Annotated in this window: 104 protein-coding genes and 2 pseudogenes (1 of these 106 only partly in view); 57 read left to right on the forward strand and 49 right to left on the reverse strand. The window is 60.3% G+C overall.

The annotated features are described in order from the left end of the window. The first annotated feature begins 65 nt into the window (after positions 1-65). Both rhtA and AB4O40_RS08920 read left to right on the forward strand, forming a co-directional pair. Positions 66-953 (forward strand): threonine/homoserine exporter RhtA, encoded by an 888-nt coding sequence (gene rhtA, locus AB4O40_RS08915; protein ID WP_056727035.1) that lies wholly within the window; start codon positions 66-68, stop codon positions 951-953. 168 nt (positions 954-1,121) lie between these two features. Then, positions 1,122-1,403: a hypothetical protein gene (locus AB4O40_RS08920; RefSeq protein ID WP_008054256.1), complete on the forward strand. Its 282-nt coding sequence runs from the start codon at positions 1,122-1,124 to the stop codon at positions 1,401-1,403. A gap of 14 nt (positions 1,404-1,417) precedes the next feature. On the opposite strand, the gene AB4O40_RS08925 is transcribed toward AB4O40_RS08920, so the two are convergent. Then, positions 1,418-1,978 carry a TetR/AcrR family transcriptional regulator gene (locus AB4O40_RS08925; RefSeq protein ID WP_223541664.1) on the reverse strand — a complete coding sequence of 187 codons (561 nt, stop codon included), beginning with the start codon at positions 1,976-1,978 and terminating at the stop codon, positions 1,418-1,420. A gap of 93 nt (positions 1,979-2,071) precedes the next feature. Here AB4O40_RS08925 and AB4O40_RS08930 point away from each other — a divergent pair, with 93 nt between their 5' ends. After that, positions 2,072-2,800, forward strand: a complete 729-nt coding sequence (locus AB4O40_RS08930) for an SDR family oxidoreductase (RefSeq protein WP_056727037.1) — start codon at positions 2,072-2,074, stop codon at positions 2,798-2,800. A gap of 36 nt (positions 2,801-2,836) precedes the next feature. Next, the gene (locus AB4O40_RS08935; RefSeq protein WP_056727038.1) at positions 2,837-3,427 is read left to right on the forward strand and encodes a 2-hydroxychromene-2-carboxylate isomerase; all 591 of its coding nucleotides are present in this window, start codon (positions 2,837-2,839) and stop codon (positions 3,425-3,427) included. Here AB4O40_RS08935 and AB4O40_RS08940 read toward each other — a convergent pair. Continuing rightward, on the reverse strand, positions 3,424-4,422 hold the full coding sequence (locus AB4O40_RS08940; RefSeq protein ID WP_056727433.1) for a zinc-dependent alcohol dehydrogenase family protein: 999 nt from the start codon (positions 4,420-4,422) through the stop codon (positions 3,424-3,426). The two genes, AB4O40_RS08935 and AB4O40_RS08940, sit on opposite strands and share 4 nt — an antisense overlap. Positions 4,423-4,526: 104 nt before the next feature. Here AB4O40_RS08940 and AB4O40_RS08945 point away from each other — a divergent pair, with 104 nt between their 5' ends. Next, positions 4,527-5,447: a LysR family transcriptional regulator gene (locus AB4O40_RS08945; protein WP_460054912.1), complete on the forward strand. Its 921-nt coding sequence runs from the start codon at positions 4,527-4,529 to the stop codon at positions 5,445-5,447. Positions 5,448-5,464: 17 nt separating this feature from the next. On the opposite strand, the gene AB4O40_RS08950 is transcribed toward AB4O40_RS08945, so the two are convergent. The 4 genes from AB4O40_RS08950 to AB4O40_RS08965 form a co-directional block, all read right to left on the reverse strand. Beyond that, entirely contained in the window at positions 5,465-7,273 is a 1,809-nt protein-coding gene (locus tag AB4O40_RS08950) for an aminopeptidase P family protein (RefSeq protein ID WP_460054909.1), read from the reverse strand. A gap of 65 nt (positions 7,274-7,338) precedes the next feature. Further along, positions 7,339-8,496: a cysteine desulfurase family protein gene (locus AB4O40_RS08955; RefSeq protein ID WP_223541668.1), complete on the reverse strand. Its 1,158-nt coding sequence runs from the start codon at positions 8,494-8,496 to the stop codon at positions 7,339-7,341. A 206-nt stretch (positions 8,497-8,702) separates the two neighbouring features. Beyond that, positions 8,703-9,317 carry a LysE family translocator gene (locus tag AB4O40_RS08960; protein WP_007993943.1) on the reverse strand — a complete coding sequence of 205 codons (615 nt, stop codon included), beginning with the start codon at positions 9,315-9,317 and terminating at the stop codon, positions 8,703-8,705. Positions 9,318-9,418: 101 nt separating this feature from the next. After that, positions 9,419-9,688, reverse strand: a complete 270-nt coding sequence (locus AB4O40_RS08965) for a hypothetical protein (protein WP_056727042.1) — start codon at positions 9,686-9,688, stop codon at positions 9,419-9,421. Positions 9,689-9,979: 291 nt separating this feature from the next. Here AB4O40_RS08965 and AB4O40_RS08970 point away from each other — a divergent pair, with 291 nt between their 5' ends. The 9 genes from AB4O40_RS08970 (at position 9,980) to AB4O40_RS09010 (ending at position 16,969) form a co-directional block, all read left to right on the forward strand. Then, positions 9,980-10,438, forward strand: coding sequence for a VOC family protein (locus AB4O40_RS08970; protein WP_460054904.1), 459 nt, complete (start codon positions 9,980-9,982; stop codon positions 10,436-10,438). A 288-nt stretch (positions 10,439-10,726) separates the two neighbouring features. After that, positions 10,727-11,929: a PepSY-associated TM helix domain-containing protein gene (locus AB4O40_RS08975; RefSeq protein ID WP_223541670.1), complete on the forward strand. Its 1,203-nt coding sequence runs from the start codon at positions 10,727-10,729 to the stop codon at positions 11,927-11,929. Continuing rightward, positions 11,926-12,468 carry a thiamine pyrophosphate-binding protein gene (locus AB4O40_RS08980; RefSeq protein ID WP_460054902.1) on the forward strand — a complete coding sequence of 181 codons (543 nt, stop codon included), beginning with the start codon at positions 11,926-11,928 and terminating at the stop codon, positions 12,466-12,468. Before AB4O40_RS08975 ends, AB4O40_RS08980 begins: the two co-directional genes overlap by 4 nt. After that, positions 12,465-12,794 (forward strand): hypothetical protein, encoded by a 330-nt coding sequence (locus tag AB4O40_RS08985; RefSeq protein ID WP_460054899.1) that lies wholly within the window; start codon positions 12,465-12,467, stop codon positions 12,792-12,794. The genes AB4O40_RS08980 and AB4O40_RS08985 overlap by 4 nt, the downstream gene beginning before the upstream one ends. Further along, the gene (locus tag AB4O40_RS08990; RefSeq protein ID WP_223541672.1) at positions 12,791-13,363 is read left to right on the forward strand and encodes a DUF6162 family protein; all 573 of its coding nucleotides are present in this window, start codon (positions 12,791-12,793) and stop codon (positions 13,361-13,363) included. Before AB4O40_RS08985 ends, AB4O40_RS08990 begins: the two co-directional genes overlap by 4 nt. Before the next feature lie 35 nt (positions 13,364-13,398). Continuing rightward, on the forward strand, positions 13,399-14,325 hold the full coding sequence (locus AB4O40_RS08995) for a metal ABC transporter substrate-binding protein (RefSeq protein ID WP_223541673.1): 927 nt from the start codon (positions 13,399-13,401) through the stop codon (positions 14,323-14,325). Continuing rightward, entirely contained in the window at positions 14,322-15,167 is an 846-nt protein-coding gene (locus AB4O40_RS09000; protein WP_056727049.1) for a metal ABC transporter ATP-binding protein, read from the forward strand. The genes AB4O40_RS08995 and AB4O40_RS09000 overlap by 4 nt, the downstream gene beginning before the upstream one ends. Further along, entirely contained in the window at positions 15,167-16,066 is a 900-nt protein-coding gene (locus tag AB4O40_RS09005) for a metal ABC transporter permease (RefSeq protein WP_056727050.1), read from the forward strand. Before AB4O40_RS09000 ends, AB4O40_RS09005 begins: the two co-directional genes overlap by 1 nt. Then, a complete protein-coding gene (locus tag AB4O40_RS09010; protein WP_460054894.1) occupies positions 16,067-16,969 on the forward strand; it encodes a metal ABC transporter substrate-binding protein in 903 nt (300 codons plus the stop codon). It begins immediately after the preceding gene. 185 nt (positions 16,970-17,154) lie between these two features. On the opposite strand, the gene AB4O40_RS09015 is transcribed toward AB4O40_RS09010, so the two are convergent. From AB4O40_RS09015 to AB4O40_RS09030, 4 genes are all read right to left on the reverse strand, one after another. Beyond that, positions 17,155-17,382 (reverse strand): MbtH family protein, encoded by a 228-nt coding sequence (locus AB4O40_RS09015; RefSeq protein WP_056727052.1) that lies wholly within the window; start codon positions 17,380-17,382, stop codon positions 17,155-17,157. Between the two features lie 81 nt (positions 17,383-17,463). Beyond that, on the reverse strand, positions 17,464-18,864 hold the full coding sequence (locus tag AB4O40_RS09020) for an aspartate aminotransferase family protein (protein ID WP_409079365.1): 1,401 nt from the start codon (positions 18,862-18,864) through the stop codon (positions 17,464-17,466). Between the two features lie 273 nt (positions 18,865-19,137). Continuing rightward, positions 19,138-20,463 (reverse strand): ATP-binding protein, encoded by a 1,326-nt coding sequence (locus AB4O40_RS09025; RefSeq protein ID WP_056727054.1) that lies wholly within the window; start codon positions 20,461-20,463, stop codon positions 19,138-19,140. Continuing rightward, entirely contained in the window at positions 20,460-21,140 is a 681-nt protein-coding gene (locus AB4O40_RS09030) for a response regulator (protein WP_056727055.1), read from the reverse strand. Before AB4O40_RS09030 ends, AB4O40_RS09025 begins: the two co-directional genes overlap by 4 nt. 197 nt (positions 21,141-21,337) lie before the next feature. On the opposite strand from AB4O40_RS09030, the gene AB4O40_RS09035 reads away from it, so the two are divergent. The 4 genes from AB4O40_RS09035 to dsbG all read left to right on the forward strand — a co-directional run bounded on the left by AB4O40_RS09035 (position 21,338) and on the right by dsbG (position 25,763). Further along, complete coding sequence (locus tag AB4O40_RS09035) at positions 21,338-22,306, forward strand: tetratricopeptide repeat protein (RefSeq protein WP_056727056.1); 969 nt, start codon at positions 21,338-21,340, stop codon at positions 22,304-22,306. Positions 22,307-22,423: 117 nt separating this feature from the next. Further along, on the forward strand, positions 22,424-24,166 hold the full coding sequence (dsbD, locus tag AB4O40_RS09040) for a protein-disulfide reductase DsbD (protein WP_409079366.1): 1,743 nt from the start codon (positions 22,424-22,426) through the stop codon (positions 24,164-24,166). Further along, complete coding sequence (locus tag AB4O40_RS09045) at positions 24,166-25,020, forward strand: TlpA disulfide reductase family protein (RefSeq protein ID WP_223541677.1); 855 nt, start codon at positions 24,166-24,168, stop codon at positions 25,018-25,020. Before dsbD ends, AB4O40_RS09045 begins: the two co-directional genes overlap by 1 nt. Continuing rightward, complete coding sequence (gene dsbG, locus AB4O40_RS09050; RefSeq protein WP_056727059.1) at positions 24,996-25,763, forward strand: thiol:disulfide interchange protein DsbG; 768 nt, start codon at positions 24,996-24,998, stop codon at positions 25,761-25,763. The genes AB4O40_RS09045 and dsbG overlap by 25 nt, the downstream gene beginning before the upstream one ends. 58 nt (positions 25,764-25,821) lie before the next feature. Here the strand turns inward: dsbG and AB4O40_RS09055 are convergent, their stop codons facing one another. Both AB4O40_RS09055 and AB4O40_RS09060 read right to left on the reverse strand, forming a co-directional pair. Then, positions 25,822-26,640, reverse strand: a complete 819-nt coding sequence (locus AB4O40_RS09055; protein WP_460054888.1) for an alpha/beta fold hydrolase — start codon at positions 26,638-26,640, stop codon at positions 25,822-25,824. Positions 26,641-26,843: 203 nt separating this feature from the next. Then, positions 26,844-39,842: a non-ribosomal peptide synthetase gene (locus AB4O40_RS09060; protein WP_460054885.1), complete on the reverse strand. Its 12,999-nt coding sequence runs from the start codon at positions 39,840-39,842 to the stop codon at positions 26,844-26,846. A gap of 376 nt (positions 39,843-40,218) precedes the next feature. On the opposite strand from AB4O40_RS09060, the gene AB4O40_RS09065 reads away from it, so the two are divergent. Beyond that, a complete protein-coding gene (locus AB4O40_RS09065; RefSeq protein WP_056727062.1) occupies positions 40,219-40,767 on the forward strand; it encodes an RNA polymerase factor sigma-70 in 549 nt (182 codons plus the stop codon). Positions 40,768-40,842: 75 nt separating this feature from the next. On the opposite strand, the gene AB4O40_RS09070 is transcribed toward AB4O40_RS09065, so the two are convergent. From AB4O40_RS09070 to AB4O40_RS09080, 3 genes are all read right to left on the reverse strand, one after another. Beyond that, the gene (locus AB4O40_RS09070) at positions 40,843-41,856 is read right to left on the reverse strand and encodes a GNAT family N-acetyltransferase (protein WP_056727063.1); all 1,014 of its coding nucleotides are present in this window, start codon (positions 41,854-41,856) and stop codon (positions 40,843-40,845) included. Between the two features lie 75 nt (positions 41,857-41,931). Then, positions 41,932-42,750, reverse strand: a complete 819-nt coding sequence (locus AB4O40_RS09075) for a substrate-binding periplasmic protein (protein WP_223541680.1) — start codon at positions 42,748-42,750, stop codon at positions 41,932-41,934. 92 nt (positions 42,751-42,842) lie between these two features. Further along, a complete protein-coding gene (locus AB4O40_RS09080) occupies positions 42,843-43,469 on the reverse strand; it encodes a TetR/AcrR family transcriptional regulator (protein ID WP_223541681.1) in 627 nt (208 codons plus the stop codon). 178 nt (positions 43,470-43,647) lie between these two features. On the opposite strand from AB4O40_RS09080, the gene AB4O40_RS09085 reads away from it, so the two are divergent. The 8 genes from AB4O40_RS09085 to ppnP all read left to right on the forward strand — a co-directional run bounded on the left by AB4O40_RS09085 (position 43,648) and on the right by ppnP (position 52,923). Continuing rightward, positions 43,648-45,450, forward strand: coding sequence for an acyclic terpene utilization AtuA family protein (locus AB4O40_RS09085; protein ID WP_460054881.1), 1,803 nt, complete (start codon positions 43,648-43,650; stop codon positions 45,448-45,450). 12 nt (positions 45,451-45,462) lie between these two features. Further along, positions 45,463-46,332: an SDR family oxidoreductase gene (locus AB4O40_RS09090; protein WP_056727067.1), complete on the forward strand. Its 870-nt coding sequence runs from the start codon at positions 45,463-45,465 to the stop codon at positions 46,330-46,332. Positions 46,333-46,335: 3 nt separating this feature from the next. After that, positions 46,336-47,952, forward strand: a complete 1,617-nt coding sequence (atuC, locus tag AB4O40_RS09095; protein ID WP_223541683.1) for a geranyl-CoA carboxylase subunit beta — start codon at positions 46,336-46,338, stop codon at positions 47,950-47,952. Positions 47,953-47,977: 25 nt separating this feature from the next. After that, entirely contained in the window at positions 47,978-49,135 is a 1,158-nt protein-coding gene (gene atuD, locus AB4O40_RS09100) for a citronellyl-CoA dehydrogenase (RefSeq protein WP_223541684.1), read from the forward strand. Next, a complete protein-coding gene (locus AB4O40_RS09105) occupies positions 49,132-49,929 on the forward strand; it encodes an enoyl-CoA hydratase/isomerase family protein (RefSeq protein ID WP_223541685.1) in 798 nt (265 codons plus the stop codon). The genes atuD and AB4O40_RS09105 overlap by 4 nt, the downstream gene beginning before the upstream one ends. 65 nt (positions 49,930-49,994) lie before the next feature. After that, positions 49,995-51,956: an acetyl/propionyl/methylcrotonyl-CoA carboxylase subunit alpha gene (locus AB4O40_RS09110; protein ID WP_223541686.1), complete on the forward strand. Its 1,962-nt coding sequence runs from the start codon at positions 49,995-49,997 to the stop codon at positions 51,954-51,956. 70 nt (positions 51,957-52,026) lie between these two features. Beyond that, positions 52,027-52,569, forward strand: a complete 543-nt coding sequence (locus AB4O40_RS09115; protein ID WP_056727072.1) for a 3'-5' exonuclease — start codon at positions 52,027-52,029, stop codon at positions 52,567-52,569. 69 nt (positions 52,570-52,638) lie between these two features. After that, positions 52,639-52,923: a pyrimidine/purine nucleoside phosphorylase gene (gene ppnP, locus AB4O40_RS09120; protein ID WP_007940055.1), complete on the forward strand. Its 285-nt coding sequence runs from the start codon at positions 52,639-52,641 to the stop codon at positions 52,921-52,923. 82 nt (positions 52,924-53,005) lie between these two features. Here the strand turns inward: ppnP and AB4O40_RS09125 are convergent, their stop codons facing one another. Together AB4O40_RS09125 and AB4O40_RS09130 are read right to left on the reverse strand one after the other, a co-directional pair. Continuing rightward, the gene (locus AB4O40_RS09125; protein WP_223541687.1) at positions 53,006-53,812 is read right to left on the reverse strand and encodes an MOSC domain-containing protein; all 807 of its coding nucleotides are present in this window, start codon (positions 53,810-53,812) and stop codon (positions 53,006-53,008) included. A 98-nt stretch (positions 53,813-53,910) separates the two neighbouring features. Then, the gene (locus AB4O40_RS09130) at positions 53,911-54,846 is read right to left on the reverse strand and encodes a chemotaxis protein CheV (RefSeq protein WP_056727074.1); all 936 of its coding nucleotides are present in this window, start codon (positions 54,844-54,846) and stop codon (positions 53,911-53,913) included. Positions 54,847-55,309: 463 nt separating this feature from the next. Here AB4O40_RS09130 and AB4O40_RS09135 point away from each other — a divergent pair, with 463 nt between their 5' ends. Then, entirely contained in the window at positions 55,310-55,780 is a 471-nt protein-coding gene (locus AB4O40_RS09135) for a hypothetical protein (protein ID WP_056727075.1), read from the forward strand. Here the strand turns inward: AB4O40_RS09135 and AB4O40_RS09140 are convergent. Next, entirely contained in the window at positions 55,759-56,007 is a 249-nt protein-coding gene (locus tag AB4O40_RS09140) for a hypothetical protein (protein WP_156385845.1), read from the reverse strand. The two genes, AB4O40_RS09135 and AB4O40_RS09140, sit on opposite strands and share 22 nt — an antisense overlap. 248 nt (positions 56,008-56,255) lie before the next feature. Here AB4O40_RS09140 and AB4O40_RS09145 point away from each other — a divergent pair, with 248 nt between their 5' ends. Both AB4O40_RS09145 and AB4O40_RS09150 read left to right on the forward strand, forming a co-directional pair. After that, a complete protein-coding gene (locus AB4O40_RS09145; protein ID WP_223541693.1) occupies positions 56,256-57,149 on the forward strand; it encodes a sensor histidine kinase in 894 nt (297 codons plus the stop codon). Continuing rightward, positions 57,146-57,805 (forward strand): response regulator, encoded by a 660-nt coding sequence (locus AB4O40_RS09150; RefSeq protein WP_056727077.1) that lies wholly within the window; start codon positions 57,146-57,148, stop codon positions 57,803-57,805. Before AB4O40_RS09145 ends, AB4O40_RS09150 begins: the two co-directional genes overlap by 4 nt. A 129-nt stretch (positions 57,806-57,934) precedes the next feature. Here the strand turns inward: AB4O40_RS09150 and AB4O40_RS09155 are convergent, their stop codons facing one another. From AB4O40_RS09155 to AB4O40_RS09165, 3 genes are read right to left on the reverse strand one after another with little or no spacing between them, the layout of a single operon-like run. Further along, positions 57,935-59,248: an MFS transporter gene (locus AB4O40_RS09155; protein WP_056727078.1), complete on the reverse strand. Its 1,314-nt coding sequence runs from the start codon at positions 59,246-59,248 to the stop codon at positions 57,935-57,937. A 45-nt stretch (positions 59,249-59,293) separates the two neighbouring features. Continuing rightward, positions 59,294-60,310 (reverse strand): alpha/beta hydrolase, encoded by a 1,017-nt coding sequence (locus tag AB4O40_RS09160; RefSeq protein WP_082563013.1) that lies wholly within the window; start codon positions 60,308-60,310, stop codon positions 59,294-59,296. After that, a complete protein-coding gene (locus tag AB4O40_RS09165) occupies positions 60,307-61,134 on the reverse strand; it encodes an IclR family transcriptional regulator (protein ID WP_156385847.1) in 828 nt (275 codons plus the stop codon). The genes AB4O40_RS09160 and AB4O40_RS09165 overlap by 4 nt, the downstream gene beginning before the upstream one ends. A gap of 404 nt (positions 61,135-61,538) precedes the next feature. On the opposite strand from AB4O40_RS09165, the gene AB4O40_RS09170 reads away from it, so the two are divergent. Further along, positions 61,539-61,853: a hypothetical protein gene (locus tag AB4O40_RS09170; RefSeq protein ID WP_236709764.1), complete on the forward strand. Its 315-nt coding sequence runs from the start codon at positions 61,539-61,541 to the stop codon at positions 61,851-61,853. Between the two features lie 64 nt (positions 61,854-61,917). Here AB4O40_RS09170 and AB4O40_RS09175 read toward each other — a convergent pair whose 3' ends face one another. Beyond that, complete coding sequence (locus AB4O40_RS09175; protein WP_056727081.1) at positions 61,918-63,144, reverse strand: molybdopterin molybdotransferase MoeA; 1,227 nt, start codon at positions 63,142-63,144, stop codon at positions 61,918-61,920. Further along, positions 63,128-63,667 carry a molybdenum cofactor biosynthesis protein B gene (moaB, locus tag AB4O40_RS09180; RefSeq protein WP_056727082.1) on the reverse strand — a complete coding sequence of 180 codons (540 nt, stop codon included), beginning with the start codon at positions 63,665-63,667 and terminating at the stop codon, positions 63,128-63,130. The genes AB4O40_RS09175 and moaB overlap by 17 nt, the downstream gene beginning before the upstream one ends. An 81-nt stretch (positions 63,668-63,748) precedes the next feature. Between moaB and mobA the strand changes: the two genes are divergently transcribed. Together mobA and AB4O40_RS09190 are read left to right on the forward strand one after the other, a co-directional pair. Further along, positions 63,749-64,351 (forward strand): molybdenum cofactor guanylyltransferase MobA, encoded by a 603-nt coding sequence (mobA, locus tag AB4O40_RS09185; RefSeq protein ID WP_056727083.1) that lies wholly within the window; start codon positions 63,749-63,751, stop codon positions 64,349-64,351. Positions 64,352-64,428: 77 nt separating this feature from the next. Continuing rightward, entirely contained in the window at positions 64,429-64,650 is a 222-nt protein-coding gene (locus tag AB4O40_RS09190; RefSeq protein WP_007994800.1) for a YgdI/YgdR family lipoprotein, read from the forward strand. An 84-nt stretch (positions 64,651-64,734) separates the two neighbouring features. Here the strand turns inward: AB4O40_RS09190 and AB4O40_RS09195 are convergent, their stop codons facing one another. From AB4O40_RS09195 to AB4O40_RS09210, 4 genes are all read right to left on the reverse strand, one after another. Then, positions 64,735-65,625, reverse strand: coding sequence for a pseudouridine synthase (locus AB4O40_RS09195; RefSeq protein WP_056727084.1), 891 nt, complete (start codon positions 65,623-65,625; stop codon positions 64,735-64,737). A 71-nt stretch (positions 65,626-65,696) separates the two neighbouring features. Continuing rightward, positions 65,697-66,014, reverse strand: a complete 318-nt coding sequence (locus AB4O40_RS09200) for a hypothetical protein (protein WP_008020364.1) — start codon at positions 66,012-66,014, stop codon at positions 65,697-65,699. Between the two features lie 172 nt (positions 66,015-66,186). Then, the gene (locus AB4O40_RS09205) at positions 66,187-66,423 is read right to left on the reverse strand and encodes a glutaredoxin family protein (protein WP_008049107.1); all 237 of its coding nucleotides are present in this window, start codon (positions 66,421-66,423) and stop codon (positions 66,187-66,189) included. Between the two features lie 105 nt (positions 66,424-66,528). Next, the gene (locus AB4O40_RS09210) at positions 66,529-67,737 is read right to left on the reverse strand and encodes an ammonium transporter (RefSeq protein ID WP_460054868.1); all 1,209 of its coding nucleotides are present in this window, start codon (positions 67,735-67,737) and stop codon (positions 66,529-66,531) included. A 328-nt stretch (positions 67,738-68,065) separates the two neighbouring features. Here AB4O40_RS09210 and AB4O40_RS09215 point away from each other — a divergent pair, with 328 nt between their 5' ends. From AB4O40_RS09215 to AB4O40_RS09250, 8 genes and pseudogenes are all read left to right on the forward strand, one after another. Then, positions 68,066-68,380, forward strand: a complete 315-nt coding sequence (locus tag AB4O40_RS09215) for an ElaB/YgaM/YqjD family protein (RefSeq protein WP_056727087.1) — start codon at positions 68,066-68,068, stop codon at positions 68,378-68,380. A gap of 1 nt (position 68,381) precedes the next feature. Next, positions 68,382-68,771, forward strand: coding sequence for a phage holin family protein (locus AB4O40_RS09220; RefSeq protein WP_347907985.1), 390 nt, complete (start codon positions 68,382-68,384; stop codon positions 68,769-68,771). Then, the gene (locus AB4O40_RS09225) at positions 68,768-69,112 is read left to right on the forward strand and encodes a hypothetical protein (RefSeq protein ID WP_460054864.1); all 345 of its coding nucleotides are present in this window, start codon (positions 68,768-68,770) and stop codon (positions 69,110-69,112) included. Before AB4O40_RS09220 ends, AB4O40_RS09225 begins: the two co-directional genes overlap by 4 nt. Positions 69,113-69,326: 214 nt before the next feature. Then, positions 69,327-70,655 (forward strand): deoxyguanosinetriphosphate triphosphohydrolase, encoded by a 1,329-nt coding sequence (locus AB4O40_RS09230; protein WP_056727090.1) that lies wholly within the window; start codon positions 69,327-69,329, stop codon positions 70,653-70,655. A 178-nt stretch (positions 70,656-70,833) separates the two neighbouring features. After that, positions 70,834-71,226 carry a response regulator gene (locus AB4O40_RS09235; RefSeq protein WP_056727091.1) on the forward strand — a complete coding sequence of 131 codons (393 nt, stop codon included), beginning with the start codon at positions 70,834-70,836 and terminating at the stop codon, positions 71,224-71,226. 245 nt (positions 71,227-71,471) lie between these two features. After that, on the forward strand, positions 71,472-72,098 hold the full coding sequence (locus AB4O40_RS09240; RefSeq protein ID WP_056727435.1) for a response regulator transcription factor: 627 nt from the start codon (positions 71,472-71,474) through the stop codon (positions 72,096-72,098). Between the two features lie 8 nt (positions 72,099-72,106). Further along, positions 72,107-75,747: pseudogene (locus AB4O40_RS09245) on the forward strand (transporter substrate-binding domain-containing protein). A 49-nt stretch (positions 75,748-75,796) separates the two neighbouring features. After that, positions 75,797-78,742 carry an HD domain-containing phosphohydrolase gene (locus AB4O40_RS09250; protein WP_460054857.1) on the forward strand — a complete coding sequence of 982 codons (2,946 nt, stop codon included), beginning with the start codon at positions 75,797-75,799 and terminating at the stop codon, positions 78,740-78,742. On the opposite strand, the gene AB4O40_RS09255 is transcribed toward AB4O40_RS09250, so the two are convergent. Both AB4O40_RS09255 and AB4O40_RS09260 read right to left on the reverse strand, forming a co-directional pair. Next, positions 78,743-79,225, reverse strand: coding sequence for a GAF domain-containing protein (locus tag AB4O40_RS09255; protein ID WP_056727094.1), 483 nt, complete (start codon positions 79,223-79,225; stop codon positions 78,743-78,745). Further along, positions 79,222-80,112: an ATP-binding protein gene (locus AB4O40_RS09260; RefSeq protein ID WP_056727095.1), complete on the reverse strand. Its 891-nt coding sequence runs from the start codon at positions 80,110-80,112 to the stop codon at positions 79,222-79,224. Before AB4O40_RS09260 ends, AB4O40_RS09255 begins: the two co-directional genes overlap by 4 nt. A 123-nt stretch (positions 80,113-80,235) precedes the next feature. Between AB4O40_RS09260 and AB4O40_RS09265 the strand changes: the two genes are divergently transcribed. Next, positions 80,236-82,599, forward strand: a complete 2,364-nt coding sequence (locus AB4O40_RS09265) for a hybrid sensor histidine kinase/response regulator (protein WP_056727096.1) — start codon at positions 80,236-80,238, stop codon at positions 82,597-82,599. Here AB4O40_RS09265 and AB4O40_RS09270 read toward each other — a convergent pair. The 3 genes from AB4O40_RS09270 to msrB form a co-directional block, all read right to left on the reverse strand. Beyond that, positions 82,583-83,044 carry a MarR family winged helix-turn-helix transcriptional regulator gene (locus tag AB4O40_RS09270; RefSeq protein ID WP_223541075.1) on the reverse strand — a complete coding sequence of 154 codons (462 nt, stop codon included), beginning with the start codon at positions 83,042-83,044 and terminating at the stop codon, positions 82,583-82,585. The two genes, AB4O40_RS09265 and AB4O40_RS09270, sit on opposite strands and share 17 nt — an antisense overlap. Further along, positions 83,041-83,526 carry a glutathione peroxidase gene (locus AB4O40_RS09275; RefSeq protein WP_056727098.1) on the reverse strand — a complete coding sequence of 162 codons (486 nt, stop codon included), beginning with the start codon at positions 83,524-83,526 and terminating at the stop codon, positions 83,041-83,043. Before AB4O40_RS09275 ends, AB4O40_RS09270 begins: the two co-directional genes overlap by 4 nt. Positions 83,527-83,724: 198 nt before the next feature. After that, positions 83,725-84,120, reverse strand: coding sequence for a peptide-methionine (R)-S-oxide reductase MsrB (gene msrB, locus AB4O40_RS09280; protein ID WP_046043423.1), 396 nt, complete (start codon positions 84,118-84,120; stop codon positions 83,725-83,727). 226 nt (positions 84,121-84,346) lie between these two features. Here msrB and AB4O40_RS09285 point away from each other — a divergent pair, with 226 nt between their 5' ends. Together AB4O40_RS09285 and htpX are read left to right on the forward strand one after the other, a co-directional pair. Then, positions 84,347-85,558 (forward strand): pyridoxal phosphate-dependent aminotransferase, encoded by a 1,212-nt coding sequence (locus tag AB4O40_RS09285; RefSeq protein WP_007973513.1) that lies wholly within the window; start codon positions 84,347-84,349, stop codon positions 85,556-85,558. Between the two features lie 315 nt (positions 85,559-85,873). Next, the gene (gene htpX, locus AB4O40_RS09290) at positions 85,874-86,764 is read left to right on the forward strand and encodes a protease HtpX (RefSeq protein WP_007973520.1); all 891 of its coding nucleotides are present in this window, start codon (positions 85,874-85,876) and stop codon (positions 86,762-86,764) included. 188 nt (positions 86,765-86,952) lie between these two features. Here htpX and AB4O40_RS09295 read toward each other — a convergent pair whose 3' ends face one another. After that, positions 86,953-87,609: a thiopurine S-methyltransferase gene (locus AB4O40_RS09295; protein WP_056727099.1), complete on the reverse strand. Its 657-nt coding sequence runs from the start codon at positions 87,607-87,609 to the stop codon at positions 86,953-86,955. A gap of 102 nt (positions 87,610-87,711) precedes the next feature. On the opposite strand from AB4O40_RS09295, the gene AB4O40_RS09300 reads away from it, so the two are divergent. Then, positions 87,712-88,479, forward strand: a complete 768-nt coding sequence (locus AB4O40_RS09300) for a DODA-type extradiol aromatic ring-opening family dioxygenase (protein WP_056727100.1) — start codon at positions 87,712-87,714, stop codon at positions 88,477-88,479. 169 nt (positions 88,480-88,648) lie between these two features. Here AB4O40_RS09300 and AB4O40_RS09305 read toward each other — a convergent pair whose 3' ends face one another. Continuing rightward, on the reverse strand, positions 88,649-90,322 hold the full coding sequence (locus tag AB4O40_RS09305) for a DEAD/DEAH box helicase (RefSeq protein WP_034150150.1): 1,674 nt from the start codon (positions 90,320-90,322) through the stop codon (positions 88,649-88,651). Between the two features lie 422 nt (positions 90,323-90,744). On the opposite strand from AB4O40_RS09305, the gene AB4O40_RS09310 reads away from it, so the two are divergent. Continuing rightward, entirely contained in the window at positions 90,745-91,536 is a 792-nt protein-coding gene (locus AB4O40_RS09310; protein WP_460054848.1) for a crotonase/enoyl-CoA hydratase family protein, read from the forward strand. An 89-nt stretch (positions 91,537-91,625) separates the two neighbouring features. Here the strand turns inward: AB4O40_RS09310 and AB4O40_RS09315 are convergent. Then, positions 91,626-92,380: pseudogene (locus AB4O40_RS09315) on the reverse strand (spermidine synthase). Between the two features lie 150 nt (positions 92,381-92,530). Between AB4O40_RS09315 and AB4O40_RS09320 the strand changes: the two are divergent. Continuing rightward, the gene (locus AB4O40_RS09320; RefSeq protein ID WP_056727104.1) at positions 92,531-93,877 is read left to right on the forward strand and encodes a class II 3-deoxy-7-phosphoheptulonate synthase; all 1,347 of its coding nucleotides are present in this window, start codon (positions 92,531-92,533) and stop codon (positions 93,875-93,877) included. Between the two features lie 114 nt (positions 93,878-93,991). On the opposite strand, the gene AB4O40_RS09325 is transcribed toward AB4O40_RS09320, so the two are convergent. After that, a complete protein-coding gene (locus AB4O40_RS09325) occupies positions 93,992-95,221 on the reverse strand; it encodes a winged helix-turn-helix domain-containing protein (RefSeq protein WP_460054845.1) in 1,230 nt (409 codons plus the stop codon). 64 nt (positions 95,222-95,285) lie between these two features. Next, on the reverse strand, positions 95,286-95,501 hold the full coding sequence (locus AB4O40_RS09330; RefSeq protein WP_008049076.1) for a DUF1127 domain-containing protein: 216 nt from the start codon (positions 95,499-95,501) through the stop codon (positions 95,286-95,288). 95 nt (positions 95,502-95,596) lie between these two features. Here AB4O40_RS09330 and AB4O40_RS09335 point away from each other — a divergent pair, with 95 nt between their 5' ends. Then, on the forward strand, positions 95,597-96,451 hold the full coding sequence (locus tag AB4O40_RS09335) for a LysR substrate-binding domain-containing protein (protein WP_056727106.1): 855 nt from the start codon (positions 95,597-95,599) through the stop codon (positions 96,449-96,451). On the opposite strand, the gene AB4O40_RS09340 is transcribed toward AB4O40_RS09335, so the two are convergent. Continuing rightward, positions 96,441-97,175, reverse strand: coding sequence for a sulfite exporter TauE/SafE family protein (locus AB4O40_RS09340; RefSeq protein ID WP_056727107.1), 735 nt, complete (start codon positions 97,173-97,175; stop codon positions 96,441-96,443). The genes AB4O40_RS09335 and AB4O40_RS09340 overlap by 11 nt on opposite strands. 126 nt (positions 97,176-97,301) lie before the next feature. Between AB4O40_RS09340 and AB4O40_RS09345 the strand changes: the two genes are divergently transcribed. The 4 genes from AB4O40_RS09345 to AB4O40_RS09360 all read left to right on the forward strand — a co-directional run bounded on the left by AB4O40_RS09345 (position 97,302) and on the right by AB4O40_RS09360 (position 100,605). Then, complete coding sequence (locus AB4O40_RS09345) at positions 97,302-98,258, forward strand: LysR family transcriptional regulator (RefSeq protein ID WP_056727437.1); 957 nt, start codon at positions 97,302-97,304, stop codon at positions 98,256-98,258. Positions 98,259-98,325: 67 nt separating this feature from the next. After that, positions 98,326-98,787, forward strand: a complete 462-nt coding sequence (locus tag AB4O40_RS09350; protein WP_046043389.1) for a MarR family winged helix-turn-helix transcriptional regulator — start codon at positions 98,326-98,328, stop codon at positions 98,785-98,787. A gap of 348 nt (positions 98,788-99,135) precedes the next feature. Then, positions 99,136-99,555 carry an organic hydroperoxide resistance protein gene (locus AB4O40_RS09355; RefSeq protein WP_056727109.1) on the forward strand — a complete coding sequence of 140 codons (420 nt, stop codon included), beginning with the start codon at positions 99,136-99,138 and terminating at the stop codon, positions 99,553-99,555. A gap of 33 nt (positions 99,556-99,588) precedes the next feature. Continuing rightward, a complete protein-coding gene (locus AB4O40_RS09360) occupies positions 99,589-100,605 on the forward strand; it encodes an alpha/beta hydrolase (protein WP_056727110.1) in 1,017 nt (338 codons plus the stop codon). Between the two features lie 90 nt (positions 100,606-100,695). On the opposite strand, the gene AB4O40_RS09365 is transcribed toward AB4O40_RS09360, so the two are convergent. Further along, positions 100,696-101,265, reverse strand: coding sequence for an elongation factor P (locus AB4O40_RS09365; protein ID WP_007943632.1), 570 nt, complete (start codon positions 101,263-101,265; stop codon positions 100,696-100,698). A 48-nt stretch (positions 101,266-101,313) separates the two neighbouring features. Then, positions 101,314-102,456 (reverse strand): elongation factor P maturation arginine rhamnosyltransferase EarP, encoded by a 1,143-nt coding sequence (gene earP, locus AB4O40_RS09370; RefSeq protein WP_460054838.1) that lies wholly within the window; start codon positions 102,454-102,456, stop codon positions 101,314-101,316. A gap of 124 nt (positions 102,457-102,580) precedes the next feature. Here earP and AB4O40_RS09375 point away from each other — a divergent pair, with 124 nt between their 5' ends. Then, positions 102,581-102,991 (forward strand): hypothetical protein, encoded by a 411-nt coding sequence (locus AB4O40_RS09375; RefSeq protein WP_223541079.1) that lies wholly within the window; start codon positions 102,581-102,583, stop codon positions 102,989-102,991. Between the two features lie 2 nt (positions 102,992-102,993). After that, positions 102,994-103,476, forward strand: a complete 483-nt coding sequence (locus tag AB4O40_RS09380; RefSeq protein ID WP_056727113.1) for a GreA/GreB family elongation factor — start codon at positions 102,994-102,996, stop codon at positions 103,474-103,476. A gap of 15 nt (positions 103,477-103,491) precedes the next feature. Here AB4O40_RS09380 and cysB read toward each other — a convergent pair whose 3' ends face one another. From cysB to AB4O40_RS09405, 5 genes are all read right to left on the reverse strand, one after another. Continuing rightward, entirely contained in the window at positions 103,492-104,466 is a 975-nt protein-coding gene (gene cysB / locus AB4O40_RS09385; protein ID WP_015094029.1) for an HTH-type transcriptional regulator CysB, read from the reverse strand. Between the two features lie 113 nt (positions 104,467-104,579). Continuing rightward, positions 104,580-105,083 carry a universal stress protein gene (locus tag AB4O40_RS09390; RefSeq protein ID WP_056727114.1) on the reverse strand — a complete coding sequence of 168 codons (504 nt, stop codon included), beginning with the start codon at positions 105,081-105,083 and terminating at the stop codon, positions 104,580-104,582. 95 nt (positions 105,084-105,178) lie between these two features. Further along, positions 105,179-106,084, reverse strand: coding sequence for a 5'-nucleotidase (locus tag AB4O40_RS09395; protein ID WP_056727115.1), 906 nt, complete (start codon positions 106,082-106,084; stop codon positions 105,179-105,181). Between the two features lie 25 nt (positions 106,085-106,109). Then, positions 106,110-107,063 carry a putative 2-dehydropantoate 2-reductase gene (locus AB4O40_RS09400; protein WP_460054832.1) on the reverse strand — a complete coding sequence of 318 codons (954 nt, stop codon included), beginning with the start codon at positions 107,061-107,063 and terminating at the stop codon, positions 106,110-106,112. Beyond that, on the reverse strand, positions 107,060-107,446 hold the full coding sequence (locus AB4O40_RS09405; protein ID WP_460054829.1) for a thioredoxin family protein: 387 nt from the start codon (positions 107,444-107,446) through the stop codon (positions 107,060-107,062). Before AB4O40_RS09405 ends, AB4O40_RS09400 begins: the two co-directional genes overlap by 4 nt. Here AB4O40_RS09405 and AB4O40_RS09410 point away from each other — a divergent pair. Together AB4O40_RS09410 and AB4O40_RS09415 are read left to right on the forward strand one after the other, a co-directional pair. Beyond that, on the forward strand, positions 107,445-107,888 hold the full coding sequence (locus tag AB4O40_RS09410) for a PilZ domain-containing protein (RefSeq protein ID WP_082563014.1): 444 nt from the start codon (positions 107,445-107,447) through the stop codon (positions 107,886-107,888). The genes AB4O40_RS09405 and AB4O40_RS09410 overlap by 2 nt on opposite strands. Positions 107,889-108,075: 187 nt before the next feature. Beyond that, positions 108,076-109,152, forward strand: coding sequence for a 3-deoxy-7-phosphoheptulonate synthase (locus tag AB4O40_RS09415; RefSeq protein ID WP_007973561.1), 1,077 nt, complete (start codon positions 108,076-108,078; stop codon positions 109,150-109,152). An 86-nt stretch (positions 109,153-109,238) separates the two neighbouring features. Here the strand turns inward: AB4O40_RS09415 and AB4O40_RS09420 are convergent, their stop codons facing one another. Beyond that, a complete protein-coding gene (locus tag AB4O40_RS09420) occupies positions 109,239-109,526 on the reverse strand; it encodes a GNAT family N-acetyltransferase (protein ID WP_007973562.1) in 288 nt (95 codons plus the stop codon). Between the two features lie 638 nt (positions 109,527-110,164). Here AB4O40_RS09420 and oprI point away from each other — a divergent pair. Continuing rightward, entirely contained in the window at positions 110,165-110,416 is a 252-nt protein-coding gene (gene oprI / locus AB4O40_RS09425; RefSeq protein ID WP_003199355.1) for an outer membrane lipoprotei OprI, read from the forward strand. Positions 110,417-110,539: 123 nt separating this feature from the next. Here the strand turns inward: oprI and AB4O40_RS09430 are convergent, their stop codons facing one another. The 3 genes from AB4O40_RS09430 to AB4O40_RS09440 form a co-directional block, all read right to left on the reverse strand. Beyond that, entirely contained in the window at positions 110,540-111,514 is a 975-nt protein-coding gene (locus tag AB4O40_RS09430; RefSeq protein WP_056727119.1) for a L,D-transpeptidase family protein, read from the reverse strand. An 833-nt stretch (positions 111,515-112,347) separates the two neighbouring features. Beyond that, positions 112,348-112,641 carry a hypothetical protein gene (locus AB4O40_RS09435; protein WP_007991769.1) on the reverse strand — a complete coding sequence of 98 codons (294 nt, stop codon included), beginning with the start codon at positions 112,639-112,641 and terminating at the stop codon, positions 112,348-112,350. A gap of 56 nt (positions 112,642-112,697) precedes the next feature. Next, on the reverse strand, positions 112,698-113,057 hold the 3' portion of the coding sequence (locus tag AB4O40_RS09440) for an arylesterase (RefSeq protein WP_008049055.1). It continues 246 nt past the right edge of the window; the window shows 360 of its 606 coding nt (coding positions 247-606); its start codon lies beyond the right edge, outside the window — the gene reads right to left on this strand; its stop codon occupies positions 112,698-112,700.

The following is a 113,057-nucleotide window of genomic DNA, read 5'->3' on the forward strand; positions in this document are numbered from 1 at the left end:
CGCAGTATATTGCCCAACACAAATAGAAATACCCTTGACACCTATATTTCGGACGATGCCACGCAATGAATGACCAGCCTCGCAGCCTAGCCTCTACCCTGTTCTCGGTTGGGCTGCTGCTCATAGCCATGGCGTCGATCCAGTCCGGAGCTTCCCTGGCCAAAAGCATGTTCTCGGTTGTCGGCCCTCAGGGGACGACAACATTACGACTGATTTTTGCCAGTGTGATCATGATGCTGATACTGCGTCCATGGCGGGCCAAACTCACCGCCAGGTCCCTGCGCACCGTCATCGTCTACGGGATGGCGCTGGGCGGCATGAACTTCCTCTTCTATATGTCGCTGCAAACCGTCCCGCTGGGCATCGCGGTTGCACTTGAATTCACCGGCCCACTGGCGGTGGCGATCTACGCCTCGCGTCGCGCGATCGACTTCTTATGGATCGCCCTGGCTGCCGTCGGCTTACTGTTACTGATACCGACGGGAGAAGCGACCGCCGGCATCGATCTGGTAGGTGCGGGTTATGCCTTGGGTGCCGGAGTCTGCTGGGCACTGTACATTTTGTTCGGGCAAAAAGCCGGGGCCGACAATGGCGTGCAAACCGCCGCGCTGGGCGTAATGATCGCTGCGCTCTTCGTAGCCCCCATCGGTATTGTCCATGCCGGTTCCGCTCTGCTGACTCCATCTTTGATCCCTGTGGCCCTCGGCGTCGCCATCTTGTCCACCGCTCTCCCCTACACCCTGGAGATGGTCGCTCTGACCCGTATGCCGGCCAGAACCTTCGGCACACTGATGAGTATCGAGCCTGCCTTCGGCGCGCTATCTGGCTTGCTGTTCCTTCATGAATACCTCTCGTTGTCACAATGGATGGCAATCATGTGCATCATTCTGGCATCTGTCGGTGCAACCATGACCATGAGCTCTGCCACCAGGCCAGCAGTAGCGGCAGATTGAAAGCAGATATGACACGGCTCTGGTATTTGCCGCTCAATTAGGCCATGTTTAGCCCGCACCCCAGAGTCATGCCATGGACCATTTCAGATAGGGATATCGGTACGCGTCAAGCGAAAGCGAATGCAGCCAGACCCGGGCACAAGATCCGGGGACGCTATAAGGACAGTAATGAAACGATTTTTGATACTGGTCGCCGTACTTGCAATTGCGGGCTGCGCAGCGACCTCGGAAACTCAGATCAAGCACGGTAAGAAAGGGCTACACATCAACTGTTCCGGACTGTCTTCATCCTGGGACAAGTGCTACGCCAGCGCAGCCAACTCCTGCGCCCCCAAGGGATACAAGGTCATCGCCAAATCGGGAGATGCCGTGGAAGAGCCCGGCGATTATCCGTTTGGTCTCAATCCTGCGGGTTATACCAGCCGCAGCATGATTGTCATCTGCAAATAGACAGGGCCGTCGCGTCAGGTTCTCGGACTTGCGATCTGACGGCCGATTTCCTCGTAGCTGGACTTCAGCACAGTGCGCTGGATATCAGGGCTAGCCAGCATGCGCGCTACCACCAGCGCGCCAATACATTGCGACAGAATCGCCCACGCCAGGCTGTCGCTTTGCAGAACACCCGCCCAACGTTCCTGAAGCCTACAAATCCAATGCTCGGCCTGTTGACGGACCATCAGGTCGGATCGGGCAATTTCCGCCCCCAATGCCGGCAATGCACAACCGGTCTCCGGATTCTCGACGTGAGACATACTCAGGTACTGTTTCAAACAACGCTCAAGCTTGTCACGGTCCTGTCCCTCCCCCAGTCGCGTCAGGCTTTGCCCCAACTCACGCTCGACGATGCTGGCGAACAGCTCGTCTTTCGACGAGAAATGGCTATAGAAGGCGCCGCCACTCAAGCCAATCGCTTTCATCAGGCCGTCCACGCCGACCGTTGAAAATCCAGACTTCTTGGCCGATACCGCACTGCTTTCCAGCAGCCTTTGCCTGGTTTCCAGCTTGTGACTGGCCGAATAACGCATTGCCCTTCTCCCTAAATTGCTCGCCTTGACGTCTGTCGAATCATAGCATAACGTTCGTTTAGTTAACGATCGTTTACCAAAAGGGATCTACCCATGAATAACAAGAAGGTCGTACTGGTCGTCGGTGCAGGTGATTCCACGGGCGGCGCCATTGCCAAGCGTTTTGCCCAGGAGGGTTTTGTCGCCTGCGTCACCCGCCGCAGTGCGGACAAGCTCCAGCCACTGGTGAATGCCATCAAGGCCGACGGTGGCGAGGCCCACGGTTTCGCCTGCGATGCCCGCAAGGAAGATGATGTGGTAGCACTGGTCGAGCAGATCGAAAGCGAGATCGGTCCCATCGAGGCATTTGTCTTCAACATCGGCGCCAATGTACCGTGCAGCATTCTCGAAGAAACCGCCCGCAAGTATTTCAAGATCTGGGAAATGGCCTGTTTTTCCGGTTTTCTCAATGCCCGTGAAGTGGCCAAACGCATGGCCAAGCGCCAGCGAGGCACGATCCTGTTCACCGGTGCCACTGCAGGCCTGCGTGGAGCAGCCGGGTTCGCCGCATTTGCCGGCGCCAAGCACGGCATTCGAGCACTGGCGCAAAGCATGGCCCGAGAGCTCGGCCCGATGAACATTCACGTTGCCCATGTCGTCGTCGACGGCGCCATCGATACCGACTTCATCCGCGACAGCTTCCCCGAGAAATACGCGACCAAGGATCAGGACGGCATTCTCGACCCCGAACACATCGCCGAGAATTACTGGTACCTGCACAGCCAGCCCCGCGACGCCTGGACTTTCGAACTGGACCTGCGCCCCTGGAGCGAACGCTGGTAAGCCCTCCCCCACAACAATAAGCAGAGCGCATCGAACATGAGCAAAACCGTGGAATTCCTTTTTGACCTGGGCAGCCCCACCACTTACCTGGCCTATACCCAGCTACCGACAATCTGTGAGCAAACCGACAGCCAACTGATCTACATCCCGATCCTGCTCGGCGGCGTGTTCAAGGCCACCGGCAACGCCTCCCCGGCGACCATTCCCGCCAAGGGCCGCCACATGATTCAGGACCTCGACCGTTATGCCCGGCGCTACGGCGTACCACTGAAGTTCAATCCGCATTTCCCGATCAACACCCTGATGCTGATGCGTGCCGTGACCGGCATTCAGTTGCACCACCCCGAGCGTTTTGTCGCCTTCATTGACTGCCTGTTCAACGCCCTGTGGGTCGACGGCCGCAACCTCAATGACCCGGCCACCGTAGCGGCGGTGCTGAGCGACAACGGTTTCGATCCCAACGAGGTGCTGGCACTGACCGCCGACGAAACAGTCAAGGCAACGCTCAAGGACAACACCGAGAAAGCGGTGCAGCGCGGCGTATTCGGCGTACCAAGCATGTTTGTCGATGACCAGCTGTATTTCGGCCAGGATCGACTGGACTTCGTGCTCGAAGCCCTGATTTAAATCTCGACCACCAACCGCCCCTTTGCCTCTCCTGACAAGAGCAGTACATGGGCGGCTTCTGCGGATTCCAGCGTGAACGAGTGCGGGTCAAGCAACGGCGCGAGCTTGCCCGCCTCAATCAACCGCGCCGCCTCGTGCAGAATCTCGCCGTGATGCTCACGCCCCTTGCCGGTCAGGAGCGGCAGCAAAGTGAAGACACCGGAGTATGTCGCTCCCCGAAAGGAAAGCGGTGCCAGGCTGTGCTGACCCCACCCCAGGCAACTGAGCACATGGCCGTGATACATCCGTGCCGCCTTGAATGACGCATCCAGCGTTTCACCCCCCACTGTGTCATAAACAATGTCGAAGCCCTCACCGGCCGTATGCTCAGCCATATAGTCTTCAACCGAAGACTTGCGGTAATCGATAAACGTCGCGCCGAACCCTTCGATAATCGACTGCTGCCCGGCAGAGCCCGTAGCAAAAACTTCTGCGCCAAAAGCGCGGGCGATTTGCACCGCGACATGGCCAACACCACCGGCGCCACCATGGATCAATACCTTTTGCCCGGGCCGAACGCGAGCCCGGTCGACCAGACCTTCCCAAGCGGTGATCAGCACCAGCGGCAAACCGGCAGCCTCACGCATGCTCAAGTTGTGTGGTTTGCGAGCCAACAGTCGCGCGTCGACCACCGCGTACTCGGCCAATGAACCTTGAATACCGCCAATACCAGTGGCCATCGCATACACGTCATCTCCCGGCAGCCAGCCGCTGACGCCCTCCCCCAACGCCGCTACGGTTCCGGCCAGATCCATCCCCACTATCGCCGGCAATGGTTGAGCCGCATGGGTCGCCTGCCCGGAGCGGATTTTGCCGTCCAGCGGATTGACACCGCTGGCCCTGATCCTGACCAGTACCTGCCCCGCCTGCGGCACGGGCCGTGCAATGGAAACCAGACGTAACGGCGCATTGGCCGAGTCAACCATCAGAGCGCGCATATTCAGTAAGTCAGTCATTTCGCCATGTCCCATCAGTAGTGAATGCAGGACTGATTTTGTCTTGCTCAATTCATGCCGATAAGACGCCATGCCGCTATAGTGATCATTCCATTACGGCATCAATGAGCGATCCCGTGGACAAACTCAATGCAATGGCGATTTTCGTGCGGGTGGTCGAACGGGGCAGTTTTTCCGCCGTTGCCCGGGAGTTGCAGACCAGCCAGCCGACCATCAGCAAAGTGTTGCAAGCACTGGAAGCCCGATTGGGCGGAAAGCTGATTACCCGCAGTACCCGCAAGTTGTCCCTGACGGACGAAGGTCAGCGGTACTACAACGAATGCAGACTCATCCTCGCCGCCGTGGACGCGGCGGAACATAGCTTTCAATCCGGTCGGGAAAGGGCCGCCGGACCGTTGAAAATCGGCTCGTCGGTCAGTTTCGGACGCTTGCAGATCGCCCCCCGCTTGCCGGACTTTCTCAAACACTACCCTGACGTACAGATCGACCTGCAACTGAGCGATCAAAACCAGGATCTGGTCAGCGAAGGGCTGGACGTGACGTTCAGGATCGGAGCCCTGAACGACAGTGGCCTGATTGCTCGCCTTGTCGGCAATACCCACCGTGTCACCGTCGCATCACCTGACTACCTCAGGCAAAACGGTCAACCGCAAACACCGGAGGAACTGGGCAGGCACAACTGCCTGATGTTCAACCTGTTGAGCAGTCAAAACCTGTGGGTGTACACAAAAGACACCCAACGCCACGAAGTGCGGATCAAGGGCAATGCGCAGAGCAACAATTCCGAGGCGATCCGCGAAATGGTGCTGGGGGGATTGGGGATTGCACTGTCACCGATATGGCTATTCAGCGAAGACCTGAGCGCCGGCCGGGTGAGCGCGATTTTGCAGGACTACAGTACGTTGTCGCTGCCAATTTATGCCGTATCCCCGGCGAATCGTCGCCAATCCGCAAGGGTCAAAGCCTTTGTCGACTATATGGCTCAGGCGCTGGATAAAGCGCCTGAGCTACACATAAACAAATAGCTATAGCAGCAAACCGATCAGATAGCCGCAGTACGAGTGTTCAGCCACTCAAGTGCAGCACCTTCGACCAACGGACTCAGGCGCTCGCGCACTTCGGTGTGGTAGGCGTTGAACCACTGCTTTTCCTCGTCCGACAGCAGAGAGATTTCCAGGCAGCGCGTATCGATCGGGCACAGGGTCAACGTTTCGAACTTCAGGAACTCGCCGAATTCGCTTTTGCCTGCCTCACGGTTCATCGCCAGGTTTTCGATCCGCACACCCCAACGACCCGGACGATAGGTGCCCGGTTCAATGGACGTGATCATGCCGGGTTGCATAGCGGTTTGCGGTGCAGGTGCGGCCTGATAAGCGATGACTTGCGGACCTTCGTGGACGTTCAGGAAGTAACCGACGCCATGACCGGTGCCGTGACCGTAGTCGACACTTTCCGCCCAGATGGGCGCACGGGCGATGGCATCGAGCAGCGGTGACAGGATGCCTTTCGGGAACTGCGCGCGGGACAATGCAATCACGCCCTTGAGCACACGGGTGCAATCGCGCTTTTGCTCATCGGTCGGCGTGCCCACCGCAACCATGCGCGTGATGTCGGTGGTACCGCCCAGGTACTGGCCGCCGGAGTCGATCAGCAACAGGCCGTCCCCTTCGATCACCGCGTGTTCTTCTTCGGTGGCATGGTAGTGCGGCATCGCGCCATTGGCGTTGAACGCGGCAATGGTGTTGAAACTCAGCGACACATAATCCGGACGGCGCTCACGGGCGGCGGTGAGTTTTTCATCAATAGTCAGTTCGGTAATGCGCTCGCGTCCCAGCGCCGAGTCCAGCCAGGCGAAGAATTCGCACAGCGCTGCGCCGTCCTGCTCCATGGCCTGACGGATGTGTTCGGCATCGGCCAGGCTCTTTTGCGATTTGGCCAGGGTAGTCGGGTTCAGGCCTTCGATCAGCTTCACCCCACTGTCGAGGTTATCCAGCAACCCCGCAGTGACCCGCGCCGGGTCGACCTGCAAGCTCGCGCCGCTCGGCACGGCACGCAGTGCAGCAGCGACTTCGCTGTAATCGCGCAAGGTCACACCGTCCTGTTCGAGGATGGCACGCAGCTCGGCGCTGACTTTGCTCAAGGCGACAAACAGCGTGGCCTGTTGCTGATTGATCAAGGCGAAAGAAACAAACACCGGGTTGAACGACACGTCGCCACCGCGCAGGTTAAACAGCCAGGCGATGTCATCGAGGGTGGCGATGAAATGCCAGTCGGCACCCCGCGCCTGAAGGGTTTCACGCAGTTTGGCAAGTTTTTCGCCACGGCTGACGGTCGCCTGTGGAGGCAAGTGCTGATAGATCGGTTCGTCCGGCAGCCCTGGACGGTCGGTCCAGACGCCGCTCAGCAGGTCGATGTCGGTGCGCAGGCGAGCGCCGCGCTCTTCAAGCCTGGTGCCCAGGGTCCGTGCCGATGCCACCGCCATGACCGCGCCATCGACCGCGACAACGCCCCCCTCGGGGGTTTGCTCGGCCAGCCACTCCAGTGGCCCGGGCTGACCCGGTTGCAGCTTGACCAGTTCAATGCCGCTGCCCTTGAGTTCCTTGGTCGCCTGCTCCCAATAACGGCTGTCGGCCCAGACGCCGGCAAAGTCCGGGGTCACGATCAGGGTGCCGACCGAACCATGGAAACCCGACAACCACTGGCGCCCCTGCCAGTAACCCGGCAAGTATTCGGACAAGTGCGGGTCGGCCGACGGCACCAGCAAGGCGTGAATGCCCTCCCGGCTCATCAGTTCGCGGGTTTGCGCCAGGCGCTGGGGCACCGATCCATTGATCGAAAGCTGCGTATTCATCGTGTCTCCTGCTAACCACGTCATCATTATTGTTGAGTGCCGATCAACGTCGGCGCTTCGTTGCCCTATTGCCAGAAAGCCGGAGCACTGACGCAGGCTGCCTTGATCAGTTGAACCGCCTGGTCGATGTCCTGCTCGGTGGTGAAACGCCCGAGGCTCAAGCGGATGGTGCGACTGGCGGAGCGGGCATCGTGCCCCAGGGCCAGCAGTACATGGGATGGGGTATTGCTCGCGGAATTGCAGGCCGAGGTCGCGGAAAACGCGATCGAGGCCAGCAACGCCGCCGGGTTGAACTCGCCCTCGTCGAAGGTCAGGCTCAAGGTATGGGGAATACGCCGGGTCGGGCTGCCGTTGAGACGTATGCCGGGAATGCTCCGCAATTGCTCGAGCAAGCGTTCACGCAAGCGCACCATGGTAGCTTTCTCTTCATCGAACGCAGCCGCTGCCAGTGCAAAGGCCGCGCCCATGGCCACGATCTGATGGGTCGCCAGCGTGCCGGAGCGTAAACCGCCCTCATGCCCGCCGCCATGGATCTGCGCCTGCAAACGCTGTTGTGCACGCGGACCGACGTACAACGCGCCGATGCCCTTGGGGCCGTAGAGCTTGTGCGCGGAAAACGACATCAGGTCCACCGGCCACTGCGCGAGATCGATCGCCACTTTGCCCGCGCCCTGTGCGGCGTCGACATGGAACAACGCCCCGCGATCACGCACGACCTGACCGATGGCGGGAATGTCGTTCAGGGTGCCCAGTTCGTTGTTGACCAGCATCAGCGACACCAGGAAGGTGTCCTCGCGCATGGCTTCGCTGACCGCTTGCGCCGTGATCAGGCCCTCGGCGTCCGGCACCAGGTAGGTCAGCGCGACTCCGGCCTCCTGCAGTTGCCGGGCGGTATCGAGAATGGCCTTGTGTTCGATCTGGCTGGTGATGATATGGCCGCCGCCAGTGCCGCGGGCCTGGGTCACGCCTTTGAGCGCGAGATTGTTGGATTCGGTGGCGCCGGAGGTCCAGACGATCTGCCCGGGCGTCGCGCCGACCAGTTCGGCGACCTGGCGTCGCGCCTGTTCGACCGATTGCCGGGCCTGCTGGCCGAAGACGTGGGAGCTGGAGGCCGGGTTGCCGAAATTGCCGGTAAAACCCAGACACTCGACCATCACCTTGATGACCCGCTCATCCACCGGCGTGGTGGCGGCGTAATCGAAATACAACGGACGTTTATTCATAAAAGACTCGCAGAGCGTGTTCCGGGATCAGGAAGCTCGTGACTGCAAACGGCAAAGCGCAGCCTTGTGAGCTGCGCGCTGTTTTCAGAACGCTACCAATACCTGATCGGATGCCGTTAAAGAAGAATTACTTCATTTAATAGTGCGTAGGAACGCTCCTGAAAAGTCAGCTTAACAGGCATCGGGCAACCGGTTGAAGCAATGCGTCAGCTAAAGCTTTCAAGCAACAGCGGATACAGCGAACCCACGAGCAGCGCGGCCATGCCCCAATTGAACAGGCGCAACCAGCGACGATCCTTCAGAACATTGCGCAACAGCGTGCCGCACGCGGCCCAGACACCGACACTCGGCAGGTTGATGATCGCAAAGACGGCCGCGATCACGATCACATTCGTGAAATAACCCTGCATCGGTGTGTAGGTGCTGATGGCGCCAATGGCCATGATCCAGGCCTTGGGATTGACCCACTGGAACGCGGCGGCGCCCAAATAGCTGATCGGTTTCGCCTCGCCCTGCTGACTCTCCGACATGGGCCCGGAATGGGCGATTTTCCACGCCAGATACAGCAAATACGCCGCCCCCACATAACGCAGAACGGTGTAGAGCAAAGGGTAAGTCTGGAACACCGCGCCTAGGCCAAAACCGACCGCCACCACCAGTACAAAGAAGCCACAGGTGATGCCGAGCATGTGCGGAATGGTGCGGTTAAAGCCGAAGTTCACCCCCGATGCCAGCAACATGGTGTTGTTCGGGCCGGGCGTGATCGAGGTGACGAGGGCAAACAGGGCGAAGCCCAGCAGCAGGTCGAGAGAGAGCGTCATGGGTGGCAGTCCGTCAGGGTCGGTCAGGTGTTGACCCTATCGCACACCCTCGGCGAAACCCATGGACAGTTACGCAAAACTTGAAGCAGTACAGTTTCGCCTCAGCTTGGACGACCGTGAAGCTGTACAGACCGCCCGGCGTTCATTTCACCCTGGTTGTCGAAGTTGAACGACTTTTGCGGCTGGCCGAGCAGTTCGGCTTTTTTCGCGTGGTATTCGTCGAAGGACAACCCACGGCGGTTCAGCGCCTCCAGGGCAAGTTCCTTGCTTTCTTCAGCCGTGTAAGGCCGAAGCTCAGGGGAAACATGGCTGGCACATCCGGCGAGTACGGAGACGGCGAGCATCAGCAAAGCAGCAATCATCGGTTTCATTTCTGGCGTCCTGGCGACTGGGTTCGAAGCAATGAACACAGGCTACCCGCGCCTCCCGGACAGCAGAAATCAACGCTTTTAATAGTGGCTATCAAGAAATGGCGATCATTGTCGATGTGCCGGGAGAACGCGGGCCGGGCGCGCACTGGTTGGAGCCGACTTGATGGCAATTGTGTGGCGCTGCTGCTCGTCGGGCACTCGGTGGGTGCGAAAGAGGCTGGCCTATATTTATTCGGTCGTACAACGGCACAGGTACTTTCCATTCACAAAACAACAACAGGGAGATCCATCATGAGCGTCAAACCCATTCCAGAGGGATATCACAGCGTCACCCCCTATCTGGGCATCAACAAAGCCGCCGATGCCATCGCTTTCTACAAAAAAGCCTTCGGCGCCATTGAAATCATGCGCCTGGACACGCCCGATGGCGGTGTCGGCCACGCGGAACTGCGCATCGGCGATTGCCCGATCATGTTGGGCACACCGTGCGATCAGGGGCCGCTGAGCAACCCGGACAATTCGCCGTCCGTGGGTCTGCATTTGTATGTGACAGATGTCGACAAGTCCTACAAACAGGCGATCGATGCCGGTGCAACCGTTGTATCGGAGGTCAAGGATCAGTTTTACGGCGACCGTTCAGGGACCTTGAAGGATCCCTACGGGCACCTGTGGTTCCTGGCCACGCACAAGGAAGACCTGACCCAGGAGCAGATCGAGCAACGGGCCAAGGAGATGTTCGCCCAGGGTTGAAATCCCTGGTGATGGAGCGGGCCTCTTCGCGAGCAGGCTCGCTCCCACAAGGGCCCCGCCTTCTGCAGCACCGCCGACTTGCTGATCACTTGCGCAAGCAAGCCCGCCCACAGCCGTCGGCAATGAGAAACATTTTCTTTCATTTCCCCTTTCGGGATTTCCCCTGCTCATCCGTCCTACATAGATGCAGTCCTTTCGCGTAGGCAAAAGCCACGACTGGACCTTCAGGGCGCTCATCCCTGCGAAGCCCGCAGCCGAGCCGCCTCTCATCCAGCCAAGACCTCCAACATGTCAAAGAAGTCCCGTTCAAAGATCTGGTTCCTGGTCCATAGCTGGCTGGCATTGCCGATCTGGTTTTTCGTGCTGATCGTCTGTGTAACCGGCACCCTGGCCGTCATCAGCCAGGAGATCGTCTGGCTGGCCAACCCGCCAATGCGCGCCAGCCAACCCTCGGACGATGCTCCGCTGCTCAGCTACCAGCAGGTCATCGAGGCCATCAACAAGGCCGAACCGCAGACCGTAGTGCAGAGCATCAGCCGCCCCGACGAGTCGCACTTCGCCCTGGATGTCGAAGTCAGCTACCCCGACGGGCGCTCGGTGGTGATTTATGTCAATCCGTACAGCGGCGTGATCCAGGGTGTCGCGCCGCAGTTCAACTTCCGCGCCTTCACCCGGGCGCTGCACGGCTGGTGGCTGGTGCCTTTTACCAATGGCTACAGTTGGGGCTGGTACCTGGTGTCGTTTCTTGGCCTGCCGTTGCTGGCTTCGCTGGTCACGGGACTGGTGGTCTACAAACGCTTCTGGAAAGGCTTCTTCCGTCCGACCCTGCGCATTCGTCATGGCGCGCGAATTTTCTGGGGCGACTTTCATCGCTTGAGCGGCATCTGGTCGATCTGGTTCATCGCGGTGATTTCCGTCACCGGCACCTGGTTCCTGATCCAGGCATTGCTGTTCGATAACCAGATTTCCATTTCCACGGAAAAGATCATCCCGGCGATGTCCCGCGAAGCGGTGCCGCTGTCAGCCGATGGCTCGCCCCCGCCGCGTATCGACCTTGACCGCGCGGTTGAAATCGCCACACAGAAAATTTCCGGACTGGAGGCCAGTTTCGTCAGCCTCCCGGGCAATGCCTACAGCCACCTGGATGTCGGTGGGCGCGGTTGGTATCCGTTGATGTTCCAGACCGCCACGATCAACCCGTACAACGGCGAAATCGCCGCCTCGCGCCTGATTTCGGACCGCTCGGCCCTGGAGTTCGTCACCGAGTCCATGCGCCCGCTGCACACCGGCGACTTCGGCGGACTGTGGATCAAGCTGATCTGGGCATTCTTCGGCCTGCTGCTGAGCATGATGGTGCTCAGCGGTCTGCTGATCTGGACCAGGCGCACGGCGCTGGCCACGGCCAATGCCTTCAAACGCAGCAACAAAAAACAACGCGACACCGCGGCGCAACCGGCCACGAACCACGAAGTGTCGGAGGTCGAACTGTGAGCAAAGACATTGCAGCCCCGCAACCTTCGCGCCTGAGCCTGTTCTGGCACAAATGGCGCTTTCACCTGAACGTCCTGTTGTTGCTGGTTCCACTCGGCTTCATGCCCAAGTACTTCGCCGACGAGGCATTGATGCGCGGCGACAGCGGCCTTGGCGAACGGGAAGTCGGCGAAGTCCGGATCGGCCCCTGGAGCTTGCGCCTGGCTGAATTGCGCAATTCAGCCCCGATGCTCGAAGGCCCAGCCGGCTACATGAAGGGTTTCAACGCAGCACTGTGCGAGGCCTGTATCGACCAGGTCAAGGCCACTTACCTGCGCATCGGCAAGCCCCGCAGCCTGCGCGCCGCCGGGGTGATTTTCTTCGGCACGCCCTACCGCATGGGCGCTTCGCTGCCCGTCCCGGAAAAGACCAGGGCCGACGCCGAACTGTGGATCACCATGGAAGGCTGGGACGGCGCCATGCATCAGGCATCCATTCCTTTGAGCCAGGCCTCCCCCGCCACCATCGCCTGGTTGAACAAACAAGGAGGCAAACCATGATCAACCCTCTTCGCCCGCTCAACGCCATGTTGCTGGTGCTCTGCGCCGGCTTCAGCGCCAGCACCCTGGCCCACAACCCGATGTGCGAGTGCAAGGCCATCGACGCGGAGCAGATCAAGTGCACCGGCGGTTTTTCCGACGGCAGCGGTGCTCCGGGTGTGACCCTCGATGTGATCGGCTACGACGAAACCATTCTGGTGCCGGGCAAGCTCGGGCCTGATTCGACCCTGACCTTCAAGAAGCCCGGCGCCGAATTCTATGTGCTGTTCGATGCCGGCCCCGGTCACGTCGTGGAAATCGACCAAGCGGACATCGAGGCACCATGAGCACTCCAACGACCCAAGTCGTGCGCCCGGCCGGGGCCGGTCACGAAACCCTCTACGTTCTGTTGCTGTGCCTGATGATCCTGGCGGTGGCCGGCTCGGTGGTGCTCTGGCGCGGCGAACCCCATGAGGTAAGCAGTGTCAGCAGCCATCAACTGGATGCGCGCCGTGACCTCAGTCCATCCGAGCAAGGTATCTACGCCGATCTGCGGGTGACGCTGGACGAGATCCAGCTGCTGCGCCAGGAGCAGCAAACGTTGCCGACACCCGAAGTGCTGGCCGAGGAAGGGTTTGCCCCGTTTGCCCGGGACGCCAGCGCCGTCAGTCGGGGCGGCCATGCCTGGCAATTGCTCGACGCCAAGGCCTATTTCGGCCAGAGCCAGGCGCCGACGGTCGCCGGCTCATTCCTGATGCGCCTGGCCGCAGCCAATGATGCACCGGACATCTGGCTCAACCGCGCCAGCAAGCTCACGGCACCAGCCGACCTAAGCGACGCCGCGCTCGAAAGCGCTGGCTGGCAGCAAATCGTCGCGCAATTCGATGCCGGCGTGACCCGCCAGCACCAGCACTGAACCCTCGCCTTTTTCCGAGAGAAGACCGCTTTCCCATGCCCAATTCATCTCACCGTTGTTTTTTACGCCTGCTGCTGGTCGGCTTGCTCGCCTGCCTGCTGCCCTCACTGGCCAGCGCTGATGAAGCCAAGCGTCTGCGCATCGGCATCACCCTGCATCCCTACTACAGCTACGTGGCGAACATCGTCGGCGACAAGGCCGAAGTGGTGCCGCTGATTCCGGCCGGTTTCAACCCGCATGCCTACGAGCCCCGCGCCGAAGACATCAAGCGCATCAGCGGGCTGGACGTGATCGTGCTCAACGGCGTAGGTCATGACGATTTCGCCGACCGCATGATCGCCGCCAGCGAAACCCCAAAGGTCCCGGTGATCGAAGCCAACGAAAACGTACCGCTGCTGGCCGCCACCGGCGTGGCCGCTCGCGGTGCCGGCAAAGTGGTGAACCCGCACACCTTCCTGTCGATCAGCGCCTCGATTGCCCAGGTCAACAACATCGCCCGGGAGCTGGGCAAGCTCGATCCGGTCAATGCCAAGACCTATACCGAAAATGCCCGCGCCTACGGCAAGCGCTTGCGCAAGATGCGCGCCGACGCCCTGGCCAAACTGACCCAGGCACCGAGCGCCGAACTGCGGGTGGCCACGGTGCACGCGGCCTACGACTACCTGCTGCGTGAGTTCGGCCTCGAAGTGACAGCTGTGGTCGAGCCGGCCCACGGTATCGAGCCAAGCCCGAGCCAGCTGAAAAAAACCATCGATCAACTGCGTGAGCTGGACGTAAAGGTGATCTTCTCGGAGATGGACTTCCCTTCCACTTACGTCGACACCATCCAGCGTGAATCCGGGGTGAAGCTGTATCCGCTGTCGCACATCTCCTACGGTGAATACAGCGCCGACAAGTACGAAAAGGAAATGACCGGCAACCTCGACACCGTGGTGCGGGCGATTCAGGAGTCCGGCCAATGACATCGAAAGAAACCATTCTGGCCGATGCAGAATCCCCGGTAGGAGCGAGCCTGCTCGCGAAGGCGTCCGGCCATGCAACATCATCATTGAATGACACACCGCAATCGCGAGCAAGCTCGCTCCCACAGGTTCTCGGACCGACCGTGGATTTTGCTGACGTCTGCCTGACCCTTGGCCGCACGACGATCCTCGACCAGGTGACCTTCAAGGTCCGCCCCGGCAGCGTGCACGCACTGGTCGGCCCCAACGGCGGCGGCAAGAGTTCGCTGATCAAGACCCTGCTCGGGCAGATGCCCCACCAGGGCCGCTTGAGCCTGCAATGGCCCGCTGAACCGGGGACCATCGGCTATGTGCCACAGGCGCTGGAGTTCGACCGGGGCTTGCCGATGACCGTCGACGATTTCATGGCCGCCATGTGCCAGCGTCGCCCGGCCTTTCTCGGCTTGAGCAAACACTACGCGGCGGCGATTGGCGAGGCGCTGGAGCGGGTCGGCATGCAGGACAAACGCAAGCGCCGCATGGGCGCGCTGTCCGGCGGCGAACGGCAACGGGTGTTGCTGGCCCAGGGGCTGATTCCGCCTCCGCAATTGCTGGTGCTCGACGAACCCATGTCGGCCCTCGATGAGGCCGGCATCCGGGTGTTCGAACGTTTGCTCGGCGACTGGCGAGCGGCGGGCATCACCGTGCTGTGGATTGAGCACGACCTGGAAGCGGTCGGGCGCCTGGCCGATCACGTCACCGGGCTCAATCGCCGGGTGCTGTTCGACGCCACGCCGCAACAGGCGCTGACACCAGAGCGTCTGTTGACCCTGTTCTCGACCCACCCACGGAGCCTTGCCTGATGAGTTACGAAGCTTTTCGCCTGATGGTCCAGGGCTGGGCGTCGTCGGGTTATCTGCCCGAGGCGCTGGCCTATGGGTTCGTGGTCAACGCCTTGATCGCCGGGCTGCTGATCGGCCCGGTGCTGGGAGGCCTGGGCACGCTGGTGGTGGTCAAGCGCTTCGCGTTTTTCTCCGAGGCAGTCGGTCACGCTGCGCTGACCGGCGTGGCCATCGGCATCCTGCTCGGCGAACCCTACACCGGGCCTTACGGCAGCCTGTTCGGCTACTGCCTGCTGTTCGGCATCCTGCTCAATTACCTGCGCAACCGCACCGGCCTGGCGCCAGACACCTTGATCGGTGTGTTTCTCTCGGTGTCGCTCGCCCTGGGCGCGAGCCTGCTGCTGATTCTGGCGGGCAAGATCAACGTGCACATTCTGGAAAACGTACTGTTCGGTTCGGTGCTGACGGTCAACGGCAATGACCTGCTGGTGCTGGCCATCGTCGGTTCGCTGGTCATGGCCCTGGCCTTGCCGTTGTACAACCGCATCATGCTCGCCAGTTTCAATCCGCAGCTGGCGGCGGTACGCGGGGTGGCGGTGAAAACCCTGGATTATCTGTTCGTGATTCTGGTGACGCTGATCACCGTCGCCGCCGTGAAGGTCATCGGCGCGATTCTGGTGGGCGCCCTGCTGGTGATTCCGGCCGCCGCGGCACGCCTGCTCAGCCAATCGCTGAAGGGCTTTTTCTGGTGTTCGGTGCTGATCGCCACGGTCAGCACGCTGTGCGGGATTCTCGCGCCGATCGTCTTTGACCTGCCGATCCCTTCCGGTGCCGCGATCATCCTCGTGGCCGGTATCGCCTTCGCCCTGGCCGCCCTCGCGCGCGGCGTCGTCCCCAGCCTGAAAGGGAACCTTGGATAAATGACTTTTTCACTGCGCCAACTGACCCTCGCCGTCGCCCTGTGTGGACTGGCGACAACGACCAGCGCCGCCGACAACGGTAAACCGCTGCGCGTGCTGGCCTCCTTGCCGATTACCTATGGCCTGGGCGAAGCCTTGCTCAAGGGCACCGATGTCAGCCTCGAACGCGCGGCCCCGGCCAACCTGCCCGGCAGCCGCCAGACCGCCTACTTCACCGGCCGTGGCGCCCCGGCACTGGCCGGGCTGGCGGACGATGCCGATGCGGTGATCGGCCTGCGTTCACTGTGGCCGGATGACCCGCTGTACCCGGTCTCCCGGCGCAGCAATATCCGCATCGTCGAAGTCGACGCCGCCCGCCCGGTGGACGGCGCCCTGCCCGGCATAGCCGTACAGCCCGACAACAAGGTCGACGGGCTGAACAGTCAGCCGTGGTTCTCCAGCAATAACATGGGACGCATGGCCGATGTGATGGCGGCGGACCTGGTACGCCTGGCTCCCGAGGCCAAGCCGAAAATCGACGCCAACCTGGCAGCGCTCAAGCAGCGTTTGCTCAAGCTCAGTGCCGACAGCGAAGCGCGGCTGGCCAATGCGGACAACTTGAGTGTGATGAGCCTCAGCGATCACTTCAGCTACCTGATCGGCAGTCTCAATCTGGAATTGATCGGCCAGGACGCACGCGCCGATGCCGAGTGGACACCCGAAGCGCTCACGCAATTGGCCACGACGCTCAAGGACAATGACGTGGCGGTGGTGCTGCATCACCGGCAGCCGTCGGATGCACTCAAAGCGGTGATTGCCGGGTCGGGTAGCCGGTTGGTGGTGTTGAGCACCGATGCCGAGGATCCGGTGGCGGAGCTTGAGGGGAATGTGGATTTGCTGATCAAGGGTTTGAGCGGCGTTTAAGGTCAGTACGACCGCGTTATCGTTCATCGCGAGCAAGCTCGCTCCCACAGGATTTGTGCCATGCCGCAGATCACTGTGGGAGCGAGCTTGCTCGCGATAGCGGCCTGATAGGCGACACAAGACTCCAGACCTGAAAAAGCCCGCTGACTGTCACCAGTCCAGCGGGCTTCTTTTTGCATGACGGTTCAGTGCGCCACAGCCGCCTGCTCGTCCATTTTCTGCCGCAGGCTCAACGGACGCATGTCGGTCCAGGTCTCTTCAATGTAAGCCAGGCATTCCTTTTTCAGCCCGCCTTTGCCTACTGTGCGCCAGCCTTGTGGCACGGCTTTGTAGTCGGGCCAGATCGAGTATTGCTCTTCGTGGTTGACCACGACCTGAAAGAGGATGTCCTCACGGTCGAATACTGACGTCATGCTGTCTCTCCATCGTTTTCGGGCGGGCTGCGCCGTGTGCGCAGCCGTTATGTAGAAAGAACGTTCCGCCGGGCGGGAAATTTAGGGATTGGCAGTGGCGGCGACCAGGGCCCGACCGAAGATTTCGGCCACGCGATCGATCTGCGCAGCAGTAATCACCAGCGGCGGCAGGAAGCGCACCACCGCGCCATGGCGGCCACCGAGTTCCAGGATCAAGCCACGCTTGAGGCATTCGCGCTGCACCAGGGGTGCCAGGCGGGCGAAGGCCGGCGGATGGCCTTGGGCATCCAGAGCGCCCGTCGGGTCGACCAGTTCGACGCCAAGCATCAAGCCACGCCCGCGAATGTCACCCAGTTGCGGGAAGTCCCGCTGCAGGATGCGCAGGTGCTCGGCCAGGCGCTCGCCCATCGCGGCGGCATGCTCGCAGACCTTGTGATCGACCAGATAACGCATCACCGCGGAGCCGGCGGCCATGGCCATCTGGTTACCTCGGAATGTCCCGGCATGGGCGCCCGGCAGCCAGGTGTCGAGCCAGTCGCGATAGACCACCACCGCCAGCGGCAGGCTGCCGCCGATGGCCTTGGACAGCACCACGACATCGGGAATGATCCCGGCGTGCTCGAAGGCGAACATCTTGCCGGTGCGGGCGAAGCCACTCTGGATTTCATCGACGATCAGCGCGACACCCGCCTGTTCGGTGATCCGCCGCAGACCGCGCAGCCAGTCCAGATCCGCCGGGATCACCCCGCCCTCGCCCTGCACCACTTCCACGATCACTGCCGCCGGCAATTGCACGCCAGCCTCGGGATCGTTGAGCAGGTTTTCCAGGTAACTCAGGTTGGCCTTGACCCCTTGCACGCCGCCAAGCCCGAACGGGCAGCGGTAATCGTAAGGGTACGGCATGAACTGCACGCCACTGCCGAGCAAGGCGCCCAGAGGCTTTTTCGGCCCCAGGCTGCCCATCAGACTCAACGCGCCCTGACTCATGCCGTGGTAACCACCCTGGAACGACAGCACGGTGCTGCGCCCAGTGGCGGTACGCACCAGTTTCAGTGCCGCTTCCACGGCGTCGGTACCGGTCGGGCCGCAGAACTGGATCTTCGCTTCAGCGGCCAGGGCTGGTGGCAGCAAGCCGAACAAGTCCTGGACGAACCGGTCCTTGACCGGCGTGGTCAGGTCGAGGGTATGCAGCGGCAGTTCATCGCTCAGCACTTGCTGGATGGCTTCGATCACCACCGGGTGGTTGTGCCCCAGGGCCAGGGTTCCGGCTCCGGCCAGGCAATCGATGAAGGTTCGGCCTTCGACATCCTCGACGTAGATGCCCTTGGCGCGCTTGAGTGCCAAGGGGATGCGTCGTGGATAGCTGCGGGCGTTGGATTCCTGCCGGCTCTGACGGGCCAGCAGCGGCGATTCGTTGAATTGATAAAGCGTCTCGGCGGACGTCGCCGGCTGCTCTTCGATAAGGCTGGTAGCGACTGACATCTCTCGACCCCTCAATACGCTGTGGATAGTGACCAAAACTGCACACCGGGCAGGTGCGCGCTCCGGTCACGGGGCGCACTTGTCAGGTTTTCCTGCTTTGGAAACGCATCAGCGAGGCGGGGATTTAGACTTTCAATCCGCTTTCTTGGCGGTCACCGCAATACCCTGTGGGAGCGGGCTTGCTCGCGAAGAGGCCATCACATTCAACATTTATGTCGACTGTTACGCCGCCTTCGCGAGCAAGCCCGCTCCCACAGGGTTCAGCGGTGTTTTTCAGACCGGTTGCAGCGGCATCGTCAGCTCAACCCGCAAGCCGTCCGGCCGGCTATCGAAATGCAGGGTGCAACCGCAACGCTGAACGATGGCCTGGACAATCGCCAGTCCCAGACCACAACCGGTGCTCTGGCCGTTGCGCCAGAAGCGCTGGGTCAGATGTTGCAGGTCTTCTTCGGCAATCCCCGACCCATGATCGCGCACCACGAACTGCACACGATTGCCGGTGGTCTCCAGGCTCAACTCCACTGTTTTGTCGGCGGGGGTATGGCGCAGTGCGTTGTCGAGCAAGTTGCGCAGCGCGGCAATCGACAACACGGCGGGCATTTGTACCGGCGCGGCGGATACCTTGCCCGGTGCCTGAAACCTGATGCGCTGGCGATCGCCGCTCGCCGCGTCCTGGATCGCCAGCTTCGCCACTTGCTCGGCGTTGCATTGCACACCGTCGTCAAACGACAGACTGCCTTCGACGCGCGCCAGCAACAGCAATTGTTCGAGGGTCCGGTGCATGCGGTCGGCACCCTCTTCGGCCCGGGCCAGGGACTGGTCCCGGGCGCTGCCGTCAGTCATCCGCGCCACTTGCAGGTGGGTCTTGATCGCGGTCAGCGGGCTGCGCAGTTCGTGGGCCGCGTCACCGGTCAGGCGACGTTCGCGCTCGATGGTCTTGCCGATGCGCTGGAGCAATTGGTTCTGGGTTTCCAGCAAGGGTTGCAGCTCGCTGGGCAGTGGCTGGATCTGCAACGGTTCGAGGGAGTCGGCGCTGCGGCGCATCAAGGCGTCGCGCATGCGGTTGAGGGGCGCCAGCCCCTGGCCGATGCCCAGCCAGAGCAAACACAGGCAACCGAGCAGCGCCACGCCCACCGGAACCGAAGCGGCCAGCAGAATCGACATGTTCAACGCCTCGCGCTCGATCTGCCGGTCGGCGGTAGTGATGCGCAGATCGCCACGGGCCAGGGTAAAACTGCGCCACGGCGCGCCGTCGATCATCTGATCGTGAAAACCAAGTTTCTCGGCCTCCAGGGTCTGCTGCGGATCGGTGTGACTGCGGGCGAGGATCTCACCGCGCAACGAGCTGACCTGGCACGCCATGCCGCCCGGAATGTTCAGTTGTTCGGCGCTGAAATGAGTGCCCTCGCCCTTGCTCGGCACGGGCGGCAGTTGCTCCATCAGTCCGGCGACCATGCGCGCCGACGCCACCAGCCGCTGGTCGAGGGAAAACATCATTTGATTGCGCAAATCGCTGAGCATCCAGGCCGCGGCCAGGGCCCAGATCAAGGCAAAGGCGGCTCCGAGCGTCAGGCTCAGGCGCAAACGCAGGCTCATCACTTCGATTCTTCTCCGCCATCAGCCGGCCCCAGGCGATAGCCCAGGCCGCGCACGGTCTCGACAATGCCGTTGCCGAGCTTGCGCCGCAGGTGATGGATATGGACGTTGAGGGCGTTGCTCTCCAGCTCGTCGTTGAAACCGTAGACGCTGTCCTTGAGTTGCTCGGTGGATAACACGCGGCCACGGTTATGCAGCAAAGCCTGCAACAAAGATTGTTCACGACGCGACAGGTCCACCGGCTGCCCTGCGAGCGTGGTTTCGCGGCTGCTCGGGTCGTAGGTCAGGGCACCATGCTCGATCAGGTTGACGCTGCGCCCCGCCACCCGCCGCAACAGCGTGTGCAAGCGCGCAGCGAGCTCGCGCAAGTCGAACGGCTTGAGCAGATAATCGTCGGCGCCGGCTTGCAGGCCATCGACGCGGTCAGTGACCGAGTCCCGGGCGGTGAGGATCAGCACCGGGATTTCCAGGCCATGGTGACGCAACTGCTGCAGCAACTTGAGGCCATCTTCATCGGGCAGGCCGAGATCGAGCACCATGACATCAAACTCCGCGACCTTGAGCATCGCCCGTGCGGCGGACGCCGTGGCGACGTGTTCCACGGTCAGGCCCTGGGCGGTCAGGCCGGCGACGATACCGCTGGCGATCAATTCATCGTCTTCGCAAACCAGTATGTGCATGGAAAACCCTGTCGAAAGACATTGATTAAAAAGACACCGGGTTAAGCCAGGATTATGCCTTGACCGGCTGCTGACAGTCATTTCTCAAGACTGATGGTTTGTCTGGCATCCTATAAATATGTACCGCACCTGCACCCTCCTGCCTGAATAACCTGTGTGACGTACCACCCAAACTTCCATCAACACAGGTATTGACCATGTATATACACGCGGACGCATTGACGTCTTTGTTCAATTTGCTCAACACGCTTGGCTCACTGATCACCCAACTGAACGATGAGCAAAAAGCCGCCAGGAAAAAAGGTCTGCAACTTTACAACCTGGGGGAATATCGGGAATCGGAGGCCTATCTCATGATTGCCGCCACCGCAGGGGACCGCGATTCGCAGTATGCACTCGCACAGGTCATCACACTCCGGGAAAGAAGTCTCAAAGAGGAGGATAAAACCCATGCAGAGAGAGAATGGTACGTAAAGGCCGGTGCCCAGGGCGACGTCCGTGCCTTACTGCGATTAGCTGATGAAACCTCGCTTGCCAAAGCGAAAGAGCTTGCAGAGGAGCGCGCCGATCACGGCGACAGCGAAGCCATGCTGCAACTTTATGAACTAACCAAAGATATCGAATGGATGAAAAAATCTGCAGAAGCAGGATTTCTCGAAGCGCAATACAGTCTTGCTGTGCATTATGACAACGATCATTCCCTCATTCCGAACACGGATGAACGCGAAACGGCTATCGATGGCTGGCTCAAACGTGCAGCCGATGCCGGGTTCCCGAAAGCGATACATTGGTACAGCAATCGTCCGCACATCAGCCATGATCTTCCCGTCAGAAAGGAATGGCTGCTTAAATGGACGGAAACAAACGACGTTTGGTCTCTGCGCTATTACGCGTATGCGCTTGGCGGTGCATACCACGATGAAAATGGCATCGATGTCGAGTACGGCCTCGAAGAGAATCTAGTCAACGCCTACGGCCTCATGTGGCTGATTATGGAAAGCCACAAAGAGTTCAAGGGATACCAAAACATCTCAGATGTTTTTTCACAGATTGCCGAAACGTTGTCCGAAACAGATAAAGCAGCCGGCAAAGCATTTGCACAGGAGTGGAAACGCACGCATCCGCCAATGTCGGAATACCGATTGACCTATAGCGACCCTCGTTAATCCCGTGACGACGATTCGCGCTGTGAACCCGGTTTTCAGCGCGAATCAGTTCGTTAACATCCGGTTAATCGGCGGCCATCATCGTGCTCGGCAATAGCAGTTTTTAAGGCTTTTTCGATGCGCGGTATTTTTGTTTTTTTCCTCTGGCTATTTACCTGCCTGGTTCAAGCGGCGCCCGGAACCAATCCGTTCGACACCAAACCTGAATTTCTCCCGGTTGATAAAGCCTTCACGTATACCTCTGAACGTCTGGAATCCGGTGAAACCCAGCTCTATTGGCAGATCACCGACGGCTATTACCTGTACCAAAAACGCTTGAAGTTCGACGGATTGCCTGTCGAACAGCACCCCCCGCTGCCGGAAGGTGAAGCGCACAGCGACGAGTTTTTCGGTGAACAGCAAGTCTACCGCCAAGGCCTGGAGCTGAAGATTCCCGCTGGCGCCAGCGGTCAGGTCAAGGTCAGTTACCAGGGCTGCGCCGATGCCGGCTTGTGTTATCCGCCACAGACCAGGGTCGTGGACCTGGGCAACACCAATGCGCTGAATGCAGCCACTGAAGCACCGGACCAGGCGCTAGCCAGCAGCTTGCAACAACGGGCGCTGGGCTGGAGCCTTTTGCTGTTCTTCGGCCTGGGCCTGTTGCTGGCCTTCACGCCTTGTTCATTACCGATGCTGCCGATTCTGGCTGGATTGATCGTTGGCAGCGGCGCCACACCCAGACGTGGATTCGCCCTGGCCAGCAGTTACGTAATCAGCATGGCGCTAGTGTATGCGGCGCTGGGTGTACTGGCCGCCTCTCTCGGGGCGAACCTGCAAGCCTGGTTGCAGAACCCTTGGCTGCTGGGCAGTTTCGCGGCGATATTCGTACTGCTGGCGCTGCCGATGTTCGGCTTCTTCGAACTGCAACTGCCGGTGGCCGTGCGTGATCGCCTGGAAAACGTCTCGCGCAATCAACGCGGCGGCAACCTGATCGGCGCCGGGGTGCTAGGGGCGCTGTCCGGTCTGCTGGTGGGACCGTGCATGACCGCCCCACTGGCCGGCGCCCTGCTCTACATCGCGCAAAGCGGTAACGCGCTGCATGGCGGGTTGATTCTGTTCGCCATGGGCATCGGCATCGGTGTACCGCTGTTGCTGCTGGTGACCGTCGGCAATCGCTTCATGCCCAAGCCCGGCGCCTGGATGAACCTGGTCAAAGGCATTTTCGGCTTCCTGTTCCTCGCCACTGCATTGCTGATGCTGCGCCCGGTGCTGGACGAATCCCTGTGGGTCGGATTGTGCGGTGCGCTGCTGTTGATCGCGGCCTACAGCGCCTGGAAACAGTCCGAAGGTTTTGGTCGTATCGCGCACCTGTTTGGCGCCAGTTCGTTGCTGCTCGGTTTATGGGGTGGCCTATTGGTGATCGGTGCGGCCGCTGGCAGTGATGATCCGTTCAAGCCATTGCTGGTCTACCGCGCCTCGAACCAGGCTGTGGCCACCGTGCCGGTTGGCCACGATGCCTTCACCACCGTCAAGGATCCGCAGGCACTGCAACGGGAACTCGACGCCGCACACGCTCAGGGCCAGTGGGTGCTGCTGGACTACTACGCCGACTGGTGCGTGTCGTGCAAAGTCATGGAAAAGCAGGTCTTCGGCAAACCTCATGTCCTCGAAGCCTTGAGCGATGTGCGCTTGCTCCGACTGGACGTCACCGCCGACAATGCCGCCAGCCGCGAACTGCTCGGCCGCTACAAAGTGCCAGGGCCGCCGAGCCTGCTGTGGATTGGCGCGGACGGCGAAGAGCGGCGCAGCCAACGCATCACCGGCGAGGTCGATGCCGACACTTTCCTGCAACGCTGGACCATCACCCGAGACGCCCGTTAATGCTGACCTTCACCCTCGGCACCTTTGCCATTGCGCTTAATCACCTGCTGCTGATCAGTGCGCTGGCGCTGGCCACCTTTGTCGGCTGGCGGGTTGCCAGGCGCGGTGGTGAAAACCCCGAGTCGGTGCTGTTCAGCCTGTTTCTGCTGGGCATGCTGGCGGCCCGAATCAGTTTCGTGGCGGCCTATTGGGTGCACTATCGCAATGATCCGTGGCAGGTCATCGACCTGCGCGATGGCGGTTTTCTCGCCTGGCCGGGGGTGGTCGTGGTGTTGCTCGCCACGCTGTATCGCGGCTGGCGTCGCCCGGGTCTGCGCCGTCCATTGGGCTTTGGCGTGGCCAGTGGCCTGGCGTTCTGGCTGTTGGCGACCTTCTCCCTGTCGATTTACGAGCAAGGCACACGCCTGCCGGAAATCACCCTGCGCAACGCCGCCGGCGAAACCGTGCAACTGGCCGACTACAAGGGCGGCCCGTTGGTGATCAATCTCTGGGCCACCTGGTGCCCGCCGTGCCGCCGGGAAATGCCGGTGCTGGAAAACGCCCAGCAACAACGACCGGACCTGACGTTCCTGTTCGTCAATCAGGCGGAAAGCATGCAAAGCGTCGCGACCTTTCTGGAAACCCAAGGCCTGAGCCTGTCCAACGTGCTGTTCGACGGCAGCGGACGCCTGAGCCAGGCCGTCGGTTCCATGGCGCTACCGACTACGCTGTTCTACAACCCCGAGGGTCGCCTGCTGGGCAGCCATCTGGGCGAGTTGTCGGAAGCCAGCCTGGCCCGCGCGCTGGAAAACTTCGACACCGTACCCGTCACCTCTTCAAGGAAACTGCCATGTCCCGCCTCCGCCACCTGCTGACCCTGAGCCTCGGTGCTGCCCTGTTGCACCTGCCATCGGTGCAGGCCGAAGAGTTGCCCGATGCGATCAAGAAAATCGAGGCCAAGGGCGCGAAAATCGTCGGCCAGTTCGACGCCCCCGACGGCTTGCGCGGTTATGCCGCGCAATACCAGAACCGCGGCATGGCGCTGTACCTGACCCCGGATGGCAAACACGTGTTGCTGGGCAACCTGTATGACGCCGAGGGCAATGACCTGAGCAGCGCGCCATTGCAGAAACTGGTGTATGCCCCGATGGCCAAGGAAGTCTGGGCCAAGTTCGAAACCAGCAACTGGATCGGCGACGGCAAGAAGGATGCACCGCGCGTGGTGTACCTGTTCAGTGACCCGAACTGCCCATACTGCAACATGTTCTGGGAACAGGCCCGGCCGTGGGTCAAGGCTGGCAAGGTGCAGTTGCGCCACATCATGGTGGGCATCATCCGTGAAGACAGCCCGGGGAAATCCGCCGCACTGCTCGCAGCCAAGGACCCGGAAAAAGCCCTGCAGGACCACGAAGCCTCCGGCAAGGACAGTTCGCTCAAGGCCTTGAAGGAAGTGCCGCCGGCGATTCAGGCAAAGTTCGCGGCCAACATGCAATTGATGGAAGAACTGGAGTTGCAGGCGACGCCGGCGATTTTCTACATGGACGACAAGGGCAATCTGCAACAGCAGCAAGGCGCGCCGTCACCGGACAAACTGGCGAAGATTCTCGGACCGAAGTAAGCAAGATCAAAAGATCGTCCGAACGCGGGCCGCGTTCGGACGATCTTTTTTGCAAACCCTACGCCGGATTGCGCTCAGCCAAAAACTCCAGCAACGCTTGGGTGACAAAGTCCGGATTCTCCAGATTGGAAATATGCCCCGCCTCCGGCACCAGCACCCACGGGCAGCCAATCAACTCGGCCATATCACGGGCTTCACCCGGTGGCCGAGGCTTGTCCTGATCGCCGCACATCACCAGCGTGTTCGCCGCATCCAGTTCGCCCAGACGCGATAACTGATCATCGCGCCCAAACGTAATCCGCCCCATCGGCACGATGCTTTCACGCAGGCGATCCGCAGGTAGAGCCGCCAGGGAAGCATAAAAATCCCGGTAGAGTGCCGACTGCGGATCAATACCCGGCCGGAAGAAAATCGGCACCACGATATCCAGCAGCGCTGGCGTGATGACACCCGCCTCTTCGATCTGCTTCAACAGTGAAAAGTAATACTGGCGAGTCGGCTCCGGTTCGGCGCCGGCGTAGGTGTCCATCAACACCAGGCCATTGAGCCGGTGCGCTGCCGATAAGGCCAGGCGCACGCCCCACATGCCGCCGACCGACAGGCCGACCAGCGTGACCCGCTCGATGTCCAGATGGTCGAGCAGGACCAGGGCCTGACGCGCCAGGTCATCCAGGGACGTCGTACCGACAGGCAACGGCCCGGATTGGCCGTGCCCCCACAGGTCCAGGGCGATCACACGATACTGCTGCGAGAGCGCAGCAATCTGCGGCGCCCACATGGCCTGGTCCCACAGGTAACTACCGGCCAGCAGAACCGCCGGGCCGGTGCCTTGATCGATGTAGTGAAGGGCCTGTCCGTCTATCGTTACGAAGGGCATCGACTGTTTCCGCGAGTAAAAATGGAGCCGGAAGACTGAGCGGCAGGCCATCCCTCGTCAATCGCTGGAGTGTATGCGTTTGTGCCACCTTCGCGGGCAAGCTCGCCCCATAGCGATTTATGCCGATCACAGATGATGTGATCACCACAAACTACTGTGGGAGCGAGCTTGCTCGCGATGGGGCCATTACAGACGCCAGGGAATCAAAGCCCCTCCAGCTCCGCCATCAAATCATTCAAGCGATCCACCTTCTCCCCGGTGAGCTCGCTGGCCGCCAGCCCGTCGATGTACCGGGCCAGTTCTTCCACCGTGCTGCATTCGAACATCGCCCGCAACGGCACCTCCTGTTGCAGGGTTTTCTGCACCCGCGAGGCGATTTGCGTGGCCAGCAGCGAATGCCCGCCCAACTCGAAGAAGTTGTCGCGAACGCCCACCTTCTCGACCTTCAACACCTCGGCCCAGATGTCTGCCAGGGCCTGCTCCAGCTCATTGCGTGGTGCCTGGTAATCCTGACATTGCAGCTGGCCGATCTCCAGCGCAGGCAAAGCCTTGCGGTCCAGTTTGCCGTTGGCGTTGAGCGGCAGCTTGTCCAGCCACAGCCAGTGCAGCGGCACCATGTATTCCGGCAATTCGGCACGCAGGCGTTGCTTGATGCGCTCCAGGCGTTCAGCCGGATCGAACGCAACATCCGCCGCGACCAGATAGCCCACCAGATGCTTGCCGTTCGCCCCTTCCTGCACACTGACCGCTGCGTCACGAATTTCCGCTTGTTCATGCAGGCGAGCCTCGATTTCACCCAGTTCGATACGGTAACCACGGATCTTCACCTGATGATCGACACGGCCGACGTATTCCAGCACGCCGTCACTGCGACGGCGGGCCAGGTCGCCGGTGCGATACAGGCGCTCACCCGGTGCGCCGAACGGGTTCGGCACAAATACCGGGGCGGTGCGCAGCGGATCGCCGACATAGCCGCGACCGACTCCGGTCCCCGCCACGCACAGCTCACCCACCGCGCCCAGCGGCACCAGTTCCAGCGCTCCGTCGAGCAGGTACAACTTATTGTTGTCGGTCGGCGTACCGATCGGCAGGTAGCTGCCGCGAGTCGACGCCAAATCAACCCGGAAGAACGCCACGTCATCCGAGCACTCCGCCGGGCCGTAGGCATTCACGAGGCCGATCTGCGGATAGCGCAGCAACCATTGATGCGCCAGTTCCGGCGGCATCGCTTCCCCCGTCGGCAGCATCCAGCGCAAGCCGTCGAGGCTCATGCGTTCCTGGGCGAGCATGCCCTGGATCAGCGAAGGCACGCTTTCCAGCACGGTGATGCCCTGGCTTTGCACATGAGCGAGCAAACCTTGGGGATCGTGGGCGATGGTGTTCGGCACGATGTCCACCCGTGCGCCGAACAACGGCGCCGCGAGGAACTGCCACACGGAAATATCGAAGCTTTGCGACGCGGTTTGCGCGATCACGTCGGCGTCGCTCAGGTTCAGGTACGGCACCTTGCTCAACTGGTTGTTGAGCATGCCGCACTGTTCGACCATCACGCCTTTGGGCAAACCGGTGGAACCGGAGGTGTAGATCACGTAGGCGAGGTTGTCCGGGCCGCTGAAGACGCCAGGATTGTCCGCCGACACCGCCAGGGTCTGGACCTCCTCCCAGACCAGCAGCCGTGGCCGGCTGGAGCAGCCGAACGCCTCAAGCAAGGCCTGCGCCTGCTCACGACACGCTTGCGTGCACACCAGCAACGGCGTGCGGCTCAGATCGATGATCCGGTTCAGACGCTGACTCGGCAAACCCGGGTCCAGCGGCAGGTAACCCGCCCCCGCCTTGAAGCTGCCGATGATCATGCCCAGCAAATCGAGGCTGCGTTCGGCAAGCAAGGCCACTGACTGATCGCGCCCGACACCGGCGGCGATCAATGCATGGCCGAGGCGGTTGCTGCGCTGGTTCAGCTCCAGATAACTGTACTGGCGGTCCAGGCAACTGGCGGCAATCCGCTGCGGGTTCCGGGCAACCTGGGTTTCAAACAGTGCAACGTAGCTCTGCTCCAGCGGGTAATCCTGCTCGCTCTGGTTGCAGCCCTGGATGAGGAAATCCTGCTCCTCGGCCCCCAGCAACGGCAGGTCAGCCATGTCGCCATGGAAACCTTCCACCAACGCCAGCAGCAGACGCTTGAACTCACCGAGCATGCGCTCGACCGTGGTCTCATCGAAGTAGCGCTGGTCGTAGGACAGGTGCAAGCCCAGGTCATCCCCCGGATAGCACACGGCCGTGAGCGGGAAGTTGGTATGGGTCCGCCCCGAATCCGAGGTCGCGTTGAGGCTCTGCGCACGGTCCAGCACCGAGACTTCAACCGGGGCGTTTTCGAACACGAACAGGCTGTCGAACAGCGGCTGGCCCTTGGGCAGTTCGCTTTGCTCCTGGATGTTCACCAGCGGCAGGTATTCGTATTCACGCAGTTGCATGTTGTGGTCGAGCAGACCGCTGAGCCACTGGCGCACACTGCAACGCTGGCCGTCCTCGGGCATTTTCACCCGCAGCGCGATGCTGTTGATGAACAGGCCGACGGTGCGCTGCATCTGTGGCATGTCCACCGGACGCCCGGCCACGGTGACGCCGAACAGCACGTCGCGATCCCCGCTCAAGCGTCGCAGCACCAGTGCCCACGCCGCCTGGGCGAAGGTATTGATGGTCAGCTGATGGGCCTGGGCCAGTTCGCGCAATTGCACGCCGTCCCGGACATCGAGCCTTGTGTAGCGGTCGCCGACGATCATGCCGCCGCTGTCGCCGGCATGTTCGCGCAGCAATGGCCGGTCGCTCGGGATAGGCGTGGTCCGTTCGAACCCCTGCAGATTGGTTTTCCACCATTGCCGTGCTTCAGCCAGGCTTTGGTGCTGCAGCCAGCCGATGTAGTCGCGATAACGTGGCGGCATCGCCAACTGCGCTTCCCGGCCTTCGCCGAGGGCGCTGTAGATTTCGAAGAAATCGCTCATCAGCAGCGAACGGCACCAGGCATCGATGAGGATGTGGTGGTTGCTCATCATGAACCAGTAGCGCGCCTCGCCCACACGGATCAAACGCAAGTGGAACGGCGCCTGGTTGAGCAGATCGAACCCGGCCTCGCGTTCGGTCTTGAGCAGGGATTGCAGTTTCGACTCCTGCTCGGCTTCGGCGAGATCGCTCCAGTCGAGGTATTCGATCGGCGTGTCGCCCGGTTTGTGGATCACTTGCAGCATGTCTTCTCCGACGTTCCAGCAAAAGGACGCGCGCAAGGCTTCGTGGCGGGCGATCACTGCTTGCCAGGCCTGGGCGAAACGCTGCGGGTCGAGCTCGCTGTTGATGCGGTAGCGGTCCTGCATGTAGTACAGGCCGGTGCCCGGCTCCAGCAAGGTGTGCAGCAGCATGCCTTCCTGCATAGGGGTCAGCGGGTAGATGTCTTCGATGGCGGCGGCCGGGACCGGCAGCGCATCCAGTTGCGTCTGGCTGAGATTCGCCAGCGGGAAGTCCGACGGCGTCAGGCCGCCCGCGTCGTCGCGCAGGCAATGCTCGATCAAGCTGCTCAACTCACCGAGGTAGGCATCTGCCAACTCGTTGATGGTTTGCCCATCGAAGCGTTCTGCGCTGAAAGTCCAGCGCAGTACCAGTTCACCGCCATACACCTGACCGTCGACGCTCAGCTCGTTGGGTAGCGGGGCATTGCCATCGTGGGCCGCGCCAAGGGCTTCATCCAGTGGATGGAACAGCGCGTCCGCGCCGAAGCTCTGGTCGAACTGGCCGAGGTAGTTGAAGGTGATCGGCGCCACCGGCAACCCGGCCATGCGCTGGCGACTCCGGTCATCGGCGAGATAGCGCAGCACGCCATAGCCCAGGCCTTTGTGCGGCACGGCCCGCAGTTGCTCCTTGATCGCCTTGATCGACGCGCCCTGCCCGGCCGCTTCTTCGATGTTCGACGGGGTCAGGCGCAGCGGATAAGCGCTGGTGAACCAGCCGACGGTGCGGGTCAGGTCGATGTCGTCGAACAGCGCTTCGCGGCCGTGGCCTTCCAGTTGAATCAGCGCCGATGGCTGACCGCTCCAGCGGCACAGCACGCGGGCCAATGCGGTCAGCAGCAAGTCGTTGACCTGGGTGCGATAGGCACTCGGTGCCTGTTGCAGCAACTGCCGGGTACGCTCGCTGTCGAGACGCACGCTGACGCTTTGCCCATGCCGGTTCTGCCGCCCGCCCTCGGGGTGATCGCAGGGCAGATCGGCAATTGGTCCGGCCAGGTGTGCCTGCCACCAATCCAGTTCCTCGCGCAAGGAATCGCTGCCGGCGTAGGCCTGCAAGCGAGCGGCCCAGTCTTTGAAGGCGCTGGTTTTCGCAGGCAGTTTCACCGACTGCTGCGCGTGCAGTTGGCGATACACGGTTTGCAGATCGTCCAGTAGCACGCGCCATGAAACGCCATCGATCAGCAAATGGTGAATCGCGATAAACAGCCGTTGCTGACCGTCGGGACCATCGACCAGCAACACACGCAGCAACGGCCCTTCTTCAAGATCGAGGCTGCGCTGGGCATCGGCGAACAAGGCTGCGCATTTGTCCATGGACGAAACGCGCACCTGCCACAACACCGGCGCTTCGAACATCGACTGGTGCGTGGCCTGCCATTGGCCGGCGACCTTGCTGAAACGCAGGCGCAAGGCGTCGTGCTGCTCGATCACCGCCAGCAGTGCTTGCTCCAGTCGATGGGGCTCCAGAGGTGCGGTCGGTTGCAGCAACAACGCCTGGTTCCAGTGCTGGCGCTGCGGGATATCGGTGTCGAAAAACCAGTGCTGGATCGGCGTCAGACGCGAATCACCCATGATCAAACCCTGCTCGGCGCTGACCTGCTCGGTGCGGCTGGCCACGGCGGCGAGGGTCTGCACGGTCTGGTGCTGGAACAGGTCGCGAGGGCTGAAGTGAATGCCCTGCTGCCGTGCCCGGCTGACCACCTGGATCGACAGGATCGAGTCACCGCCCAACTCGAAGAAGTTGTCGTTGAGGCCGACCTGTCCGACGTTCAGCACTTCGCACCAGATCTGCGCGAGGCTCACTTCAAGCTCGTTGCTCGGCGCTACGTAGTGATGGCGATTCAGCTCCGGGTCCGGCGCCGGGAGAGCGCGGCGGTCGAGTTTGCCGTTGGCGGTCAGCGGCATGCTGCCCAGCAGGATCAGGTGCGTGGGCACCATGTAGTCTGGCAGTTGCGATTTCAGATGCGCCTTGAGGGCCTCGCGCAAGACCGATTGCTGTGCTTCGCTCTGTTCGGCGACGTCAGTCACCAGATAGCCGACCAGTTGCTTGCCGCTCGGTGCATCGAGCGCCAGCACCACCGCTTCACGGATCGATTCGTGCTCCAGCAGACAGGTTTCGATTTCACCGAGCTCGATGCGGAAGCCGCGAATCTTCACTTGATGGTCGATGCGACCGAGGTATTCCACCAGGCCATCGACGCGCTGGCGCACCAGGTCGCCGGTGCGGTAGATACGCCCGCCGCAGGCAGCAAACGGATCGGCGACAAAGCGCTCCGCGGTCATGCCCGGACGCTGGTGATAACCCTGGGCCAGGCCCGCGCCACCGACGTACAACTCGCCCGTCGCGCCTTGCGGCACCAACGCCAGGTCGGCGTCGAGAATGTAGGCCACGCGATCGCCGATCACGCTGCCGATCGGTACACTTGCGGCGCCCTCTTCCAGTACTTCAGGGGCGAGACCGGCCAGCGGCATGACCACGGTTTCGGTCGGGCCGTAGGCGTTGAAGAACTGGCTCGGCTGGAAGGCTGCGCGAATGCGTGCCAGGTGTTCACCGGTCAACGCTTCGCCGCCGGTGATGATCATGCGCACCGGCAGGGTTTCATTTTGCGTTGCCAGCCATTGCGCCAACTGGCTGCCGTAGCTCGGCGTGAAACCGAGGACATTGATGTGATGACGACGGATCAGGCCGCAGATTTCTTCCGCGTCCCACTGCCCTTGAGCCCGCAGCACCACTTGCGCACCGCTGAGCAACGGCACCAGCAAACGCTCCGTGGCAGCGTCGAAGTTGATCGAATAGAAGTGCAGTTCGCAGTCATCGGCGCGCATGGCGAAGCGCTCGATCACCGCGCGGCAATGCATGGCGATTTCGCCGTGGGACACCACCACGCCTTTCGGCTTGCCGGTCGAGCCCGAGGTGTAGATCAGGTACGCCTGATGCTGCGCCAGGCTGATCAGCGGCAGCTCGGTGGCCGGGTAACTGACCAGTGCCGCCGCGTCTTCTTCAAGGCACCAGCGGCCGACGGTCGCCGGCAATTCGCCCAAAGCCTTGAACATCGCCGCATCGCTGAGCAGCAAACCGATGCCGCTGTCTTCGATCATGTAGTGCAAGCGGTCCAGCGGGTACTCCGGATCCAGCGGCACATAGGCGCCGCCAGCCTTGAGGATCGCCAGCAGGCCGACAACCATTTCCAGCGAGCGCTCCAGTGCCAGGCCCACGCGCACCTGCGGACCGACACCGCGTTCACGCAGCATCCACGCGAGGCGGTTGGCGCGGCTGTCGAGTTCGGCGTAGCTCAGGGTCTGCCCGGCAAAGGTCAGGGCCGGAGCGTCTTTGCGCGTCAAGGCTTGCTCGGCGAACAGGTGATGGATGCACTGATCCAGCCGATGTTCGCCCGGCTCGACGCCAAGGCTGTCGAGCAGGTGTTGTTGTTCGCCACTGGCCAGCAGCGGCAACTCACTCAAGCGCTGCTGCGGATCGGCAATCAGTGCTTGCAGAAGATTGCGCCAATGCCGGGCCATTTGCGCGATACGCGCTTCGTCGAACAGATCGGTGCTGTAGGTCAGGCAGCAACCCAGGCGATGGTCGAGGTCGGAGACTTCCAGGTTGAGGTCGAACTTGGTCGCGCGGGCATCGTTGGCCAGGTACTCGACCGTCATGCCGGCCAGGGTGCGGCTTTGCTGGAACTCCCAGCGCTGCACGTTGCACATCACCTGGAACAACGGGTTGTAGGCCGCGCTTCGGGGTGGTTGCAAGGCTTCCACCAGATGATCGAACGGCAGGTCCTGATGGGACTGGCCTTCGATCACCGTGTGGCGCACCAGCTCGAACAACTCGCCGACAGACATCTGCCCGTCGAGCTGGCAGCGCAGCACCTGGGTGTTGAGGAATGCGCCGATCAGCCCTTCGCTCTCCGGTCGAATGCGGTTGGCCACCGGCGCGCCGATACGCAGGTCGGTCTGGCCGCTGTAGCGGTACAGCAGCGTGGCCAGGGCGGCGGTCATGGTCATGAACAGGGTCAGGCCGTTTTGCCCGTTGAAGGCGCGAACCCGTGCCGCGAGCTCATCACTGAGGTCAAAGCGATACAACTCACCCTGATGGCTTTGCACCGACGGACGCGGACGGTCGGTCGGCAACTCCAACAATGGGTGTTCGCGGCCCAGTTGCGCGCTCCAGTAATCGAGCTGGCGCTGACGCTCGCCGGACTCCAGCCACTGACGCTGCCACACGCTGTAATCCAGGTACTGCACCGGCAATGACGCCAGCGGTGATTCACGATCATCGACGAACGCTTCGTACAGCGCGCTCAGTTCCCGGGCAAAAATGTCCATTGCCCAGCCTTCGGTGACGATGTGGTGCAGGGTCAGAACGAAGTAGTGTTCCTGTTCGGCAGTCTTGACCAGACAGGCGCGCAGCAGCGGTCCGGTTTCCAGATCGAATGGCTGGTGCGCTTCATCGTCGGCCAGTTGCTGGACCTGCCACTCGCGGACTTCGTCATCCAGCGCGGTGAAATCCTTCCAATCCATGCGCACGCCGGTTTGCCCGTGTACTTGCTGGCGGGCGACGCCGTCGATGCTCGGGAACGTGGTGCGCAGGGTTTCGTGACGCAGGATCAGGGCTTGCAGCGCCGCCTCGAAACGCGCTACGTCGAGCACGCCACGCAACCGCGCCATGCCCCCGACGTTGTAGGCCGGGCTGTCCGGCTCCATCTGCCAGAGGAACCACATGCGCTGCTGGGAATAGGACAGCGGCACCGGTTGGCTGCGGTCGACTTTTTCAATGGGCGGCTGCTTGTTGGTGCTGCCACTGACCTGGATCAGGCGAACCTGTTCGGCAAATGCACCGAGTTCGCTGTGTTCGAACAGTGCCCGCAGCGGCAACTCGACATCGCAGGCCTGGCGGGTGCGGGAGATGATTTGCGTGGCCAGCAGCGAGTGGCCGCCGAGGGCAAAAAAATCATCGCGCAAACCGACTTGCGCCAGGCCCAGCACTTCGCGCCAGATTCCGGCGACGTGTTGCTCCAGTTCAGTCACTGGCTCGACGTGTTCGCGAACCTGCCACTGCGGTTCCGGCAAGGCACGGCGATCGAGTTTGCCGCTCGGGCCGAGGGGCATTTGTTCCAGGCGCATCAATTGTGCCGGGACCATGTATTCGGGCAGTTCGGCGGCCAAAGCGCTTTTCAGGCGGGCGGTTTGCCCGGCTTCCTCCCCGGCATGGTTCGCTGCGGTGTAGTAACCAATCAACTGCGCCCCGGCCACGGTGTCGCGCACCAGCACCACGGCTTGCGCAACGCCGTCCTGGGCCAGCAGGCGCGCCTGGATTTCCTCCGGCTCGACGCGGAACCCGCGCAACTTGACCTGCTGATCGAGACGGCCGAGGTATTCGATCACGCCATCCGCCGTCCAGCGCGCCCGGTCGCCAGTGCGATACAGGCGCGCGCCCGGCTCGCCCAACGGATCGACCACGAAGCGTTCGGCGGTCAACGCCGGGCGACCGAGGTAACCACGGGCCAGGCCAACGCCGCTGATGCACAACTCACCCGGCACACCGACCGGAACGGGATTGAGATCACTGTCGAGCACGCGGCAAATCACATTGCCCAGCGGCCGGCCAATCGGCGAGCGTTCGCCATCGGCGCTGGAGCATTGCCAGTGGGTGACGTTGATTGCGGTTTCAGTCGGTCCGTAGCGGTTGTGCAGTTGCACCGCCGGCAGTTGCGCCAGCACCCGGTTGCGCAGCTCCGCCGGCAAGGCCTCGCCCCCGGAGAACACCCGGCGCAGGCTGGTGCATTCAGCGCTCAACGGTTCCTCGATGAACAGCGAAAGCAGCGGCGGCACGAAGTGCAATGTGGTCACGCCGTACGCTTGCACCAGCTGCGCGATGCGGTGCGGATCGCGGTGTTCGCCGGGACCGGCGATCAGCAAACGTGCGCCAGTGATCAGCGGCCAGAAGCACTCCCACACCGAAACATCGAAACTGATCGGCGCCTTTTGCATCAGCACATCGGTTTCGTTCAGGCGGTAAGTGTCCTGCATCCATTGCAGGCGCTCGGCCAGCGCGGCGTGGGTGTTGCCGACGCCTTTGGGCTGGCCCGTGGAGCCGGAGGTGTAAATCACATAGACAAGGTTGTCGCCGTGCAGGTGCAACCCCGGCGCATGGCTCGGCCAGCCGTCCAGGTGCAGGGTGTCCATGGCGATCACGCTGACGCCGTCAGTCGCTGGCAGGCACTCAAGCAATCGGGTTTGCGTCAGCAGCAATTCAACACCGCTGTCGCTGAGCATGTAGGCCAGGCGTTCGGCCGGGTACTCCGGGTCCAGCGGCACGTAGGCGCCACCGGCCTTGAGGATCGCCAGCAGGCCGATCAGCAGTTGCGGCGAACGTTCGCAGGCGATGGCCACGCAAACGTCCGGGCCAACGCCTTTGTCGCGCAGGTAATGGGCCAGACGGTTGGCCCGGGTGTGCAGTTCGACGAAGTCCATCTGGCCACCGTCCCACACCAGCGCGATGCGCTGCGGGGTCTGGCGCGCCTGCTCAGTGAGCCACTCCGGCAGCCATTGGCTGGCCGCTGCGCAGGGTGCGCTGGCCCAGTCCGATTGCTGATGGTGCTCGGCAGCGGTCAACAGCGGCAGGTCACCGATGGCGGTGTCCGTTTGATCGCAGACAGCGCGCAGCAGGTTGCTGAAATGCTCGGCCAGGCGCTCGATGGTGGCGGCCTCGAACAATTCGCTGGCGTAGTCGAAGGACAGGGTCAGGCGACCGTTGCGGTCTTCTTCACTGTGCAACTGCAAATCGAACTTGGCTTCGCGGCTATGCCAGGGCAACTCTTCGGCCAACAACCCCGGCAAGCGCTTCAATGCGCCGAGGTCCCGTTGCTGATGGTTGAACATGACCTGGAACAGACCTTGTTCACGGGCTTGCGGGAAGGCTTCCAGCAGTTGCTCGAACGGCAGGTCCTGATGCGCCTGCGCACCCAACGCCACCTGACGGGTCTGCGCCAGCAGCTCAACGAATGGCAGGCGCGAGTCCACCTCGGCACGCAGCACCTGGGTATTGATGAAGAAACCGATCAGGCCCTGGGTTTCCAGGCGCGGACGGTTGGCATTGGGCACGCCGATACGGATATCACCCTGGCCGCTGTAGCGGTGCAACAAGGTCTGGAACGCAGCCAGCAACAGCATGAAGGCGGTCGATTCATGGGCCTGGGCGGTCTGGCGAATCCCATCGCTCAGGGGAGCGCCCAGACGCACGGTGTGGCGAGCGGCGCTGTGCAGTTGTTGGGCAGCGCGTGGATGGTCGGTGGCCAGGCTCAGGGTTGGATGCTTATCACCCAAGCGGTCCTTCCAGTAGGCCAGTTGACGCTCGCCTTCCCCTTGCGCCAGCCATTGCCGCTGCCAACTGCCGTAATCGGCGTACTGCGTCGGCAACGGCGCCAGCTCCGCTTGCTGGCCCTGGGAGGCGGCCGCATACAGGCGCGAGAACTCGTCGATCAGCACGTTCAGCGACCAGCCGTCAGCGATGATGTGGTGCATCGTCACCAGCAACTGATGGTCTTCGTCGTCGAGGCGAACCAGCGTCACCCACAGCAACGGGCCTTTCTCCAGATCGAATTGGGTTCGCGCTTCGTCCTCCCGGATCTGCTGCGCCCGGGCCTCACGCTCGGCGGTCGGCAGGTCGCTGATATCGATCAGTTGCAGGTTGAACCCGGCCGCCGCAACGACCTGTTGCAGCGCCACCCCGTCGCGCTCGAAGAATCGCGTGCGCAGGGATTCGTGGCGCTCGATCAACTGCTGGAAACTGGCGCGCAAGGCGTCCTCATCCAGTTCGCCGCGCAGGCGCAAGGCACCGGGAATGTTATAGGCGCTGCTTTGCGGGTCGAGTTGCCAGGTGATCCACAGGCGGTTTTGTGCCAGCGATTGCGGCATCGGTTGCTGGCGCGACAGCGCCGTGATCGAGCCCTGGGCCAGGCCACCGTCCTGTTGCAGACGGGCCACGACATCGGCGAATGCGCCGAGGGTCGGCGCTTCGAACAGCAGACGCAGGTTCAACTCCAGACCGAGCTCTTCACGCAGGCGCGCCACCACTTGCGTCGCCGCTATGGAGTTGCCGCCGAGCAGGAAGAAATGATCATCGGCGCCCACCTGCGTCACTTGCAACTGCTCACACCAGATCTGGCCGATCAGGCTTTGCAGCTCGGAGCCCGACTCGATCCGGCCTGCACTTTGTGTGGCGGCCGACGGGAACATCGCGTAGCTGTCGAGACTGCCGTCCGCCAGGCGATTGCGACACGCCGAGCGCTGCAATTTGCCGCTGGAGGTCTTGGGCAGCGCGCCCGGATTGAGCAGCACCACCACGCTCGGCGATTGCTGATACGCCTCGGCGACGGCTTGGCGAATGGCTTTGATCAAGGATTCCGGTGGCTGGATTTTCTGCACGCTGCGGCTGATTTCGGCGGCGATGCCGATACCTTCCTGACCATCAACCGTAACGGCAAAGGCGGCAACCCGGCCTTTGCGCACCACTTCCACTTCGCGCTCGACGGTCTGCTCGATGTCCTGCGGGTACAGGTTGTGCCCGCGCACGATCAGCATGTCCTTCAGGCGCCCGGTGATGAACAGCTCGCCATTGCGCAGGAAACCCAGGTCCCCGGTGCGCAACCAGGTCTGGCCGGCGTGCCGGACGAAGGTCTTGGCCGACGCCTCGGGGTTGCGCCAGTAGCCTGAGGCGATGCTCGGCCCGCTGGCCCAGACTTCGCCGACGACGTTGTCGGCCTGTTCGCCGAGGGAGGCCGGATCGATGATCAGCACCGCGTGCGCCGGTTGGCTGATACCGCAACTCATGATCGCGCTACCCTCGCCCGCTTCGACTCGGTTCTGCGCCAGGGCCTGATCGTCCACCCGCAGGTTGCCAATGCCTTTACCGCGCGCGGTGCCGGCCACGAACAAGGTGGCTTCGGCCAGACCATAGGAGGCCATGAAGCTGTCCGCGGTGAAACCGCAGGTGGCGAACTTCCCGGCGAAGCGTTCCAGGGTGTCGAGGCGAATCGGTTCGGAACCGGAATACGCCACGCGCCAGCCACTCAGGTCGAGCCGCTCCAGGGCTGACTCGCTGACCCGTTCGCTGCACAAGCGATAGGCAAAATCCGGCCCGCCGCTGATGGTGCCGCCGTATTCGCTGATCGCCTCCAGCCAGCGCAACGGCCGGCCGAGGAAATACGCCGGGGACATCAACACACAGGGCACGCCGCTGAAAATCGGCTGCAGCAGGCCGCCGATCAGGCCCATGTCGTGGTACAGCGGTAGCCAGCTGACGATGACATCGTCGGGGTTCAGGTCAATGCCGAAACCGTGGCGAATCAGCAATTCGTTGGCCACCAGATTGCCGTGGCTGACTTGCACGCCTTTGGGCAGCGCGGTGGAGCCGGAGGTGTATTGCAGGAAGGCGATGTGATCGGCCTGCAGGTCCACCGCGACCCAGCGCTCGGCCAGTGCACCGTCGAGGGTATCGACACACAGCAGCGGCGGCGCCCCTTCGATCTGCTGCAACCCTTCGCGCAGTCCGGCGCTGGTCAGCAGCAAGCGTGGCTGGGCATCGCTGATGATCGACAGCAGGCGCTCCTGATGATGACGGCGCGTCGACTCCGGCGGATAAGCCGGCACCGCGATCACCCCGGCGTACAGGCAACCGAAGAACGCCGCGACGTAATCCGGGCCGCTGGGGAACAGCAACACCGCGCGGTCGCCGACATCCGTTTGGGTCTGCAACGCGCCGGCAATCGTCCGCGCCCGCAGGTCCAGTTCGCGATAGCTGAGCAGCACCGCCTGGTCCTGGGTTTCGGCGAGAAAGCGCAGGGCCACCCGATCCGGCGTCAGGGCCGCGCGGCGCTGAAGGGCTTGGACCATTGTGCTGGGGAGTTCGAACGCGTCGCTCATGAGGTTTCCTGCCTGAATTCGGCTTGCAATTGGAATCGGTTTTCTGACGTCGCACCCTGATCGAGGGCGCGCAGGACGCGGTCTTCGCCGACCGCGCAAGGCATTGGCAATGCGGTTGTGACCGGGGCTGCTGCCCGGTTCCATTCACCAATGAGAACGGATGACGTCTGGAAATAATTAGTCGCCAGGCTGGAACGCAAAGTGGACGCAAGTGAGTCAGCGTGTCGCAGTTCTCACTCTGCACTCTTACAGCGCATTAGTTCTTTTTCTCATTTGACAATAATTATCATTAAGCCTAATTTGTCGCTCGATGTGTAGGACGGCCCCCCGGTTTTTTTCCCCGTCCCACTAACCTTTTGGCAGCAGGGTGATTTCCATGATGGAACCAGTATCCACAAGCAGGTGCGATACACCGCTACTTCAGGCATTCGTCGACAATCGACTGATCCTGGTGAAGATTGCAGCCCGAATTACCGGTTGCCGCTCACGTGCCGAAGATGTTGTGCAGGATGCTTTCTTCCGGCTGCAATCGGCCCCGCCCATCACCAGTTCGATCAAGGCCCAGCTCAGCTACCTGTTCCAGATCGTGCGCAACCTGGCGATCGACCATTACCGCAAGCAGGCGCTGGAGCAGAAGTATTCCGGTCCTGAAGAGGAAGGGCTGAATGTGGTGATCCAGGGCGCGTCCCCGGAAACGTCGCACATCAATTTCTCGACCCTGGAGCACATTGCCGATGCGTTGACCGAGTTGCCGAGCCGCACCCGCTACGCCTTCGAGATGTATCGCCTGCACGGCGTACCGCAAAAGGACATCGCCAAGGAACTCGGCGTCTCGCCAACCCTGGTGAACTTCATGATCCGTGATGCGTTGGTGCATTGCCGCAAGGTGTCGGGCAACCGGGGTGATATAGCTGCTCGCCAATAAGATCCAGGATCTGCATCGCGCCCTTCGCGAGCAAGCCTGAGACTCAAGACCACAACGAATCTTGAGTCTCAGGCTTCAAGCCAGTCTGCACCGATCAAAAAACCGCTCCCGCCCCAACACCATCAAGGCCGCGCGCTTGTGCGGGAAGTCGAACTCTTTCTCACAGTGAAAGCGCTGCTCCTGCATGTACCCGATCATCTTCGCGTTATCGGCACGGGGCTCGGCCACCACGCGCCGGGTGCGCGGATCATCGAGAAACAGGTAATGCACCAGCGCCGATAACCAACTCGCCACCTTGTGCGGGCCGCGGTGATTTTCTTCGCCCACCAGCATGTGAATGCCACGGTCGTAATCGCCGGCCTCATAGAAGGGTGCGATGCGATCTTCCTTGGCCCAGTAGACTTCGAAATAAGCGAAGGGCTGGTCGTCGAAACAACCGATCAGCGTCAGCGTGTGCGGGTCGGCTACGAGTTTGCTCAGGTATTGGCGATGCTGGTCGAGGCTGCCCTCCTCCTGCCAGAAACTCGCGACTCGCGGACTGTTCTGCCAGCGGTTGAAGCGTGCCAGGTCTTGCTCGATGTCCAGCGTGCGCAGGGAAACCCGGGCACCCAGCCGCGCATCGAAGCGTTGATACACTTCACCCCGGGGCTTGACCGGCCGCCGTGGGTGGCGCTTGCCGTCGGTGATGAGCATCTGCTGCGGGTAGCTGCCGGTCAGGGAATGCCCCAGCCACGGCGGCGGCAACTGCCAGAACACGGTGCGCTCGCAGTGATACTGGCCGCTGACGGGAGTCGGAATCAGCAGACCGCTGGACACGGCTTCGTCCGGCACCTCTTGCAGTTGCCAGGTCAGACGCTGACAGTCAGGGTCACGAGCGAACAGCCAGTAACAGGCAGTCCACAATGCCTGCCCTTCAGGGCGACTGAAGCGCTCCTCCAGTTGCACGTTCAACTCCCGGCCACGACTGAGCCGCAAGGCGGGCAACGGTTGCCCTTCCAGGCTGAGGCTCAGGCGGCAATCGGTTTCATCAGCGGCAAGACGACTGCCCGTCGGCAGACACAGGGCAGTCAGGTCATTGAGATTGGGCATGGGGCGGGCTCACGATAATCGTCGACAGTTCAACGAAGTGACGTGAGCCAGGGCGGGAAATTTAGCCAAAAACCGTCAATTGGCAACTTGGGGCGCCGGTGTATTGCGCTGGACCGGCACCAGCGCAATCTTGTACGGCTCGAAAATCTTCAACATCTGGCCGTTGTCCCGCAAGCCTTGCAACAACTTGCCGAATGCCTCGCCGCTGATGGGTGCGGTCGGACGCAGAATGGCGTAATGGTGATAGACCTGGTCGACGCGCTGGGACGCCAGCAAACTGCCGGCGACTTTTTCATTGCGCAGGAAGTAGTCGCTCAGGTACGAACGTGTGACCAGGGCAATGTCGGCCCGGTCGCGTAAAACCATCAGCAGATTGCTGTCATGGGAATAAGTCAGCGTGGCGTTGTAGTTTTTCGCGAGGTACAGAGGGTCGGCATTGAAGTTGGCGAACTCGTAGTGATAGCCGCTGAACAGTGCCAGGCGCTTGCCTTTCAGGTCGGCAAAATAGCTTTGCTGTCGATCGGGCAGGCGTTGCGCAACAAAAATCTCAGCGTCCTCCAGCCCCATGTCGACGGCCGTGTGGGGGATCTCTTCCCAACCCCAGGCGGGATTTTCGAAAATGGCCATGTCGACCCGGCCCTGCTTGAAATCACCGAAGCGCCGAGGAATGGAGGTGGGCACCAGGACAAACTGGTAGTCAGTTTGCGATGCATTCAGGGCCTCGACCAGTTGCGGCAGCAACCCGGTATCGGCCCCGGATTCCGGGCGCACGGTATAGGGCGGAAAGTGCGCGGCACCTATGCGCACCAGTTGCGCAGCCTGGGACGGTATCATCGTTGACGCCGTAAGCATCGCCAGCAAAAGCCGCGAGGCTGACCGAATTGGCGAACCCATCAAAACGCCCCACTCCCCAATAAAACGGTACCCATGCATTCAAGCTAGGCGGTTTCGACAAGTTAGCCAGTTTAATGCTGGCCAATACAAGCTTATTGCCGGTCTTCCAGCACCAGAATCAGCGCTTCATCGGCCAACTGATCGAGACTCATGCTGCCGCCGGCACGAAACCAGGTGGTGGTCCAGGACAATGCACCGGTCAGGAAGCGGCGGGTGATAAACACATCGCCACGGATAAACCCCGCGGACTTGGCTTCACCCAGCACTTGCAGCCAGATGTCTTCGTAGATGTCCCGCAGCGCCAGGACCTTGGCCTGGCCCTCTTCGGACAGCGAGCGCCATTCGTAGACCAGCACGGCCATGGCCTCACCGCTGCCGCCCATGATCGACTGCAACTCACAGCGAATCAGCGCAAGCACCTGCTCGCGCACACTGCCGGCCTCGGCGATGGCCGCACGCATCAACGCGGTGTTGTAGAGAATGGTCTCCTCCATCACGGCGCGCAGGATTTCGTCCTTGCTCTTGAAGTGATGGAAAATACTCCCGGACTGAATGCCCACGGCGCCGGCCAGGTCGCGCACGGTCGTGCGTTCATAGCCTTTATTGCGAAACAGGTGGGCCGCCACTTGCAGCAGCTTGCCACGGGCGCTGTCCGGGTCGGTCAGTTGGCCGTCGTCGACCAATTGGCGCATCACCCTCAGGGCTTTTTGCTCGTCCACCCGTTCTCTCCTACAGTCGTTCAATCAATAACGCCGATCCCCCCGAAAACAGTGGGGTTGCGCGGGCAATTTAAGCGCATGGATGCAACCAAGCAAGCGCTTGGGCAGAAGAAAATCAAGTCATTTACAAACCAAGCGCTTGCTTGGTAATGTCGACGCACTTCGGTTGGAGGTGGCTATGGAATGGACTGCGCCTAAAACAATTCGCATCGGTTGCGCCAGCGCCTTCTGGGGCGATACCTCGACCGCTGCCGCGCAACAGGTCGAACACGGGCATCTGGACTATCTGGTCTTCGATTACCTGGCCGAAATCACCCTGTCGATCATGGCCGGCGCGCGAATGAAAGATCCCCAGGCCGGCTATGCGGGCGACTTCATCGAAGTGCTCGCGCCCTTGCTGGGGCAGCTCGCGCAGCAGAACATCCGGGTCATCAGCAATGCCGGCGGGGTCAACCCCCAAGCCTGCGCCGCCGCCCTGCAAGCGGCCTGCGACAAGGCCGGGGTGGCGCTGAAGATCGCCGTGCTGCTGGGTGACGATCTGCAGCCGCAATTCAAACAGCTGGGCAACCTGGGCATTCGTGAAATGTTCAGCGGCGCGCCCCTGCCATCGATGTGCGTCTCGACCAATGCCTACCTCGGCGCACCCGGCATTGTCGAAGCCCTGCGCCTGGGGGCGGACATCGTGATCACCGGGCGCGTGGTCGACAGTGCGGTGGTCAGCGCCGCGCTGGTGCATGAGTTCGGCTGGTCGTGGCATGACTACGACAAGCTCGCCCAGGCGGCACTGGCCGGGCACATCATCGAATGCGGCGCCCAGTGCACGGGCGGCAACTTCACCGACTGGCGCGCCGTGCCCGACTACGAACACATCGGTTTTCCCATCGTCGAAGTCAGCGCCGACAGCCAGTTCATCGTCAGCAAACCCGAAGGCACCGGTGGGCTGGTCACGCCGCTGACGGTGGGCGAACAGATGCTGTATGAAATCGGTGACCCTCGCGCATACCTGCTGCCCGACGTGGTGTGCGATTTCACTCAGGTCAAACTGCTGCAACAGGGCAGGAACGCGGTGCAGGTGCACGGCGCCAAAGGCCTGCCGCCGACCGCTCAATACAAGGTCAGCGCCACGTACCCCGATGGTTTCCGCTGCACCGCCAGTTGCCTGATCGCCGGCATCGATGCCGTCGACAAGGCGCGACGGGTCGGTGATGCGATCATCAACAAGACCTCGGAAATGTTCCGCCAGCGCGGCTGGGCGCCTTACAGCGACGTGAGTATCGAGTTGCTGGGCAGCGAGGCCACCTACGGCCCCCACGGCCAGCGCCATGACAGCCGCGAAGTGGTGATCAAACTCGCGGTGCGTCATCCGGACAAGCAGGCATTGATCGTGTTCTCCGGGGAAATCGCCCAGGCCGCCACCGGCATGGCGCCGGGGCTGACCGGCATTGTCGGTGGCCGGCCGACGGTGTATCCGCTGATCCGGCTGTTCTCGTTCCTGATCGACAAAACCGCCTGCACGCTGGACATTGATTTCATGGGCCAGCGCCACCCGTGTGCCCTGCCCGCCCTCGATGTGCTCGACCCGCTGAACCTGCCAGCCCCGCTCGCGCCGCCGAAACCGCTTGGCCTGGCCGACGCCAGCGTGGCCCTGGTCAAACTGGCGGTTGCACGCTCGGGCGACAAGGGTAACCACAGCAATATCGGCGTCATGGCCCGCGAGCCGGAATTCCTGCCATGGATTGCCGAGGCCTTGACCCCGGAAGTGATCGTCGACTGGATGGGCCACCTCCTCGACCCCATCCACGGGCGGGTCGAACGCTGGTACTTGCCGGCCAGCCACAGCCTGAATTTCCTGCTGGAAAACGCCCTCGGCGGTGGCGGTGTCGCCAGCCTGCGCATCGATCCGCAAGGCAAGGCCTTCGCCCAGCAACTGCTGGAAATCCAGATCCCGGTGCCGCAGCGCATCGCCGACCAGTTCAACTAGAGGATTGCCGCCATGGCCTACGATTCGATTTTCAAAGCCGATTTGTTTGCCGGCCAAAACATCATCGTCACCGGTGGTGGCAGTGGCATCGGCCGCTGCACCGCCCACGAACTGGCGGCCCTCGGCGCCCATGTGCTGCTGGTCGGGCGCAAGGCCGACAAACTGAAAACCGTTGCGGCGGAGATCGCCGACGACGGTGGCAAGGCCGATTGGGCGGTTTGCGATATCCGCGAGGAAGAATCGGTAGAGCACCTGGTCAGCGAATTGATCCGCAAGCATGGCCCCATTCATGGCCTGGTCAACAATGCAGGCGGGCAGTACCCGTCGCCCTTGGCCTCGATCAATCAGAAGGGTTTCGAAACCGTGATGCGCACCAATCTGGTAGGCGGTTTCCTGATGGCCCGGGAAGTGTTCAACCAGTCCATGAGCAAGCACGGCGGCGCCATCGTCAACATGCTCGCCGACATGTGGGGTGGCATGCCAGGTATGGGCCACTCCGGTGCGGCACGTTCGGGCATGGATAACCTGACCAAGACTGCCGCGTACGAATGGGGTCATGCCGGGGTGCGGGTCAACGCCGTGGCGCCGGGGTGGATTGCCTCCAGCGGCATGGACACCTACGAAGGCGCCTTCAAGGCCGTGATCCCGACCTTGCGCGAACATGTGCCGCTCAAGCGCATCGGCACCGAATCGGAAGTCAGCGCGGCGATTGTTTTCCTGCTCAGCCCGGCAGCGGCGTTTGTCAGCGGCAGCACCTTGCGCATCGATGGCGCCGCCAGCCTCGGCGGCCGCGCCTGGCCGATCCACAAGGCGACCAACAGCGAGTCGTACAACGGTTTCCACCGCGCCTACATACCAGACGTGTTGAAGGACAAGGAATAACCCATGCCGGTGATTCAGTCGTTACTCGATCCCCATAGCGAGCCGTTCGCCCAGAACCGTGCGGCGATGCTGAGCGCCATCGAGCAAGTTCGCGTGCTCGAACAGAACCTGCTGAACAAGGCGGCCGAAGCCAGGCCGAAGTTCGAAAAGCGCGGCCAGTTGCTGCCTCGCGAGCGCCTCAATCTGCTGCTGGATCCCGGCGCGCCGTTTCTTGAGCTGGCGAGCCTGGCCGGCTACAAGCTGCATGACGACAAGGACGGCAGCTGCGCCGGTGGCGGCTTGATCGGCGGTATCGGCTATGTGTCCGGCGTACGTGTGTTGGTAGTCGCCAACAACAGCGCGATCAGGGGCGGGACCATCTCCCCCAGCGGCTTGAAGAAATCCCTGCGCCTGCAACAGATCGCCATGGAAAACAAACTGCCGGTGATCACCCTCGCCGAAAGTGGCGGCGCCAATCTCAATTACGCGGCGGAGATTTTCGTCGAAGGCGCGCGCAGCTTTGCCAATCAGGCGCGGATGTCGGCCATGGGCTTGCCGCAAGTCACCGTGGTGCATGGCTCGGCCACGGCGGGCGGCGCCTATCAGCCGGGGCTGTCGGATTACGTGGTGGTGGTACGCGGCAAGGCCAAGCTGTTTCTCGCAGGTCCCCCACTGCTCAAGGCCGCCACCGGCGAAGTCGCCACCGATGAAGAACTGGGCGGTGCCGAGATGCACGCACAAACCGCCGGCACCGCCGAATACCTGGCTGAAAACGACGCCGACGGCGTGCGCCAGGTACGCGAGATCGTCAGCTTGCTGCCGTGGAACGAACAACTGCCCCCACTCCCCGAACGTCGCTGGGAGGAGCCGCTCTACCCCATCGACGAGTTGCTGGGCCTGATCCCGGATGACTCGAAAAAACCCTACGACGTGCGCGAAATCATCGCCCGTCTCGCCGACGCTTCGAACTTTCTTGAATTCAAGGGCGAGTTCGATCAGCAGACTGTGTGCGGTCATCTGAAAATTCAGGGCCGCGCCTGTGGCTTCATCGGCAACAACGGCCCGATCACGCCAAAAGGCGCGAGCAAGGCCGCGCAGTTCATCCAGCTGTGCGACCAGAGCCAGACACCGCTGCTGTTTTTCCACAACACCACCGGGTTCATGGTCGGCACCGAATCGGAGCAGCAAGGCGTGATCAAACACGGTGCGAAGATGATTCAGGCGGTGGCCAACGCCCGGGTGCCAAAGCTGACCATCGTCGTCGGTGGTTCCTACGGCGCGGGCAACTATGCGATGTGCGGACGCGGCCTCGACCCGCGCTTCATCTTCGCCTGGCCCAACAGCCGCACCGCCGTGATGGGCGGCGCGCAAGCGGGCAAGGTGCTGCGCATCGTCACCGAGGCCAAACAGGCCAAGGACGGCCTGGTGCCCGACCCGAAAATGCTCGACATGCTCGAACAGGTGACCGCGCAGAAACTCGACAGCCAGTCCACGGCGCTCTACGGCAGCGCCAACCTGTGGGACGACGGTTTGATCGACCCGCGCGATACCCGGACCTTGCTGGGTTATCTGCTGGATATCTGTCACGAGGCCGAAGTGCGGCCTCTGCAAACCAACAGCTTTGGTGTGGCGCGGTTCTAAGCCGACTAACAGGAGAACAATAAAAATGATCTTCACCCAGGAACACGAAGCACTGCGCCGCACCGTGCGCCAGTTCGTCGAGCACGAGATCAACCCCCACGTCGATGAGTGGGAAAAGGCCGGGCGCTTCCCCATCCACGACATCTTTCGCAAGGCCGGCGACCTCGGCTTGCTGGGCATTTCCAAACCGGAAAAATTCGGCGGCATGGGGCTCGACTACAGCTATTCGATCGTCGCCGCCGAAGAGTTCGGCACTATCCGTTGCGGCGGCATTCCGATGTCCATCGGCGTGCAGACCGACATGTGCACCCCAGCGCTGGCACGGTTCGGTTCCGATGAGCTACGCGAGCAATTCCTGCGCCCGGCCATCAGCGGCGAACAGGTCGGCTGCATCGGCGTCTCCGAAGTCGGCGCCGGTTCCGACGTGGCCGGGCTGAAAACCACCGCGCGCAAGGACGGCGACGACTACGTGATCAACGGTAGCAAGATGTGGATCACCAACTCGCCGAGCGCCGACTTCATCTGCCTGCTGGCCAACACCTCGGACGACAAGCCGCACATCAACAAGTCGCTGATCATGGTGCCGATGAACACACCGGGCATCAGCTTGAGCTCGCACCTGGACAAGCTCGGCATGCGCAGCTCGGAAACCGCCCAGGTATTTTTCGACAACGTGCGCGTGCCGCAGCGCAACCGCATCGGCCATGAAGGCGCGGGGTTCATGATGCAGATGCTGCAATTCCAGGAGGAACGCCTGTTCGGCGCGGCCAACATGATCAAGGGCCTGGAGTACTGCGTCGACAGCACCATCGAATACTGCAAGGAACGCAAGACCTTCGGCAACGCGCTGATCGACAATCAGGTGATCCACTTCCGCCTGGCGGAACTGCAAACCGAAATCGAATGCCTGCGAGCGCTGGTCTATCAGGCTACCGAGCAATACATCAAAGGCCAGGACGTCACGCGCCTGGCCTCCATGGCCAAGCTCAAGGCCGGGCGGCTGGGCCGCGAAGTCAGTGACAGTTGCCTGCAATACTGGGGCGGCATGGGCTTCATGTGGGACAACCCGGTGGCCCGGGCTTACCGCGATGTACGGCTGGTGTCGATCGGCGGCGGCGCCGACGAAATCATGCTGGGGATCATCTGCAAACTCATGGGCATTCTGCCGGGGAAAAAGAAATGAACAACCTGCCGGTTTGCCAGACTTTGCTGCTGGAACTGCACAACGGCGTGTTGCACATCACCCTCAACCGCCCGGAATGCCGCAATGCGATGAGCTTGCAGATGGTCGCCGAGTTACGCTCGGTGCTGGCCGCGGTACGCGATAAACCCGGGGTTCGCGCACTGGTGATCGGCGGCGTCGGCGGGCACTTCTGTGCTGGCGGCGACATCAAGGACATGGCCAATGCCCGCGCTCAAGGCCCAACTGCGCACCGGGACCTGAACCGGGTGTTCGGCGCGCTATTGCAGGAGGTGCAACACGCACCGCAAGTGGTGATTACTGTGCTGCAGGGCGCGGTGCTCGGCGGCGGTCTCGGCCTGGCCTGTGTCAGCGATATCGCCATGGCCGATCATCAGGCGCAATTCGGCCTGCCGGAAACCAGCCTCGGCCTGCTGCCGGCGCAGATCGCGCCATTCGTGGTGCAACGCATCGGCTTGACCCAGGCTCGGCGCCTGGCCCTGACAGCGGCACGTTTTGATGGTACTCAGGCACGGCGCATGGGGCTGGTGCATTTTGTCGAGCATGATCCGCAGGCACTGGCCGAACGGCTCGACGAGGTGTTGGCCCATGTGTTGTGTTGCGCGCCGGGGGCGAATGCGGCGACCAAGAAACTCTTGCTGGCCAGTGCCGGACAGCCGTCGGATGAGTCGCTTGATCAAGCGGCTGAATGGTTCAGCGAAGCGGTGACCGGAGCCGAAGGCATCGAGGGAACGATGGCCTTCTTGCAAAAACGCAAACCGGGGTGGGCCTCTTAAAAGCTTCGCGAGCGTGCTCACGATGAGGCCCGACCAGACACCGCTAAAATTCAGAGAGCCTAACCATGCCCGGACTCAAAAAAATCCTCATCGCCAACCGCGGTGAAATCGCCTGCCGCATCCAGCGCACGGCCCAGGCACTGGGCTATCGCACCGTCGCCGTGTTCAGCGATGCCGACGCCGATGCGCTGCACGTGCGGATGGCCGACGAGGCGGTCAAGCTCGGCCCGGCCCCGGTGCAACAGTCTTACCTGAACATCCCGGCCATCCTCGACGCAACCCGGCGCACAGGCGCGGATGCGATCCATCCGGGCTACGGCTTCCTCTCGGAAAACGCCGGGTTTGCCCTCGCGTGCAGGGATGCCGGCATCACCTTCATCGGCCCCAGCCCCGAGGCCATCGAACTGATGGGCAGCAAGCGCCTGTCGAAGATCGCCATGATCGAAGCCGGTGTGCCCTGCATCAACGGTTATCAAGGCGCCGAACAGGACGACGCCACCCTGAGCCGCGAAGCCGAGCGCATCGGCTATCCCTTGATGATCAAGGCCAGCGCCGGCGGCGGTGGACGCGGCATGCGCCTGGTGCACGACGCCAGCGACTTGCTGGAACAGATTCGCACCGCGCGCTCCGAAGCCTTGAACGGTTTTGGCAGCGCTGAACTGATTCTCGAACAGGCACTCATCGAACCCCGCCACGTCGAGATCCAGTTGTTCGGTGACCGGCATGGCAACTTGATTTACCTCGGCGAGCGCGATTGCTCGGTGCAGCGCCGGCATCAGAAAGTCATTGAGGAGGCGCCCTGCCCGGTGATGACCGCTGAGCTGCGCCAGGCCATGGGCGAAGCGGCGCTCAAGGCCGGGCGAGCGGTGAAGTACGTGGGCGCGGGCACCGTGGAGTTTTTGCTGGATGCGCGTGGGCAGTTCTATTTCCTGGAGATGAACACCCGGCTGCAAGTGGAGCACCCGGTGACCGAACTGATCACCGGGCTGGACCTGGTGGCCTGGCAACTGAACATCGCCGAAGGGCAACCGCTGCCCTTGCGCCAGGAACAGGTGCAACTCACAGGCCACGCCATGGAAGTGCGCCTGTATGCCGAAGACCCGGCCCAAGGCTTCTTGCCGCAAACCGGGCGAGTCGTGGCCTGGGAGCCGGCATTGCAGGACGGTGTGCGGATCGACCACGGACTGATCGAAGGCCAGGTCATCAGTCCCTTCTACGACCCGATGCTCGGCAAGCTCATCGCTCACGGTGCCACCCGCGAAGAAGCCCGGCGCAAATTGCTGCGGGCGGTACAAGACAGCGTGCTGCTGGGGCTGCAAAGCAATCAACGCCTGCTTGCCAGCCTGCTGGAACACCCGCAGTTCGCTGGTGGAGATTTCAGTACCGGTTTCATCGCGCAGCATTTCGCCGACCACGCCTGCCTGCATCCCGAGCCCCCAAACGCGCAGCACTTGGCCATCGCCGCCGCCCTGTTCTATCAGGCGGCGGCACAGGCTCACCCGGCCCCGCTTGGCGGTTGGCGCAACAACACCAGCGTGCCGCTGCACTATCGCATCGGCCTTGAGGATCAGGACTGGCCGGTAGCGTTGCAGGCGATCCCGGGCCAGCCGTTGTGCATTCAGGTCGCCGAGCGCAGCCTCGAACTGAAGATCATCCACAGCGACGGACGCTGGGTCAGCCTGGAAATCGAAGGCGTTCGCCAACGCCACGCTTATCGCCTGGAGGCCGGGCGCCTCTGGCTGTTTACCCGGCCGGGCAGTCTGCAGTTCGTGGATCGCACTCAGGCGCAGGTTACCGGCCAGGCCAGTGTCAGCTCCGGCACCCTCAAGGCACCGATGGACGGGGCGATTGTCGACGTCCTGGTCAACGAAGGCAGCAAAGTGACCAAGGGCCAACTGCTGGTGGTACTGGAGGCGATGAAAATGGAGCACCCATTGAAATCGGGCATCGACGGTGTGCTCAAACGCTTGCAGGTCAAAGTCGGGGATCAGGTGAAAAACCGGCAGATTCTGTTGGAGGTCGAATAAGGCGCTAGGCGGAACCGCCGGGTTTGGCTACGCTCAAACCCTACAGGACGCGGATATCAGGAACCCTGCAATGCCTCATTGGCTGGTCATTGATCTGGAGGCCACCACCGATGAGGGTGGATGGCCCGTAACAGATATGGAAATCATTGAAATCGGCGCCACCCTGGTGGACCGCAAGGGACGTGAACTGGACCACTTCCAGCGCTTCGTCCGGCCTTTGCGACGGCCGTTACTGACGCCGTTCTGCCGCGAGCTGACGCACATCACCCAAGCCAACATCGATGCCGCACAACCGCTGGGCGAAGTCTGGCCGGCGTTTGAGCGCTGGCTTGGCCATCACCACACACGACTGGAAGGCTGGGTCAGCTGGGGCGATTACGATCGCAAACAACTGCTTCAGGAGTGGCAGCGCCTGGGACTCGCCAGCGTGCTGGCCAACGTGCCGCACATGAACCTCAAACAGCGCTTTGCCAAGGCCCGACGCCTGGAACGCCCGCTGGGGCTCAACGGCGCCCTGCAACTGGCCGGCCTGCAGTTCACCGGCCAGCAACACCGGGCGCTGGAGGATGCGCGCAATACCGCGCGCCTGCTGCCGCTGGTTCTTCCGCTTTAGACAGGTGACGACTCCCGGGGCCTTGTGCATACTGGCCGGCCCTTTTTAGCCCTTTTCGAGGAATCGCCCATGTTTAAAGTCAACGAGTACTTCGACGGCACCGTCAAGTCGATCGCCTTTGGCACCGCAGAAGGTCCAGCGACCATCGGCGTCATGGCACCGGGCGAGTACGAATTCGGCACCAGCCAGCGTGAAATCATGCACGTGGTCAGCGGCGCATTGACCGTCAAGTTGCCAGACAGCAGCGACTGGGAAACCTTCGCCGCCGGCAGCCAGTTCAACGTACCGGCCAACAGCAAGTTCCAGCTGAAAGTCGCCGTCGACACCGCTTACCTGTGCGAATACCGCGGCTAAGCCTGCGGGGCCTGCACCAAAAAGTCGCCGCAATAAAAATGCCCGTGTTTTTCGACACGGGCATTTTTTATTCTGCGCAAAGTTACTCGAGGATCTCCACCGGCATGCCGACTTCGAGTCGACCGTTGCCATCGTTGACCAGGTTCTGGCCGAACATTGCCCCGTCCGCCTGGGCACGGTATTTCTGCAAGGTGGCCAAGGGTTCGCGGTCGTCGCTGCGCTCCCCGGTCTGCGGGTCGATGGTGGTCAGGATGCAGCGTGAACAGGACTTGACCACGCGGAACTCGAGTTCGCCGATACGGATACGCTTCCAGCCATCCTCGGCGAACGCCTCACTGCCTTCGATCACCAGGTTCGGCCGGAAACGCAGCATCTCCAACGGACGCCCGACCCGTTGCGACAAATCCGCGAGAGAGGCCTGGCCAATCAGCAACAGCGGATAGCCATCGGCGAACGCCACCTGGTCGTCATCCTTGCCGTAGCCAGCCTCCGTCATCCGCGCCCGATCCAGCGGCACTTGCACCAGGCGTGTCGGTTTGCCGATGAATCGGCTGACCCAGGCCCCTGCTTCATCACCTGCATCGGGGACTCGCAAGGTATCGCGCCAGATCGTCACGCCACGCAACTCTGCATCGTTACCGGGCAAGGCAATGTCGATCGGCGAATGGCCAGGCGCGCTGAGGGTCAAGCCACCTTCGGCATTCCACAGTGCCGACAACTGGCTCATCTGCGCTACCGCACGCTGGGTCAGGAAGCGCCCGCTGGCCTCGTCCACCAGCATCCAGCGGCGATCGCCGTCCAGCCCAAGCTTATCCAGACCGATCGCTTGCAAGGTCTCGCCCTTGGCGGACTTCAACGGATAACGATACAGCGCGCTCAGTCGCAACATGGCCACTCCCTGTCAGGTAAAAACGCCACCCTATACGAGCTTTACGGCCGAATCAAAGGCTGACGAGCAAACACTGCCCCGGTGGGGGGCAGGCCTGATCAGGCCGGTACTTCGTCAAGCATCAGGCGCTGGCGAACCACGTCGACGAGTTTGTCCGGCTGGAATTTGGAAAGGAAATTGTCGCAACCGACCTTTTTCACCATCGAGTCGTTGAAGCTGCCGGACAGCGAGGTGTGCAGCACCACGTACAAGCCGCGCAGGCGCGGGTCGTTGCGAATTTCGGTGGTCAGGCGATAGCCATCCATTTCCGGCATTTCCGCATCGGTGAAGACCATCAGCAGTTTTTCGGTCATGTCCACGCCGGTATCAGCCCAGGCCTTGAGCATGTTCAAGGCCTTCAACCCGTCGCTGGCGATGTGCATCTTCACACCCAGTTGTCCCAGGGTATCGCGCAATTGCGTCAGGGCCACGTTGGAGTCATCCACCAGCAGCACCTCACGGCCACGGGCACGTTCCAGCACCGGATCTTCGAGCTTGGCGCGGGAGACCTTGGCGTTGTAAGGGACGATCTCGGCCAGGACCTTTTCGACGTCGATGATTTCCACCAATTGGTCATCGACCTTGCTGATGGCCGTCAGGTAGTGCTGGCGGCCGGCACTGCTCGGGGGCGGCAGGATGGCTTCCCAGTTCATGTTGACGATCCGGTCCACGCCACCGACCAGGAAGGCCTGAACCGAACGGTTGTATTCGGTGACGATAATCGTGCTGCCTGGCCCCGGCACCAACGGGCGCATGCCGATGGCCTGGGACAGGTCGATCACCGGCAGGGTCTGGCCACGCAGGTTGACCACGCCGCACACAAACGGATGGCGCTGCGGCATCAGCGTCAACTTTGGCAGTTGCAGGACTTCCTGCACTTTAAAGACGTTGATCGCGAACAATTGCCGTCCGGCGAGCCGGAACATGAGAATTTCCAGGCGATTCTCACCCACCAGTTGCGTGCGTTGGTCTACCGTGTCGAGAATGCCGGCCATCAATGACTCCAGGTCTTGTTCGGATGAATTCACTTAAGGAAGGTTATCGGCTGTTTTTGCCGAAGCTTGACCCTCTCTAAAATGCCACGCCCGGCAATTGATGTCACATTAACATCATGCTTTACTGGCGCTGTGATTACATCTGCCGTACTTCCGCGCCACGCGACCCCGGTTCTCGCGAAAGGTTCCCCTGCGTAAGGGATCCCCCTATCAACAATCAGGTACAACCTGATATTCGCAATATCCAATAGCCATTAATGTGACGCCATTCTCATTGCATGAACGGAGTCAGGCTTTTGTGTGCGATCGCAAGCCAGTGGCCAACCACCCTCTCGTGTTCCCCAGCCTGCCTGCGGGCCAGCCGCAAGTCGTTCACCCGGCGACTCGGCAATGCCGGGGTTCCGACCGCCCTCGTCGACACACACGATATCCCCTCATTTGATATGACGCTGTGGAGATAAGTATGCCGAACGACCGTAAAGAGTGGGCCCTGAGGCTCCCGGAGTTTCTAGTCGAGGCTGAAACACTCCTGGCTAAAACCGAGGAATGCCTGAGTCATCTGCAACTCATCAGCAATGACAAGGACGCCATCGACTGTCTGCTCAGCACACTGCTCAAGCTGGCCAACAAGGCCGATGCCCTGGCGTTGGCGGCCGTGTCTGAATTCTCCCTGCATATTCATGGCCTGCTGAACCACGCACAGAACACCATGAGCCTGCACGACGAGGCGCTGAGTGCCCTGAAAGACTGCCTGACCCTGATTGCCTGGCAACTCGAACTCATCGACCAGACCACCGGACAGCTCAGTCTCGACGACAGCGAACAGGCCACCCTGATCGAAGCCTTTGCCTTTCAAGTCGGGCAAAGCCGGTTTCAACCACCGGTCAATGCCAGGCCCTTCACCCTCGTATCCTATTCGGAGCGGCAGGCCTGAACTTGCCAAACCATGCCGTATGGCGTGTTCCGGTTATCAATATCGCGCTCTAACTTGAGTGCGCACAGGTCGCAAATGAATATTTCATAGCTATAAGCGACATCATTAAACAACCACTCTTGCCCATCGACAATTGCGCACCTGCCTTGACCCGGGTGTTGCCTGATATCAACAAAAAAACCTAAGGTAATCGGCATTTTGCGACGGTAACAACCAACTTGTTCCATTATGGAATCATCCTCCAGACGACTGGGCGCCTGACTTTTCGGACATACATACGGACGCGACCATCGGTATCTTAAGTGCTAACATGCCGCCTGTTAGTTGACGCCAATTAATGGCAGTGTGATTGCAGCCGGATACAGCTCGCTGCAGTTCGGAGCTGAACGCGTCGGCGCTCCACATGAAAAAACAGGGGCCTGTCAGCCAGCATGACCGGTCAGCCCGCAGCGAACATCCATTGGCTCCATCCGCTATGCACGCCAGCCTCAAGTCAATCGCCAAGTGGCCACCCTCCCGGGAAAATGCACGCACATTCACGCTATTGCTATGCGTCTGCTCGACCCTCGGCAGTCTACTGGTCCATGGCTTGTCCATTCCGCTCCCCCTGTCATTGCTGGTGCTCAACGTTGCGGCGCTGACCAGTGTTGCCGTGCAGTATTGCCTCTCGCGCAAATCGATCAAATTCCAGCCCCAGGAACTGGCCGACCGGCTATTACAGGTCCAGGAAAACGAGCGTCACCGACTGAGCCGCGAACTGCATGACGACATCGGTCAATTGCTGACCGCCGCAAAACTGCAAAGTGACTGGCTCAAACGCCGGATGCCCGAAGAGCTCCAGGGACAATGTTCGGTCCTCTGCGACACGCTGGAAGAAACCCTCGCCAAAGTTCGTGACGTATCCGCCATTCTCAATCCCCGGCAGTTGACCAGCCTTGGGCTGGAAGCCAGTCTGCGGGCGCACCTGCTCAAGACCCTGGCCAACATCCCGGTGCACTGGAGCCTGGAATGCCAGCAGCGCCTGACCGGCATACCGGAGGAAATGGCCGTGGCGGCTTTCCGCATTACCCAGGAAGCGGTCACCAACATCCTGCGACATGCCCAGGCCAAGAACCTGCTAGTGTGCCTGCAGCGTCTGCCCCAAGGCCTGAAGTTGCAGATCAGCGACGATGGCCAGGGCTTCGCACCCGCATCAGACCCTGGTCGTGAAGGGCAACGCGGTATGGCCGGGATGTCGGAACGAATCGATCAACTGGGCGGCACACTGACCGTTACCAGCGAGCCGGGCAAAGGCACTCAAATCGAAGCTCTTTTTCCCTGGGCGCCCCGTGCGCTCGAACGGGCCAGTTCGAATAAGGTTATGCATTGACTTGTAATTTACTTCTGGTGGATGACCACTCGCTGATCAGGGCTGGCGTGCGCGCCCTGGTAATGGATCTGCCCGGCTATGCCGTCATCGGTGAGGCCAGTGACGGCTCGCAGTTGCTCGAAATGGTCGGGCACCTGTCCCCGGACATTGTCTTGCTGGATATTTCGATGCGCCAGACCGGCGGCCTCGAAGCGCTGCAGCAGCTCAAGCGGGTGCGCCCGCAGAGCAAGGTCCTGATCCTCTCGATGCACACCGACCCGGCCCTGATCATGCAGGCGCTGGAGTCCGGAGCCCATGGCTACCTGCTCAAGGACACTACGGCGACTGAACTTGAACACGCGTTGGAAGCCTTGCGCAACAACGAGCGCTATCTGAGCCCGGCCATTGCCCACACGGTGATCAACCAGGCCCTGACCCGAAACCAGAAGCGCCCACCTGAACCTGCCGACTCGCACAACCTGACGGCACGTCAGCTGGAAATCCTGCGGTTGATCGTTCGCGGAAAATCCACCCGAGAGATCGCAAACGGCCTGGGGTTGAGCGTCAAGACCGTCGAAACCCACCGTTCGCAGATCATGAAGCGTCTGCAGATCTACGATGTGGCCGGCCTGGTACTGTTTGCCGTGCGCGAACAAATCATCAGCCTTGATGACTAGGTATTTCACTGGCTTGTACCATGCTGCGTTCACAACATTACTTTCGTACAGAGCCTGGCGAAAACCTTTAAGCCCGCCCTCCCCATCGCGGGCTTTTCTCCGCCTGGCAGCGTCCATCGAATGCTATGGCTAGCCAGCGATTTTGCTTGATGCGCTCCCGATGTTCATTCCCTGGCGGCGACCGATCCAAAGCGCCAGGGTACAGGCGACGACTGAGATCACCAGGTAAGGCACCAGCGCAAAGGTGAAGTTGCCAGTGGCCTCTTTGATTACCCCGATCAGATAGGTGCCGGCAAAAACCCCCAGATTGTTCAAGGCATTAATCATCGCAATGGCCATGGCTGCGTTGCGCGCCGGGACCATTTCGGTCGCCAGTGCCCAGAATGGGCCTTTGATCATCGACGCGGCGGTGATGGCAACACATAGCACAACAATGGTCGCCAGCAACGACTCAACGAACATGATGCATGTCAGCGCAACCGCGCCGATGGCCAATGGAAGCGCCAAGTGCTTTACACGCTCACCGGTGCGATCCGAATGGCTGCTCCAGAGGTACATGACAAAGCTGGCGAGGGCGAAAGGCAGCGCGTTGAGGAAACCGATCTGCATGGTCGACAAATTGAACGTGCTAATGATTTGTGGCTGCCACAGCGACAGACCATTGGTCACGGAAGTCCCACCTATATATATCAATGTCAAAACCAACACATACTTGTTGCAAAGCACGCCCCATAGATCCTTGAGCGTACCCCGAACTTTTTCGCCGGGCACCTCACTGACCTGGCTGGCAATCCATGCCCGTTCTTGAGCTGTCAGGAACCTGGCACGACTAACATCGTGAGGAAGCACGTACAAACAGAGAATGCCCATGAAAATAGCCGGCGAACCCTCAATGATGAACAACCAGTGCCAGCCTCGCATGCCCAACCAGCCATCGGTCAGCAACAACAAGGCAGACAACGGGGAGCCCAGAACACTTGACACTGGCAAGGCCATCATCAATATCGCGACCGCACGGCTGCGGTGGCCACTGGGGAACCACAGCGTCAGATAGAAGATAACGCCAGGAAAAAATCCAGCCTCGGCCATCCCGAGCAGAAAACGCAGGATGTAAAAGGACTGAGGTCCCGACACAGCAGCCATGCAACTACTGATGAGCCCCCAGGAAACCATGGTGAACGCTAGCCAGCGTACCGGCCCGAACCGTTCCAGCATCATATTGGCAGGAACCGCGAACAGGCAGTAAGCGATAAAAAACAAACCCGCGCCGAAGCCGAAAGCCGCGTCTCCCAATGCAATATCCTGCTTCATCTGTAATGCGGCGAAGGCAATATTGACTCGGTCCAGAGAGGCAAGAAAATATCCGACGGTCACAAAAGGTAATATTCGCCATGCCACCTTGCGCATCGTGAGGCTTTCAACTGTTTGTTGTTTTTGTTCCATGAAGTGCTCCTTCAGGTGTAATGCGCTGATGCTTGTTAGAAAGCATTAGAGAGCAGTAGCCAATCCTTGCGTTTGCAACCATTTTTGGATCAGCGCCGAAATAGCCAGGTTGTTGCGTTCGAGCATGAGTAGGTGTGAGTTTCCATAAATACCGTGCGCTGGCAGATCCATGAGCGTTACATGACCACCGCAAGTCGCGAGCTGATCAAAATAGTGATCGGTACGTTTTCTGATATGGGGCCAGCGTGCGTCCAGTCGCAGATTGTCGCCATAGACCAACAGGATCGGAGTATCTTTCAGCCGCCTTTGCGCAAGCCCTTCTGCCGTGCCCGCTTGCGCCGGTTCAATGGCGACAATCGCGGCCACTTTGTCAGGGTGCTGTTCGGCCGCACGCACGGCGAAAGCACCGCCTTGTGAGTGGGCAATGAGAATCACCGGCTGTGCCAAACAATCCAGCATCGCTACATAAGCGTTCAGAGTCAGTTCGTCCGTATCTGACCAACGCGGCACCACCTGCCTCATGAACTGGTCAAACGCCTGAAGCGGGAATTGGCAGTGGGGATAAGCGGCGGCATGCAGGCTGTCGAGCGAGCAATCCTGAACCGCAGTACCGATGCGAAACTGCACAAAGCAGTCCTGGCCGGTGCGCAATAATGGTTTGGCGGCAAAAGCGCGATCTCGAGGGGCCCAGCCCGAACGGCCACGCTCGACGGCATCAACGTTGTAGACCGACCAACCCTGACGAAAGAAATCGCTCAACCAGCCTTCCTGCCCGTCAGGGGTCGACTCCCAGACCGCCCCCGTCATCGAGCCGCCATGGCAAAACACCACGGGTGGGCGGCGTGTCCCTTCGGCATTGAGCAAGTACTGCACATACATCTGCCCGACACAGGACGTACCGTTGGGGTTGATGTTCACGGGCACTCCATTGGGAGCCAGTACATACGCCTCCTCTGGTTCGCCGCTGTAGCAGACCTCATGTCCACCGACAAAAAAAGACCCCATCGACAACAGCGGCATCGACACACGTTTAATGGCGTGTGGTAAAAAAGTTGTACTCATAGGAATTTCCGGAAGTGACGTTGAAGTTGTTCAGCCAACTGGCGCATAGGAGACATGCAAGCCTGTAACTTTTCATCTGTCATACGCGCACCGGGGCCGCCGATGGTGACCGAACCCATTACGATTGAACGGGCGTCAAACAGCGGGAAACTCAAACCGACAACATCCTTCAGCCGCTCACTGCGACTGACGCAAAAGCCTTGTTCATGGACACTATCGAGGTCCGCGTGAAGACTTGACCGGCGTTGCCGGGCCTCGTCCATCGGCAACGAAACAAACGTCTCTTCGAGAATCAGATTGCGCATCTGCGTAGGTAAAAACGCTAGCATCACCTTGCCTCGGGAGCCCGCATGCAGCGAAGTCCGCTCTCCCGGCTTAATGTTCAGTTGCACATGTTCGGTGCTGTCGGCTACCTGCACACACACAGAAGTGTGGCCGTCCAGGAAATTCAGATACACCGTTTCGCCTTGTTCCGTGGCCACTTCTCGCAGCCAGATAGCGGGCGCATCGGATAACTGCAACCGGTCGCGAAACAACAACCCGTACTCCCAAAAGCGAACGCCCAGTTCGTATCGGCGAGTTTCCGTTTGTTGGCGCAAAAAGCCCTGCTTTGCAAACGTCGACATGATCCGTTGCACAGCGGAGGGCGAAAGGCCCATCTCTGCGCTCATTTCACGAACGCCCCAACTGAAACGCTCCGCGGAAAAGCGGGAGAGCAACTCAAGGGAAATATTGAGAGTTTTTAATGACATTATCTGTCCCTGCATTTGGAACACTGTTTCAATTTGAAGTACAGCATTTAATTCTTCATAGAAAAGAGTCAAGTTAAAAGTGACTCACTCTTCTTAACAAATCATTTCATCTGCAGATTTACGCTACAAACACGCAAACAGAAAACCATTACTCAAACAGTGCACTTATTCCAAATATCGGAACACATCAAGCCTTGTCCCTCTTATCGGGACAAGTAGCAAAAAAAACCACTGCACAAATAAATTTATGATAGAAGCGCCTTATCGTACAAACCATCGAGTTGCACATTTTAAACTATCAATTCGCCACTCGAAGCGTCCGTTAAAAGCCACAAAAAACGAATTATTTCCAGTCGGAAGGTCCCGCACCCCACACGGCAGGACTTTTCTTACAAAACATGAGGAATCGGCTCAATTGACCGGAAATCTGAATTGATAGAGTTTTAGAAGCCTGCTGGACATCACAAGGACGTGCCATGCAACGCCAGAACCTCGCGTCACCGACCATTTCGGTCTTGCCGCTCACAGAAAATAAAAATGCAGGCCATCGAGCTGAATGCCGCAACAGCACAAAAGCCACGGGAGAAGTTGATATGGAACCTCGCGTCACCGAGCTGGAAACACACCTCAAGTGCATACGCAGGGACATGGAAGAAGCCCGGGATGACGTCAAATCCATCAAACACCGACTTGTCTATTCCGCCTGCGGAACAGCCGTGATCCTCGGCCTCCTTGGCTGGATCGCCAATAGCCGTTTCGAACAGGTCATTTCATTGCTTCTGGCGCATTGAGTTGCCACCCACACAAGACCCGGCTCAATCAATCGGGTCTTGTGTGACAAAGCCACTGAAGCTATCAGCCCAGGACTTCGCTCAGCGGAATGAAGAAAACGCTATCGCCCGGAACCAGCGTGCGATCCTCCAGGACTTCTACCAGTCCATCAGCCCAGGCCGCGCTGCGCAGCACACCGGAACTCTGGTTTTTGTAGATCGTTGCCCTGCCGTTTTCCAGACGTCCACGCAAATACTCACGCCGACTGCCTGGCTGGAGCCAGTCAAACCCGGCAGGCACCTGGACCTTCAGCGGCTCAACGTCCTGCACGCCCTGACGACGCAGGAGATAGGGTCTGGTCAACAAGGCAAAGGTCACGAGGGTCGATGCCGGATTGCCCGGCAAGCCAATCACCGGCACACCACGAAAATGTCCGAACGTCAGCGGTTTACCGGGTTTGATGGCGAGCTTCCACAGCGTCAGCTCGCCCTCTTCGCGCAAGGCGATACCCAGAAAATCGGCTTCCCCCACCGATACGCCGCCGGTCGAGAGGATCAGGTCGACATCCTTCAACTCTCCCAATCGGGAGCGAGTGGTTTCCAGATTGTCCGGCAGAATTCCCGCATCGACGACCTCACACCCCAAACGCTGCAACCAGCTACACAACAACACCCGGTTGCTGTTGTAGATCTGTCCTGGCCCCAGCGCCTGCCCCGGTTCAATCAATTCGTCGCCGGTAGACAGTACCGCTACACGCACCTTGCGAACCACCGCCAGCTCAGCGCATCCCAAGGAGGCCGCCAATCCTTGCTCGATCGGCCCCAGCCGTGTACCTGCCGGCAGAATCAGTTCGCCGACGGTCGTTTCCTGGCCTTGCGGGCGAATGTTCTGGCCTTGGGTCAAGGCTTGAATGAAACGTACTCGCTCATCGGCCTGAACCTCGGCGTTCTCCTGCATCTCGACGCAATCGGCACCGGCAGGAACAGGCGCCCCGGTGAAAATGCGCGCACAGGTGCCTGGCTGCAACGGATCGGGGGCCTGGCCGGCAAACACCTTCTGACTGACCAGCAACGGCTCTCCCGTCCAGTCAGCCATGCGCAAGGCATAACCGTCCATGGCGCTGTTGGGCCAGGGTGGCAGATCAAGCGTCGACACCAGATCTTCAGCCAGTACGCGCCCCTGTACCTGCGCCAATGGCAAGCGTTCACGCTCGACAATCCTCGAGGCCTCGGCCATTTCCAGTAGCCGCGCCAACGCCTGCTCGACAGGCATCAGACTGCCAGACTTGCCAGGCTTACCCACGGGATTCACAAGGCGCGGCCTGTTTCAAATGAGGCACGAAGTTGCACGGCCGATGCCGCGCATCCAACTGCTCGGCCAGTATGCCATCCCAAGCTGTGCGCACGGCATTGGTCGAGCCCGGCAAGCAGCAAACCAACGTGCCGTTTGCCAGGCCAGCCAATGCCCGGGACTGAACGGTCGAGCTACCGATATCGGCAACCGAGATCTGGCGGAACAGCTCGCCAAATCCATCAACCTGCTTGTCCAGCAGGCAACCGACGGCTTCCGGTGTGCTGTCACGCCCGGTAAAACCGGTGCCGCCGGTGATCAGCACCACCTGCACGACATCGTCGGCAATCCAGTTGGCGACTTGCGCGCGAATTTTGTAGAGGTCATCTTTGAGCAACACCCGAGCAGCCAGGAAATGACCGGCAGCGGTCAATCCGTCGACAAAGGCCTGGCCTGAGGTGTCGGTTTCCAGTGTGCGGGTATCGCTGACAGTCAGCACTGCAATATTCAGCGGTGCGAAAGGTACATCAGCCTTGGCTTTCATAGGCTCGTCCAGTTGTAGGAGAAACAGCCCGGTGTTATATCACAGCGCTCCGTTTTTTCGCCGCCCCCATGGAGGCCTGCCATGACCACGAATTCACAATTGCCACCCTGCTCCATTCTGCTCCTGGCGGGCGGGCGCGGCCAACGCATGGGTGGTCGGGACAAAGGGTTGCTGGACTGGCACGGCGAACCCCTGATTGCACATCTGCACCGCAAGACCCGTCCGCTGACCGATGACCTGATCATCTCCTGCAATCGCAACCTTGAGAAGTACGCCCCCTACGCTGACCAGTTGGTCCACGATGATGAAGGTGACTTCCCCGGGCCGCTGGCCGGTATTCGCGCGGGCCTGAAAGCTGCTCGCCATAGCCATTTGCTGGTCATGCCCTGTGACGTTCCGGGCATCGATGCGGCACTGATCGGCACTATGCGCGAGGCCGCCAACCTGCATCCGGACAAGCCACTGATGGTGCGCCATGATGACCACTGGGAACCCTTGTTGTGTGTGATCCCGGTGCTGCACAGGGCAGCATTTGAAAATGCCTGGAACGAGGGTGAGCGCAGCCCTGGCCGGTTGATGCGCAAGCTCGGCGCGACCGCGCTGCAATGCCCGGACAACGACCCGCGACTGGCCAACCTCAACACGCCGGAACTTTTAAGCGGTCATGACACTGTGTCAGACTGACATTGATCAGGAACTTGCGCAGACGGTGCACGTCTCAAGTTCAGCAACCACAGAATTCTTATTCGGAGACACAACTCATGACTCAACGGACCCTCGCCACTTTCATGCTCGCACTGGGCCTTGCCACCCTCGCCGGTTGCGCATCGCCTACGGTGATCACCTTGAATGACGGTCGAGAAATCCAGGCCGTCGACACGCCACAATTCGACAAGGATTCCGGTTTCTACGAATTCGAACAGCTCGATGGCAAACAGACCCGCATCAACAAGGATCAGGTTCGGACCGTCAAGGAGCTGTAATCCTGGTGCCACCGGATACAGAAAAGCCCGCTTGATGCGGGCTTTTTCATGCCTGGAGAGCAGCGTTTCAGGATCGCTTACCGATCACCATTGCAGGGTGATTTCACTCTCGAACTCACGCGCCTGGCCCGTGACCGGATCGACAAATTTCAGCCCCTGAGCCAGCAGTTTCAAAGGATTGGCGTAGTCATCCTGCGCATCCTTGAGCACCTCGGGGTAAAACGGGTCGTTGCAGATACCGGCGCCCAACGCCGCCATATGTACCCGTAGCTGATGTTTCTTTCCCGTCACCGGGTAAAGACCATAACGCCAGAGATCCCCCTGTTTCTCCCGAACTTCGACCGCCGTCTCGGTATTACTGGCCCCCGGACCTTCCTGCATGCGGAAGAACGGTTCGCCATCGACCAGCCGGCTTTTATGCACCAACGGGAAAGAAAGGCCAGGCAACGCCTTGGCGATGGCCTCGTAGCGCTTTTCGATCTGCCGGGTTGGAAACAACGACTGATAAGCCGAACGGGTCTGCGGATTGGCGGAAAACAGCACCAGCCCCGCGGTGTGCCGGTCGATGCGATGCAATGGCACCAGATACGGATTGTCCAGGCGCCGGATCAAGCGCCTGAGCAGCGTCTGTTCGACGTATTCGCCAGCCGGCGTCACCGGCAGGAAATGCGGCTTGTCCGCCACCACCAGATGCTCGTCCGCGTACAGGATCGACTCGATCACCGGAATCGGTTTTTCATCCGGCACTTCGCGAAAATAATGAATCCGCAAACCTTCCCTGTAGGCCAGATCGAGTGCAATCGGCATGCCCTGCCCATCGAGGACCCGGCCACGGGCGATTCTGTCCAGCCATTGTTCACGACCAATAGTGCTGAAATGCTCGCACAGACAATCGACAACGGTCTGCCACGGGCCAGGTGGCAAGTAGAGCGTACTGGCCTGACTGTGTGCCGCGGAAAAAGAAGAAGTGGACATACGAAAGCTCTAACCTCAGTGCAGAGCGGCATTATCCAACAGCAAGGGGAATGAACGCACCCTAAGATTACTCAAGCCGGGATCTGCGTGCGCGCTGCCGCTTCGGTGTACTCCTTGAGCCAGCGCAGCACATCGACCGCCTCCCAGCGAGCGGGGTCGTACAGGGCGTACAACAATCCCTGATAGCCCACGACATCGAGTTGCCGGTGATAACCCGCGCGCTGAAACAAGGCTTCGATTTCTGCGAAACAGGTATTGAAATGTGTTTTGTTGAAGGGCGTTTTCCCCTCGGTCACCAGACCATCCAGACGCAACTCAAGGACAGCCTCGCGCACGACGTCCGCGGACATCCGGTTCACGCTGTTCTTCAACTGTTCGACATTGACCACGATTCATCCCTCTGACACCCGGGCTTGCCTGCTCACTCCCAAAAATCTGGAATGGCAAGGCAGGCACCGCGAATAACTGTATACACATACAGTATCCGATCAACACCGAATAAGCCAAGGGGATCAATCGCAAAGTTCGACAGGCGGGACATACCGCCAGCGCAAGAACCGCTCAACGCAGGAACGCCACCACCTGGTCGGCACTGAACGGCCAGCCCAGTTCAGCACCGGTATCGACGCGCCGCAATACCGGAATACGCAGGCTGTAGGCTGCGAACCATGTTTCATCGTCGGCGATGTCCACCAGCTCCACCAGCAGACCGCGCTCGACGAACTCCATCAACATGGCTTCGGCTACTTCACACAGGTGGCATCCAAGGGTGCCGAACAGCTGACATTCGGGAAGCATGAGCGCTCAACCAGTAAATGAAGTGATCATTCTAGGCCTGCCCCGAAAAACCGTCGAGCCATTGAGGCCCCTGCCCTGATGCTACCGACGATAAAGTGACCTGGGTCAGTCCTGGCTCACGGCGCCGATCTTGTGGATCGACAGGTCCGCGCCGTAGTACTCCTCTTCCTGACTCAGGCGCAATCCATGCAACGCCTTGATCACGCCATACACCGCAAACCCGCCGGCCAGTGCCACAGTGATGCCCAGCGCAGTGCCTATCAACTGGCTGATCAGGCTGACCCCGCCCAACCCGCCCAAAGCGGTCTGGCCGAAAATGCCGCAGGCGATGCCGCCCCACACGCCGCACAAGCCATGCAACGGCCACACACCCAATACATCGTCGATGCGCCATTTGCCTTGGGCCGCGGTAAAGCACCAGACAAACAGCGCCCCCGCGACGGCACCGGTAACCAGCGCCCCAACAGGATGCATCAGGTCGGAACCGGCACAGATTGCCACGAGCCCCGCCAACGGGCCGTTGTGCAGAAAGCCCGGGTCGTTGCGACCGACAATCAGCGCCGCCACCGTACCGCCAACCATGGCCATCAACGAGTTCACCGCCACCAGTCCGCTGACACCTTGCAGGGTTTGCGCGCTCATGACGTTGAAGCCGAACCAGCCGACAATCAGGATCCACGAGCCCAGAGCCAGAAACGGGATGCTCGATGGCGCGAATGCGACCAGCCTACCCTCGCGATAGCGGCCATTACGCGGCCCGAGCAACAGCACCGCCGCCAGAGCCAGCCAACCGCCCATGGCATGCACCACCACTGAGCCTGCGAAATCATGGAAACCGGCGCCAAAGCGCTCCAGCAACCAGGCTTGCAAACCCAGGTTGCCATTCCAGACAATGCCTTCGAAGAACGGATAGATGAACGCGACAATCAGCGCGGTTGCACACAGCTGGGGAACAAACCGGGCGCGTTCGGCGATCCCACCGGAAATGATCGCCGGAATCGCCGCGGCAAAGGTCAGCAGGAAGAAAAATTTCACCAGTCCATAGCCATGGTCGGCATTGAGCACGGCCGCTGGCTGCATGAACGTCACGCCATAGGAAATCCAATAGCCTATAAAGAAGTAGGCCAGTGTCGAAACCGCGAAGTCGCTGAGGATTTTCGACAACGCATTGACCTGGTTTTTCTGTCGCACGGTTCCGACTTCGAGAAAGGCGAAACCGGCGTGCATGGCCAGAACCATGACCGCACCGATCAGAATGAACAGCGTGTTGGAACTATGGACCAGGGTGTCCACAGCGCTTTGCAGATTTTCCATGGAATGGGCAGACCTTATGGCAGAAAAAAGCACCAAAGCAGTTCGCGATGACTGCCCGTGCACCAAGTTGCAGCTTCAAGACATCAGTGGACTGATTTCGCTGAACCACTTTGGCGCACGGACGCCGTCCAGGAAAAACGCGCCCCGGACGTTTACGCGAGTTTTTGATTGTTGGTCCTACGGTTTTACTGGAATCATGCCCGGCAATAGCGCAATGGTGCGGACCGGCGCACCAAGACTCAGCAAAAGTTGTACCAGTCATTTGTACTGAACCTTCGCCGAAGGCTCATACTCGAACGCATCAGATAGCCACTTAAGGAGATCCATCATGGCCCGCACCCAGGCAAAGACTGCTCAAGAAATCCTGATGAACGACTTTCAGACACTGGTCAGTGACACCGAGCGCTTGCTGGAACACACCGCGACCCTGGCCGGCGATCAGGCCGACGAGTTGCGCGAGCAGATCCACGAGAGTCTCTTGCGTGCCCGTGAAACCCTGAAACTGACCGAAGACTCCCTGCGCGAACACGGCAAGGCTGCTGTCACCGCCACTGAAGACTATGTCCAGGCCAACCCTTGGCAATCCGTGGGGATCGCGGCCGGCGTGGGTTTCCTGATCGGCCTGCTGGCCAGCCGGCGCTGATATGTCGATCGGCGAATCCGGCCCGTCCGTGACGGGAACAAGCTCTTCATCGCGGCGCCTGGGTGCTGCCTTCCTTGGGTTGCTGCACAGCCATGTCGAGCTGTTCGGCATTGAATTGCAGGAACAAAAAGCCCGCACCGTCAGCCTGTTGCTATTTGCCGGCCTGGCGCTGGTGTTTGCATTGCTGTTGCTGGTAGGGCTGTCGACGCTGGTGCTTATCCTGTTCTGGGACACGTACCGCCTGGCCGCCATCATCGGGCTCTGCGTGTTCTACTCCCTCGCCGCCATATTCTGTGGGATGCGCTTGAGAGCGGCGATTTTCGATGAGTCCTCGCCTTTCCATGGCACCCTGGAAGAGTTGGCCAATGATCGGGAGCGCCTGCTGCCATGAGCCTGCCTGAATTGCCACAAAACAGCTCGCGCGCGCAAATGCGCAAGGCCCTGATCCGCTTGCGCATGGAAATGCACCGTCAGGAAATCCGCCACGAATCCGCGCAACTGCTGCTGCCCTTGCAACGGGTGCGCGGGATGACACAAAACCTGCAGGACGGCTTTGGCATCAAGCACGCTCCACTCTGGGGCGTGGCCGCCGTTACCTTGCTGGGCTTTCTGACCGGCAAGGGTGCAAAAAACGGGGGTAGCCTCAGCAGCCTGACCCGGCTGATCCGTCTCGGCACCACACTGGGGCCGCTGGTCAAACTGATCATGCAGGGCTCCTCACGCAAAGACTGATCAGTTTCTTTCTGGCTGCGTCCTTGCAACATCGACGGGATGCGCCCCTCTATCGGGGGCGCAATCCTGTGCGCCTACCCGGTCGACAGGCATCCTCCAAAAAAGATCTTGCAAAAAGACCTCGATATCGCCGCCGCCGGGTGGTAGTTCCGCTTGCAGGTCATGGCGCGAAACGGGAAGCTAGGCCATCAGTCACCTGACGGAGAGACCCGCCTTGGATTGGCACACCCTGCTTACCCGCGAACGCCTCGGAAAACCTCTGCACAGCCCTGAAGAACTCGGCCGCAGCCCTTTTCACAAAGACCACGACCGCATCATTTTTTCGGGGGCTTTCCGCCGCCTCGGGCGCAAGACCCAGGTCCATCCGGTGTCCAGCAATGATCACATTCATACGCGCCTGACCCATTCACTGGAAGTCAGCTGTGTGGGTCGTTCGCTGGGCATGCGCGTCGGCGAAACCATCCGCAGCGCCCTGCCCGAATGGTGCGAACCCAGCGACCTGGGGATGGTGGTGCAATCGGCCTGCCTGGCACATGACATCGGCAACCCGCCGTTCGGCCATTCCGGTGAAGACGCGATCCGTCATTGGTTCCAGCAAGCCGCCGGCCGCGGCTGGCTGGATGCCATGAGTGAGGCCGAGCGCAATGACTTCCTGAATTTCGAAGGCAATGCCCAAGGCTTTCGGGTACTCACTCAACTGGAGTATCACCAGTTCGACGGCGGCACCCGACTGACCTATGCGACGCTGGGCACGTACCTGAAGTATCCATGGACGGCCAGGCACGCCGACTCGCTGGGCTACAAGAAACACAAGTTCGGCTGTTATCAGAGCGAGCTGCCACTGCTGGAGCAGATCGCCCATAAACTCGGCCTGCCACAAGTGGAGGAGCAACGTTGGGCGCGGCACCCGCTGGTGTACCTGATGGAGGCCGCCGACGATATCTGCTATGCGCTGATCGACCTGGAAGACGGCCTGGAAATGGAGTTGCTCGAATACGCCGAAGTCGAATCCCTGCTGCTTGGCCTGGTGGGCGATGACTTGCCGGAAACCTATCGCCAGCTCGGTCCCGGCGATTCGCGCCGACGCAAACTGGCGATCCTGCGCGGTAAAGCCATCGAACACTTGACCAATGCCGCGGCCCGCGCCTTCGTCGAGCAACAGGATGCGCTGCTGGCCGGTACACTGCCCGGCGATCTGGTGGAACACATGCACGGTCCCGCCAAGCGTTGCGTGCTCAATGCCAAGGACATGGCCCGCAAGAAGATCTTCCAGGACAAGCGCAAGACCCTGCACGAGATCGGCGCCTACACCACACTGGAAATCCTGCTCAACGCCTTTTGCGGTGCCGCGCTGGAGCAGCATAATGGACGCACGCCGTCGTTCAAGAGCCGCCGCATCCTTGACCTGCTGGGCAACAATGCACCCGATCCTCACGGCTCGTTGCATACCTCCTTTTTGCGCATGATTGATTTCATTGCCGGCATGACCGACAGCTATGCCAGTGACATGGCCTTGGAAATGACCGGCCGCGCCAGCCACTGAGATGAATCGACCGATCAGCCATTACGGCATTCGTTATGGCTGATCCCCCCTTCAACATCCAACAACACTCAAGCTTCGTCGAATTGCCCTACAGCACATGGCGAGCAAACTGATCGCTTGCCCGGTACTCTCGCGAAACAATCTCCCTCCCTTCTGTTCGACAGATGAAGTGCGCCCCATGGCCAAAGACGATCTACGCATCCTCGTGGTGGAAGACCATCCCTTCCAACTAATAGCCACTCAATACCTGCTGGAAAGTTATGGCTTCACCCGACTGACGACCGCCGACAGCGCCAAAGGCGCCCTGCTGCAAATGCTCGGGGCAGACCAACCGTTCGACATCCTCTTATGCGATCAATGCCTGCCCGATCTGACGGGACTCGAACTGGTCCGGTTCGCCAGCCAGCGGGGCCTGATCAGGCAGGCGATCATTCTGAGCAGCCTGACGACGTCTGAACTGGATGAGCTTGAAAAAACGGCCACCGAATACGGGCTGCCATTATTGGGTTACTTGATAAAACCACTGAAACAATCTGAATTTAGAGACTTGTTGACCTCAGCACCACTATAGAAAAAAACATATAAAAGCTGATAAATGCACAGTGAAAAACTTACAAACAACCTCCTTTTAAAGTATGCCCGCACATCGGACTCTTTTCAGCCTTCCTAATAAGAAACCTAGTTAATACGTAGTCCTATTCTTTTTAATATGTAGGATTTTTCCTATATTGCTGCTACAGGACAGTCAGTTCATGCGCCCCTTCAAGTATCTGAGCTATGGTGCGCGCTTTATTTGAGCTCGCATGGGACTTGATTATGAACTCCGTTTTTATTGTCGACGATCACCCGGTTATCCGCCTTGCCGTTCGAATGTTACTGGAACATGAAGGTTACAAAGTCGTCGGCGAAACTGACAATGGGGTCGACGCCATGCAGATGGTTCGCGAATGCATGCCGGACCTGGTCATTCTCGACATCAGCATTCCAAAACTGGATGGCCTGGAAGTGCTATCCCGATTCAATGCAATGAACACCCCTCTTAAAACACTGGTGCTGACAGCACAATGCCCGACACTTTTCGGTATTCGTTGCATGCAATCGGGTGCATCAGGCTATGTCTGCAAACAAGAGGACATCAGTGAACTGGTCAGCGCCATAAGAGCGGTATTTGCAGGTTACAACTATTTCCCGAGCGAAGCCTTGAACCCCGTCCGCGGAGATGAAACACGCTGCATTGAACTGGAACTGTTCAAGTCGGTAAATGACCGGGAACTGATGGTATTGCAACTTTTTGCCCAAGGTCGCACAAATAAGGAAATCGCCAAGGGCATGTTTCTGAGTAACAAGACCGTGAGCACCTACAAAAAGCGCCTCATGCAGAAACTCAAAGCCAAATCCCTGGTTGAACTGATCGAGATGGCAAAACGTAACGCACTCGTGTGAGAACCTGGATGCCCAGCCGTTTGAAGGTCTATCTGATTCAACTGACCGCAGGTCTATGCGTGAGCACCACGTTGTTCGGCGCACCGGGCAATGAAAACTACACGCTGCTCAGCCGCTCGAAGGTCGGAGCGCTGGAGGTTCGGCTGGATGAATCCCAGCGACAATGGATAACACAAAAAACACAGCTGACGCTCGGTACGTCGGCCCCGGACTATCCACCATTCGACCTGACCACCAGTGGTCGGGACTATGAAGGGTTTACCGCCGATTACGCCGGTCTCCTGGAAAAAGTAACCGGTCTGCCCGTCACGGTTCTGCGTTTCGATTCCCGAGGGGCCGCGATCACTGCGCTGGAGAACGGTGAAGTCGATCTGCTCGGCACCGCCAATGGATTCGAAGCTGGCAACGCCGACATTGCATTGTCCATACCCTATGCCGTCGACCAACCCGTATTGGTGACCCGCGAAGGGGAAACCCGATCCCTCACTGATGGCCTGGCCGGATTGCGCCTGAGCATGGTGTATCACTACTTGCCACTGGCGGAAGTCAAGGCGTTGTACCCGAAGGCGATCATCACGTCCTATCCGTCCTACCAGAATGCGATCAATGCCGTTGCTTTCGATCAGGCGGACGTGTTCCTCGGAGACACCATTTCAACTCACTACATGATCAACAAGGGGTACCTGAACAACATCCGCATGGCCAACTTCGGCAAACATGAAGCCTTTGGTTTCAGCTTCGCCGTCAACCGGAACAATCCCGAACTGCTCGGCATCATCAACGCGATGATCACAGCCATCCCCTCCAGTGAACGAGAAAACATCGCCAAACGCTGGAGCGCCGGCAGCGACATTCTGCTGACCGATCAAAAGCTGCAACTCACTGAGCGGGAAGAACGCTGGCTGAGCCACCACCCGATTGTGCGCGTTGTTGTCAACGAAGCCTTTGCGCCACTGACATTTTTCGATAGCAATGGCAATTTTCGTGGGGTCACCGCGGATTTGCTTGAGCTGATCAGGCTGCGCACTGGCTTGCGCTTTGATATCCAGCGCAGTCGAAGCGATGAAGAGATGATCAAACAGATCAAGGACAACAAGGTCGATGTGATCGCCGCATTACTCCCCAGCGCCCAACGTCAATCTCAACTGAACTTTACCCGCCCCTTTCTGGAAAACTCCTACGTCCTGCTGACCCGCAAAGCCGGAGACAGCCCGGCCAACCTCGCGCAGTTGCAGGACAAGCGCCTGGCCATTGCCCGTGGCAATCCAATCATGGATTACCTGCGCATAGAGTTCCCCCGGATCAAGTTGATCGAAACCCCGGACGCCTTCAGTGCCGTAGAGTTACTCGCCGAGGGCCAGGCAGAGGGCGCAGTGAACTCACTGGTCATTGCCAATTACTTCATTTCCTCGCGGCTGTTCGAGCACACATTGCAAATCAGCACCGCCATCGGCACTGAGCAGGCGGCGTTTTCCCTTGCCACCGCTCTGGACGCCAAAGAGCTGAACGCCATTCTCGACAAGGCGTTGCTGAGCATCTCGCCGGAAGAACTGGGCATCATCAACAGTCGCTGGCGCGGCTATTCGGCATCCTCGCAAAGCACCTGGCGCAACTATCAAAGACTGTTCTACCAAATCGTCATCGGTGCCGGCGTGCTATTGCTGATTTCCATTGCGTGGAACGACTACATGCGACGCCAGATCAAGCAACGCAAGGCCGCCGAGCGTGCGCTGAACGATCAGTTCGAGTTCATGCGATCACTGGTCAATGGCACGCCCCATCCGATCTACGTGCGTGATCGCCAGGGGCTGCTGCAAAGTTGCAACGACAGTTACCTGCAAGCGTTCTGCGCCCGGCGTGAAGATGTCATCGGCAAAAGCGTCATGCAGGGATCGATGAGCAATGTGTTCGAAGCCCGGGAGTACCAGGCCGACTACCAGCGCGTAGTGGCCGAAGGCAGACCGTTGATCGTCGATCGCGAACTGCACATTGGTGGCCGGCGGCTGACGATCTATCACTGGATTCTTCCCTATCGGGATTCCAGCGCAAAAGTGCAAGGCATTATCGGTGGCTGGATCGACATCAGCGAACGGCGGCAACTGCTTGATGATCTGCGTTGCGCGAAAGAACGCGCCGATAACGCCAACCGGGCCAAAAGCACGTTTCTGGCCACGATGAGCCATGAGATCCGTACGCCAATGAATGCAATCATCGGCATGCTTGAACTGACACTCAAGCGTCTTGATCATCAGCACCCGGAGCGTCCGGCCATCGATGTCGCGTACAACTCGGCGAAAGGGTTGCTGGAATTGATCGGCGACATTCTCGACATCGCCAGAATCGAATCAGGACGCTTGAGCCTGAGCCCGGAGCGGGTCAATCCGGGTGAACTTGTGACCTCGGTCGTACGAATTTTCGAAGGCCTGGCCCGACAGAAGGAACTCGAACTGGTGCTGGAGTTTTCATCGGCAAATACGACCTTCGATGTGTTGCTTGACCCATTGCGTTTCAAGCAGGTGCTGTCCAACCTGATCAGCAATGCCATCAAGTTTACCGAACAAGGCCAGGTCCGGGTCATTGTCGAACTGCACCCGGCTACGCAACCTGAGCGTGTGCAAATGCGGGTGCAGGTTCACGACAGTGGCATCGGGATCAGCAAGCAGGATCAACAACGCCTGTTCGAACCCTTCGCTCAGGCTGACCATGCCATGCAATCGGCCGGGGAGGCGCAGGACTGGGGCTGGTGATCAGCCGCAATCTCTGCGAGATGATGGGCGGTAGCCTGCAATTGCGCAGCGAGCCGGGCATCGGCACCCAAGTGGAGGTGTTGTTGCAGCTGGAAACGTTGCCGCTGCAACAGTCGATCCAAGCGGTCGAAACCCAAGTTGTCGTCGCCACAACCCCATTGAATGTTCTGGTAGTCGACGATCACTCGGCCAATCGATTGCTCATGTGCCAGCAGTTGGAGTTTCTTGGGCATCGATTTACCGTCGCGTCCGATGGGCAGGAAGGATTGGAGGCATGGAGAGATCAGCCTTTTGATCTGGTGATCGCCGATTGCAACATGCCGGTCATGAACGGTTACCAGTTGGCCCGCGCCATTCGCCAGCATGAACGCCAACTCCATCGCCCTCCCTGCACCGTTCTCGGCTTTACCGCCAACGCTCAACCGGAAGAAATAAAACGCTGCAAACAGGCCGGAATGAACGACTGCCTGTTCAAACCCCTCAGCCTCGGGGCCTTGGGACAATGGGTGCAAGGCATAAAACCCGGCCAGGCAGCTCCGGCGTTCAGCCTTCACGGTTTGAAACAGCTGACCGGGGGCAACCCGATGTTGAACCGACGATTGCTGAACGAGTTGGTCAGCAGCAACCGCCAGGACCTGCCAACGCTGCTGTCGTTATCCAGCTCCGGGGATACCCAGGCGCTACGGGACATTGCCCACAAAATCAAAGGTGCGGCCCGGATCGTACAGGCCTCCCGCCTGATTGACTGCTGCGAGGCACTCGAAGCCGCCTGCCATGAGGATTTCGATCGCGAAAAAGTGGCCGGATGCTGCAAAGCCATGGAGCGTGCCATGCTCGAACTGGAGGACGCGTTGCTACGTCAGATCGAGCATTACGACGAAGGCAAAATGCCAGAGCCTTAACTATGCTTGGCCCCTCGGCAGTGTGTTGACCATCCTGGAGAAACCCGCAATGCCTGACCCACTGCGCACGGATCCACGCCGGTTTCCGCTGCATGTCCATATCAGCGTGATGTTCACCCTTCTACTGTTGCTGACCGGGACTGCCCTGGGGCTTTTCAACTACCGGCAAACCACACAGATCATCTTGTCCAGCAGTGAAAAACTCTTCAACCGCATTGAGCAGGATGTCCGGCTGGACCTGCACGCGACCTATGACCCCATTCGTCATCTGTTGAGCCTGCTGGCACTCAATCCGGCGGGCCAGTCCCCTGATCTGGAACAACGCCTGGCACTGCTCGAACCGTTCAGCCAGTCACTCGAGGACAACCCCAACCTGGCTTCGCTGTACCTGGGCTACGACAATGGTGACTTTTTCATGGTCCGCCCGCTGCGCACCCCAGCGGTCAAAGCCCTGGTCAAGGCACCGGACACGGCGGTTTACCAGGTCTGGAGCATCGAGCACGACAGCAGCGGCCAGGCCCACTCCCAGTCATTGTTTTTCGACCGGAACCTGGTACTTGTCAGCCGTCAGGACAACCTGAACGATACGTACGACCCACGCAACCGCGCCTGGTTTACCAGCGCCCGCGGCGACAATGACCAGATCACCACCGAACCCTATATTTTCTTTTCCACCCACAACATCGGCACGACACTGGCACGACGCAGCGGCGACAAGGCAATCCTGGCCGCTGACCTGACCCTGGCCGAACTCAGCGCGACCCTGGCCAAGCACGTCGTGACCCCCAACACCGAAATCGTGCTGTTCGATGCCCAAGGCAATGCCATTGCCTACCCCGACAGCCGCAGGCTGATCATCGATGATCAGACGTCCCGCCTGATCAAGGCGGCGGACCTGAGCCCCAGCCTGGGTGCGTTGCTCAACAGTCCCCCTCAGGGCAGTCACCTGAACGCCAGCGGCCGGCAGTGGATCGTGGCCCGCAGCAGCATGCAGGAAGGCGGCCCCCAAGGCCTGCAACTGGCGCTGCTGGTACCGGAGGACGAGTTGCTCGTCGACGCGTACCGGATGCGCTGGCAAGGTGCGCTCATTACCCTGGCAATCCTGCTGTTATGCGTGCCCCTGGGTTGGCTGACGTCGAGAGTCCTGGTCAAGCCCTTGCGCGCCCTGGTGCAGGAGGCCGACGCGATTCGCAGCTTCGATTTCAATTTTCCGCTTTCCCGTCGCTCGCCAGTGCTCGAAGTCGACCAGCTGAGTGTGTCGATGGCACGGATGAAAGACACCCTGGCAAGCTTCTTCCAGATCACAGACAGCCTCAGCGCCGAAACCCGCTTCGCCCCACTGCTGGAACGGGTGTTGTTTGAAACCGTGAAAATCGGTCAGGCCCAGGCCGGCCTGATCTATCTGCGCGAAGGTGATGGCGAGCACATGGAACCTCACGGACTGGTGATCAACAACACCGCCGAGAACCTGCAAGCCTTCGACATCCGCGGACACTCGCTGAAGAATCCGCAAAGCCCCCCATGGCTGCACCAGTTGGCCAATGTCGACACTGTCGTCAGTAACCTGGGTTTCGAGCAGGCAGGTGATCTGCAGAAAATCCTGCTCTCGCTGGAAAGCCCCCGGGTCCATCTGATCGGAATCCGCCTGCACAATCGCCACAACGAAACCGTGGGTCTGCTGGTGTTGCTGTTGGCCGACAGCGGCGAGCAGAGCGATCTGGACAAACTGCGGCCGGACCGCATTGCGTTTCTCCAGGCGGTGTCCGGCGCGGCCGCCGTGTGTATCGAAAGCCAGCGCCTGCAAGCCCGGCAAAAACAGCTGCTGGACGCCTTCATTCAACTGCTGGCCGGCGCCATCGACGCCAAAAGCCCCTACACCGGCGGCCATTGCCAGCGGGTGCCGGAACTGACCCTGATGCTTGCCCAAGCGGCGGCAGACAGCCAGGAGCCCGCCTTCAGCGCTTATCAGCCAACCGAAGATGAATGGGAGGCACTGCACATCGCCGCCTGGTTGCACGATTGCGGCAAGGTCACCACGCCGGAATACGTTGTCGACAAAGCCACGAAACTGGAAACCCTGACCGATCGCATCCACGAGATCCGTACCCGCTTCGAGGTGCTCAAGCGCGATGCCTGGATCAGCTACTGGCAGGCCATTGCCCTGGGCGGTGACGAGCGAGCGCTGGCGGAACTGCGCAATACCAGCCTGGCCGGACTGGATGATGATTTCGCCTTCGTGGCCCGTTGCAATCTCGGCGGCGAAGCCATGGCCGACGCTGATCTGCAACGTCTGCGCCGCCTGGCTGAACGCACCTGGACCCGGACCCTGGATGACCGGTTGGGCGTGTCCTGGGAAGAAAACCGGCGTCAGGCCCGAACGCCCGCCCCAGCCCTGCCCGTCAGCGAACCCTTACTGGCGGACAAACCCGAGCACCTGTTCGAACGCAGCGAAAACGAAGTGATACCGCAGGACAATCCCCTGGGCTTCAAGCTCGACGTTCCGCCCCACAAATACAACCGCGGCGAGCTGTACAACCTGAGCATCGTCCGGGGCACACTGACGAGCGAGGAGCGTTATGTCATCAATAACCACATCGTTCAGACGATCCAGATGCTCAACCATCTGCCATTCCCCGGGCACTTGCGCAGCGTCGCGGAAATAGCCGGCGGGCATCACGAAAAAATGGACGGCAGCGGGTATCCGAAACGCTTGAAGCGAGAAGAGATGAGCCTGCCGGCGCGGATGATGGCGATTGCCGATATTTTCGAAGCCTTGACGGCCGCCGACCGCCCATACAAAAAAGCCAAGACCTTGAGCGAGGCGCTGAGCATCATGGCGTTCATGTGCCGTGATGCCCACATAGACCCGCAGCTGTTCGGGCTGTTCATCAAGGCACAAATCTATTTGCAGTACGCCAGGCGCTTCCTCGACCCTGGGCAGATCGATGCGGTGGACGCCTCCGGCCTGCTGGCCAAGGCCGGCCTGGCGTCTTGATCAGCAGTCGGTCAGGCGCAGGAAAATCGCCGCCAGCTGTTCGATCCCGGCTTGGTCCTGCGCGGTGAAACGCGCAAGTTTCGGACTGTCGAGGTCAAGCACGCCGATCAATCGGCCGTCTTTGACCAACGGCACCACCAGTTCGCTGTTCGAGGCGCTGTCGCAGGCAATGTGACCGGGGAACGCGTGCACATCTTCGACTCGTTGAGTCTGCAGGGTGGCTGCCGCCGCCCCGCAAACGCCACGGCCGAACGGAATCCGTACGCAAGCGATCTGCCCCTGAAACGGGCCCAGCACCAGCTCTTCATGACGGTTGAGGTAGAAACCGGCCCAGTTCAAGTCATCGAGTTGATTGAACAGAAACGCCGAGAATTGTGCGGCATTGGCGATAAAATCCCGCTCGTCCGCCAGCAATGACTCCAGCTGTGCGTGCAGCATGCCGTAGCCTTCGAGGCCCTGGCCGCTCTTTTGTAAATCGATCATGCCTTGTGCTCCAACAGTTTCAGCCCGACCCAATAACGAGCAAATTGATAGGCGCAACGCCCATTGCGATTGCCTCGGCCGGTGGCCCAGCGTACCGCCAGGATGTCCAGTTCCTCGGTGCGCTGCCACGCCAGTCCGGCCTTGCCGGCCAACTGGCCGATCCAGTGCTCGACGACGTCGAGGAAGTGTTCCTGGGTAAACGGATAGAACGACAGCCACAGGCCGAAGCGGTCCGACAGCGCGATCTTGTCTTCCACCGCCTCGCTCGGATGCAGTTCGCCGTCGACCCGTTTCCAGTTTTCGTTGTCACTTTCCTTTTCCGGCACCAGGTGGCGACGGTTGGACGTGGCGTACAGCAAAACGTTGTCCGGCGCCTGTTCCAGCGAGCCATCGAGGACACTCTTGAGCACTCGGTAATCACCCTCGCCCGACTCGAACGAGAGGTCATCGCAAAACAACACGAAACGCTGAGGCAGTTTGCCGATCTGTTCGACCACTCGCGGCAGGTCTGCCAGGTGATCACGTTCAATCTCGATCAAGCGCAATCCGGCTTGAGCGTGCTCAGCCAGCAAAGCGCGCACCAGCGACGACTTGCCGGTGCCGCGTGAGCCCCAGAGCAAGGCGTGGTTGGCCGGCATGCCGTCGAGAAACTGTTGGGTATTGCGCCCAAGCTGCTCGACTTGCCGGTCGACGCCGATCAGGTCCGACAAACGCATGTCGAGGCTGACCTCCAGCGGCATCAGATAACCGCCGCGCGACTCACGCTGCCAGCGCGCGGCCAGGCATTGTGTCCAGTCGATGGTGGGCCGGAAGGCCGGCAGCAACGGCTCGATACGGGCCAGAACGGCATCGGCGCGTTCAAGAAAAGCATTCAATCGGGAATCCACGACTTCTCCTCAGGCACGTTCACAGTAATGATGGTGATACAGCGACGAAACACAGCGTCACACAAGCGGCGGCCCCCGCAGTACAAGCCTCGCGAGAACATCAGCAGGCATGCATGATCGACTATGCTTGAGCAGCGAAAGGAAACCGAAGTGGTTCACCCCCTCATGGACATCAAATTCACCAACCGGCTGTCATTCAAGCAAGCCCGGCTTACTGTGCTGGTCGGTTTCATTCTGGGCACGCTGCTCAGCCTGCTGCAAATAGGCATCGATTATGCCAGTGAAGACGCCTCCATCAATCGTGAAATCCTTTCATTGCTGGAAATCAGCCACAACCCGGCCTCGCGAATCGCCTACAACATCGACGCCGAACTCGCCAAGGAACTGACCCTGGGCCTGCTGCGCTCGCCAGCGATCATCGGCGCAAAACTGACCGACAACAACGGTACCGTTCTGGCCAACGTCAAGCGACCCGGTGTGGAAAACGGTTACCGGATGCTCAGTGACTTCCTGTTCGGCGCCAACCGACAGTTCGAAGACCGGCTTTACCTGGATCATATGCCCAACGAATCCCTGGGTACGCTGCGGCTGAATGTCGATACTTACGCCTTCGGCGACCGGTTCCTGCGCCGGGCCGAAGTGACCCTGATCAATGGCTTCGCCCGCAGCCTGCTGCTGTCCGGCATCCTGCTGGCGCTGTTCTATGTGATGCTGACCAAACCCCTGGTGCGAGTCATCCGTGAACTCAGCGGTCGCGACCCGGGCAGCACCGAATCGACCTCACTGGAGTGTCCCACCGGACACGCCAACGATGAAATCGGCGTGCTGGTCAAGGTTGCCAACCAGCAATTCAAGAACATCGCCACCGAAATCCAGCAGCGGCGCAACGCGGAAAACCGCCTGACCGAATACCTCGGCCAACTGGAAAACATCGTCTCGGCCCGCACTGCCGAACTCAAGGCGATCAACGCGCGGTTGAGCCAATCCAACGAGGAACTGGAAGCCGCCCGCAGTACCGCCCTCGACATGGCCGAAGCCCGCTCGGTGTTCCTGGCCAACATGAGCCATGAAATCCGCACGCCTCTCAATGGCTTGCTCGGGATGATCGCGCTGTCACTCGACGGGCCGCTGAATGCCGAACAACAGCAGCAACTGTCTATCGCCCATGACTCGGGCAAAGTGCTGGTGGAATTGCTCAACGATATTCTCGATTTGTCGAAGTTCGATGCCGGCCAACTCGAACTCGAACACATCCCCTTCGACCTCGGTTCGCTGATCGAAGACACCGCCAACCTGTTGTCGCAGAACGCCGCCCCCAGCGTCGAACTGACCTGCCTGATCGATCCGCATTTCCCGGCACTGGTGCTCGGCGATCCGACCCGGGTGCGGCAGATCGTCAGTAACCTGCTGTCCAACGCCCTCAAGTTCACCCGTTTCGGGCGGGTCGACGTGCGCCTGTCGACGTTCGGCGACGGCGTCAGGATCGAAGTGTGCGACACCGGCATCGGCATCCCCCAGGATGCCCAGGTCAAGATCCTCCAGCCTTTCACCCAGGCCGGCGCCGGTATTACCCGTCAGTTTGGCGGCACCGGGCTGGGCCTGGCCCTGACCTACAACCTTTGCGAAGCCATGCAAGGACGCCTGACGATCAGTTCCGAGGCGGGGTTTGGCAGCCAGTTCTGCGCAGACTTGCCTTTGCCCAGTCATACTCGCGCAATGCCTGCTGTTTCGCTCAAGGGCAAGGTCATTGCCATCACTGCCGCCAGCAGCGGTCTGGGGGAACTGTTGAACAGCCTGTTGCCTGTCTGGGGGCTGGACTATGAACGGCGTTCCATGGATGACCCACTGTTTGGCCTGACAGCCGACGTGCTCATCACCGACTGCCCCGAATGCCTGTTCAATTTGCGCCCCACCCTCAGCGCGCCGATCCTGCTGATCACCGCTTACGGCAACTTCATGCCCAGCGAAGAGGCCAGCGCCCTCGCCCCCCTGCAACAACAGGCCCGCCCCTTGGCCCGCAGTACGCTGCTTCAGACGTTGCAGCGGATCCTGCAACCGCAAACCCACCCGATCAATGAGGCCCGGCTCGACACTCAATGCCCGCTACGCCGCGGACGAGTGCTGTTGGTGGAAGACAACCCGGTCAATCAGTTGGTGGCCAAGGGCATGCTCGGCAAACTCGGCTGTGAGGTCACCACCGCGGCTCATGGCGGCGAGGCCCTGGACCAACTCGAACAACGGGATTTCGACCTGGTGCTGATGGACTGCAACATGCCGGTGATGGACGGCTATGAAGCCAGCCGGCAAATCCGCCGCAACGGACGCTGGCCCCAACTGCCCATTGTTGCCCTGACGGCCAACGCCATGTCGGAGGAGCGTGAACGCTGTCGTGCCGCGGGCATGAGCGACTACCTGGCCAAACCCTTTCGGCGCGAAGAACTGGCCGCCCTGCTGGACCTGTGGATCCCCGCTACGACAACGCCTTGATCTGCCCCAACAGGTGATCGAGGCCATCGCGCAATTCGTTGAGACGATTCAGATCGACCCCGCTGTCGCACAACAGGCGCGCCTTGAGTGGCCCGACCTGGTCACGCAAGGCCGCGCCGGCTGGCGACAGGCTCAGGTGCACTTCACGCTCATCGCGCGCCGAACGCTGGCGTTGCACCAGTTGCAGTTGTTCCAGGCGCTTGAGCAAGGGTGTCAGCGTGCCGGAATCCAGGGCCAGACGCTCGCCCAATGCCTTGACGGTCGGTTGCTCCGGGGCCGCTTCCTGCCACTCCCACAACACCAGCATCGCCAGGTACTGAGGGTAAGTCAGGCCCAACTGATCGAGCATTGGCTTGTAGGCGCGAATCACCGCCCGGGAAGCCGCGTACAGCTTGAAACACAACTGGCTGTCGAGCTTCAGGGAATCGACTGACAAGGTATTCATTTGAGCAGGGCTTCGATCTCGCGGGTCAGGTCCTGCGGCTTGGTCGCCGGAGCGAAGCGCTTGACCAGTTGCCCGTCCTTGCCAATCAGGAACTTGGTGAAGTTCCACTTGATGCCCTGGGAACCCAGCACCCCCGGTGCGCGCTTTTTCAATTGCACGAACAGCGGATGGGCATCGGCACCGTTGACGTCGATCTTTTTGAACAGCGGGAAGCTGACACCGAAGTTCAACTCGCAGAACTCGGAGATCGCCCCTTCATTGCCCGGCTCTTGTTTGCCGAACTGGTTGCAGGGAAATCCGAGCACCACCAGACCCTGGTCCTTGTAGGTCTGCCACAACTCTTCCAGGCCCTTGTACTGCGGAGTGAAACCGCACTTGCTGGCCGTGTTGACCACCAGCACGGCCTTGCCGGCGAAATCCGCCAGGGTCTTTTGCTCGCCCTTGATCGTGGTGCAAGGGATGCTCAGCAGGTTGTCGCTCATGTTTGAGGTTCCGAACGAATGGAAGAAACAACAAAATAGCTAGCAATTTAATTGTGTGCAATTTAATTAATCAAAACACTGACCAACTGTAGAAGCTGCCGAAGGTTCGGGCCGCGTTCGGACGATCTTTTGACCTGGTCTTTCTTGAGGCCAAGAATCAAAAGATCGCAGCCTTCGGCAGCTCCTACGGGGCTCGCATTACTCGCGGGGCACCAGGTCCAGGCATACCGAATTGATGCAATAACGCAGGCCTGTCGGCGGTGGACCATCAGGGAATACATGCCCCAGGTGCGCGTCGCATTTGGCGCAGACCACTTCGGTGCGGATCATGCCGTGGCTGACATCACGGATTTCGGTCATGGCGCTGTCGCCGATCGGCGCGTAGAAACTCGGCCAGCCGCAGCCGGAATCGAACTTGGTCCTGGAGTCGAACAGTGGCTCGCTGCAGCAGATGCAGTGGTAGATACCGTCGGTCTTGGTGGCGTTGTATTTGCCGGAAAACGGACGTTCGGTGCCTTTGAGGCGGCACACGTTGTACTGCTCCGGGTCGAGCATCGCCTTCCATTCTTCCAGGGTTTTTTCCAACTTTTCCATCATCACACCTCAGCGGCTGAAAAAGCCCGATCTGTACCTTTTCCACGGATCGGGCGGCACGTATGATTGCGCCTCGTCAAACGCCAGTCTGGCAGCCAGACCACGCGCATTCAAACGGAAATATGGGTGCTGCATCTCAAGGCGTCAGGCCTGTGTGAATACGCAGGATTCCCAGCACGGTTGCCCAAACGCCGTCTGGATCGTTCATTTTCGGGAACACATCGCCATGCAGGTCAGCAAATCGAACAAGCTCGCCAACGTCTGCTACGACATTCGCGGCCCGGTGCTCAAGCACGCCAAGCGCCTGGAAGAGGAAGGTCATCGCATCCTCAAGCTGAACATCGGCAACCCGGCACCTTTTGGTTTCGAAGCACCGGATGAAATCCTCCAGGACGTGATCCGCAACCTGCCGACCGCCCAGGGCTACAGTGATTCCAAGGGCCTGTTCAGTGCGCGCAAGGCCGTGATGCAGTACTACCAGCAAAAGCAGGTGGAAGGCGTCGGCATTGAAGACATCTATCTGGGCAACGGCGTATCCGAACTGATCGTGATGTCGATGCAGGCGCTGCTCAACAATGGCGACGAAGTGCTGGTGCCAGCGCCGGACTATCCATTGTGGACCGCAGCCGTGAGCCTGTCCGGCGGCAATCCGGTGCATTACCTGTGCGACGAGCAAGCCAACTGGTGGCCGGACCTGGCCGACATCAAGGCCAAGATCACCCCGAACACCAAGGCCCTGGTGATCATCAACCCGAATAACCCGACCGGCGCGGTGTATTCGAAGGAAGTGCTGCTGGGCATGCTGGAACTGGCCCGCCAGCACAACCTGGTGGTGTTCTCCGACGAGATCTACGACAAGATCCTCTACGACGACGCCGTGCACATCTGCACCGCCTCCCTGGCGCCTGACCTGCTGTGCCTGACCTTCAACGGCCTGTCCAAGTCCTATCGCGTGGCCGGCTTCCGTTCCGGCTGGATCGCCATTTCCGGACCGAAACACCACGCCCAGAGCTACATCGAAGGCATCGACATGCTGGCGAACATGCGCCTGTGCGCCAACGTGCCGAGCCAGCATGCAATCCAGACCGCCCTGGGTGGCTATCAGAGCATCAACGACCTGGTACTGCCCCAGGGCCGCCTGCTGGAGCAACGCAACCGCACCTGGGAGTTGCTCAACGACATTCCGGGCGTGAGCTGCGTCAAGCCGATGGGCGCGCTGTATGCATTCCCGCGGATCGACCCCAAGGTTTGCCCGATCCATAACGACGAAAAGTTCGTCCTCGACCTGCTGCTCTCCGAGAAGCTGCTTGTGGTTCAAGGCACCGCCTTCAACTGGCCATGGCCAGACCACTTCCGCGTCGTGACCCTGCCCCGTGTCGATGACCTGGAGATGGCCATCGGACGCATCGGCGGCTTCCTCAAGTCCTACCGCCAGTAAGCGGTCCGTCACCGTGCGATGCCCCCGAACGTCGCACGGTGATTCATCCGGCAACATTTATTTGCATTGGGCCACTGGCCGTCGCTTTGTCGCTACCGGACAGCCCCTTGCCTGCCCACGCCTAACAAAGGCTGGGCCTTCGGCACGAATTGACTGACAAACACTTCCTGCACACTTGTCGGAAATGCCCTGCAAGCAGCTAGACTGTTGCCGTAGGACACAGTTTGAAATAGTCACCCGGTTGAATACCCCGGTGCAGCACCTTATATACCCCGCAGTACGCTACATCTTTAGCTTGAGGAGATTTCTACAACCATGATGCGCATCCTGCTGTTCTTGGCCACTAACCTGGCGGTCGTGCTGATTGCCAGCATCACCCTGAGCCTTTTCGGCTTCAACGGGTTCATGGCGGCCAATGGGGTTGATCTCAACCTCAATCAGCTGCTGATTTTCTGTGCGGTCTTTGGTTTCGCCGGTTCCCTGTTCTCGCTGTTCATCTCCAAGTGGATGGCGAAGATGAGCACCAGCACCCAGATCATCACCCAGCCACGTACCCGTCACGAGCAATGGCTGCTGCAAACCGTCGAGCAACTGTCCCGCGAAGCCGGGATCAAGATGCCCGAAGTCGGTATCTTCCCGGCCTACGAGGCGAACGCCTTCGCCACCGGCTGGAACAAGAACGACGCGTTGGTTGCGGTCAGCCAGGGTTTGCTCGAGCGCTTCTCGCCGGATGAAGTGAAAGCCGTCCTGGCCCACGAAATCGGCCACGTAGCCAATGGCGACATGGTTACCCTGGCATTGATCCAGGGCGTGGTGAACACCTTCGTGATGTTCTTCGCACGAATCATCGGCAATTTCGTCGACAAGGTGATCTTCAAGAACGAAGAAGGCCAAGGCATTGCCTACTACGTGGCAACCATCTTCGCCGAACTTGTTCTCGGCATCCTGGCCAGCGCCATCGTCATGTGGTTCTCGCGCAAGCGCGAATTCCGTGCCGACGAAGCCGGTGCAAACCTGGCCGGCACCGCCGCGATGATTGGCGCCCTGCAACGCCTGCGGGCGGAACAAGGCCTGCCGGTGCACATGCCCGACACACTGAACGCCTTCGGCATTAACGGTGGCATCAAGCAAGGGTTCGCCCGCATGTTCATGAGCCACCCGCCACTGGAAGAGCGTATCGACGCTCTGGCTCGTCGTCGGGGCTAAGAGACTTCACAGCAAAAATGAAAAGGCCCGCAGCGATGCGGGCCTTTTTTTGCGTGTTCAAAAGCTTCAGTGCTTTTCAGGGCCTCTTCGCGGGCAAGCCCGCTCCCACAAGGAATCGCGGTCAAATGTGGGAGCGGCGGTGCGACGATTCGACTTGCTCGCGAAGAGGCCAGTACTGCTAACCGTTCCTACCGACTGGAAACCCGATACACACGCTCCTCCAGCCGCGTGACACCCGCCTCCAGGAATTTCCCGCTCTCGCTCAACACATCCTGATCTTCCAGGATCTTCAGCGCCCATGAGTCCCCGAACAACCGTCGCACCTCTTCATCGAGTACGGCAAACGGCGGACCGGGCATTTGCGCCTGGTCGTAATCCAGGGTAATCATCAGGCCAAGGGACTCCTTCGGCAGAATCCGCTTCAAATGGGCGGCGTAGCGCTCGCGCATTTGCGCCGGCAACGCGATCAACGCCGCGCGATCATAAAGCGCGGAGCAATCGGCAACGTCGCCTGCCGTCAGCTCGAAGAAATCGCCGCACCACAGCTCAATGGAACCTGCCCGATAAACCTTGAACGGCCCCTGCTCGCTAACGGCCGGATCAAAGCCATGTTCGCTGAAAAACTCCTCGACGGCTTTTTCCGACAGTTCGACTCCCAAGACCTCATGGCCTTGATGGGCGAGCCATAGCAGATCCAGGCTTTTTCCACATAACGGCACCAGCACGCGCGCGCCTTCTTCAAGGCTCAACGCTGGCCAGAACCGTTTCAGATAAGGGTTCACCTGTGGCAGGTGAAAGCCGATCTGGTTCGCCGCCCACTTCTTGTGCCAAAACTCCGGCTGCATAAATAACCCCGAAAATTCGATCAAAACACCCTAAAACTTATATTAGATTTAGATTAATGATCTGACTGAAGATGTTGCATCTTAACTCTCAGGAGCTCATTCATGTTCCCCAGCCTGTACATATCCCACGGCTCCCCCATGCTCGCCCTGGAACCCGGCGCCAGCGGGCCGGCACTCGCCCGCCTGGCCGCCGAATTACCGAAGCCCAAGGCCATTGTGATTGTTTCCGCACACTGGGAAAGCAATGAGCTGCTGGTCAGCGGCAATCCACAACCGGAAACCTGGCATGACTTCGGTGGCTTTCCCAAAGCCCTGTTCGAAGTCCAGTACCCGGCTCCCGGCGACCCACGACTCGCCGCAGAGGTTGCCGAATTACTGAAAACCGCTGGCTTTGCAGCACGTATCGACAGCAATCGACCTTTCGACCATGGCGTCTGGGTGCCTTTATCGCTGATGTACCCGCAGGCAGACATCCCGATTGTCCAGGTTTCATTGCCCACCCGTGGCGGTCCCGCCCTGCAGACCCGTGTTGGTCACGCGCTGGCCAGCCTGCGCGAGCATGGCGTGCTGCTGATCGGCTCCGGCAGCATCACTCACAACCTGCGGGAACTGGACTGGCATGCCGGCCCCGAGAGCGTTGAACCCTGGGCCCGGGCATTTCGCGACTGGATGATCGAAAAACTCGCCGCGAACGACGAAGACGCGCTGCACGACTATCGCGCGCAGGCGCCAAACGCTGTACGCAATCATCCGAGTGATGAGCACTTGTTGCCGTTGTATTTTGCCCGCGCTGCCGGGGGGCCGTTCAGCGTTGCCCATCAGGGGTTCACCATGGGGGCATTGGGCATGGACATCTATCGCTTCGGTTAGCCAATAAGGCAAAAGATCGTCCGAACGCGGCCCGAGCCTTCGGCAGCTCCTACGGAGGAATGTGATCCCATGTAGGAGCTGCCGCAGGCTGCGATCTTTTTTACAGGCATAAAAAATCCCCGAACCAGTCGGGGATTTTTCATGTTCGATCAATCAGCCCGAGAGCGGATCAATCTTCGCGGTAGCGACGCAGCTTCAACTGCTTGCCGGCAACGCGAGTGTCCTTCAGCTTGGTCAGCAACTTCTCCAGACCATCTTCCGGCAACTCGACGAGGCTGAAGCTGTCACGCACCTGGATGCGACCGATCGCTTCACGCGCCAGGCCACCTTCGTTGAGGATGGCGCCCAGCAGGTTCTTGGCAGCGATACCATCACGCGCGCCCAGCGCGGTACGGCAACGTGCACGGCCTTCGCCCAGTGGCATCGGAGCACGACGCTCGCGGTCGCCACGCTCAGGACGATCACCGGAACGCTCTGGACGATCGCCACGCGGTGCATTGTTCGGCACCAGTGGACGTTCTTTCTCGATAGCGGCCAGGTTCAGCGCTTGACCGTTGGTTGCCTTGCGCAGCAGGGCTGCGGCCAGGGCACGCGGGCTGCAACCGATGTCGGCGGTCAGGCGATCAAGCAGATCACCGTGAGTCGATTCGGCCTCGGCCACCAGCGGCGACAGGCTGTTGGTCAGTTTCTTGATGCGCGCATCCAGAACGGCTTGAGCGTCCGGCAGACGAACTTCAGCAACCTTTTGACCGGTTACACGCTCGATCACTTGCAGCATGCGGCGCTCACGCGGAGTCACCAGCAGCAGCGCACGACCTTCGCGACCGGCACGGCCGGTACGGCCGATACGGTGAACGTAGGACTCCGGGTCGTACGGCATGTCAACGTTGAACACGTGAGTGATGCGCGGAACGTCCAGGCCACGAGCAGCAACGTCGGTCGCCACAACGATGTCCAGACGGCCATCCTTGAGGGAATCGATCACGCGCTCACGCTGGTTCTGGGCGATGTCACCGTTCAGCGCAGCGGCTTTGTAGCCTTTGGCTTCCAGGGCACTGGCCAGATCCAGGGTCGCTTGCTTGGTACGCACGAACATGATCAGGGCGTCGAAATCTTCCACTTCCAGCAAGCTGAGAACGGCCGAAGTCTTCTGGTCAGCGTGAACCAGCAGGTGAGCCTGCTCGATCGCGGTAACGGTCTGGGTCTTGGTCTGGATCTTCACGTGTTGCGGATCGCGCAGGTGGCGTTCGGCAATGGCGCGGATCGACTGCGGCAAGGTGGCCGAGAACAATACGGTCTGACGGGTTGCAGGCAGAGCCTTGAAGATAACTTCCAGGTCGTCCATGAAACCCAGCTTGAGCATTTCGTCGGCTTCGTCGAGAACCAGGTGGTTCACGGTCGCCAGTACTTTTTCGTCGCGACGCAGGTGGTCGCACAGACGGCCCGGAGTGGCGACAACGATCTGTGCGCCATTACGGATTGCTTTCAGCTGTGGGCCCATCGGCGCGCCGCCGTAGACAGCCACAACAGTTACGCCCGGCATTTGCTTGGCGTAGGTTTCGAAAGCGGTTGCAACTTGTAGCGCCAACTCACGAGTTGGTGCCAGGATCAGGGCTTGCGGTTCGCGCTTTGCAGGATCGATGCGATGCAGGATTGGCAGGGCGAACGCAGCGGTTTTACCCGTACCGGTTTGCGCCTGACCAATCATGTCGTGACCGGCCATGATGATCGGGATCGATTGCTGCTGAATAGCCGATGGCTCTTCGTAGCCAGTCGCGGTGACGGCTGCAAGAATATTCGGATTAAGATTAAAAGCGGCGAAGCCGCCGGTTTCCTGGGTCATGGGTCTGCCTCTAAGTGCATCCGCAAAGACCCATGCTCCAAAGCTGCGCGTGCCGTGTTGAGACTCAAGAGTCGCCCTGGCAGCTTTGTCGGCGGGGATTTGCGAAAACGAATGAATGAAAAGAATCGTCAAGGGAGAGTCCGCAGTACGGACGTGCAGCCGAAGCTGGCTTCGGGGAATTGCTCTACCTAAACGCGGCCCGGCTAAAGGCCGGCGCGCACTATACCGGAATTTGCCCAAAAAGGGAGCTTTTTTTATCGGAAATCCACCGGATACGCCGTTGTGTCACAGGCTTTGCGAATAATCGGTCAGCCGTCTACTTTTCAAAGGCCCGGCCTTGCGGGTGATGGCGCTAAAACGGTTCACCCTTTGCCGTGCAGACCGCCGGTCCGGCACGCCCTTCCCACCCCGAGGATCGCTCCATGAATCAGCCCAGCTCCAGTCGAGTCAGCCGCGAACGGCATGGCCACGTGTTCCTGATTGGTCTGGACCGGGTGGCCAAGCGCAACGCCTTCGATCTCGACCTGCTCAACGCATTGAGCCTGGCCTATGGCGAGTTCGAAGCCGACAGCGAGGCGCGGGTGGCGGTGGTGTTCGCTCATGGCGAGCACTTCACCGCCGGGCTCGACCTGGTCAATGCCAGCGTCACACTGGCAGATGGCTGGCAGGTTCCGCCCGGCGGCTGTGATCCGTGGGCGGTGTTCGCAGGTCCCGGGGTCAGCAAACCGGTGATCGTCGCCGCCCAAGGCTACTGCCTGACCATCGGCATCGAATTGATGCTGGCCGCCGACATCAACCTGTGCGCCAGCAATACCCGGTTTGCACAAATGGAAGTGCAACGGGGAATCTTCCCGTTCGGCGGTGCGACCCTGCGCCTGCATCAAGTCGCCGGTTGGGGGAACGCCATGCGCTGGTTGTTGACCGGTGACGAATTCGACGCCCGTGATGCCTTGCACCTGGGTCTGGTGCAGGAGGTCATGGCCAGCGAGGACTTGCTGCCCCGGGCGATTGAACTGGCCGAACGGATCGCCCGCCAGGCACCGCTTGGGGTTCAGGCGACACTGATGTCGGCGCGACAGGCCCGATATGAAGGGGAAACCGCGGCGGCAAAGGCGTTGCCGCTGCTGGTCAAGAAGTTGATGGCCAGCGAGGACGTCAAGGAAGGTGTGCGGTCGATGGTGGAGCGGCGGCCCGGAGTGTTCAAAGGTTGCTGAAAATCTGCGTAGGAGCTGCCGAAGGCTGCGATCTTTTGATCTTCAAAGATCGCAGCCTTCGGCAGCTCCTACAGGGGAATCTGTGCTCCTCAGGTGGCCGGGCGAATGCACTTGATCAACGAGTCCAGCGAATACCCCAACCGCGGCGCCAGCCCTTCGGCGCGGGCGATCAGGCCGTCCATGTCCAGTTCCTGGTCCAGCTCCGACGGCACGATCAGAATCACGTTGCCCTCCTTCACCGGCAGCTCCCAGTAATGTCGGTGGTATAAACCGCGCAACAAGGCGGCGCCCAGGGGTTTGCCATCGTCGGTAGCCCACTGATTGATGACCAGCCAGCCCCCGGATTCAATCGCTTCTGGCAGTTTTCCAGAAAGCTCCAGGCCAGATGACCGACACCCGGCCCGACGTCGGTATAAAGGTCGACGAAAATCAGGTCCGCCGACTCAGCGGTGTCCAGCAGCTCCAGCGCATCGCCAACACGGATGTACAGGCGCGGATCGTCATCCAGCCCCAGATATTCAATGGCCAGGCGCGGTACATCCGGGCGCAGTTCGATGGCTTCGACATCTTCCAGCGGCAGAAACTTGAGGCAAGCCTGAGTCAGCGTCCCGGCGCCGAGGCCGAGAAACAGCGCACTTTCCGGTTGCTGGTGGCACAGCGCTCCGATCAGCATCGCCCGGGTGTAGTCGTACTCGAGCCAGCTCGGGTCGGCCGTGAACACGCAGCTTTGCTCGATGGCATCACCGAACTCGAGAAAACGGTAATCGGCCACTTCCAGCACGCGAATCACGCCGAACTCGTCCTGTACCTCGGCGAGCAGATGCTCGACGCGCTCCTCAGTCATTTCATCTCCTGATCGTCACCGGGGCCGGCAACGCAATAACACCGCGCGTGGAGAGCGGCAAAGGCGAGATTGTCGGCGAAGCGACGGGAACAGGTCACGCACTAATTTGCTGATAACATGGACGTCCGAGCGAAAACACTAGAGACCGTGATGAGCCAACCCTGGAGCCCTGACAGCTGGCGCGCCCTGCCGATCCAGCAACAACCCCGATACCCCGACGCCGCGCATTTGCAGCAGGTCGAGCAGACCTTGGCCAGCTATCCGCCGCTGGTGTTTGCCGGCGAAGCCCGGGAGTTACGCCGTCAGTTTGCCGAGGTGACCCAGGGCCGCGCGTTTCTGTTGCAGGGTGGTGACTGCGCCGAAAGCTTCGCCGAGTTCTCCGCGGCGAAAATCCGCGACACCTTCAAGGTGTTGTTGCAGATGGCAATCGTGATGACCTTTGCCGCCGGCTGCCCGGTAGTCAAGGTCGGGCGCATGGCCGGGCAGTTCGCCAAACCCCGTTCGGCCAATGACGAAACCATCGATGGCGTGACCTTGCCCGCCTACCGTGGCGACATCGTCAACGGCATCGGCTTCGACGAAAAAAGCCGCGTGCCGGATCCGGAGCGCTTGCTGCAGTCCTACCACCAGTCCACCGCGACCCTGAACCTGTTGCGCGCCTTCGCCCAAGGCGGTTTCGCCGACCTGCACCAGGTGCACAAGTGGAACCTGGACTTCATCGCCAACTCGGCGCTGGCCGAGAAGTACAGCCACCTGGCCGATCGCATCGATGAAACCCTGGCGTTCATGCGCGCCTGCGGCATGGACACCTCGCCGCAGTTGCGCGAAACCAGTTTCTTCACCGCCCACGAAGCGCTGTTGCTGAACTACGAAGAAGCCTTCGTGCGTCGCGACAGCCTGACCAACGATTACTACGACTGCTCGGCCCACATGCTGTGGATCGGTGACCGCACCCGCCAGCTCGACGGTGCCCACGTCGAATTCCTGCGCGGGGTGAACAACCCGATCGGGGTCAAGGTCGGCCCGAGCATGAACCCCGACGACCTGATTCGCTTGATCGATGTGCTCAACCCGGACAACGACCCGGGCCGCCTGAACCTGATCGCGCGGATGGGCGCTAACAAGGTCGGTGATCACTTGCCGCAGCTGATCCGCGCCGTCCAGCGTGAAGGCAAGCAGGTGCTGTGGAGTTCCGACCCGATGCACGGCAATACCATCAAAGCCAGCAGCGGCTACAAGACCCGCGACTTCGCGCAGATCCTTGGGGAGGTGAAGCAGTTCTTCCAGGTGCACGAAGCCGAAGGCAGTTATGCCGGTGGTATCCACATCGAGATGACCGGGCAGAACGTGACCGAGTGCATCGGTGGCGCGCGGCCGATTACCGAGGATGGCTTGTCGGATCGCTACCACACCCATTGCGATCCGCGGATGAATGCCGATCAGTCGCTGGAACTGGCGTTTTTGATTGCTGAGACACTGAAGCAGGTTCGACGCTAGATTTTGCTTGTCTGATAGACCGCCATCGCGAGCAAGCTCGCTCCCACAAGGGTCCGCGTTCGCCCAAACAACTCGGTCAACTGTGGGAGCGAGCTTGCTCGCGATGACGTCAGATCAAACACCGCCAATTTGTGTGAATGCCTCCCGCAACCTTGCCGCACTCGCCCGCGGGCAATTGAGCTGAACCTGCGCCAGCCCAAGCCAATCCGCCATCTGCCGCAGATTGACCGCCAACGCCAGCATCCCTTCCTCATCCAGCCCCGCGTCCTCTTCATGCACCGCATGCACTGCCAGACGGCCCGCAGCCCGTTCCGCGCGAAGATCCACCCGTGCTGCAATCCGTTCGTTGTGCAAAAACGGCAGGACGTAATAGCCGTACACTCGCTTGTCTTGCGGTGTGTAGATCTCCAGCCGATAGCGAAAATCAAACAGCCGCTCGGTCCGGCTGCGCTCCCAGATCAGCGAATCGAACGGTGAGAGCAATGCACTGGCGACGACTTTGCGCGGCACTTTCGGCTCGGGCAGACAATAGGCCGGTTGCCGCCAGCCCTGGACTTCGCAGGTCAGCAATTCCCCGGCCTCGACCAACTCGGCCAAACGTGGACGACTGTCCCCGGGGTTCAAGCGGAAATAGTCACGCAAGTCTTTCTCCGTACCGACTCCCAAGGCCGTTACCGCATGCCGCAACAGGCCGCGCTGGGCCTCGCCTTCACTCAGGATGGGGTGCGCAAGCACCGCCCGGGGAATCACCCGCTCCGGCAGATCGTAGAGCCTTTCGAATCCGCGCCGTCCGGCAACGGTCAATTCACCGGCAGCGAACAACCATTCCAGCGCATGCTTTTCCGCACTCCAGTCCCACCAGGAGCCGGCCCGCTCCTGACGGGTCGACAGACTTGCGGCCCCCAACGCACCCTGCTCCTCGACCGAAGCCAGCACCCGGCGAATGGTGTCCTGCTGTTCACGGCCAAAGCGCGCCAATTGCTGATAGATGTCTTCGCCACGGCTCGCACGCTGCATGCGCCAACGCATCAAGGGGTACATGGAAAGTGGCAACAACGAGGCTTCATGGCCCCAATACTCGAACAACGTACGGCGCCGGCCCTGGCTCCAGGCAGCCTGGTCGAGCAAATCGGATGAGTAATTGCCGAGGCGGGAAAACAGCGGAAGGTAGTGCGAACGCACCAATGCATTGACCGAATCGATCTGCAGAATGCCCAGCCGTTCGATCAGGCGATTGAGCGCAACTGCCTTGATCGCCGCTGACGACGACCGCCCGTTGAACCGTTGGGCGGCCAGCGCCAGACGCCGAGCCTGTTTGAGGGTAAAGGACAACGTTGCGGGCATGGGTGCCTCCTTGTCTGCTCGCAACCTACCTCACCGGTAAGGGGTTTGTGTAGCGTGGCATTCATCATTTATGCATCGGGTCATTCCAGAACGGCTTGATCGACTCGTTCTCCACATCCGCACGGCTCATGCCGATGTCCTTGAGTGCTTCGTCGCTCAAGCTCGCCAGCAGTTCGCGCTCGCGATGCAGTTCGTACCAGCGGCCGACCTTGTGCAGCAGATCGGATATCACGTGAATCGAGTGTTTTTCTGATCCCTGGAACTCGTGTTGACCTTTCATCTTGTTGCCCTCCGTTTGGATGGATCCAGTCTCGCGCCGGGTCTAAGATCAATCCAACGAATGTTTCTGATGTCACATATCTCGGAGATTGATGGATGTCCGCCTACCCGAGTATCGATACCGAAGTGTTGCGCACCTTCGTCGCCATCGCCGACCAGGGCGGCTTTACCCGCGCCGGCGAAATCGTCAACCGCACCCAGTCTGCCGTCAGCATGCAGATGAAACGCCTGGAAGAAGATGTGCTGCAGCGCCAGTTGTTCCAGCGCGACGGGCGGCAGGTGCGACTGACGGCCGAAGGCCAGGTGTTGCTCGGCTATGCACGACGCATCCTCAAGCTGCACAGTGAGGTCTTCAATACCTTGCGTGAGCCCGACATGGTCGGCACCGTGCGCATCGGCACGCCGGACGATTATGTGATGCGGTTCCTCCCGGGGATCTTGCGCCGGTTTGCCCAGTCTTACCCGCTGATTCAGATAGAAGTGCACTGCGAATCATCTAAACAACTGCTGATGCGCCAGGATCTCGACCTGTCCATCGTGACCCGCGAACCGGGCAGCGAAATCGGCCAGTTGTTGCGCAAGGAACGTTTTGTCTGGGCCCAAGCGCAATGCTACAGCGCTCATGAGCAGACACCGCTGCCGCTGGCGATGTTCAACAGTGATTGCTTCTGCCGACTGTGGGCCTGCAATGCCCTGGATGCCCGGGGGCGCGATTACCGGGTGGCGTACAACAGCGACAGCCTGTCGGCGATCATGGCGGTGGTCAGCGCCGGCCTGGCCGTCACGGCACAACTTGAAAGCCTGATCACCGCTGACATGCGCATCCTCGGTGAGGCCGAGGACCTGCCGCTGCTGCCCGAGGCCAGCATCATGCTCGTGCGCAACCTGCATAACCCGTCGCCCATCACCGAGTGCCTGGCCGAGCACATCGTCGAAGGCTTCAAACTTTGAAGGCGAGCATCACCGCACAGAACACCAGGAACCCGCAAAACAGCCCACGCAGCAGCCGCTCGGGCAAAGCGTGGGCAACCTTCACCCCCCAACTGATACTCATCAACCCACCGACCGCCAAAGGTAAGCCGATCACCCAGCTGACCTGATGGTGCGCGGCGTAAGTCACCAGCGTCACCCCTGTACTCGGCAAGGCAAGCGCCAACGACAACCCCTGTGCAACCACCTGGCTGGTGCCGAACAGACTGGTCAGCACCGGCGTCGCCACCACCGCGCCCCCCACGCCGAACAACCCGCCCATCGTGCCGGATGCAGCGCCAAGCACGCCCAGCCAGGGCCATGAGTAGTTCATCTGCGAGGTCGCCGGAGCGCTGGCGGCGAACATGCGAACAAGGTTGTACGCCGACAGCGCGATCAGGAACGCGACAAAACCAATGCGCATGGTTTGCGCATCAATGCCCACCGCCCAGATCGACCCGAGCCAGGCGAAGCAGAACCCCATGATGGCCAGCGGTAGCGCGTGGCGCAGTTCGATCCGGTTGCGCTGATGATAGCGCCACAGCGCCAGCATCACGTTCGGCACCACCATCACCAGCGCCGTGCCTTGGGCTATCTGCTGATCGAGCCCGAACAGCACGCCCAGCAGCGGAATGGCGATCAGTCCGCCGCCGATGCCAAACAACCCGCCGAGCGTGCCCAACGCCGCGCCGAACACCAGATACATCAAGAACTCAATCACAGTATTTTCCCCGTTGCCGTCAGGCCTTTGATCCTACGCAGTTGCTGCTGGCGCGGAAACGCACAGCAACGCACAATGGCTGTGCCAAATTCGCACAAGCGCAAACCTGCCATGAACCCCAATCAGCTGACCGACCAACTGGCCTTGTTCCTCGATGTACTGGAAACCGGCAGTTTTTCCGCCGCCTCGCGCCGCCATCCGCTGACCCCTTCGGCCGTGGCACGGCGTATCGACAGCCTGGAAAGCGCAGTCGGCAGTCAACTGTTCCTGCGCAGCACCCATGCGGTACGCGCCACCCCGGCGGGATTGGCCTTTGCCGAGCGCGCACGGCGGATCGTCGCCGAATTGCGCCTGGCCCGGGCCGAGGCCGTGTCCCTGAGCAGCGCGCCGGAAGGCCTGATTCGTATCGATGCGCCGGCAGCCTTTGGGCGCCGGCACCTGGCACCGGTGATTGCCGATTTCCTGATGCTCTACCCCGGGCTCGATGTACAACTGCACCTGATCGACAGCTTCGTCGACATGCAGGGCCTGAACCTCGGCAAGGTCGATCTGGTATTGCGTGCCGGGCAATTGGCCGACACCCGGCTGGTAGCCACGCCCCTGGCGAGCATGGTGCGTATCGCCTGCGCCAGCCCTGATTATTTGCGGCGTCGCGGCGTGCCGAGCGAGCCGTCACAGCTGATTGAACACGACGGGCTTGACTGGGATGGCCTGGCTCCCCCCTTCGCCTGGCGTTTCGAGCGCGGCGGGCAAATGCAGTTGCACCGGCCGGCGCGGATCCGCATGAGCGCCAACAATGCCGAGGCGCTGGTGTGCGGCGCATTGGCCGGACTGGGTATCGCGCATCTGCCGACCTGGCTGGCCAGCGAGTACCTGTTGCGCGGTGAGTTGCTGCCGCTGTTCTGCGACAGCGGCCTGCCGAAACCGGAAAGCGCCGGCATCTATGCCTTGCGCCTGGAACAGCAGCCTAACTCCCGCAGTCGCTTGTTGCTGGAGTACCTGAAAACCCGTTTCAGCCCCGTTCCGCCCTGGGATCTGGTGCTGCAAACCCATTTGCAGTTGCACTGATCAAAATTATCTGGCGCATTAAAGATTCGCCCGCTAGATTCTTCAGATCACAGATCAAGGCTTCGACATGACCACCGAGCGCAACACCCCGGACAACTGCGACAACCTGCTGCTGGACAATCAGGCCTGCTTCGCCCTGCATTCCACTTCGCTGATGATGACCAAGGTCTACAAACCCTTGCTGCAAGCGCTGGGCCTGACCTATCCGCAATACCTGGCGATGATGGTGCTATGGGAAAGGGACGGTTTGACCGTAGGTGAAATCAGCACGCGGTTGCTGACCGATCCTGGATCGTTGACGCCGCTGCTCAAGCGCCTGGAAGCCGAAGGCCTGCTCAGCCGAACCCGCAGCCGCGAAGACGAGCGGGTGGTGATCGTCGAACTCACCGAACAGGGCCGGGCGTTACGCGACAAGGCCCGCGATGTTCCCCAGTGCATCCTCGGCGCCAGCGGGATGACCGTGGAGCGCCTGCAAAACCTGCAGGCGGAGTTGCAGGAGCTGCGTCGTCACCTGCAAGACAGCCTCTAGTCTCCAATTCACCACAAATCCCCTGTGGGAGCGGGCTTGCTCGCGAAAGCGGTAGATCAGTCGACTCTTGTGTTGACTGAAACACCGCCTTCGCGAGCAAGCCCGCTCCCACATTTGCTTTGTGCTGTCCCACAGAACTCGATTTCCCCTCCGAAAACCGCCCGCATAACCTCCAGTCGCTCTAACTCGATAGTTCCAGCCAATCCTTCTCAACCGTTTGTCTGTCCTGGCAAATTTATTTTATTTTTATCTTGCGCGCTAAATATTTGCGCGATACATTCACCTCGCACTTACTTAGCGCGCAAACATTTAGCGCAAAACAACCAAACCCCGAACGAGGCTTTCACCATGCAAACTCTCTACACCGCAATCGCAACTTCCACTGGCGGCCGTGACGGTCGGGCGGTTTCCAGCGACAACATCCTCGACGTCAAGCTCGCCACGCCGAAAGAGCTCGGCGGTGCCGGCGGCGCAGCCACCAACCCAGAGCAACTGTTCGCTGCCGGCTACTCCGCCTGCTTCATCGGTGCCCTGAAATTCGTGGCCAGCCAGACCAGGCGCAGCATTCCCAACGACGCTTCTATCACCGCCCATGTCGGCATCGGCCAGATCCCTGGCGGCTTCGGCCTGGACATCGACCTGCACATCAGCCTGCCGGGTCTTGAACAAGCCGATGCACAAGCACTGGTCGATGCGGCCCACCAGGTCTGCCCGTACTCCAACGCCACCCGTGGCAACGTCGATGTGCGTCTGCACGTTACCGTCTAACCGCTGATTACCAGGCCCGAACAGGAAACGAACATGAACACTTTCAGCAAAGTCTTGACCGGTACCCTTCTCGCCTTGTCCATCGGGAACGCGATCGCAGGTAACGGGGTTGAACACAACACCCAGGCATTCCTCGACGTACTGAACGCCGGCACCGGCAAACCGATGGAGCAAATGACGCCCGCCGAAGCCCGCGCGGTTCTGGTAGGCGCGCAGTCCGGGGTCAAGCTGACGCTGCCAAAAGCCGATGTCAGCCAGAAGACCATTCAAGTCGACGGCCAACCGATCAGCCTGACCATCGTCCGGCCGGCCGGGGTCAAGGGCGAGTTGCCGGTGTTCATGTTCTTCCACGGCGGTGGCTGGGTGCTGGGGGATTTCCCGACCCACGAGCGGTTGGTGCGTGACCTGGTGACGGGTTCGGGTGCCGCGGCGGTGTTCGTGAACTACACGCCGTCGCCGGAAGCGCATTACCCGGTGGCGATCAACCAGGCTTATGCCGCGACCCGATGGGTGGCCGAGCACGGCAAAGAGATCAACGTCGATGGCCAGCGCCTGGCGGTAGCCGGCAACAGTGTCGGCGGCAACATGGCGGCGGTGGTTGCGCTGATGGCCAAGGACAAGGGCACTCCGGCGATCAGGTTCCAGGTGCTGTTGTGGCCGGTGACTGATGCCAACTTCGAAACCGCGTCCTACAACCAGTTTGCCGAGGGGCACTTCCTCAGCAAAAACATGATGAAGTGGTTCTGGGACAACTACACCACCGATGCCAAGCAGCGCAACGAGATCTACGCCTCGCCACTGCGCGCGACCACCGCCCAGTTGAAAGGACTGCCTCCAGCGCTGGTTCAGACCGCCGGAGCCGACGTATTGCGCGACGAAGGCGAAGCCTATGCCCGCAAACTCGATGAAGCCGGAGTGCCGGTGACCTCGGTTCGCTACAACGGCCTGATCCACGACTACGGTTTGCTCAACGTGGTGAGCCAGGTGCCAGCGGTGCGTTCGGCGATGTTGCAGGCGTCTGAAGAGCTCAAGCAACACCTGAAGAAATAACGCAGAACAACATGTGGGGGTCAACGCAGATTCTGCAGGCACAAAAAAGCCCGACTCAATGGTCGGGCTTTTTCATTCCTGAAGCTGTGCTTATTTGGCACGGCCTTTGTAGGAACCGCCTTCGCGGGTATCGATCTCGATCATGTCGCCGATTTCGATGAAGTCAGCAACCGACAGCTCGGTACCGTTCTTCAGTTTGGCAGGCTTCATTACCTTGCCGGAAGTGTCGCCGCGAGCGGAACCTTCGGTGTAGTCAACCTGACGCACGATGGTGGTCGGCAGCTCTACGGAAACCAGACGCTCTTCGAAGAAGATCGCTTCGCAAACATCGGTCATGCCTTCTTCAACGAAAGGCAGAACGGCTTCGATGTCTTCAGCGTTCAGCTCGTACATGGTGTAGTCGGTGGTGTCCATGAACGTGTAGGTGTCGCCGCTGATGAAGGACAGGGTCGCTTCTTTGCGGTCGAGGATTACGTCGTCCAGTTTGTCGTCGGCGCTGTAAACGATCTCGGTCTTGTAACCGGTCAGCAGGTTCTTCAGCTTGGTCTTCATGATCGCGCTGTTACGACCGGACTTGGTGAATTCAGCTTTCTGAACCAGCCAAGGATCGTTTTCGAGACGAATCACGGTCCCGGGTTTCAGTTCTTTACCAGTTTTCATTGCGAATATCCGAATTTGGATGGGATTTACAAAAATCTAGGCCGCGTATCATATCCAATTTCCATAAAACTGTACCAGCGCCGTGGCAAGATCGGCCTGCAAGGCCTGTTCCTGACACCACGCCTCAGCGTGTTTTTCCAGCTCTGGCCAGTGTTTACGGGTTAATTGCCAGTGGTCGGCTATTTTTTCACCAGCGTTCCACGCCCGCCAGAGACCGCTGATCGCCTCCCGCGCGGGCGCAGATAACCCTTTTACATAAAGTTCAAGGAAGGCTTCGAGCTTGTCCAGGTGGATGTCTTCTTCCTGCCGATAGATGTGCCAGAGAAATGGCCGGCCGGCCCATTGGGCGCGCACAAAGGAGTCTTCGCCGCGCACGGCATTGAAATCGCAGCACCACAGTAACCGGTCGTATTGGTCCTGGCGGACGAATGGCAGCACCTGCACGGTCAAGGCGTCGCGCACATGCACGGCACCGGCCGCCAGCCCCTGCACACCGAGCCAACGCTCGACGTCGCCGAGAATCCGCCCTTCCGGCACCAGCAGATGAGTGGCCGTAGAATCGCCAGCCATTGCATCGAGCCAACTGGCCAGACCGCTGTTTTCATAGGCAAACAATGAGATCAACTGCGCGCCGGGCGCAGGATCAATCCCCATACCTTGCAGGAATTCTCTTTGAGCCTGCAGGTCCTGCTGAAATTCCCGACGCCGTTCCAGCAACCCTCGCTCACGCAGCAGTCCGCCAGTGCCCTTCTGGAATCCAGGGAAGAAAAAGAACTTCTGTACGCTTTTGTACTTCACAGAGGGTAAGCCGTGACAACCGATCACCCAGTCCTCGGCGCTCAGATAGTCGAGGTTCATCCACAGGGGAGGCTTTTCCCGTTCGACCATGGCGTCCATATAGGCGCTCGGCAACTGGCAGGCAAACGCAGCAATCACCACATCGGCGGCTTCGGTCGGCTGCCATTCGGCTGGCCATTGGCGCACATCGACGTCGTGCTGCCATTGCTGCACAGCGTCGATGTCGATTTCCGGGCACAGGCGCTCGAATGCTCGCAGGTCATCGACCCATAGACGCACCGCCAGTCCATGTTCGGTCACCAGTTGCCGGGCCAATCGCCAGGTCACGCCGATGTCGCCGAAGTTGTCGACCACGGTGCAAAAAATATCCCAGCGGGTTTTCATTTCAGGCATACCAGGTTCCCGTTGGCAAAGGCGCCGATTGTCCGCATAAATTACCCCGTGCAGAAGAGCCGACGGCGATTATTCTTCATGCGACAATCGCTACCCGCCAGTCACCTTTCGCCAGGAGGCAACCATGCCCCACAGCCCCACTCCGCGCCGATCCTTCCCGATCAGCCTTAGCGCCCTGCAACTGACAGGCAGTATCGCCCTCGGCATGTGGCTCGGGTTCATTGCCATTGTGTTGACCTGCTGGCTCGCGTCGCGCCTGCTGTTCAGCGAGCAACTCGCCCCGATCGCGGCAGCGGTAGAGCAACTGGCCCAACCACCCGCAGTGGCTCAACCGCTGCCGAACATTCCGTCACAGAGCCCGCTGTTCGAGCAATATGAAGAAAACCTGCGCAAGAACGAACAGCAGCAACGGCTTGATCAGGCACGCGGCAGCAGTCGCAACCTGGCCAACCCGAACTGTCAGTTCTGGCTGCAACAGGACCGGACTGCACCCAGCGAAAAAAGCCGCGCCAACGTCCTGCAATTCTGCGATTGATCATGAATAAGCAAACCGTCCACCAACTGATTCTCGACAAGCTGCGGATCGATCTCGACATCGCCGAGCGCGCCGCGCAAACCGCCTACGAAACGGCAACCCACGAAGAAAACATCGCCGAGAACAAGTACGACACCCTGGGGCTGGAAGCGTCCTATCTCGCGGCCGGGCAGGCCAGGCGGGTCGAGGAAATTCGCCAGTCACTGAGCCTCTGCCAGAACCTGGCCCTGCGCCCGTATGACGATCAGCGGGGCATCGAAGTGGGCGCGCTGCTGGGGCTGGAGGACGAAAAGGGGCGCGAACAATGGCTGTTTCTGGCCCCCGATGCAGCCGGGCTGAAGGTCGACCTGGTGGGGCAACTGATTACCGTCATCACCCCGCGCTCACCGCTGGGCAAAAGCCTGCTGGGCAAGTTCGAGGGCGATGAGGTGGAGATCATGGTGGCAGGCGCTCGGCAACAGTTCGCTGTCACCGAGGTGGTTTGACCGGCAGAAACGCTGTCAGTGAACGGGCAGTTCTACGCCTTCGAACAGCTCTTCCAGCTCTTGCTTATTGTGGCACTGAATGGCCTTGGCCATGACTTCGCGGGTCAGGTGCGGCGCAAACTTCTCGATGAAGTCGCACATGAAACCCCGCAGGAAGGTGCCGCGACGGAAGCCGATCTTGGTCACGCTGGACTCGAACAGTTCGCTGGCATCGAGTACCACCAGGTCGCTGTCGAGCTTGGTATCGACAGCCATTTTCGCCACGATGCCCACGCCCAGACCCAGGCGAACATAGGTTTTGATCACGTCGGCGTCGGCGGCGGTGAACACCACTTTCGGCGTCAGGCCGCGATGGCTGAAGGCTTCGTCGAGTTTCGAACGGCCGGTAAAACCGAACACGTACGTCACGATCGGGTATTCGGCCAGGGCTTCGAGGGTCAGTTTCGACAGTTTGGTCAGCGGGTGGCCCTGAGGCACGACCACGCAACGGTTCCAGCGGTAGCACGGCATCATCACCAGATCACCGAACAGCTCGAGCGCTTCGGTGGCAATGGCGAAATCCACGGTGCCGTCAGCCGCCATTTCGGCGATTTGCATCGGCGATCCCTGGTGCATGTGCAGGGCAACGTCCGGGTATTGCTTGATGAAATTGCTGATTACCGGCGGCAATGCATAACGCGCCTGGGTGTGAGTGGTGGCAATCGACAGGGTGCCTTTCTTCTCGTTGGAGAATTCCTGGGCGATCTGCTTGATGCTTTCAACCTTGCGCAGAATCTCGCCAGCAGTGGTGATGATGCGCTCGCCGGCCGGGGTAACGCGGGTCAGGTGCTTGCCGCTGCGAGCAAAAACCTCGACGCCCAGTTCGTCTTCCAGCAGACGGATCTGTTTGCTGATGCCGGGTTGAGAGGTGTAAAGGCTTTGGGCTGTAGCGGAAACGTTGAGGTCGTGGTGCGCCACTTCCCAGATGTAGCGCAATTGTTGAAGCTTCATATGAATCCCTCAAAGCAGGTAGACGCCACGGGCATCAGCGACGATATATAACTATATTAATGGCACGAAGAATAAATCTAGAACTTTTTTATCAGATTGCCACTATTCGTGTCCTAGCGGTCCCCTTGGCGACGACGTTGCACCAGCGGCACCAGATAGACCGGCACCTTGGACAGTTGCAACACACGGGCGGCGGTTCGCCCCAAAGGCGTTTCCGCACCGGCACCGTGGCTGTGACTACCTACGATCAACAAATCCACGGAGAGTTTCTGCGCCTGGTCCAGAATCACCTGCGACGGATCGCCCTGCAGCACCCGTACAGCCTGAATCCGCTCCAGATCGTGCTCCCCCTCATCCCCCAACTCCTCACGAAAACTGTCGAGCACCCGCTGCTCGATACTGGCGATCACCGTATTCAGGCCCTGGCTGTGAAACTCGTTCAGCGCCTGTTCATCGAGATAACTTTGCAGCACCGATTCGGCAAACAACCCCATGGGTTCAACCGCATGCACGACATACAAACTGGCATTGAAGGTCCTGGCCAGTTCCAGGGCATGCTGCATCACCACGGGCGCGTACAGGCCAAGGTCAGTGGCATACAGCATCGAACGAATCATATGACCTCCTCGACTGCCAACATGGCGCAGATTTGATTCAGCTTAGCAGTGCCTTGGCGACTGCGGCGTCCGGCGCAACGCATTGAACGGCGGGCTTAAACCTTTTGCTCGTTGCTTATGCCATGGGGCACATGACCGGTGGCGACGACTTCACGGGCCAATTCGCAGTGGCCGGCCTGATCGTCGAAAAACACGTCGGCCGCGAAGGCTTCGAGAAAGGCCGATTTGGTCAGGCCGCCGAGGAACAGCGACTCGTCGAGACGGATGTCCCATTCACGCAACGTGCGAATGACCCGCTCATGGGCCGGTGCCGATCGTGCCGTGACCAGCGCGGTACGGATCGGACAGGCGTCCTCCGGGAACTCACGTTGCAACAGATTGAGGGCTGCGAGAAAGCCCTTGAACGGCCCTCCGCGCAACGGCTCGCGGGCGGCCTCACGTTCGCTGGCCTGAAAGGCTTCCAGACCACCGGCCTGATAAATGCGCTCCGACTCATCGGAAAACAGCACCGCGTCTCCGTCGAAGGCAATGCGCAACTCGTCGCTGGCCGCACGGCTGGCACCGCCCGACAGAATGGTCGCTGCCGCGAACCCGGCGTCCAGCGCATTGCGCACGTCTTCAGCGTGGGTCGAGAGAAACAGGTCGCAGCCAAAAGCCTTGAGGTAGGGATACGGACTGCGCCCGCCGACAAAGGCCGCGCGGGAAATCGCCAGCCCGTAGTGGTCAATCGAGTTGAACACCCGCAGCCCGGTGTCGGCGCTGTTGCGCGACACCAGAATCACCTCGACCCGGGCGCGGCCGAGGCTGTTGTTGAGGTTCAGGAGTTTCTGCACCAACGGGAAGGCATCGCCGGGCTCGAGGATTTCGTCTTCGTGTTCGATCTGATACTGCCGGTACGCTTCGACGCCACTCGACAGGTAGACCTTGTGGCTTTCGCTCAGGTCGAACAGCGCCCGCGAAGAAATCGCCAGCACCAGCTTTTCGTCAATTGCCTTTGGCATGCCCTTCCCCCTCAGGTCGGTCGACTCAGGTGTTGCGTCGATCAATGAAACTCAAACTGCGATACAAGGCCTCGATGCGTGGCATTTCACACCCGGCTGCCTTCGCCGCCGCCAAAGGCCGGGCGTAAATCGCGGCCAGTTCCAGCGGTCGCTTGTGCAAATAATCGTGGTACATGCTCGGCCAGTAGTCGGGCATTTTCTCGGTCACCATGAACAAATGCTCGGCATACCCTGCCGGTACGTCGTGCCCGCAGGCAACAGCGCCTTGCACCACTTCAGCCATCAGCGCCTTGACCAGCTCGCGGCTGTCGGCATCGGCCATCAACGGTGTAGTGCTCGCCCCCAGCAAAACCGAGAGACCGTTGTAAGGGATATTCCAGACCAGTTTTTGCCAACGCGCCTGATGTAAATTCGCCATGGCCTGGGAATCGAGGCCGGCGCTACGAAAAAGTCCGACGCCCTCCTCGACAATTGCGCTGCGTGCCGGCCCATCGGCGGGACCGCTGTGATAACCCACATGCACCGCGCCCAGCGCCTGATGGGTAATGACGCCCGGCGCCTCGCGATGGACGCAGATGTAGCACAGCCCTCCGAGCACATGCAGCGAATCGGGGAGCAACGCGCGCAGGCTGTCTTCGACATCCAGTCCGTTTTGCAGCAGCAGTACCTTGGCGTTCGGTGCCGCCGCCTGCAGGATGGCGGGTGCCAGATCGGCGTTGCTGGTGGTTTTCGCCCCCACCAGCAGCCAGTCGCAGGGCGGCATGCCTTCAGCGTTCGAATAAGCCTGCACCGGATTCAGTTTCAGCGCACCGTGGGGCGCGCTATCGACTTGCAACCCGTGCTCGGACACAGCGCAAAACTCGCTGCGCAGCAGAAAATGCACATCAAAACCGGCACGCGCCAGCATCACCCCGTAGAAACCGCCGATTGCGCCGGTCCCGATAATGCCGATCGTCGGCCTGGCAACTGCTCCCATCATGGCAACTCCTCTGCTGTTCGACTCAGCGCCTGGCGCACAGCCCGATTGAGCTCGATGTCGGTCAGGCGCGATTTCAGTGCTCCAAAGAATTCGCCGTCGCGAACGACAAACAGCGCCGGCAAGTGAAAGACCTGATAACGCTCGACCACCCCGCCGTTGTTGCCGGCATCGATCCAGCACAGTCGATCGACTGCCAGGTCGAGCGTCGGCAATTGCTCGCGGGCAAAACGGCAACTGGCGCAGCCGACACTGGTGAAAATAACCAGCGATACACCGCTCATCGCCAGCAGCCGTTGGTCGACGTCAAAATCGGTCAGTTCCAATTCGACCACTATACTGGAGGGAACAATGTCAGATGGCCGACACATGGAGTCTGTGTTCATGGGACGATTCATTCCTCACCCTGACGATGTGCCTGTCGAGTTAACGTTACTGAAACCTGAGTGTATTTCGCGACGACAGCTGCACACTATCAGCCTCGGGGGCATGGCTTGCAATTATCACCGCGCGTGGCGCCACGGCACGGCGCTGGAGGTACGCATGCCGACCGTGAACCCGGACATGCGCTACCTGGGCTATGTGGCCTGGTGCCTGCGACGCAAGCGTGGTTATCTGGTGGGCATCGCTTTCGTCGACGAACAAACGCTGTTCAGCGCCCGAATGGGCGAGCAGGTGTGCCAGATCGAACGCTACTGCCGCCTGCATGACACCCACGAAGACTTGCAGGATATCCAGGCGCTGGCCCTCGAATGGGTCCAGGAGCATGCCGACGAGTTCTCTCACGACTCGGTGCGCAAGGCTTTTGCGCAGCCGGTGCTGGAATAGAGGCATTCTTGATCGATTTGCGCCTCGCGGCAGGGAAACTGACTGCGAAACCCCACCAAACCGGCGTCTGCCCATTGTCGAGCCACGGTGTAACGCGCTAAGGTTCGGCTCCCCGACGCGCTTAATTTGCTGTGCTCCGCCGCGCGGGTTCGCTGGCGGCCGGCACCCGTGACCTGACGAGTAAACGATGGCTGATTTACCGATCAACGACCTAAACGTCGCCTCCAACGAGACTCTGATCACTCCCGATCAGCTCAAGCGCGATATTCCCCTGAGCGACGCCGCACTGCGCACCGTCACCAAGGGCCGCGAAGTCATTCGCAACATTCTGGACGGCACCGACCACCGCCTGTTCGTCGTCATCGGGCCTTGCTCGATCCACGACATCAAGGCCGCCCACGAATATGCCGAGCGCCTGAAGGTGCTCGCTGCCGAAGTGTCCGATACCCTGTATCTGGTCATGCGCGTGTATTTCGAGAAGCCACGTACCACCGTCGGCTGGAAAGGCTTGATCAACGACCCGTATCTGGACGACTCGTTCAAGATCCAGGACGGCTTGCACATCGGTCGCCAGTTGCTGCTGGACCTGGCCGAAAAAGGCCTGCCGACCGCCACCGAAGCCCTCGACCCGATCTCTCCGCAATACTTGCAGGACCTGATCAGCTGGTCGGCCATCGGCGCGCGCACCACCGAATCCCAGACGCACCGTGAAATGGCGTCCGGCCTGTCCTCGGCCGTCGGCTTCAAGAACGGCACCGATGGCGGCCTGACCGTGGCGATCAACGCCCTGCAGTCGGTTTCCAGCCCGCATCGCTTCCTGGGCATCAACCAGGAAGGTGGCGTGTCGATCGTGACCACCAAGGGCAATGCCTACGGTCACGTGGTGCTGCGCGGCGGCAACGGCAAGCCGAACTACGATTCGGTCAGCGTTGCGCTCTGCGAGCAGGCGCTGAACAAGGCGAAGATCAAGCCAAACATCATGGTCGATTGCAGCCACGCCAACTCCAACAAGGATCCGGCCCTGCAACCGCTGGTGATGGAGAACGTCGCCAACCAGATCCTCGAAGGCAACAAGTCGATCATCGGCCTGATGGTAGAAAGCCACCTGAACTGGGGCGCCCAGGCGATCCCGAAAGACCTCGCCGACCTGCAATATGGCGTGTCGATCACCGACGCCTGCATCGACTGGACCGCGACCGAAAACACCTTGCGCAGCATGCATGCCAAGCTCAAGGACGTGCTGCCTAAACGCGATCGCAGCTGATCGCCTGTCTGGCGGCGCAAAAAGCGCAAACAAAAAAACGCCGGGCTGAACCCGGCGTTTTTTTTATGCGTTCGTTTTGTTGAAGGTCACTGACTCAGCTTGGCCGCATGCCGCTGGTGACGCTCCATGTAGCGCTCGACGTAGGAGCACGACGGGATGACGGTGTAGCCCATTTCGTCAGCGTACTCCAGCGCCTTCTCGGTCAAGGCTGCCGCAATACCGCGACCACGCAATGCGTTGGGCACGAAGGTGCGATAGATATCCAGGGTCTGCTTCCCCAGATCCATATAGGTCAGATAGGCACGATGACCGTCCACATTGGTCTCGAATTGATGACCAGCCTGGTCATGGTGGATGGACAACGCCTCGCTCATCACTACTCCTCGCGGGTCTGGAATTCCGACCCCTACCTTACCGATGTTTTTCCGGCGAAGGAACATCTACGCCACCCCGTGCCTGAATGGACACCGAGAAGAGCTGCACCGATCTCGCGCTACCGAGCACGTACAAATAGTAGGCACCATTGGCGGAAATGCTCAAGGTGCGCTCGTCATCGTGCGGGTTGGCGGGTGCTGCTCCGGATCACGCAGGATTGGTTCGACCCAAGATCGCTCGGGGTCGATAGCCTGTACATTGCCGGATGTTGAGACTTAAGACGAGCGCCCGTTGTTAAAGTCACCTGAACATCGAGAAAGATATTGAGAGGCGCCACACAAAAGCCGAACAAAAGTGTAGACGAATCCATGTAGGCGGACTTTAGCCAGACTGAAAAACAGCGCCGTGTCGCAGGAACTTTTTCTCATCAGCTCGCTCAGCCACGGGCCTTGCAGCTGGATATTTTTTAAACAATTCAGTTAAAAGTTGCTCGAAAAAGAATCAACGCCTACAATTTTTTTTGCTTCTTGCGTCACGTCAGTTTTACTTACTACAAGTAATGGGTAGTATGTACGCCGGCTATTTCCTCAATCGGAGGAGATAGCTACTTAATAGAAAGTCCTTGAAGGGGAACACGATGAACAACGTTCTGAAATTCTCTGCTCTGGCTCTGGCCGCAGTTCTGGCTACCGGTTGCAGCAGCGCATCGAAAGAAACCGAAGCACGTCTGACCGCTACTGAAGACGCAGCTGCTCGCTCCCAGGCTCGTGCAGACGAAGCTTACCGTAAAGCTGATGAAGCTCTGGCTGCTGCTCAAAAAGCACAACAGACTGCTGACGAAGCTAACGAGCGTGCACTGCGCATGCTGGACAAAGCTAGCCGCAAGTAATAATCCTTCGGGATTGTTATCAAGCCGACCCATTTTTTGGGTCGGCTTTTTTATTGCCTGGCGTTTCTCCAGACAATAAAAAACCCGTCGACGCGGTCCGCGCCGACGGGCCCTTTGCCAGCCTTACTGCAGCGGGTCGATCGGCATACTCGACACCATCGGCGCAACGCCGTTGCCCGGCACTGCGATCTCAACCGGCAGGCCGTCTTCAGCGGCGACCACATCACGCACCACATCCCAGTTCATGCGCAGGTTGTTGGTGATGTCTTCACGCTTGAGCATCGCATTGATGACGGAGGTGTGCTTGTCGACCACCGACGGGTTGCCCTTGTCGTCCAGCGGCGTATGCGCCTCCAGATAGACCTTGCCGCCACTCAGGCCGAACTTGTACGGGTCGTTGATGATCCGCACCGACGTACCGACCGGCACCATGCCCGCCATTTCCAGCACGTTATTGTTGAACATGCGGAAGCAACCGTGGCTGGTGCGCATGCCGATACCGAACTTCTTGTTCGAACCGTGGATCAGGTAGCCCGGTGTGCCCAGGGTGAACTTGAACGGCCCCAGAGGGTTGTCAGGGCCGGCCGGCACGACATTGGGCAGCGGATCACCGTCTGCTGCGTGCTCGGCCTTGATCGAAGCCGGAGGCGTCCAGGTCGGATTAGGTGTCTTGGCAATGATGCTGGTGTGGGCAATCGGCGAGCCCCAGCCTTCACGACCGATACCCAGCGGGAACGTGTACACCACGTTCTTGCCTTTCGGGTAGTAGTAGAGGCGGTACTCGGCCAGGTTGATCACGATGCCTTCACGGGGGCCTGGTGGCAGGATGAAGCGGGTCGGCAGGATGATTTCCGTGCCGGCGCCTGGCAACCAGGCATCGACACCCGGGTTGGCCGCGACCATTTCCGTGTAGCCCAGATCGTAGGCGGTACCAAGGTCGGCGAAGGTATCTTCGTACTTGGCCTTGATCACCTGCACCTGGCCGATGATGTCCTCACCTGGCGGTGGCAGGGGAAACTCCAATGCTGCGACTGGACCGGCCACAAAGAGGGCGGCAAGAGTCAGGCAGCGGGTGACGGCAGGAAAGCGCGGCAACATCCGGAAAATCCTTCGCATGATCAACAGAGATATAAGAGCGCGATTGTACACCGCTGTCCGTTATTTCGGGGAGATGGCCCGATTGCAGGCAATGCAAGGCGTTCACTGTGAGCTTGCTTCGGGTGGTGTCCTGAAGATGGCTGTGTGATGGGCGATTTTTGACCGGGTAAATATCCATTCTTTTGGTAACGGCCACCTATGGTTCCGCTCTTACAGCGGGTTACTTGGAAAAGCCCCAAGTAACCAAGGGCTCTTGCCCCTGACGTTCGGCCTCATGAGGGGGCGTGTACCGCAAAAGCAAAAGCGAGGCGGCCTACCGGCCGGCCTGATCGCGGGGTTCGTTTGCCTTGAGAATTGGGTCGGCTGTCAGGCCGCCATCGTCGGAACGCCGCCCGGACCAAGCTCGCTCCCACAGAAAAGCAAAGGCCGAGCAGCCCACACCATCGCGTCGCTCTTCACCACTCATCAGGCCGAGCGTTAGCTCGCCTGCAGCTCTTGATCTTGATCCACCCGCCCCCTCGGGAGGCTGAGTGGAGGTGTTCATCCGGGGATGGGCGCGCAGCGCCGTTCGACGCAGTCGAACTCATTGCATGTAGGTCGTCGCGAAGCAGACCGGAGGGCAATGCCCCCGGATGGATACCGGAGCGAAGGAACCCCGAGCCTTAGCGAGGGGCCGTACGTTCGGGGCGAGCGCTTTTGGTTACTTTTAAGGCGCTTGTTAAAAGTGACTCGCCGTAAGGGCGAAACCATAAGTCGCCGTTACCGCAGCAACGGATATGTACACGGTCAACAAAAGACAGGTCGGCTCGAAGGCCGCCTCGACTCCTGACGGATCAAAGCTCGAACCGCAGTTCAGGCCAGATCGGCGACGTCCCCCGCTTCTGCGACTCAAGAATGGCCCGGCACAGCGAACACAGCCGCTGGTCCTGAAACACCCGGCGATCAACACTCGACCAGCGAGGCGAAGCCGGCAACAGGCTGCCACACAGGGTCCGGTCCGCCGAGCCGCCCAACTCCAGCTGACGGGTCACCAGATGCACCCGCACTTCCTGGCAGGCGAACAGATCCAGCTGTTCGTCAGGCTCGATCAGTTGATAGGCAAATAGTGACCAGGCGGGACGCGGCATCGGGGGCTCCAAATCGGGGGCGCCACCTTAGCCGAAAGCCTGCCTCTAGAAAAGTCTCATAACAGCGGTTTTAGGGTAGGCCAGACATTTTCCAGCAACTTGTCCTGGGCCCCGGCCGCCGGGTGTATGCCATCAGCCTGCATCAAGTCCGGATGACCGCCCACACCATCGAGGAAAAACGGCACCAGCGGGATCTTTTTCTCATCGGCCAGGTTGCTATAGACCTCGGCGAACGCCTTGGTGTAACGCGCACCATAATTAGGTGGCAATTGCATGCCGAGCAACAACACCTTGGCACCGCTGGCCCGGGAGCTGTCGATCATCGAAGCAAGATTTTGTTGCAATTGAGTTGGCAGCATCCCGCGCAGGCCATCATTGCCGCCCAACTCGAGGATCACCAGTTCCGGTTTATGCTC

The organism is Pseudomonas sp. S2_F07 (genome assembly GCF_054668325.1).

Excerpts from the sequence above, each read along its gene's own strand:
- rhtA (WP_056727035.1), top strand. The coding sequence starts at position 66 with ATGAATGACCAGCCTCGCAGCCTAGCCTCTACCCTGTTCTCGGTTGGG.
- AB4O40_RS08920 (WP_008054256.1), top strand. The coding sequence starts at position 1,122 with ATGAAACGATTTTTGATACTGGTCGCCGTACTTGCAATTGCGGGCTGC.
- AB4O40_RS08925 (WP_223541664.1), bottom strand. The coding sequence starts at position 1,978 with ATGCGTTATTCGGCCAGTCACAAGCTGGAAACCAGGCAAAGGCTGCTG.
- AB4O40_RS08930 (WP_056727037.1), top strand. The coding sequence starts at position 2,072 with ATGAATAACAAGAAGGTCGTACTGGTCGTCGGTGCAGGTGATTCCACG.
- AB4O40_RS08935 (WP_056727038.1), top strand. The coding sequence starts at position 2,837 with ATGAGCAAAACCGTGGAATTCCTTTTTGACCTGGGCAGCCCCACCACT.
- AB4O40_RS08940 (WP_056727433.1), bottom strand. The coding sequence starts at position 4,422 with ATGACTGACTTACTGAATATGCGCGCTCTGATGGTTGACTCGGCCAAT.
- AB4O40_RS08945 (WP_460054912.1), top strand. The coding sequence starts at position 4,527 with ATGAGCGATCCCGTGGACAAACTCAATGCAATGGCGATTTTCGTGCGG.
- AB4O40_RS08950 (WP_460054909.1), bottom strand. The coding sequence starts at position 7,273 with ATGAATACGCAGCTTTCGATCAATGGATCGGTGCCCCAGCGCCTGGCG.
- AB4O40_RS08955 (WP_223541668.1), bottom strand. The coding sequence starts at position 8,496 with ATGAATAAACGTCCGTTGTATTTCGATTACGCCGCCACCACGCCGGTG.
- AB4O40_RS08960 (WP_007993943.1), bottom strand. The coding sequence starts at position 9,317 with ATGACGCTCTCTCTCGACCTGCTGCTGGGCTTCGCCCTGTTTGCCCTC.
- AB4O40_RS08965 (WP_056727042.1), bottom strand. The coding sequence starts at position 9,688 with ATGAAACCGATGATTGCTGCTTTGCTGATGCTCGCCGTCTCCGTACTC.
- AB4O40_RS08970 (WP_460054904.1), top strand. The coding sequence starts at position 9,980 with ATGAGCGTCAAACCCATTCCAGAGGGATATCACAGCGTCACCCCCTAT.
- AB4O40_RS08975 (WP_223541670.1), top strand. The coding sequence starts at position 10,727 with ATGTCAAAGAAGTCCCGTTCAAAGATCTGGTTCCTGGTCCATAGCTGG.
- AB4O40_RS08985 (WP_460054899.1), top strand. The coding sequence starts at position 12,465 with ATGATCAACCCTCTTCGCCCGCTCAACGCCATGTTGCTGGTGCTCTGC.
- AB4O40_RS08990 (WP_223541672.1), top strand. The coding sequence starts at position 12,791 with ATGAGCACTCCAACGACCCAAGTCGTGCGCCCGGCCGGGGCCGGTCAC.
- AB4O40_RS08995 (WP_223541673.1), top strand. The coding sequence starts at position 13,399 with ATGCCCAATTCATCTCACCGTTGTTTTTTACGCCTGCTGCTGGTCGGC.
- AB4O40_RS09000 (WP_056727049.1), top strand. The coding sequence starts at position 14,322 with ATGACATCGAAAGAAACCATTCTGGCCGATGCAGAATCCCCGGTAGGA.
- AB4O40_RS09005 (WP_056727050.1), top strand. The coding sequence starts at position 15,167 with ATGAGTTACGAAGCTTTTCGCCTGATGGTCCAGGGCTGGGCGTCGTCG.
- AB4O40_RS09010 (WP_460054894.1), top strand. The coding sequence starts at position 16,067 with ATGACTTTTTCACTGCGCCAACTGACCCTCGCCGTCGCCCTGTGTGGA.
- AB4O40_RS09015 (WP_056727052.1), bottom strand. The coding sequence starts at position 17,382 with ATGACGTCAGTATTCGACCGTGAGGACATCCTCTTTCAGGTCGTGGTC.
- AB4O40_RS09020 (WP_409079365.1), bottom strand. The coding sequence starts at position 18,864 with ATGTCAGTCGCTACCAGCCTTATCGAAGAGCAGCCGGCGACGTCCGCC.
- AB4O40_RS09030 (WP_056727055.1), bottom strand. The coding sequence starts at position 21,140 with ATGCACATACTGGTTTGCGAAGACGATGAATTGATCGCCAGCGGTATC.
- AB4O40_RS09035 (WP_056727056.1), top strand. The coding sequence starts at position 21,338 with ATGTATATACACGCGGACGCATTGACGTCTTTGTTCAATTTGCTCAAC.
- dsbD (WP_409079366.1), top strand. The coding sequence starts at position 22,424 with ATGCGCGGTATTTTTGTTTTTTTCCTCTGGCTATTTACCTGCCTGGTT.
- AB4O40_RS09045 (WP_223541677.1), top strand. The coding sequence starts at position 24,166 with ATGCTGACCTTCACCCTCGGCACCTTTGCCATTGCGCTTAATCACCTG.
- dsbG (WP_056727059.1), top strand. The coding sequence starts at position 24,996 with ATGTCCCGCCTCCGCCACCTGCTGACCCTGAGCCTCGGTGCTGCCCTG.
- AB4O40_RS09055 (WP_460054888.1), bottom strand. The coding sequence starts at position 26,640 with ATGCCCTTCGTAACGATAGACGGACAGGCCCTTCACTACATCGATCAA.
- AB4O40_RS09060 (WP_460054885.1), bottom strand. The coding sequence starts at position 39,842 with ATGAGCGACGCGTTCGAACTCCCCAGCACAATGGTCCAAGCCCTTCAG.
- AB4O40_RS09065 (WP_056727062.1), top strand. The coding sequence starts at position 40,219 with ATGATGGAACCAGTATCCACAAGCAGGTGCGATACACCGCTACTTCAG.
- AB4O40_RS09070 (WP_056727063.1), bottom strand. The coding sequence starts at position 41,856 with ATGCCCAATCTCAATGACCTGACTGCCCTGTGTCTGCCGACGGGCAGT.
- AB4O40_RS09075 (WP_223541680.1), bottom strand. The coding sequence starts at position 42,750 with ATGGGTTCGCCAATTCGGTCAGCCTCGCGGCTTTTGCTGGCGATGCTT.
- AB4O40_RS09085 (WP_460054881.1), top strand. The coding sequence starts at position 43,648 with ATGGAATGGACTGCGCCTAAAACAATTCGCATCGGTTGCGCCAGCGCC.
- AB4O40_RS09090 (WP_056727067.1), top strand. The coding sequence starts at position 45,463 with ATGGCCTACGATTCGATTTTCAAAGCCGATTTGTTTGCCGGCCAAAAC.
- atuC (WP_223541683.1), top strand. The coding sequence starts at position 46,336 with ATGCCGGTGATTCAGTCGTTACTCGATCCCCATAGCGAGCCGTTCGCC.
- atuD (WP_223541684.1), top strand. The coding sequence starts at position 47,978 with ATGATCTTCACCCAGGAACACGAAGCACTGCGCCGCACCGTGCGCCAG.
- AB4O40_RS09105 (WP_223541685.1), top strand. The coding sequence starts at position 49,132 with ATGAACAACCTGCCGGTTTGCCAGACTTTGCTGCTGGAACTGCACAAC.
- AB4O40_RS09110 (WP_223541686.1), top strand. The coding sequence starts at position 49,995 with ATGCCCGGACTCAAAAAAATCCTCATCGCCAACCGCGGTGAAATCGCC.
- AB4O40_RS09115 (WP_056727072.1), top strand. The coding sequence starts at position 52,027 with ATGCCTCATTGGCTGGTCATTGATCTGGAGGCCACCACCGATGAGGGT.
- ppnP (WP_007940055.1), top strand. The coding sequence starts at position 52,639 with ATGTTTAAAGTCAACGAGTACTTCGACGGCACCGTCAAGTCGATCGCC.
- AB4O40_RS09125 (WP_223541687.1), bottom strand. The coding sequence starts at position 53,812 with ATGTTGCGACTGAGCGCGCTGTATCGTTATCCGTTGAAGTCCGCCAAG.
- AB4O40_RS09130 (WP_056727074.1), bottom strand. The coding sequence starts at position 54,846 with ATGGCCGGCATTCTCGACACGGTAGACCAACGCACGCAACTGGTGGGT.
- AB4O40_RS09135 (WP_056727075.1), top strand. The coding sequence starts at position 55,310 with ATGCCGAACGACCGTAAAGAGTGGGCCCTGAGGCTCCCGGAGTTTCTA.
- AB4O40_RS09140 (WP_156385845.1), bottom strand. The coding sequence starts at position 56,007 with ATGGAACAAGTTGGTTGTTACCGTCGCAAAATGCCGATTACCTTAGGT.
- AB4O40_RS09145 (WP_223541693.1), top strand. The coding sequence starts at position 56,256 with ATGCACGCCAGCCTCAAGTCAATCGCCAAGTGGCCACCCTCCCGGGAA.
- AB4O40_RS09155 (WP_056727078.1), bottom strand. The coding sequence starts at position 59,248 with ATGGAACAAAAACAACAAACAGTTGAAAGCCTCACGATGCGCAAGGTG.
- AB4O40_RS09160 (WP_082563013.1), bottom strand. The coding sequence starts at position 60,310 with ATGAGTACAACTTTTTTACCACACGCCATTAAACGTGTGTCGATGCCG.
- AB4O40_RS09170 (WP_236709764.1), top strand. The coding sequence starts at position 61,539 with ATGCAACGCCAGAACCTCGCGTCACCGACCATTTCGGTCTTGCCGCTC.
- moaB (WP_056727082.1), bottom strand. The coding sequence starts at position 63,667 with ATGAAAGCCAAGGCTGATGTACCTTTCGCACCGCTGAATATTGCAGTG.
- mobA (WP_056727083.1), top strand. The coding sequence starts at position 63,749 with ATGACCACGAATTCACAATTGCCACCCTGCTCCATTCTGCTCCTGGCG.
- AB4O40_RS09190 (WP_007994800.1), top strand. The coding sequence starts at position 64,429 with ATGACTCAACGGACCCTCGCCACTTTCATGCTCGCACTGGGCCTTGCC.
- AB4O40_RS09195 (WP_056727084.1), bottom strand. The coding sequence starts at position 65,625 with ATGTCCACTTCTTCTTTTTCCGCGGCACACAGTCAGGCCAGTACGCTC.
- AB4O40_RS09205 (WP_008049107.1), bottom strand. The coding sequence starts at position 66,423 with ATGCTTCCCGAATGTCAGCTGTTCGGCACCCTTGGATGCCACCTGTGT.
- AB4O40_RS09210 (WP_460054868.1), bottom strand. The coding sequence starts at position 67,737 with ATGGAAAATCTGCAAAGCGCTGTGGACACCCTGGTCCATAGTTCCAAC.
- AB4O40_RS09215 (WP_056727087.1), top strand. The coding sequence starts at position 68,066 with ATGGCCCGCACCCAGGCAAAGACTGCTCAAGAAATCCTGATGAACGAC.
- AB4O40_RS09220 (WP_347907985.1), top strand. The coding sequence starts at position 68,382 with ATGTCGATCGGCGAATCCGGCCCGTCCGTGACGGGAACAAGCTCTTCA.
- AB4O40_RS09225 (WP_460054864.1), top strand. The coding sequence starts at position 68,768 with ATGAGCCTGCCTGAATTGCCACAAAACAGCTCGCGCGCGCAAATGCGC.
- AB4O40_RS09235 (WP_056727091.1), top strand. The coding sequence starts at position 70,834 with ATGGCCAAAGACGATCTACGCATCCTCGTGGTGGAAGACCATCCCTTC.
- AB4O40_RS09240 (WP_056727435.1), top strand. The coding sequence starts at position 71,472 with ATGAACTCCGTTTTTATTGTCGACGATCACCCGGTTATCCGCCTTGCC.
- AB4O40_RS09250 (WP_460054857.1), top strand. The coding sequence starts at position 75,797 with ATGCCTGACCCACTGCGCACGGATCCACGCCGGTTTCCGCTGCATGTC.
- AB4O40_RS09255 (WP_056727094.1), bottom strand. The coding sequence starts at position 79,225 with ATGATCGATTTACAAAAGAGCGGCCAGGGCCTCGAAGGCTACGGCATG.
- AB4O40_RS09265 (WP_056727096.1), top strand. The coding sequence starts at position 80,236 with ATGCTTGAGCAGCGAAAGGAAACCGAAGTGGTTCACCCCCTCATGGAC.
- AB4O40_RS09270 (WP_223541075.1), bottom strand. The coding sequence starts at position 83,044 with ATGAATACCTTGTCAGTCGATTCCCTGAAGCTCGACAGCCAGTTGTGT.
- AB4O40_RS09275 (WP_056727098.1), bottom strand. The coding sequence starts at position 83,526 with ATGAGCGACAACCTGCTGAGCATCCCTTGCACCACGATCAAGGGCGAG.
- msrB (WP_046043423.1), bottom strand. The coding sequence starts at position 84,120 with ATGGAAAAGTTGGAAAAAACCCTGGAAGAATGGAAGGCGATGCTCGAC.
- AB4O40_RS09285 (WP_007973513.1), top strand. The coding sequence starts at position 84,347 with ATGCAGGTCAGCAAATCGAACAAGCTCGCCAACGTCTGCTACGACATT.
- htpX (WP_007973520.1), top strand. The coding sequence starts at position 85,874 with ATGATGCGCATCCTGCTGTTCTTGGCCACTAACCTGGCGGTCGTGCTG.
- AB4O40_RS09295 (WP_056727099.1), bottom strand. The coding sequence starts at position 87,609 with ATGCAGCCGGAGTTTTGGCACAAGAAGTGGGCGGCGAACCAGATCGGC.
- AB4O40_RS09300 (WP_056727100.1), top strand. The coding sequence starts at position 87,712 with ATGTTCCCCAGCCTGTACATATCCCACGGCTCCCCCATGCTCGCCCTG.
- AB4O40_RS09305 (WP_034150150.1), bottom strand. The coding sequence starts at position 90,322 with ATGACCCAGGAAACCGGCGGCTTCGCCGCTTTTAATCTTAATCCGAAT.
- AB4O40_RS09310 (WP_460054848.1), top strand. The coding sequence starts at position 90,745 with ATGAATCAGCCCAGCTCCAGTCGAGTCAGCCGCGAACGGCATGGCCAC.
- AB4O40_RS09320 (WP_056727104.1), top strand. The coding sequence starts at position 92,531 with ATGAGCCAACCCTGGAGCCCTGACAGCTGGCGCGCCCTGCCGATCCAG.
- AB4O40_RS09325 (WP_460054845.1), bottom strand. The coding sequence starts at position 95,221 with ATGCCCGCAACGTTGTCCTTTACCCTCAAACAGGCTCGGCGTCTGGCG.
- AB4O40_RS09330 (WP_008049076.1), bottom strand. The coding sequence starts at position 95,501 with ATGAAAGGTCAACACGAGTTCCAGGGATCAGAAAAACACTCGATTCAC.
- AB4O40_RS09335 (WP_056727106.1), top strand. The coding sequence starts at position 95,597 with ATGTCCGCCTACCCGAGTATCGATACCGAAGTGTTGCGCACCTTCGTC.
- AB4O40_RS09340 (WP_056727107.1), bottom strand. The coding sequence starts at position 97,175 with ATGTATCTGGTGTTCGGCGCGGCGTTGGGCACGCTCGGCGGGTTGTTT.
- AB4O40_RS09345 (WP_056727437.1), top strand. The coding sequence starts at position 97,302 with ATGAACCCCAATCAGCTGACCGACCAACTGGCCTTGTTCCTCGATGTA.
- AB4O40_RS09350 (WP_046043389.1), top strand. The coding sequence starts at position 98,326 with ATGACCACCGAGCGCAACACCCCGGACAACTGCGACAACCTGCTGCTG.
- AB4O40_RS09355 (WP_056727109.1), top strand. The coding sequence starts at position 99,136 with ATGCAAACTCTCTACACCGCAATCGCAACTTCCACTGGCGGCCGTGAC.
- AB4O40_RS09360 (WP_056727110.1), top strand. The coding sequence starts at position 99,589 with ATGAACACTTTCAGCAAAGTCTTGACCGGTACCCTTCTCGCCTTGTCC.
- AB4O40_RS09365 (WP_007943632.1), bottom strand. The coding sequence starts at position 101,265 with ATGAAAACTGGTAAAGAACTGAAACCCGGGACCGTGATTCGTCTCGAA.
- earP (WP_460054838.1), bottom strand. The coding sequence starts at position 102,456 with ATGCCTGAAATGAAAACCCGCTGGGATATTTTTTGCACCGTGGTCGAC.
- AB4O40_RS09375 (WP_223541079.1), top strand. The coding sequence starts at position 102,581 with ATGCCCCACAGCCCCACTCCGCGCCGATCCTTCCCGATCAGCCTTAGC.
- AB4O40_RS09380 (WP_056727113.1), top strand. The coding sequence starts at position 102,994 with ATGAATAAGCAAACCGTCCACCAACTGATTCTCGACAAGCTGCGGATC.
- cysB (WP_015094029.1), bottom strand. The coding sequence starts at position 104,466 with ATGAAGCTTCAACAATTGCGCTACATCTGGGAAGTGGCGCACCACGAC.
- AB4O40_RS09390 (WP_056727114.1), bottom strand. The coding sequence starts at position 105,083 with ATGATTCGTTCGATGCTGTATGCCACTGACCTTGGCCTGTACGCGCCC.
- AB4O40_RS09395 (WP_056727115.1), bottom strand. The coding sequence starts at position 106,084 with ATGCCAAAGGCAATTGACGAAAAGCTGGTGCTGGCGATTTCTTCGCGG.
- AB4O40_RS09400 (WP_460054832.1), bottom strand. The coding sequence starts at position 107,063 with ATGATGGGAGCAGTTGCCAGGCCGACGATCGGCATTATCGGGACCGGC.
- AB4O40_RS09410 (WP_082563014.1), top strand. The coding sequence starts at position 107,445 with ATGGGACGATTCATTCCTCACCCTGACGATGTGCCTGTCGAGTTAACG.
- AB4O40_RS09405 (WP_460054829.1), bottom strand. The coding sequence starts at position 107,446 with ATGAACACAGACTCCATGTGTCGGCCATCTGACATTGTTCCCTCCAGT.
- AB4O40_RS09415 (WP_007973561.1), top strand. The coding sequence starts at position 108,076 with ATGGCTGATTTACCGATCAACGACCTAAACGTCGCCTCCAACGAGACT.
- AB4O40_RS09420 (WP_007973562.1), bottom strand. The coding sequence starts at position 109,526 with ATGAGCGAGGCGTTGTCCATCCACCATGACCAGGCTGGTCATCAATTC.
- oprI (WP_003199355.1), top strand. The coding sequence starts at position 110,165 with ATGAACAACGTTCTGAAATTCTCTGCTCTGGCTCTGGCCGCAGTTCTG.
- AB4O40_RS09430 (WP_056727119.1), bottom strand. The coding sequence starts at position 111,514 with ATGTTGCCGCGCTTTCCTGCCGTCACCCGCTGCCTGACTCTTGCCGCC.
- AB4O40_RS09435 (WP_007991769.1), bottom strand. The coding sequence starts at position 112,641 with ATGCCGCGTCCCGCCTGGTCACTATTTGCCTATCAACTGATCGAGCCT.